Origin of the sequence: Paenibacillus sp. FSL H7-0940, assembly GCF_037979415.1 — a bacterium.
Lineage (GTDB): Bacteria > Bacillota > Bacilli > Paenibacillales > Paenibacillaceae > Paenibacillus > Paenibacillus amylolyticus.
The window spans coordinates 1,672,472-1,787,814 of sequence record NZ_CP150280.1 but is presented as its reverse complement, the minus strand read 5'-3'; the positions used below and the strand labels follow the sequence as shown (position 1 = coordinate 1,787,814).

At 46.2% G+C, this 115,343-nt stretch carries 102 protein-coding genes, 1 pseudogene and 2 riboswitches (2 of these 105 running past the window's edge); of the genes and pseudogenes, 20 read left to right on the top strand and 83 right to left on the bottom strand.

Annotated elements, in window-relative coordinates:
• The 12 genes from MHB71_RS07945 to MHB71_RS07890 form a co-directional block, all read right to left on the bottom strand.
• Positions 1 to 1,156 carry the 5' portion of an MFS transporter gene (locus MHB71_RS07945; protein ID WP_127549137.1) on the bottom strand. It extends 32 nt beyond the left edge of the window, so the window shows 1,156 of its 1,188 coding nt (coding positions 1-1,156); it begins with the start codon at positions 1,154 to 1,156; its stop codon lies beyond the left edge, outside the window.
• An 82-nt stretch (positions 1,157 to 1,238) separates the two neighbouring features.
• A complete protein-coding gene (locus MHB71_RS07940; protein ID WP_340029245.1) occupies positions 1,239 to 2,456 on the bottom strand; it encodes a Xaa-Pro peptidase family protein in 1,218 nt (405 codons plus the stop codon).
• A complete protein-coding gene (locus MHB71_RS07935) occupies positions 2,449 to 3,294 on the bottom strand; it encodes an ABC transporter permease (RefSeq protein ID WP_036673735.1) in 846 nt (281 codons plus the stop codon). Before MHB71_RS07935 ends, MHB71_RS07940 begins: the two co-directional genes overlap by 8 nt.
• Entirely contained in the window at positions 3,287 to 4,204 is a 918-nt protein-coding gene (locus MHB71_RS07930; protein WP_340029244.1) for an ABC transporter permease, read from the bottom strand. Before MHB71_RS07930 ends, MHB71_RS07935 begins: the two co-directional genes overlap by 8 nt.
• Positions 4,201 to 5,331: an ABC transporter ATP-binding protein gene (locus tag MHB71_RS07925; protein WP_076250384.1), complete on the bottom strand. Its 1,131-nt coding sequence runs from the start codon at positions 5,329 to 5,331 to the stop codon at positions 4,201 to 4,203. Before MHB71_RS07925 ends, MHB71_RS07930 begins: the two co-directional genes overlap by 4 nt.
• A 72-nt stretch (positions 5,332 to 5,403) precedes the next feature.
• Positions 5,404 to 6,540: an extracellular solute-binding protein gene (locus MHB71_RS07920; RefSeq protein ID WP_338706209.1), complete on the bottom strand. Its 1,137-nt coding sequence runs from the start codon at positions 6,538 to 6,540 to the stop codon at positions 5,404 to 5,406.
• Between the two features lie 68 nt (positions 6,541 to 6,608).
• Positions 6,609 to 8,582: a hydantoinase B/oxoprolinase family protein gene (locus tag MHB71_RS07915; protein WP_340029243.1), complete on the bottom strand. Its 1,974-nt coding sequence runs from the start codon at positions 8,580 to 8,582 to the stop codon at positions 6,609 to 6,611.
• On the bottom strand, positions 8,579 to 10,627 hold the full coding sequence (locus tag MHB71_RS07910) for a hydantoinase/oxoprolinase family protein (protein ID WP_340029242.1): 2,049 nt from the start codon (positions 10,625 to 10,627) through the stop codon (positions 8,579 to 8,581). Before MHB71_RS07910 ends, MHB71_RS07915 begins: the two co-directional genes overlap by 4 nt.
• Before the next feature lie 41 nt (positions 10,628 to 10,668).
• Complete coding sequence (locus MHB71_RS07905) at positions 10,669 to 11,397, bottom strand: FCD domain-containing protein (RefSeq protein ID WP_256719991.1); 729 nt, start codon at positions 11,395 to 11,397, stop codon at positions 10,669 to 10,671.
• 282 nt (positions 11,398 to 11,679) lie between these two features.
• Positions 11,680 to 12,348, bottom strand: coding sequence for a class II aldolase/adducin family protein (locus tag MHB71_RS07900; RefSeq protein ID WP_340029241.1), 669 nt, complete (start codon positions 12,346 to 12,348; stop codon positions 11,680 to 11,682).
• 70 nt (positions 12,349 to 12,418) lie between these two features.
• Positions 12,419 to 13,909, bottom strand: a complete 1,491-nt coding sequence (locus MHB71_RS07895; protein WP_340029240.1) for a rhamnulokinase family protein — start codon at positions 13,907 to 13,909, stop codon at positions 12,419 to 12,421.
• Between the two features lie 124 nt (positions 13,910 to 14,033).
• Positions 14,034 to 15,824 carry an L-fucose isomerase gene (locus tag MHB71_RS07890; RefSeq protein WP_340029239.1) on the bottom strand — a complete coding sequence of 597 codons (1,791 nt, stop codon included), beginning with the start codon at positions 15,822 to 15,824 and terminating at the stop codon, positions 14,034 to 14,036.
• Positions 15,825 to 16,235: 411 nt separating this feature from the next.
• On the opposite strand from MHB71_RS07890, the gene MHB71_RS07885 reads away from it, so the two are divergent.
• The gene (locus tag MHB71_RS07885; RefSeq protein ID WP_340029238.1) at positions 16,236 to 17,252 is read left to right on the top strand and encodes a LacI family DNA-binding transcriptional regulator; all 1,017 of its coding nucleotides are present in this window, start codon (positions 16,236 to 16,238) and stop codon (positions 17,250 to 17,252) included.
• Between the two features lie 239 nt (positions 17,253 to 17,491).
• Here the strand turns inward: MHB71_RS07885 and MHB71_RS07880 are convergent, their stop codons facing one another.
• The 3 genes from MHB71_RS07880 to MHB71_RS07870 are packed head-to-tail and all read right to left on the bottom strand — an operon-like array spanning position 17,492 to position 20,142.
• Positions 17,492 to 18,385 carry an NAD-dependent epimerase/dehydratase family protein gene (locus MHB71_RS07880; RefSeq protein ID WP_315372666.1) on the bottom strand — a complete coding sequence of 298 codons (894 nt, stop codon included), beginning with the start codon at positions 18,383 to 18,385 and terminating at the stop codon, positions 17,492 to 17,494.
• Positions 18,386 to 18,396: 11 nt separating this feature from the next.
• A complete protein-coding gene (locus MHB71_RS07875) occupies positions 18,397 to 19,131 on the bottom strand; it encodes an SAM-dependent methyltransferase (protein WP_340029237.1) in 735 nt (244 codons plus the stop codon).
• Between the two features lie 30 nt (positions 19,132 to 19,161).
• The gene (locus MHB71_RS07870) at positions 19,162 to 20,142 is read right to left on the bottom strand and encodes a Gfo/Idh/MocA family oxidoreductase (RefSeq protein WP_340029236.1); all 981 of its coding nucleotides are present in this window, start codon (positions 20,140 to 20,142) and stop codon (positions 19,162 to 19,164) included.
• A gap of 189 nt (positions 20,143 to 20,331) precedes the next feature.
• Between MHB71_RS07870 and MHB71_RS07865 the strand changes: the two genes are divergently transcribed.
• The gene (locus MHB71_RS07865; RefSeq protein ID WP_340029235.1) at positions 20,332 to 20,916 is read left to right on the top strand and encodes a bifunctional transcriptional activator/DNA repair enzyme AdaA; all 585 of its coding nucleotides are present in this window, start codon (positions 20,332 to 20,334) and stop codon (positions 20,914 to 20,916) included.
• The gene (locus MHB71_RS07860; protein ID WP_340029234.1) at positions 20,913 to 21,731 is read left to right on the top strand and encodes a radical SAM protein; all 819 of its coding nucleotides are present in this window, start codon (positions 20,913 to 20,915) and stop codon (positions 21,729 to 21,731) included. The genes MHB71_RS07865 and MHB71_RS07860 overlap by 4 nt, the downstream gene beginning before the upstream one ends.
• 168 nt (positions 21,732 to 21,899) lie before the next feature.
• On the opposite strand, the gene MHB71_RS07855 is transcribed toward MHB71_RS07860, so the two are convergent.
• The 6 genes from MHB71_RS07855 to MHB71_RS07830 form a co-directional block, all read right to left on the bottom strand.
• Complete coding sequence (locus tag MHB71_RS07855; protein ID WP_047843312.1) at positions 21,900 to 23,006, bottom strand: Gfo/Idh/MocA family oxidoreductase; 1,107 nt, start codon at positions 23,004 to 23,006, stop codon at positions 21,900 to 21,902.
• Between the two features lie 96 nt (positions 23,007 to 23,102).
• Positions 23,103 to 23,828, bottom strand: a complete 726-nt coding sequence (locus MHB71_RS07850; RefSeq protein WP_036613781.1) for a ThuA domain-containing protein — start codon at positions 23,826 to 23,828, stop codon at positions 23,103 to 23,105.
• Positions 23,829 to 23,897: 69 nt separating this feature from the next.
• Positions 23,898 to 25,070, bottom strand: a complete 1,173-nt coding sequence (locus MHB71_RS07845) for a Gfo/Idh/MocA family oxidoreductase (RefSeq protein ID WP_340029233.1) — start codon at positions 25,068 to 25,070, stop codon at positions 23,898 to 23,900.
• Positions 25,071 to 25,124: 54 nt separating this feature from the next.
• Complete coding sequence (locus tag MHB71_RS07840; RefSeq protein WP_340029232.1) at positions 25,125 to 26,174, bottom strand: LacI family DNA-binding transcriptional regulator; 1,050 nt, start codon at positions 26,172 to 26,174, stop codon at positions 25,125 to 25,127.
• A 279-nt stretch (positions 26,175 to 26,453) separates the two neighbouring features.
• Positions 26,454 to 27,536 carry a class II fructose-bisphosphatase gene (gene glpX, locus MHB71_RS07835; protein WP_091029562.1) on the bottom strand — a complete coding sequence of 361 codons (1,083 nt, stop codon included), beginning with the start codon at positions 27,534 to 27,536 and terminating at the stop codon, positions 26,454 to 26,456.
• A gap of 691 nt (positions 27,537 to 28,227) precedes the next feature.
• Positions 28,228 to 28,746: a GNAT family N-acetyltransferase gene (locus tag MHB71_RS07830; protein WP_340029231.1), complete on the bottom strand. Its 519-nt coding sequence runs from the start codon at positions 28,744 to 28,746 to the stop codon at positions 28,228 to 28,230.
• A gap of 123 nt (positions 28,747 to 28,869) precedes the next feature.
• Here MHB71_RS07830 and MHB71_RS07825 point away from each other — a divergent pair, with 123 nt between their 5' ends.
• Entirely contained in the window at positions 28,870 to 29,283 is a 414-nt protein-coding gene (locus MHB71_RS07825) for a hypothetical protein (RefSeq protein WP_340030138.1), read from the top strand.
• 82 nt (positions 29,284 to 29,365) lie between these two features.
• Here MHB71_RS07825 and MHB71_RS07820 read toward each other — a convergent pair whose 3' ends face one another.
• The 19 genes from MHB71_RS07820 to MHB71_RS07730 form a co-directional block, all read right to left on the bottom strand.
• Positions 29,366 to 31,945, bottom strand: coding sequence for a X2-like carbohydrate binding domain-containing protein (locus MHB71_RS07820; protein WP_340029230.1), 2,580 nt, complete (start codon positions 31,943 to 31,945; stop codon positions 29,366 to 29,368).
• A 362-nt stretch (positions 31,946 to 32,307) separates the two neighbouring features.
• Positions 32,308 to 32,826 carry a (2Fe-2S)-binding protein gene (locus MHB71_RS07815; RefSeq protein WP_340029229.1) on the bottom strand — a complete coding sequence of 173 codons (519 nt, stop codon included), beginning with the start codon at positions 32,824 to 32,826 and terminating at the stop codon, positions 32,308 to 32,310.
• Positions 32,823 to 35,150, bottom strand: coding sequence for a xanthine dehydrogenase subunit D (pucD, locus tag MHB71_RS07810; RefSeq protein WP_340029228.1), 2,328 nt, complete (start codon positions 35,148 to 35,150; stop codon positions 32,823 to 32,825). The genes MHB71_RS07815 and pucD overlap by 4 nt, the downstream gene beginning before the upstream one ends.
• 33 nt (positions 35,151 to 35,183) lie before the next feature.
• A complete protein-coding gene (locus tag MHB71_RS07805) occupies positions 35,184 to 36,098 on the bottom strand; it encodes an FAD binding domain-containing protein (RefSeq protein ID WP_340029227.1) in 915 nt (304 codons plus the stop codon).
• 290 nt (positions 36,099 to 36,388) lie between these two features.
• Positions 36,389 to 37,036 carry a nucleotidyltransferase family protein gene (locus MHB71_RS07800; RefSeq protein WP_051449951.1) on the bottom strand — a complete coding sequence of 216 codons (648 nt, stop codon included), beginning with the start codon at positions 37,034 to 37,036 and terminating at the stop codon, positions 36,389 to 36,391.
• The gene (locus MHB71_RS07795; protein ID WP_340029226.1) at positions 37,002 to 38,282 is read right to left on the bottom strand and encodes an XdhC family protein; all 1,281 of its coding nucleotides are present in this window, start codon (positions 38,280 to 38,282) and stop codon (positions 37,002 to 37,004) included. Before MHB71_RS07795 ends, MHB71_RS07800 begins: the two co-directional genes overlap by 35 nt.
• Before the next feature lie 42 nt (positions 38,283 to 38,324).
• Positions 38,325 to 39,647, bottom strand: coding sequence for a 5'-deoxyadenosine deaminase (locus MHB71_RS07790; protein ID WP_036613764.1), 1,323 nt, complete (start codon positions 39,645 to 39,647; stop codon positions 38,325 to 38,327).
• 138 nt (positions 39,648 to 39,785) lie between these two features.
• Positions 39,786 to 41,381, bottom strand: a complete 1,596-nt coding sequence (ggt, locus tag MHB71_RS07785) for a gamma-glutamyltransferase (RefSeq protein WP_340029225.1) — start codon at positions 41,379 to 41,381, stop codon at positions 39,786 to 39,788.
• Positions 41,375 to 42,616, bottom strand: a complete 1,242-nt coding sequence (locus MHB71_RS07780) for an alanine--glyoxylate aminotransferase family protein (protein WP_340029224.1) — start codon at positions 42,614 to 42,616, stop codon at positions 41,375 to 41,377. Before MHB71_RS07780 ends, ggt begins: the two co-directional genes overlap by 7 nt.
• Positions 42,617 to 42,622: 6 nt before the next feature.
• Positions 42,623 to 43,930, bottom strand: coding sequence for a Zn-dependent hydrolase (locus MHB71_RS07775; protein WP_340029223.1), 1,308 nt, complete (start codon positions 43,928 to 43,930; stop codon positions 42,623 to 42,625).
• The gene (gene allB, locus MHB71_RS07770) at positions 43,927 to 45,330 is read right to left on the bottom strand and encodes an allantoinase AllB (protein WP_100527442.1); all 1,404 of its coding nucleotides are present in this window, start codon (positions 45,328 to 45,330) and stop codon (positions 43,927 to 43,929) included. The genes MHB71_RS07775 and allB overlap by 4 nt, the downstream gene beginning before the upstream one ends.
• A 43-nt stretch (positions 45,331 to 45,373) precedes the next feature.
• A complete protein-coding gene (uraH, locus tag MHB71_RS07765) occupies positions 45,374 to 45,751 on the bottom strand; it encodes a hydroxyisourate hydrolase (protein WP_100527441.1) in 378 nt (125 codons plus the stop codon).
• Complete coding sequence (gene pucL, locus MHB71_RS07760; RefSeq protein WP_100527440.1) at positions 45,751 to 47,256, bottom strand: factor-independent urate hydroxylase; 1,506 nt, start codon at positions 47,254 to 47,256, stop codon at positions 45,751 to 45,753. Before pucL ends, uraH begins: the two co-directional genes overlap by 1 nt.
• 239 nt (positions 47,257 to 47,495) lie before the next feature.
• A complete protein-coding gene (locus tag MHB71_RS07755) occupies positions 47,496 to 49,118 on the bottom strand; it encodes a PucR family transcriptional regulator (protein ID WP_036673765.1) in 1,623 nt (540 codons plus the stop codon).
• A 221-nt stretch (positions 49,119 to 49,339) separates the two neighbouring features.
• On the bottom strand, positions 49,340 to 52,084 hold the full coding sequence (locus tag MHB71_RS07750; protein ID WP_340029222.1) for a CHASE3 domain-containing protein: 2,745 nt from the start codon (positions 52,082 to 52,084) through the stop codon (positions 49,340 to 49,342).
• Between the two features lie 176 nt (positions 52,085 to 52,260).
• Positions 52,261 to 53,649 carry a class II fumarate hydratase gene (gene fumC / locus MHB71_RS07745; RefSeq protein ID WP_076250332.1) on the bottom strand — a complete coding sequence of 463 codons (1,389 nt, stop codon included), beginning with the start codon at positions 53,647 to 53,649 and terminating at the stop codon, positions 52,261 to 52,263.
• Between the two features lie 132 nt (positions 53,650 to 53,781).
• Positions 53,782 to 54,792, bottom strand: coding sequence for an aldose 1-epimerase (locus MHB71_RS07740; RefSeq protein ID WP_047843331.1), 1,011 nt, complete (start codon positions 54,790 to 54,792; stop codon positions 53,782 to 53,784).
• Positions 54,793 to 54,971: 179 nt separating this feature from the next.
• Positions 54,972 to 55,781, bottom strand: coding sequence for an MBL fold metallo-hydrolase (locus MHB71_RS07735; protein WP_339297056.1), 810 nt, complete (start codon positions 55,779 to 55,781; stop codon positions 54,972 to 54,974).
• 180 nt (positions 55,782 to 55,961) lie between these two features.
• Positions 55,962 to 56,234, bottom strand: a complete 273-nt coding sequence (locus MHB71_RS07730; protein ID WP_036613754.1) for a hypothetical protein — start codon at positions 56,232 to 56,234, stop codon at positions 55,962 to 55,964.
• 210 nt (positions 56,235 to 56,444) lie between these two features.
• Here MHB71_RS07730 and MHB71_RS07725 point away from each other — a divergent pair, with 210 nt between their 5' ends.
• From MHB71_RS07725 to MHB71_RS07710, 4 genes are all read left to right on the top strand, one after another.
• Complete coding sequence (locus MHB71_RS07725; protein WP_340029221.1) at positions 56,445 to 57,677, top strand: aminopeptidase; 1,233 nt, start codon at positions 56,445 to 56,447, stop codon at positions 57,675 to 57,677.
• Between the two features lie 90 nt (positions 57,678 to 57,767).
• Positions 57,768 to 59,000: an aminopeptidase gene (locus MHB71_RS07720; RefSeq protein WP_036613751.1), complete on the top strand. Its 1,233-nt coding sequence runs from the start codon at positions 57,768 to 57,770 to the stop codon at positions 58,998 to 59,000.
• 247 nt (positions 59,001 to 59,247) lie between these two features.
• Positions 59,248 to 59,838 carry a sigma-70 family RNA polymerase sigma factor gene (locus MHB71_RS07715; protein ID WP_017688141.1) on the top strand — a complete coding sequence of 197 codons (591 nt, stop codon included), beginning with the start codon at positions 59,248 to 59,250 and terminating at the stop codon, positions 59,836 to 59,838.
• Entirely contained in the window at positions 59,816 to 60,769 is a 954-nt protein-coding gene (locus MHB71_RS07710; protein ID WP_340029220.1) for a hypothetical protein, read from the top strand. The genes MHB71_RS07715 and MHB71_RS07710 overlap by 23 nt, the downstream gene beginning before the upstream one ends.
• A 2-nt stretch (positions 60,770 to 60,771) precedes the next feature.
• Here MHB71_RS07710 and MHB71_RS07705 read toward each other — a convergent pair whose 3' ends face one another.
• On the bottom strand, positions 60,772 to 61,284 hold the full coding sequence (locus MHB71_RS07705) for a hypothetical protein (RefSeq protein WP_340029219.1): 513 nt from the start codon (positions 61,282 to 61,284) through the stop codon (positions 60,772 to 60,774).
• 233 nt (positions 61,285 to 61,517) lie between these two features.
• Between MHB71_RS07705 and MHB71_RS07700 the strand changes: the two genes are divergently transcribed.
• Positions 61,518 to 62,168: a hypothetical protein gene (locus MHB71_RS07700; RefSeq protein WP_340029218.1), complete on the top strand. Its 651-nt coding sequence runs from the start codon at positions 61,518 to 61,520 to the stop codon at positions 62,166 to 62,168.
• 70 nt (positions 62,169 to 62,238) lie between these two features.
• Here MHB71_RS07700 and MHB71_RS07695 read toward each other — a convergent pair whose 3' ends face one another.
• The 23 genes and pseudogenes from MHB71_RS07695 to MHB71_RS07585 form a co-directional block, all read right to left on the bottom strand.
• Positions 62,239 to 63,555 carry a hemolysin family protein gene (locus MHB71_RS07695; protein ID WP_340029217.1) on the bottom strand — a complete coding sequence of 439 codons (1,317 nt, stop codon included), beginning with the start codon at positions 63,553 to 63,555 and terminating at the stop codon, positions 62,239 to 62,241.
• 605 nt (positions 63,556 to 64,160) lie between these two features.
• The gene (locus MHB71_RS07690; RefSeq protein WP_340029216.1) at positions 64,161 to 64,685 is read right to left on the bottom strand and encodes a hypothetical protein; all 525 of its coding nucleotides are present in this window, start codon (positions 64,683 to 64,685) and stop codon (positions 64,161 to 64,163) included.
• On the bottom strand, positions 64,675 to 65,097 hold the full coding sequence (locus tag MHB71_RS07685) for a MerR family transcriptional regulator (protein WP_315371702.1): 423 nt from the start codon (positions 65,095 to 65,097) through the stop codon (positions 64,675 to 64,677). The genes MHB71_RS07690 and MHB71_RS07685 overlap by 11 nt, the downstream gene beginning before the upstream one ends.
• 228 nt (positions 65,098 to 65,325) lie before the next feature.
• Positions 65,326 to 66,909, bottom strand: a complete 1,584-nt coding sequence (locus tag MHB71_RS07680) for a sigma-70 family RNA polymerase sigma factor (RefSeq protein ID WP_340029215.1) — start codon at positions 66,907 to 66,909, stop codon at positions 65,326 to 65,328.
• Between the two features lie 233 nt (positions 66,910 to 67,142).
• On the bottom strand, positions 67,143 to 67,541 hold the full coding sequence (gene gerQ, locus MHB71_RS07675) for a spore coat protein GerQ (RefSeq protein ID WP_235193948.1): 399 nt from the start codon (positions 67,539 to 67,541) through the stop codon (positions 67,143 to 67,145).
• A 111-nt stretch (positions 67,542 to 67,652) separates the two neighbouring features.
• Positions 67,653 to 68,075 (bottom strand): cell wall hydrolase, encoded by a 423-nt coding sequence (locus MHB71_RS07670; RefSeq protein WP_076217086.1) that lies wholly within the window; start codon positions 68,073 to 68,075, stop codon positions 67,653 to 67,655.
• 160 nt (positions 68,076 to 68,235) lie between these two features.
• Positions 68,236 to 69,921, bottom strand: coding sequence for a hypothetical protein (locus MHB71_RS07665; RefSeq protein ID WP_340029214.1), 1,686 nt, complete (start codon positions 69,919 to 69,921; stop codon positions 68,236 to 68,238).
• A gap of 203 nt (positions 69,922 to 70,124) precedes the next feature.
• Positions 70,125 to 70,874 carry a glucose 1-dehydrogenase gene (locus MHB71_RS07660; protein WP_340029213.1) on the bottom strand — a complete coding sequence of 250 codons (750 nt, stop codon included), beginning with the start codon at positions 70,872 to 70,874 and terminating at the stop codon, positions 70,125 to 70,127.
• A 147-nt stretch (positions 70,875 to 71,021) separates the two neighbouring features.
• Complete coding sequence (locus tag MHB71_RS07655; RefSeq protein ID WP_076250308.1) at positions 71,022 to 71,414, bottom strand: DUF2500 domain-containing protein; 393 nt, start codon at positions 71,412 to 71,414, stop codon at positions 71,022 to 71,024.
• 205 nt (positions 71,415 to 71,619) lie between these two features.
• The gene (locus MHB71_RS07650; RefSeq protein ID WP_340029212.1) at positions 71,620 to 72,189 is read right to left on the bottom strand and encodes a hypothetical protein; all 570 of its coding nucleotides are present in this window, start codon (positions 72,187 to 72,189) and stop codon (positions 71,620 to 71,622) included.
• 252 nt (positions 72,190 to 72,441) lie between these two features.
• Complete coding sequence (locus MHB71_RS07645; protein WP_340029211.1) at positions 72,442 to 73,500, bottom strand: collagen-like protein; 1,059 nt, start codon at positions 73,498 to 73,500, stop codon at positions 72,442 to 72,444.
• Between the two features lie 316 nt (positions 73,501 to 73,816).
• Complete coding sequence (locus tag MHB71_RS07640) at positions 73,817 to 74,410, bottom strand: C39 family peptidase (protein ID WP_340029210.1); 594 nt, start codon at positions 74,408 to 74,410, stop codon at positions 73,817 to 73,819.
• Positions 74,411 to 74,451: 41 nt separating this feature from the next.
• Positions 74,452 to 74,946: an AAA family ATPase gene (locus MHB71_RS07635; protein ID WP_340029209.1), complete on the bottom strand. Its 495-nt coding sequence runs from the start codon at positions 74,944 to 74,946 to the stop codon at positions 74,452 to 74,454.
• Positions 74,947 to 74,981: 35 nt separating this feature from the next.
• Positions 74,982 to 75,524, bottom strand: coding sequence for a GNAT family protein (locus MHB71_RS07630; RefSeq protein ID WP_340029208.1), 543 nt, complete (start codon positions 75,522 to 75,524; stop codon positions 74,982 to 74,984).
• Between the two features lie 28 nt (positions 75,525 to 75,552).
• Positions 75,553 to 76,300: pseudogene (locus MHB71_RS07625) on the bottom strand (class I SAM-dependent methyltransferase).
• A 34-nt stretch (positions 76,301 to 76,334) separates the two neighbouring features.
• Positions 76,335 to 76,757 carry an NUDIX hydrolase gene (locus tag MHB71_RS07620; protein WP_076250297.1) on the bottom strand — a complete coding sequence of 141 codons (423 nt, stop codon included), beginning with the start codon at positions 76,755 to 76,757 and terminating at the stop codon, positions 76,335 to 76,337.
• A gap of 95 nt (positions 76,758 to 76,852) precedes the next feature.
• A complete protein-coding gene (locus MHB71_RS07615) occupies positions 76,853 to 77,923 on the bottom strand; it encodes a CHAP domain-containing protein (RefSeq protein WP_340029207.1) in 1,071 nt (356 codons plus the stop codon).
• A gap of 119 nt (positions 77,924 to 78,042) precedes the next feature.
• Positions 78,043 to 78,468: an NUDIX hydrolase gene (locus tag MHB71_RS07610; protein ID WP_076250295.1), complete on the bottom strand. Its 426-nt coding sequence runs from the start codon at positions 78,466 to 78,468 to the stop codon at positions 78,043 to 78,045.
• A 57-nt stretch (positions 78,469 to 78,525) separates the two neighbouring features.
• Positions 78,526 to 79,305 carry a phosphotransferase gene (locus tag MHB71_RS07605; RefSeq protein WP_076250294.1) on the bottom strand — a complete coding sequence of 260 codons (780 nt, stop codon included), beginning with the start codon at positions 79,303 to 79,305 and terminating at the stop codon, positions 78,526 to 78,528.
• A gap of 61 nt (positions 79,306 to 79,366) precedes the next feature.
• The gene (locus MHB71_RS07600) at positions 79,367 to 81,160 is read right to left on the bottom strand and encodes a serine hydrolase domain-containing protein (RefSeq protein ID WP_340029206.1); all 1,794 of its coding nucleotides are present in this window, start codon (positions 81,158 to 81,160) and stop codon (positions 79,367 to 79,369) included.
• A gap of 68 nt (positions 81,161 to 81,228) precedes the next feature.
• Entirely contained in the window at positions 81,229 to 82,263 is a 1,035-nt protein-coding gene (locus MHB71_RS07595) for a hypothetical protein (RefSeq protein WP_340029205.1), read from the bottom strand.
• A gap of 458 nt (positions 82,264 to 82,721) precedes the next feature.
• Positions 82,722 to 82,931, bottom strand: coding sequence for a hypothetical protein (locus MHB71_RS07590; protein WP_340029204.1), 210 nt, complete (start codon positions 82,929 to 82,931; stop codon positions 82,722 to 82,724).
• A gap of 146 nt (positions 82,932 to 83,077) precedes the next feature.
• Complete coding sequence (locus MHB71_RS07585) at positions 83,078 to 84,355, bottom strand: YCF48-related protein (protein ID WP_340017660.1); 1,278 nt, start codon at positions 84,353 to 84,355, stop codon at positions 83,078 to 83,080.
• 337 nt (positions 84,356 to 84,692) lie between these two features.
• Between MHB71_RS07585 and MHB71_RS07580 the strand changes: the two genes are divergently transcribed.
• A complete protein-coding gene (locus MHB71_RS07580; RefSeq protein ID WP_036613729.1) occupies positions 84,693 to 85,622 on the top strand; it encodes an L-lactate dehydrogenase in 930 nt (309 codons plus the stop codon).
• Positions 85,623 to 85,894: 272 nt separating this feature from the next.
• Here the strand turns inward: MHB71_RS07580 and MHB71_RS07575 are convergent, their stop codons facing one another.
• The 5 genes from MHB71_RS07575 to MHB71_RS07555 form a co-directional block, all read right to left on the bottom strand.
• The gene (locus MHB71_RS07575; protein ID WP_047843346.1) at positions 85,895 to 86,815 is read right to left on the bottom strand and encodes a tyrosine-type recombinase/integrase; all 921 of its coding nucleotides are present in this window, start codon (positions 86,813 to 86,815) and stop codon (positions 85,895 to 85,897) included.
• Positions 86,816 to 86,914: 99 nt separating this feature from the next.
• Positions 86,915 to 87,994, bottom strand: coding sequence for a hypothetical protein (locus tag MHB71_RS07570; protein ID WP_340029203.1), 1,080 nt, complete (start codon positions 87,992 to 87,994; stop codon positions 86,915 to 86,917).
• 259 nt (positions 87,995 to 88,253) lie between these two features.
• Positions 88,254 to 89,690 carry an amino acid permease gene (locus MHB71_RS07565; protein ID WP_253509053.1) on the bottom strand — a complete coding sequence of 479 codons (1,437 nt, stop codon included), beginning with the start codon at positions 89,688 to 89,690 and terminating at the stop codon, positions 88,254 to 88,256.
• Positions 89,691 to 90,211: 521 nt separating this feature from the next.
• A complete protein-coding gene (locus MHB71_RS07560) occupies positions 90,212 to 91,591 on the bottom strand; it encodes an amidohydrolase family protein (RefSeq protein WP_340029202.1) in 1,380 nt (459 codons plus the stop codon).
• 111 nt (positions 91,592 to 91,702) lie between these two features.
• Positions 91,703 to 92,254 carry a CGNR zinc finger domain-containing protein gene (locus tag MHB71_RS07555; RefSeq protein ID WP_340029201.1) on the bottom strand — a complete coding sequence of 184 codons (552 nt, stop codon included), beginning with the start codon at positions 92,252 to 92,254 and terminating at the stop codon, positions 91,703 to 91,705.
• Between the two features lie 143 nt (positions 92,255 to 92,397).
• On the opposite strand from MHB71_RS07555, the gene MHB71_RS07550 reads away from it, so the two are divergent.
• The 6 genes from MHB71_RS07550 to MHB71_RS07525 all read left to right on the top strand — a co-directional run bounded on the left by MHB71_RS07550 (position 92,398) and on the right by MHB71_RS07525 (position 98,433).
• The gene (locus tag MHB71_RS07550; RefSeq protein ID WP_340029200.1) at positions 92,398 to 92,898 is read left to right on the top strand and encodes a DinB family protein; all 501 of its coding nucleotides are present in this window, start codon (positions 92,398 to 92,400) and stop codon (positions 92,896 to 92,898) included.
• An 84-nt stretch (positions 92,899 to 92,982) separates the two neighbouring features.
• Positions 92,983 to 93,136, top strand: a riboswitch (FMN riboswitch).
• A 144-nt stretch (positions 93,137 to 93,280) separates the two neighbouring features.
• A complete protein-coding gene (locus tag MHB71_RS07545; RefSeq protein WP_074095439.1) occupies positions 93,281 to 94,261 on the top strand; it encodes a DMT family transporter in 981 nt (326 codons plus the stop codon).
• A 322-nt stretch (positions 94,262 to 94,583) separates the two neighbouring features.
• On the top strand, positions 94,584 to 96,080 hold the full coding sequence (locus MHB71_RS07540; RefSeq protein WP_340029199.1) for an amidase: 1,497 nt from the start codon (positions 94,584 to 94,586) through the stop codon (positions 96,078 to 96,080).
• Positions 96,081 to 96,214: 134 nt separating this feature from the next.
• Positions 96,215 to 96,823: an urea carboxylase-associated family protein gene (locus MHB71_RS07535; protein ID WP_340029198.1), complete on the top strand. Its 609-nt coding sequence runs from the start codon at positions 96,215 to 96,217 to the stop codon at positions 96,821 to 96,823.
• Between the two features lie 139 nt (positions 96,824 to 96,962).
• Positions 96,963 to 97,589, top strand: coding sequence for a LysE family translocator (locus MHB71_RS07530; protein WP_017688112.1), 627 nt, complete (start codon positions 96,963 to 96,965; stop codon positions 97,587 to 97,589).
• Between the two features lie 82 nt (positions 97,590 to 97,671).
• Positions 97,672 to 98,433 carry a YqcI/YcgG family protein gene (locus tag MHB71_RS07525; protein WP_047843355.1) on the top strand — a complete coding sequence of 254 codons (762 nt, stop codon included), beginning with the start codon at positions 97,672 to 97,674 and terminating at the stop codon, positions 98,431 to 98,433.
• A 56-nt stretch (positions 98,434 to 98,489) separates the two neighbouring features.
• Here MHB71_RS07525 and MHB71_RS07520 read toward each other — a convergent pair whose 3' ends face one another.
• From MHB71_RS07520 to MHB71_RS07505, 4 genes are all read right to left on the bottom strand, one after another.
• Positions 98,490 to 99,836 (bottom strand): amino acid permease, encoded by a 1,347-nt coding sequence (locus tag MHB71_RS07520; protein ID WP_340029197.1) that lies wholly within the window; start codon positions 99,834 to 99,836, stop codon positions 98,490 to 98,492.
• 623 nt (positions 99,837 to 100,459) lie between these two features.
• A complete protein-coding gene (locus MHB71_RS07515) occupies positions 100,460 to 101,353 on the bottom strand; it encodes an aldo/keto reductase (protein ID WP_340029196.1) in 894 nt (297 codons plus the stop codon).
• Between the two features lie 134 nt (positions 101,354 to 101,487).
• Positions 101,488 to 102,261: a glucose 1-dehydrogenase gene (locus MHB71_RS07510; protein WP_076250275.1), complete on the bottom strand. Its 774-nt coding sequence runs from the start codon at positions 102,259 to 102,261 to the stop codon at positions 101,488 to 101,490.
• Positions 102,262 to 102,339: 78 nt separating this feature from the next.
• Positions 102,340 to 102,828 (bottom strand): GNAT family N-acetyltransferase, encoded by a 489-nt coding sequence (locus MHB71_RS07505; protein WP_036613700.1) that lies wholly within the window; start codon positions 102,826 to 102,828, stop codon positions 102,340 to 102,342.
• Positions 102,829 to 103,021: 193 nt separating this feature from the next.
• On the opposite strand from MHB71_RS07505, the gene xerS reads away from it, so the two are divergent.
• Entirely contained in the window at positions 103,022 to 104,113 is a 1,092-nt protein-coding gene (gene xerS / locus MHB71_RS07500) for a tyrosine recombinase XerS (RefSeq protein ID WP_268748590.1), read from the top strand.
• A gap of 223 nt (positions 104,114 to 104,336) precedes the next feature.
• On the opposite strand, the gene mobB is transcribed toward xerS, so the two are convergent.
• Positions 104,337 to 104,879: a molybdopterin-guanine dinucleotide biosynthesis protein B gene (gene mobB, locus MHB71_RS07495; RefSeq protein WP_340029195.1), complete on the bottom strand. Its 543-nt coding sequence runs from the start codon at positions 104,877 to 104,879 to the stop codon at positions 104,337 to 104,339.
• Between the two features lie 6 nt (positions 104,880 to 104,885).
• Positions 104,886 to 106,175: a gephyrin-like molybdotransferase Glp gene (gene glp, locus MHB71_RS07490; RefSeq protein WP_340030137.1), complete on the bottom strand. Its 1,290-nt coding sequence runs from the start codon at positions 106,173 to 106,175 to the stop codon at positions 104,886 to 104,888.
• A gap of 200 nt (positions 106,176 to 106,375) precedes the next feature.
• Here glp and MHB71_RS07485 point away from each other — a divergent pair, with 200 nt between their 5' ends.
• Positions 106,376 to 106,666: an HNH endonuclease gene (locus MHB71_RS07485; protein WP_340029194.1), complete on the top strand. Its 291-nt coding sequence runs from the start codon at positions 106,376 to 106,378 to the stop codon at positions 106,664 to 106,666.
• A 112-nt stretch (positions 106,667 to 106,778) separates the two neighbouring features.
• Here the strand turns inward: MHB71_RS07485 and MHB71_RS07480 are convergent, their stop codons facing one another.
• The 5 genes from MHB71_RS07480 to MHB71_RS07460 form a co-directional block, all read right to left on the bottom strand.
• On the bottom strand, positions 106,779 to 107,519 hold the full coding sequence (locus MHB71_RS07480) for a DUF4247 domain-containing protein (RefSeq protein ID WP_017688102.1): 741 nt from the start codon (positions 107,517 to 107,519) through the stop codon (positions 106,779 to 106,781).
• 11 nt (positions 107,520 to 107,530) lie between these two features.
• A complete protein-coding gene (locus tag MHB71_RS07475) occupies positions 107,531 to 108,037 on the bottom strand; it encodes a DUF4178 domain-containing protein (protein WP_076210134.1) in 507 nt (168 codons plus the stop codon).
• 23 nt (positions 108,038 to 108,060) lie between these two features.
• Positions 108,061 to 108,462, bottom strand: a complete 402-nt coding sequence (locus MHB71_RS07470) for a DUF350 domain-containing protein (protein ID WP_036613690.1) — start codon at positions 108,460 to 108,462, stop codon at positions 108,061 to 108,063.
• 95 nt (positions 108,463 to 108,557) lie between these two features.
• A complete protein-coding gene (locus tag MHB71_RS07465) occupies positions 108,558 to 109,229 on the bottom strand; it encodes a PspA/IM30 family protein (RefSeq protein ID WP_339193702.1) in 672 nt (223 codons plus the stop codon).
• Between the two features lie 111 nt (positions 109,230 to 109,340).
• Positions 109,341 to 109,682, bottom strand: a complete 342-nt coding sequence (locus MHB71_RS07460; protein WP_051447323.1) for a hypothetical protein — start codon at positions 109,680 to 109,682, stop codon at positions 109,341 to 109,343.
• 153 nt (positions 109,683 to 109,835) lie between these two features.
• Between MHB71_RS07460 and MHB71_RS07455 the strand changes: the two genes are divergently transcribed.
• Positions 109,836 to 110,627 carry a polysaccharide deacetylase family protein gene (locus MHB71_RS07455; RefSeq protein ID WP_340029193.1) on the top strand — a complete coding sequence of 264 codons (792 nt, stop codon included), beginning with the start codon at positions 109,836 to 109,838 and terminating at the stop codon, positions 110,625 to 110,627.
• 107 nt (positions 110,628 to 110,734) lie between these two features.
• On the opposite strand, the gene MHB71_RS07450 is transcribed toward MHB71_RS07455, so the two are convergent.
• The 3 genes from MHB71_RS07450 to MHB71_RS07440 all read right to left on the bottom strand — a co-directional run bounded on the left by MHB71_RS07450 (position 110,735) and on the right by MHB71_RS07440 (position 113,998).
• Positions 110,735 to 111,409: a 3D domain-containing protein gene (locus tag MHB71_RS07450; protein WP_076250262.1), complete on the bottom strand. Its 675-nt coding sequence runs from the start codon at positions 111,407 to 111,409 to the stop codon at positions 110,735 to 110,737.
• Between the two features lie 2 nt (positions 111,410 to 111,411).
• A riboswitch (cyclic di-AMP (ydaO/yuaA leader) is annotated at positions 111,412 to 111,607 on the bottom strand.
• Between the two features lie 218 nt (positions 111,608 to 111,825).
• Entirely contained in the window at positions 111,826 to 112,548 is a 723-nt protein-coding gene (locus MHB71_RS07445) for an amino acid ABC transporter ATP-binding protein (RefSeq protein ID WP_036613682.1), read from the bottom strand.
• The gene (locus MHB71_RS07440) at positions 112,535 to 113,998 is read right to left on the bottom strand and encodes an ABC transporter substrate-binding protein/permease (protein WP_083669604.1); all 1,464 of its coding nucleotides are present in this window, start codon (positions 113,996 to 113,998) and stop codon (positions 112,535 to 112,537) included. The genes MHB71_RS07445 and MHB71_RS07440 overlap by 14 nt, the downstream gene beginning before the upstream one ends.
• Positions 113,999 to 114,181: 183 nt before the next feature.
• Between MHB71_RS07440 and MHB71_RS07435 the strand changes: the two genes are divergently transcribed.
• Positions 114,182 to 115,343, top strand: partial view of a M20 family metallopeptidase gene (locus tag MHB71_RS07435; RefSeq protein ID WP_340029192.1) — the 5' portion only. Its footprint extends 14 nt past the window's final position; the window shows 1,162 of its 1,176 coding nt (coding positions 1-1,162); it begins with the start codon at positions 114,182 to 114,184; its stop codon lies beyond the right edge, outside the window.

The window sequence follows — 115,343 nt, the reverse complement described above, 5'->3', positions numbered from 1 at the left end:
GCAAATTACACAAGACAAAACCGATCAAAACGTACACACCGATCATCCCCACAATGCCTATCCATCCAAGATGACTGTAAAGCAGTCCACCTCCTGTTCCACTTACGCTTGAACCAAGATAGTAGAAAAATAAATACAACGCATTGGCCTGGGATTTGTGCTGATTGGCCACGAGTCCAACCCAGCTGCTTGCGATGGAATGACCGCCAAAGAAACCAAAGGCAAACAGGGCGAGTCCGATAATTTTGACCCAAAGCGCTGGATGAACGGTACAGACTGCACCAGCCAGAATAATTCCCAGCGCGATTCCAAGCACATGTGACCTGCCGTACCGATCTGCCAGCCTGCCCATCCAGGTGCTGCTTACCGTGCCCATCAGATATACCACAAAAAGACTTCCAACGATAGACTGGCTAAGATGATAGGGTTCACCCGTTAATTCAAAACCGATATAGTTGAACAGGGTCACGAATCCCCCCATCAGGAGAAAACCGAGTCCATACAGGCATAACAGCCTTGGATTGCGACATTGTGACCACAAAAGAGGTATTGGATTTTTGAATCCGGGTGCAGCTTTGACAAAATGACGGGATGGCGGGATGACAAGCCAAAAAATAACGGCTGCACACAGTCCAAGAATACCAATGAAACCCACAGCAGCGCGCCAACTGAACCAATCTGTCACCACACCGCTGATGAAACGGCCGGCCATGCCTCCTATCGAATTGCCACTTATATATAGGCCCATAGCATAACCAAGACTTCTAGGTTCAATTTCTTCTGACAAATATGTCATAGCTATCGCTGGCAACCCCGCGAGTGCCACACCCTGGAGAATACGAAGTAGAAGAAGCTCCGTATATCCCGGGCTGAATGCGCTGAGCAAAGCAATAACTGAAGATATCACCAGTGCAGCTGTCATTATAAAGCGTCGGCCCACAGAATCAGACATGGACCCGATGAACAGCATCGTCAGTGCCATGGCGATCGTTGTAACGGATAACGTAAGACTGGCGTGTGCCGGCGTAATGGAGAATGCGTTGCTAATCTCAGGCATCAGGGGCTGGAGGCTGTAGAGCAAAGCAAAAGTGACAAAACCTCCGGCGAACAGTGCAAGGCTAATGTTACGAAACGTCTTAGTTCCCTGCTGAATCATGGATGTTCCAACTTTCCCAGTAAGAAAGCTTCTTGGATCGACTGTGGTCTGATCGCCGGTCAGCGAAGCCTTCCATCTATCGTTATTTAGTGAACAATTTCCGCTCCATATGGGTTAAAAAATCATAACCATCTGGCGTTACAACAATTGTATCTTCGATTTGGAATCCACCAGCACCTAGCTCGTAATAGGGTACCTCAACACATAACACCATACCGGGCTCCAGTATCCGCTGGTCACCCGGGGAGAGGGTTATATCGTCGTACAGTTCCAACCCGATGGCATGTCCGACATGCTGACGTCGGTAATGCGGAATCCCCTCACGCTGTACGCGAGATACTGCCGCATGGAATACTTCCGACGCCTTGACGCCAGGGCGCAGCGTTTCAAGTGCCGTCTCCCATCCACTTTTGACCGCAGCAAAATGTTTTTTCATCCAAGCGGTAGGCTCCCCTGCAACAACCGTGCGGCCCGTATCTCCCCAGTATCCTTCCAGCTGCAGGCAAAGATCGAAACGGACCTGATCTCCGGTCTCAATCGTATGAAAATAATTTTCGATGAGTGGTAATGCGCTGCGTGGCCCTGCCCCTACCGCTGTCATTGCCGGAGTTCCACCTGCTCTCATCACAGCCAGACGATAATGATCCGCAAGTTGCTTCTCATGAACACCTGCTGCAATCAGGTCAATTAGTTCCTGCTCAATCCGTTCATTTAATTGGGCAGCCTGACGAAGTTGCTCGATTTCGAAAGGTGTCTTGACCAGACGGATTTCTCGGAACAACTTATATGCGGGAATTACCGGTCTGTCAGGAACCTCCTCCTTGATTCTAGCCAGAATATCGGGAGCGATCCGCATCTCATCGATTCCAATCGGCTGATCTTCGATCTCAAGCTGTTTTAATGCTGCCTTGAGTGCTTCAACAGGACCTGGATGAATGACCGTCGTTTGCAGGAGAGAATAAAAGAGATCAATGTCGTCAGTGGAAGGTTTGCCTTCAATTGAACCTTCCACGAAGAAATCACTGTAGGCAAATATATCTACCCCCGTTATACCGAACTGGGCTACAACGCCTAACCGATTCGTCGGAATGACGATACAAGGCTTTGCAGATCTGTCGGCAGGTAAAACCGCATAAATCTGCATGGTCCAGTTGCTTGCACGTAGCTGGGACCCGATGACATAGTGAATGTTCTCTGGAGTTGTTGCGATCAGGGCGCTTAGCCCTTGAGTTTTCATCATTTCTTCCGCCAGGTCCCGGTTCAGACCTGAGCTATGGGATAGATGCAGTGAATTATTCATTTTGATCCAGACCTCCTTTTGTTTTCCTGCGACCAAACAAACTTTCAAGTCCTGGTACAGAGCGCAGTACTAGTTTAATCGTCATAAACAGAGCCAGCGCAAACGCGATCAATACAACAGACACCACGGCTATCGTTGGGTCCTGCCATTTCTCCATATACAGGAATAGTTGTATTGGCAACGTGTAGCTGTCCTGACGGAGCAGCAACAGAGCAGCCTCTACCTGATCGAAAGTGAAGACAAAAGCGATTGACCCTGACAGAAGCAGGGATAGTCGGAGCTGTGGCAACGTAATTGTGAAAAAAATGCGCATCGGCCCTGCGCCAAGGTCCGCGGCAGCTTCCCGATGAGCCGGGTGCAGATTGGCTAACGCACTGCCCACAATAGTGAGCACAAATGGAAGCACAATGACCGCTTCACCCAAAATAAGTGCAAACAGTCCACCAGCAATATGCATTTTCGAGAATAAAATCAGGTATGCAATACCCAGCGTAATTTTTGGCATAACCATTGGAGATACAAAAAATGCCCTTAAGATACCAGAGCCCGGGAAAGGGTATTGCACGATTGCTAACGCAGCAAGCGTACCTGTAATCAAAGCCAGCAGAACCGCCCCTGTAGAAGCAATAAGGCTGTTCTTGAATGCATCGAGAAACTGGGTCTGCTCACTCAGATTGGCATACCACTTCAAGGTTAGACCTTCCGGGGGAAATTTGCTGGCTGAACCTGAGCCTACAGATGTCAACATAATCATCAGCAGTGGCAGCAGCAAATAAATCGCTACGGCACCCACAAAGATGTAGAGTAACAGCTTGGTGCCCCTGTTCGACTTAACCATACGCCTGACCTCCCTTACTGGAACGACGGAACATCAACGTTTCTGCTCCTTTATTCACAAGCAACGAGACAACAATGGAAGACACAAGTAAAAACAGGCTGGCAACCGCAGCCATCGGCCAGTTCGTGTCCAAGGTTCGCTGATATATAAACACCGGAAGTGTCATGACTCTTCCCCCACCGATCAATTGAGGTGTGGTGAATGCGGTGAGGCATAACGTGAACACAATCTGTACCCCGCTTGCAATACCTCTTGCCGATAAAGGCAGGGTAATGGTCAGGAACGTTCTCCAGCTGCCCGCCCCCAGATCCTGAGCAGCTGCCTTTAAGGAAGCGTCACTTTGGGACAGTACATTCAGGATCGGAAAGACCATAAATGGCAGAAAAATATGGACAAGGGCCACAACAACACCTGTCTCGTTGTATATCATGCTGAACCCTTCCTCGGTAAGCCCCAACCGGATGAACAGCCAGTTCATGAAACCCTGTTTGGACAGTAACAGCTGCCATCCGTAAGAACGCACAACCGCGCTGACCAGTAGCGGAAGAAACGTGAGCAGCAGCAACAATTGCTTCATGCCAGGCTTCTTTAGACCCGCTATGCAATACGCCAGTGGATAGGCAAGCAGAAGACTCCATAGCGTAACCTTGAAGGCAATGCGAAACGTTGTGCCAATCAGCTTCCAATAGTAAGGATCAGACAGAAACGCACGATAGGCCCCCCAATCCCAGCCCCGAATAAGCTTTCCATTCTCATACATATCAAAGCTATATCTGCCAAAGATCAGCAACCCGCCCAGATACACGATGCCCATCAGAGCAAGCGCAGGCAACAGAAGCAGCAACCGGGTTACCCATGTGCGGTTTCCAAAGGAATACAGATTCACGATCCGTTCCGCGATCCGGTTCATATTCTTGCCCCCTGTACACGGTCATCAATGGGTTCGGATAACAAGAGCGCGTCCTCTGGATCAAAGCCAATTTGTATTGGCTCACCTGGACTATAACGTGAAGCTCCCCGCTGATGCAGCACACTGGCCTGAACCAGAAAACCTTCAGCAATCTGCACACTGTATCGAATATTTGCTCCGCCATACACCGCTTCAATCACGTGTCCATCCAGCTTGTTCAGGCAATGAGTTGCATCTTCTCCAAGTCGAATATACTCATTGCGGATTGATAAGGAATGTCGTGCTCCCGCTTTCGGTACAGCATTGCCATCACTGACTTTCACCAGCAATGGCTTGCCGAAGCATTCCACCCGAATTCCATTCACATCATGTCCCAGTAATTCCGTCTCAAAGAGATTGGTATCTCCAATAAACTTGGCCACGAAACTATCGGTCGGTCTTTCATAGATTTCATCAGGGGTTGCGTATTGCAGCAGCCTTCCATCGCGCATAACGCCAATTCGGTCAGACATATTCATGGCTTCGCTCTGATCATGCGTTACAAAGATAAACGTTCCGCCGAATTCACGCTGGATGCGTTTCAGTTCACGCTGCATATCGAGACGCAGCTGCATGTCCAATGCAGAGAGAGGTTCATCAAGCAGTAGCACTTCGGGTCTGTTGATCAGTGCGCGAGCAATGGCGACGCGTTGTGCCTGACCCCCGGACAGCTCGGATACAGCACGCCTGCCATAGTCTCCGAGCTGGACCAGATCAAGCATTTCACCTACCTGCCGTTGGATATCGACTTTTGGTAACTTCTTCACCTTTAGCCCATAGGCAATGTTGTTGAATACATCCATATGAGGGAACAGCGCAAGCTGCTGAAAAATCATATTGCTATTGCGTCCATAAGCCGGGATGCCAGTAACATCCCGACCTCCCAGCATAATGGTGCCCTGATCCGGCTGCTCAAGTCCGCCAAGCATGCGCAGCAGTGTTGTTTTGCCACAGCCACTCGGACCAAGCAAGGAAACGAATTCACCCTTTTTCACTTGGAGTGTTACTTGATCAACGGCGGCTCGCTTACCATAAGTCTTCGTGACTTCCCTTGTTTCAATGGATATGGTCTCTTGTCCGCTGCTCATCTCTGATTCCCTCCCATCCATTCCGGGTTCATAACAGAACCCGGAATTATTGTGTGCCTGGCAACAATCCTTTTATTGAAGTTTTGTTTTCACGAGACGGTCCCATAGTTCTTTCCAGGAAGAGCTGTTCTGTGCAAGCACATCCCAGTCTGGATTAATACCATTACTTTGCGTTTCCACGGAGAATGAAGGATCATCCTTGTACTTGTCCGGAACTGCAGCTGTCGTACTGGTTACTGGCGTACCCGTTGCTTCTGCATATTGTGACAGCGCCTCCGCGCTCAACAACTCGTTAATAATTTCATTTGCAACACGTGCCTGCTCAGGTGTTGAGCCCTTCACTACCTGAAGTGTGTATGGGAAGGAGATGGCACCTTCACTCGGATACGCTACGGCAAGTGGAGAACCACCATCAATCCATGTCTGTGCAACCTGTGCACTGAATGGGGCAATGAGCGCATCACCTGACTCCAGGAGTGCCTTCAGCTGATCATTGGATGAAACCAATGTGCCAATCTGGTCACTACGATCTGCCCAGAACTGGAAGGCTGGCTCGGGATTTTCATAGGATGCGCCAATCTCTTGACCTTTGGCAGCAATAAGTGGGGAGATATAGGAATAGAACATATAGTCCCAGAGCGCAGTTTTCCCTTTGAACTCCTCGTTATCCCATAGATCGTTCCAGCTGGTAGGCGGCGTTTTCACCAGGTCTTTGTTATACACCAGGGCGAAGCTTGAAACGCCCCAGACCACACCTTTATTGTCTGGCTTGTGGAAGGACTCCGGAATATCCTTAATATTGGTCACAATGCTGGTATCCAGTGGCTCCCACATGTCATCATTCAATCCTTTTGCCGTCGCATCTGCATTGAAGTAACCGAAGTTAACCACCGGATTGTTGGCATCAGCCTGCTTGCCTGCGACCATCTTGGGGTACATTACCGAATTGGAGGATTCCTCAAAGGTGACTTCAACGTTGGGATGTTCGTTCACATACTCGGCAACCACTTCTTTCGGAACGACATCCTGATTGGAGCCAGCCCAGATAAACATCGTCAGCTTAACTTTGTCTCCGCTTGCTCCTGAAGAGTCGGTCTCTCCGGCAGTATTACTTGAGCTGCCTGCTCCACCGCAGGCGGAAAGCACCAATGTACCAGCCAGTGTTAGAGAGGCGAGGCTGAGAAAGCGTTTTTTGTTGGATTTGAACATGCAAATTCCCCCATCCATGTAGTTGGTTTTACCGATAAGACAGAACTAGATAGTCTCCATACACTTGATCAATGCAACCCTATTTGCTGGCGTAAACCTTCCATAATGTCGGATATCTCCCGTGGATCTACAGATAGGGAATCCTTATACTTCTCCTCTACAACGCCCATGGTCTGACGCTTCAGATAGTCTCTTAGTGCAAGCGGAGCATTCAGCAAGGCCTGATTCAGTGTTACCTGCATCTCATCGCTCCATATGTCTTCAAATTGCTCCCGCGCCTTGCCAAAGGCGAATTCCTCCTGCTGCCGTGGTCGCTTGGCTCGCATTTGTTCGGTATCGCTCTCGTTCAGCTCCAGGCCGTCAATCACAACACCGTATAAATCAAGGGCTTTCTCCGGGGATACTAGTCCACTTCTTACATCCTCCAGAACTAGGCGTGGTTCACGTTCAAGTGGATCACCATATCCGCCTCCGCCTTGCGACAGGAACGTAACCGTTTCTCCAGGTTGAAGCAGCAGCTCATCAATTCTTCCCAGATGATGCTCACTTGCACGTCCAGCATTAAGAATCGCTTCTCCATGTGAACCTACGCCACCACCGAGCCTGCCCCAGGGCTGGAACTCCATACGCTCCATGTTTCTGGCCGTCATCACCGTATCCGGTGTTAGAATTCTGACGCACAGGTCAATCCCGCTTCCGCCACGGAAGGTTCCTGCACCCGCCGAGTCAGCACGAAGACCATAATGCTCAATCAACACAGGCATCTCGGATTCCACCGTTTCCGCAGGAATATTCCGAAGATGACCGACCGCAAAATCCATGCCATCAATGCCGTCTTTCATCGGCCTAGCTCCCGAACCTCCGCAGATCGGCTGAATTACGCCCACCTTTTTCTTGCCATCGGATGCATCTGTCATCGCCATCATGACAATGCAAGCTTGTCCAGCTCCTGCCGCGGGAACCATGCTGCCCTGAGCTTTCCCTAGTGCTCCCGTGATAACGTCCATCAGCCGGATAAAGGTCGCAGCACGTGCCCCAACTGCTGCCATCGGCTCCGGGTTAAGTACGGAAGCAGGCGGCGCGTAATTTCGCACCATGCGAATCATGCCCGAATTCCACGGAATTGTCGGATCGAGCGTACGGAAATAACGAATGAGTGCGGGCACCAGCATGTAATGCCCCTGTTGGTTGTGGGTAGGAATGTTGAATGAAGCCCTGACCTGAGGATCGGTGCCGCTAAAGTCCAGATGAATGTCACTGCCTGCAATCGTCATTTTGCAGCGTAACCGGATAGGATATCCCCCTGGTCCTTTCTCCAGATAGTCCCAGAAGTCATAGGAACCGTCCGGGATATCCTGCACGATAACACGTGCCTTCAGCTCGGCATATTCCAGCAATTGTTCGATGCCCTGTTGAATTTTTTCCACGCCATAACGTTGTATGAGATCCTCGAGCCGCTGCTCTCCCCGATTCAATGCAGCCATAAGCGCTTTGAGATCACCGAGATTTTGCTCCGGAATTCGGCTGTTGTCCATAAACATTCGCAGGATCTGCTCGTTGAGAACACCAGCTTCATACAGCTTGACTGGTGCAATTCGAATGCCTTCCATATGAATATCGTAGGCGCTGGGAGATACGCTCCCCGGTACCTTGCCGCCCACATCGGATGAATGGACAAAGCACATGCCGTAAGCAATGATTCGCCCTTCGTGAAAATAAGGCTTGATGAGATGAATGTCTGGAAGGTGTGTGACCATGCCTTTGGTGGAATAAGGATCATTACATATGACGAGATCCCCTTCTTTCCAGTCTTCTATACTGTTAATGGTCGCAGCAGCAGGGATGCCCAGGGACAGATTGTAACCCGTCTCCAGCGGCGATCCGAACGTTTCCCCGGATGGAGATAAGAGGTAGGTTCCAAAATCGCCAGTTTCTTTGACAAAAGCGGTGAATCCTGTGCGCAGAACAACATTTGCCATTTCTTCCACGGCAGCTTGAATTCGGTTGTTAAAAATCTCAAGAAAGACCTTGTCACCGATCATGCTTCCACCTCCCCAATCACGTTCCCATGCACATCCCGGTATACCTTATATCCTGGCGGAATAAAGATCGTTGTATCATATTCCTCCACAATAATGGGCCCGGGGATGGGGGCATCCACCGATGGAATTTGTCCCCTTTTCAGTACCTTAGCTGTCTGCTGTACATGGTCAAAGGTGATGAGCCTTTCTTCCGCTGCACTCTCATCAAATGGCAAATTTGCCGGATCTACCGTGTTATGGGTAGGTAAAACACCAACAATGGTCGCTCTGAGACTTACAAACATAACCTCTGCCTCTGGCTGACTAATGCCAAACACGTTTTGGTAAGACGTATGGAATTTAATCCCTGCCTTCTTGGGATCTTCAATTTCTTCCAATGTCAGCGTGACCTCAAGATCAAAGGCCTGTCCCTCATATCGCATATCCGCACTGTATAGGCAATAAATATTGTCCAACTTGACACCACCACGGGCTTCCTCATCAATCCAGCTACGTCCCTGGTTTTCCAATTCAGCAAAAAGAGAGCTTAATTCACCAGACTCCAGAGTCTGGGTACTTTTGTGTAACGTATGAACGAAATCATTGCGGAGATTGGCGACCGTGCAGCCCATGGCACACAGTGTTCCCGGAGATGGCGGTATCAGCACTCTGCCGATACCTACCTCGCGTGCCATCAGAAAAGCATGCATCGGGCCTGCTCCACCATATGCGAGCAACGTAAAATCGCGGGGATCAACGCCCTTGCGAGCCATGAGGGGAGAAAACTGGGCATACATATTGGCGGTTGCCACATCAAGAATGGCTTGCGCAGTCTGTTCGGCATTCAGTCCAAGCTTCTCTCCCAGATTGCCCAGAGTACACTCTGCAAGTTCGGGATACAGACGCATTTGTCCGCCAAGGAAACGGTCAGCATGCAGGATACCGAGCTGTAGATAGGCATCTGTGGTTGTCGGCTCTTCTCCCCCGCGCTGATAACATGCCGGACCGGGATTGGCTCCCGCGCTGAGTGGCCCGACCTTGAGTACGCCTACGGAATCAAGCCAGGCAATTGAACCACCACCAGCTCCTATAGCCGTTACATCAACAGCGGGAATGATGACAGGAAAATCTCCAACCTTGTTCTCAGAAGAATAACTCGGTTCTTTGTCAATAAGGGCGACATCAACGCTTGTCCCACCCATATCAAATGTGATGACCTGATGAATGCCCGCTCGTTCAGCAATATGGGTCGCGGCGATTACACCGGAAGCAGGCCCGGACAGCAGCGTACGTACCGGCTCATTAGCCGCTCTGGCAGCCGTCATAATTCCACCGTTGGACATGGTCGACAGCAAGTTGGCTTTGAGGCCGTATGCCTGAATCCCTTCTTGCAGACGCAGGAAGTAAGACCCCATCCGTTCACCTACATAAGCGTTCATGGCCGTTGCGAGTGTTCGTTCGAACTCACGCTGTTGTGGCCAGATGGCGCTGCTTCGGCAGATGAACAGTTGCGGATAACGTTCCCTGATCAGATCTTCTGCAAGCTGCTCATGAGCAGGATTCACATAAGCATGTAAAAAGCTAATCGCCAAAGCGGTAACGCCATCCTCCACCAGCTCATCCACCGATTGCAACAGTTGTTCCTCATTCAGTGGCTGGAGTATGCCTCCACTCGCAATGACCCGTTCATCGACTTCCTTAACGCGATGTCTCGGTACTAGCGCATCGGTCTTGTCACCATACAGATTGGTTGTATCCTCAAGTCGCAACCGGCGGATTTCAAGAATGTCACGGAATCCTTTAGTGACCAGCAGACCTGTAACTGCGCCATTTCGCTCAATCAACGTGTTGACGCCAAGCGTTGTTCCATGCACAAACAGATCAATCTCATGAATATTCACGCCACTCGCCTTCAACTGATCAAGTGCGTTAAAAATCGCCTGTTCAGGAGCTACTGCAATCGATGGCGTCTTCAGCGCCGCAATCACCCTGCCCTGATGGTCCATCACCAGCGCATCCGTGAAAGTACCTCCGATATCTATGCCTAGACGGTAGTTTGTGTCCACAAGCTCAACTCCTTTATCACCGGGTCTGTTTCTAAGGAATGTTATTGGTTTTGCATGGCGAAATAACGTTTGACATCATCGATCATTTGGTTGATATGATTCACCATTGCCGCTTCAGCCTGCTCCGGCGAGCCCGCTACAATAGCATCCAGAATCTGCTGATGATCCACAACTAATTCACTTCCTACTCTCCTACGAATATACGCTGTTTCCAGAAAATCGCGGCTTGTTTCCCATACCAGTTCAACCGCGTGCAGAAGAATTTGGTTTTGCGCAGCATAAGCCAGCAATCTGTGAAACTCCCGGTCCTCCTCGTATGGTATAATATTCTTGGAGAGCAATTCATGCTGGTTGGCAATAGATGCTTGCAACAGTACTATGTATTCTTTCGAGGCACGTTGTGCTGCCAAGGAAGCGATCTCCCGCTCAAGTGCCCTTCTGGCAACGAGAACATCTAGCAGAGCCTTTTCCCCGGAATGGTTCAGCATCTGAATTAACTGTGAATTCACGCTTTGTTGCTGCAAATCTTTTTCCAACGTCTTCATTCGATCCAGACCATGTTCGGTCAAAGTTCTTCCCTTGCGACCTTCCAGAACTGTAAAACCTTCAACATCCATCTCCATAAGTCTTCTTCCGATGGTTGCCTGACTCAGACCATACGTTTTGCCCAAAGTATGAACCAACGTACTGGCCCCGATGGGAGCATTAGCGTCTCGAAGCTGCTTTAGCAGTTCGTATTCCAACTCCATTTCGTTTAGCTCAGGACCCACTGATCTCACCCCTCTTAGATACTTAATTGTTTTTTAATCTTCTTCGTAGTTGTTACTCACTGATGATTAACGTTAGTATACCTTGCAGACATCATAATTTCAACAATTCTCATCGAAATAGTGCGAATTATTCCCTCAGCTATACTGTGCACCTTTTCAATTCAAAATCAAAATTAAAAAAGAGCATTTCACATCCTTTATTCCAGCATTTATCTGGAGGATGCAATCTGCCCTTAACGTAGCAATCTTTTAAGATCACAAATGTAATCATTAATACTCAAATCAGGTATCAGACTTGAGTTGTTGCAATAACTGCACACGGTAGGCTTCACTTTCAAGCGATTGAATTTCCTTATATTCTTCGGCAGTAAGCACTTTGGGTTCCCCGGCTGCTTTGGCGATCATATATACCTTCGCGCTTTCTTCCACCACTTGGGTGCGGTAATAGGCTTCGCGGAGGTTTTTACCGGTCGTAACCAATCCGTGATTGACGAGAATGAGTGCCGTATGTTCTTCTACCTTTGCTGAGACTGCATCGGCAAGTAGTTTCGTCGTTGGTAGAACATATGGAACAAATCCGATATCACCTACCAAGGCCGACTGATCAGGGAACAAGTGTGGCAATTCATCGAAAACAAGACTAAGTGCGATCGTATATGCCGGATGCGTATGCACAATGGCTTGGATATCAGGATTCACACGATAACTGTACAGATGCATCAATACTTCGGAAGATGGACGTGTTGATCCCGCACGAGTCTCTCCTGTCTCGATATCAATGGCGATCCATTCGTCAGGCTCCAGATCCTCAAGTGCATAACCACTTGGAGACAACAACATCGTTCCCCCAGAGCGAGCGCTCAGATTCCCACCGGGTCCTACCACCAAGCCTTGGGCAACTGCTCTACGTGCATACTTCGTCAACTCTTCCCTTACTTGCTGTTCAGACATGTTGCTCACCACTCCTCATACTTTTCTTTTTAGCATTTTGCGTCAATGCTCATTGCATTGAATCTATTTATTACCTGTTGATTTGATTTAGACTTTGGTAGTTTTCATAAGCTTCCTGCCACAGCTCTGTATCCTCAGGCTCATAGGTCTCGGGGGAAAAGGAAGCAGCCATGACCTCCCGTACCTCGGCCAAACTACTCACTTCTCCATGCGCAAGGAATTGCAACATGCAATTCCCGGCTGAAGTCGCCTCTGCCGGGCCTGCCACTACCGGGACACCGGCTGCATTGGCTGTAAACTGGCATAATAGTCGATTGTGCACACCGCCACCAACCATATGAATGACACGAGGTCTTGTACCTGTAATCAACTGCAATTCATCCAGCGTTTGTCTGAATTCCAATGCAAGACTTTCCAGAATGCAGCGCACAATCGCTCCAGTCGTTTCAGGCACAGTCTGTCCGGTGAGACTGCATTGTTGCCGTATTCGTTCAGACATATTTCCTGGCGCCAAATACACGCCATCTCCCGGCGATACATAACTTTGATGCGGCGTTGCCAAGGTAGCCAATTGAATCAGTTCTTCATGTGTAAAAGGTTGATTCTCCCGCTCCCATTGCCGTTTGCATTCCTGTAGCAGCCACAAGCCTGAACGATTTTTCAGGGTGCGTACTTTTCCACTTACCGTCCCTTCATTGGTGAATCCCAATGCACGACTTCGGTTATCCAATACAGGTGTATCACGCTCCACCCCCATAAGAGACCAGGTACCACAGCTGATAAAAGCGAAATCCGAATCATTCGCAGGGATTGCTGCCAAGGCAGATGCCGTATCATGTGAGCCCACAGAGACTACCTGCATCGGTCCAGTCCGTAACTCCGCGCACAACTCATTTGTTAAATCACCCAGCACGGTACCCGGTTGAACGAGTTTTGGAAATAATGTTTCCGGTATACCGAGACGCCCGATCAGATGTTCATTCCAACGCGCCTCTCCTGCATGCAACAGCCCGCTAGTACTTGCAATCGTATACTCACAAGCCTGCTGACTGGATAGATAATAGTGAAATAAATCTGGCATAAATAACATGCGCACATCCGGACGCAAACCTTCGGCCTGCTCTCGTACACTGCCTAGCAGTTGAAATACTGTATTGATCTGCTGCGGCAAAACGCCTGACATGGCATACAGTTCTTCTTCTTTCACCATGTGCAGAACTTCTTCCATCCACTGTGCGTTGCGTGCTTCCCGATAGTGACGTGGGTTCGAGCACAACCTTCCTGCACCATCCACCAGTCCATAGTCCACTCCCCACGTGTCCACTGCTATAGAACGGACCGATGGAGTGATGCCTTGCGTCCCTTTCACAATGCCTTGTTTTAATTCATGAAAAAGTCGCAAGAAATCCCAATACAATCCGTCCCCCAGCTGCACGGGTTCATTGTTGAATCGATGCACTTCTTGTAACGAGAGTCTGTTTCCATCAAAAGAACCACGGACTACGCGTCCACTCCCGGCGCCGTAATCGGCAGCAAGCACATGTGTTGCTTGATTGCCCATTCTTTCAAGCCTCCTTAACTCTTCGCGATAAGCCGTATTCGAGTTCTGAGCACAGCTTTCAAGAGAAAGCCATGTTACCTCATCTCACAAGGAACATGGCGTTTGACAGGAATGGAACTTTATTTTAACGATACAACGGGCCAAACACACTGCAAGCACGGTAGTCTGCACTCTCCGGCTCACTTGTGCCGAACAATCCCCATGCACGCGGACGGAAAATTTCCGTTTCAGGTACATTATGCATATTTACCGGAATGCGAAGCATGGAAGCAAGCGTAATCAGATCAGCACCGATGTGTCCATACGAGATGGAGCCATGGTTGGCGCCCCATTGATTCATGACTTCGTATACGGAAGTAAACGCTCCCGCTCCGGTTAGAACAGGTGCAAACCAGGTGGATGGCCAGGTTGGATCTGTCCGCTGATCCAGCGTATCATGCACATCTTCAGGCAGATCGACCGTGTAACCCTGAGCGATTTGCAGCACTGGTCCCAGTCCTTTGACCAGATTCAGACGTGTCATCGTTACAGGCATGCCGCCTTTGGTCAGAAAATCCGCTGAATAGCCGCCCCCGCGGAAATACTCTACGGATGCCGGTCTCCACGATGTTGCTTTCAGGCAGTCCTGAACTTCCTCATCTGTAATTTCCCAGAATGGCTTGAGTACAGGCTTACCATCTCTGGACTGTTGTCCAGTGCCATCCAAGGCTGCCGAACCAGAGTTGATTAGATGCAGAATGCCATCCTTTGCATTTCCTTGCAACTGGTGTCCCGTCACGCGCTGTACTGAATCCGGACTCCAATACGTACGCACATCAGCAAAGATCTGCGCCGTATGCGTCAGCAGCGAACCGAATAACATCGATACCCCGTTCAGGCTGTCATTCTCCGTTGCAACCAGATAAGGCGCACGTTTGCCATTCCAGTCAAAGGAAGAGTTTAATATCGACTCCAGAAAATCTCCGTTAGGTGAATGATCTGTCCACTGCCGTTGTCCCTGGAAGCCGGATACAATCGCGTGGTGGCCCATCGATTCCTCTGTAAAACCAAGCTCTGCCAATCTTGGGTTGCCCGCCATCAAGTCACGCACAATTTGGGTCATTTTCACAACGGTTTCCCATTCGTACTCTTTGCGTTTGCGATCCGTTTGCAGATGGGCAGCGTTGTTGTCCGGACCTTCGCTACAATTCTCCTTCACCCAGGCCAGTGCGAGCTTATACTCCTCGGGGTCGTAGATTTCTTCTTCGATACGACGAGTGAGTTCACTCATATCCACGTATTCATTACGCATGCCCAGATACTCTTGGAAAAATGAATCGTTCACAATCGAACCTGCAATCCCCATGGATACTGATCCAATAGACAGATAGGCTTGCCCTTTCAAGGTCGCGGCTGCAAGACCTGCACGGCTGAACCGGAGCAATTTCTCACGCACGTCATCGGGAATTGTTGTATCTCCGCCGTCCTGCACATCTTCTCCATAGATCCCAAAGGCCGGAATCCCCTTCTGTGCATGGGCAGAGAGTACCGCTGCCAGATATACTGCACCCGGACGTTCAGTCCCGTTAAAACCCCAGATGGCTGTTGGAGTGGATGGTGACATATCCATCGTTTCCGTACCATAACACCAGCATGGTGTCACGGTGATTGTTACGCCAACGTTGGAACGGCTGAATAGTTCTGATGCTGCGGCCGCTTCAGCCACTCCGCCAATACAGGTCTCGGCCACAACACACTCCACCGCGGAGCCGTCAGGATAACGCAGTTCAGCTGCAAGCAGTTCCGCAACAGATGTCGCCATCCTCATCGTTTGTTCTTCCAGTGACTCCCGAACACCTTTGCGTCTTCCATCAATCGTGGGACGAATACCAATCTTGGGAAAAGCCTGTTTATAACGATAATCCTGGTGTGTCATACTGGAATGTCCTCCTTCAATTCGTTTCATAGAATTTGGGTTGAATTGAGTAGCCTTCTGTCTGATCCATGTGCAGTGATTGGAATAAGATAATGACGGAAATACAACCGATACCCGGGTGGCACGCAAGAGCTGCATACACAGATTACCAAGAGCCTTATTTTATTTTGAATGCGTTTACATATTTAAAAAATAACAATAAACCATTTCATTAATTAGCTATGTATGTAGTTCCTCTATTCAAGAAAATGGAACGTGCATGAGCGAATTCAACGAAATGGTTTATGTAGTAAAGACGTTCAGAACCCTTTAGGGTTATCGGTAACCCTAACATAGCACGAGCCTATCTTGCTGTCAATTGACATTATCCTATAGAATGGTAAGACTATGTTGCGGAAAGGTTAGATTCTAATGATTACCATTTACGATATTGCCAAAAAAGCCAACGTCTCCGCCATGACGGTCTCCAAGGTCATTAATCATACAGGCCGTATAAGTTCCGCGACACGTGAACGTGTGCAACAGGTGATCGACGAACTGGGTTACATCCCGAACTCCAATGCACGCAGCCTTGTGCTTCAACGAACCCAGATGCTCTCTCTGCTTATTACGGATATTACCAACCCTTTTTATACAACTCTGGCGCGTGGTGCTGAAGATGCAGCCCATCTTCGTGGGTACCGTCTTTTATTCGGCAATAGTGACGAGGATTACAAAAAGGAAAAGGATTATGTAGATGCGATTCTGTCTACTCGTGTGGATGGTGTACTCTATGCGCCTGCGGGAGATCGTTCTCTCACTCATCTGAAACAGCTGCAGGAACGTAACATTCCGTTTGTCTTTCTGGACCGCACCGTACCTGGCATTACGTCAGATATCATCGCTGGAGATAGCCTAGAAGGCGCGATTGAGCTCATCCGATATCTGGTGCAATTGGGGCACCGACGCATTGCACTGGTCAATGGTTCTTCGGAGGTTTCTACCGCCAGACTGCGGGAGGAAGGTTATATAGCGGGTTTACGAGAGGCCGGAGCTGATATCAATCCCGAGCTTGTGCTTCGAACCGGGTACCGGGATTTCAGCGATGAAGAAGGACTGGATCGACTACTCTCTCAACCGGATCAACCAACAGCCATTTTTGCCGCCAACAACATGCTGGCGATTGGGGTCATTCGGCTTTTGCGCAAACGAGGACTGCGTGTACCAGAAGACATTTCTGTTGTGTGCTTCGACGATCTGGATTTGGCTTCTGCCTTTGATCCTTTCTTGACCGTAGCCGCACAGCCAGCATATGAATTTGGGTTTCAGGGTGTACAGATGCTGATTGACCGAATTGAGGGTAAGTCCCCTTCCGAAGCCCAAACCCTCATTCTACCGTCAGAACTGCGCATACGGGCTTCAGCTACTGCTCCACGTGAGCAAAAATAGAGTTAAGCGCGTGAGTTGACTAAATAATATCGTGTAAATGATTAGTCCCACTTATCTAAATTAGGTCCCGTTCAAATTCGTAAAAATGTACAACATAAACAGGGTGCACCGGAGATTACACTCTGGTTGCACCCTGTTGGATGTTCATTCGCTGAAATAATCCGTCGTTCGAGCCGTTTGGTTCGTCTGTTTCACTAAGGCTCGTCGAATTCATTTTGGTTCCATCCGAACCGATATTTCTACCGCTCCGACTGTAATGCAAGAGCGACCTCACGAACGAGTCCCGGGAACCAGTCCATCAGAGGTTCGAACGTATACCCCGCTTGTTCAGCTTTGGTCGTCTCCATCGTCCATGATTGCTCAATTCCGAAGGGTGACATGTCCTCTTTCACCGTTTCCGTGAGGATCTGGGACTGCATGCCCGTGACCGTTTCGATCAGATGTATCATGGCTGACAGCGTAATCGCACCCTTGGAAGCTGCATTCACCGGACCTGTAATGGACGAATGTCCAAGCCAAGCGAGAAATCTTGCCGCTTCGGTGGAATTGATAAATCCAATCTCCGCATCCGGATTTGGCATGCCGATCGGTTTTCCTTTTTGCACATGTTCAATATGAAAATGAAGTCTTCTCGTATAATCATCAATCCCGAGTACAATGGGAATGCGCATCGCCACAACCGGGAAATCCGCTTCCTGAAAAAACACAGCCTCCGCAAGCCGTTTGCCTTCTCCATACGAAAAATCCTCTGCACTTCCATACTGCAATGGATATGTATACGGGTCAAAATCCGTTTCCTTAAATCCAGGTCTGGGATCACCGTACACCGAGAGTGTGGATGTCAGAACGTATCTTTTGGTGCGTCCTGCAAAAGCTTCACATGCCGCTTTCGCCGCATCTGGAGAATAACAAATATTATCGTACACAACATCCCACATGTCTGTCTGTGCAACCTCTGCCAGAGATTCCGGGTCTTCACGATCCATCTTGATTCGGTTTACTTCGGGTCCGAAGTCGACATCCGTTTTACCACGAGTTGCGACTGTGATCTGAGACTTCCCTTCCCACAGCAAGTGATCCACCAGACGTTTACCAAAAAAACGTGTACCCCCAAGTATAAGTACTTTATTCATCCAAAAACCTCCTATCTTGTTCGATTATGTTTAACAATTTGAAGCATGGTATGAGCATTCCGTTGAAACTCATATGAAGTTGGTTCTTCGGATACCGTACACCCACGCTCTTCGAGTATTAATTTCAACTCATCCATGTGTTTGTAACGTTCGCCAGACAGATCCACTGTTGGAAAAATGCGAACCTCTTGTTTGGTCACACGCAGCAACTCCATTATGGTTGCAACATGAAAATCAACATCCAATCGATCCGCATACGTAAACAGGAAATGGGCGGATAACGTCAGATCGAATTGTTCATCCGCAAAGGGTAGATCCGGGAGCACAGACGCCACATAATGGTCAGGAAACATTCTCATATCTGCGACGCAATCTGTGATGGCACGAGTTCGCTCTTCCTTTAACCCCTGGATTGATCCAAATTGATCCCACACATATATGCTTTGCACCGATTCCATCTGTTTCATCGTATGCTCAATATCGTGGAATCCCTTTACTTCAAGCTCGTCGATCTCATATTCGTAGGCAATATCCACGGCCACGGGATCAGCACCCAACTTGCGCGCCTGGCTACTAAACGAACAGGCACCGCCTGGACAATCCAGAATAGACTTGCCATTAATCTCGTCCACCGTCAGGTTGAACATCTTCATATATTCTTCGAAGGTTCTTCCTATGAAAACGATCTGTTTCAGTTCCAAACCTCCAGAATCATTGGACCGGTTGCTCAGCTCATCTCTGCTCATCTCGTCTCAGCTTCCTTTCCTGCGCTTGAATCAATCGTTAGGGAACACAAGCCCAATCTGCTTCCGAATCTGATCCATAACCTGCATCGTCACATAAGAGCGTTCATACGTGTTCATGTCAGACTCCTTTTGGCCCTGCTCAACCAGATTCACGAACTCCTCCACTTCATAATACATCGCCGGATGGTTTTGTTCGACTGTGAGCTGCTCCACCGTACCGTCATTGTATCGTATCTCTGCATGTTCCGGTGAACCAATCTTGTCAATGATGATGCTGCCCAGTTCCCCCATGATTTCGCTTGGTAGATGAGAGTTGGAGATTTTGGAGTATGTAACGACCGCATCCATCCCATCATAGTCCAGCAGCACACTACCTTGTCCATCCACGCCAGATTTCAGCATCATCGCTTGGGATTGAACCCGGTTAGGTTCACCGAACAACGTAATCAATGGATAGAGACAATACACACCGAGATCCATTAACGCCCCATTAGCGAGTTCAGGCTTGAACGCGTTCAGGACAATCCCCTCTTTGTACTTGTCGTAACGCGAAGAATACTGAGAGTATCCTGCTACGTATTTGCGGACAGGACCGATTTTATGCAGGCTCTTCTGCACCATTTTGAACTGGGGAACAAGAGTCGATTTCATCGCTTCCATGAGCAGAACCTCGTGTTCTCGTGCAGTATCGATCATACTCCGAACTTCGGCGCTATTTGCAGCCAGAGGTTTCTCGCACAATACATGTTTACCGTTTCTCAGAAAAAGCTCAGCCTGCTCCGCATGAACCGTATTCGGTGTTGCGATGTAGACTGCATCAATCACATCACTTGCCGCCAACTCTTCCAGATCGGTGAATCGGTGTTCAACATCATATTTATCTGCAAATGCACTAGCCTTATCTTCAGTTCTGGAATACACAGCGGTTAATTTGAATCCTTCAACCTGTGCTGCCGCTTCCAGAAGCCTTTCTGTAATCCAGTTGGTACCCACTACGCCAAAACGAACCATGCCTACCTACCTCTTTCATCTATAAATTTCATTTGAGATATAAACCACTCCATCTTGTATATTGTAGCTCATATTTCGTTCAGATTGAAGGAAGGTACTTTATCTCCAAATATTGATATCTTGCTTTTTAAGTTAGAACTTCGTCAATCCCTTCGAATCAAGGGTATAATTAGAGATGAGGTGATCACCGTGGAAAGTCGAGATCAAGATCGCATACTGCCCGAATCTATAGAGGAAAAATACTGGCATGCCATCATCCACAACGATAATTCTTATGATGGAACGTTCTTTTACGGTGTGCAGACAACGGGGATCTTTTGCCGACCTTCCTGTAAGTCCAGAGCACCCAAAGCTGAAAATGTGCTGATATTTCAACATGTTGAAGAAGCATTGGCACGAAAGTTCAGACCCTGCAAACGTTGCAAACCTACAGGCGAGCGGGTACCTGATCAGGAGTGGATATACGGGATCACGGATTACATCGAACATCATTACGCCGAACCTCTAACCTTGGATGTCCTTGCCACTGTAAGTCATGGCAGTCCTTATCATCTGCATCGTGTGTTCAAGCGGATTACAGGCCGCACACCGGTTCAATATATTCAGGATAAACGAATTACCGAAGCCCGGAAGTTACTTGAACATACCGGACTTACCGTCACCGATATTGGTCGCCATGTCGGTATACCTAACTCAGCTTATTTCATTACTGTATTTCGCAAACACACAGGTCTCACACCTGCACACTACCGCGAAAGGCATGAGAACTTATGAAGACAAATCTTACTTACAAAGTACCCAAAACGTTACTCAACAAGGGGACAGGGTTCCTCAATGGCTATACACATACGCTGAATCCTTACACAGGCTGCGCCTTTGGTTGTTCCTATTGTTATGTCAGACAGATGCCTGTTTCCTTATTTCGCAAAGAGGATTGGGGGAGCTGGGTGGATGTGAAACAGGAGGCCTCCCGGGTGTTCGCCAAAGAGTTGCAACGTGCCCTGACCAAAGGGAAAGTCACTCTGTTCATGTCATCCAGTACCGATCCGTATCAACCCGCCGAATACAAGGAGTGTATCACGCGTTCATTACTTGAAACGATGGTACAGCATCCTCCAGATTTCGTATTAGTCCAGACCCGCAGTCCACTCGTTACCCGGGATATAGATCTGCTACAGCAGTTAGGTGACCAGGTTCGGGTCAGCATGACGGTAGAGACGGATCTGGACGATATGCGCAAGCATTTCAGTCCTTCCGCTCCCCCAATTGCAGGCCGATTACGTGCACTGGAACAGTTGCGGGATGCCGGAATACCCACGCAGGTTGCGATTGCTCCCGTATTACCCAGCAGTGAACAGTTTGCAGCCATCTTGAGACCTCTGGTTCAGCGTGTATGTATTGACGATTATTTCATGGGCGATGGCAGTGAGGGCAAGCGCACCCGCCGACTCGGTATGGAGTCGCTCTATCAGCAAGTGGGGATGGAGCATTGGTATCATCCAGATGCGTATCAGACTGTAGTTCAGCGGATGAAAGACTGTTTTGTCGAGGATGAGATCTGGATCAGTCAGGCGGGATTTGAGCCATAAATGGCTATATAAGTTGGACTAAAGATTATTTACACTGGACACTCCAATGACAGAACAACCTTTCGAGCGCTGTTATTCCCAGATTTTTTTGATTTAATAAAAAACAGCCCCTTTCCTTGTTCGAAGGAAAAGGGGCTGTTTATCATGATATAAGTCATAATGGCTATCTTATTTATCCAATGTATACAATGGCAGATCCACCGGCAATGCAGCCGGGCGCTGACACGAGCTTTTCATCTGGTAGAACGTCTGTTCATCCGATGAATCGTGGAATGCCCACATGGCCTCAAGTACGTGGTATGCCAGTTCCCCACTCGCACGGTGTGCACGTCCACTATGTGCTGCATAGGCCATATCTGCCACACCGATGCCGCGTGTATTTTCCTGATATCCTGGGAGAAGCGGAACTTCCGTCCATTCATGTTCACCCAGCAAGCGATAACGAACCGGACCACCAAAGGTGTTGGGGTCAGGTACCTGCAATGTACCGTGCGTGCCATATATCTCAATCGGTGGCAATGCACTTCCGCCAAATACGTCAAAACTTGTAATCAGTGTGCCAATGGCTCCCTGTTCAAACTGTAACAGACCGGTAACGTGAGTTGGAATTTCGACGGGAACCGTCTGACCTCTCTTTTTCTCACTCGTAATCGTCCGTTCTTCCATGGCTTTACCCGTCATGCCTGCAATTGACTTGATCGGTCCCATTAGTTGAACCAATGCGGTGAGATAGTACGGACCCATATCAAACATTGGCCCACCGCCTGACGCGTAATAAAACTCCGGATCTGGGTGCCAATGCTCATGACCACGGCTCATCATAAATGCGGTCGCCGCCACCGGCTTGCCGATTACCCCTTCTTCCACCAATTGAAGTGAAGTCTGGATACCTGAACCAAAGAACGTTTCTGGTGCACAACCCACAAGCAATCCTTTACGCTTCGCTGTTTCGAGCACGGCCTGCCCTTCTTCACGGGTAACCGCGAGCGGTTTTTCTACATACACATGTTTGCCAGATTCAAGCGCCCGCAAGCATACATCCGCATGAACGGAAGGAATCGTCAGGTTGATGATCAGCTCAATCTCGGGATCAGCCAAGATTTCGTCGACGCTGTATACGTTAGGCACGTTATAGGCTGCTGCCTGCTCCTCGGCACGTTTCCGGTCGAGATCCGCAACAGCAACAAGTTCCAGCACCTCGAACCGGTGACAGTTTTCCATATAAATACCGCTGATTTTACCGCAGCCAATAATGCCTACTTTCATTGTTTTCATACCTGTGGCTCCCTTCGCCGTGGATCAGAAATGGTTTATCCATTGAAGATGAATGGTTAACACTGAAGTTACGTTTGCAATCTAACTACAATCTCATTAGTTCTGGTTGTCCGCCATACCTGTGTACACTTCGGTTGCTGAACTTACTCGACTCTTGGCAAGCTCTTTGCCTGCTGCTGTCCATTTAAAACCACTGCGCATCATTTCAGTCACGGGTTTCATGTCTACAATGTCCGCATGGTGTCCCAGTGAGTTGTAGAATACCCGTCCTGCGCCCCAGCGTTTCGTCCAGACAACAGGCATATCTACAGGCCCATTCGCTGCATGCGGACCAGTTACCACTGGGAAACGAGTTGTTGCCAACACTTCCACTGCCGGGTCTACGTGCAGGTAGTACTGTTCACTTTTCACCTGAAAATCTTCAATATGATCCAATAACGGGCTAGAGCCACGCTTCATGTTCACCATATACTCCACACCATCATTGCCTGGATGAGCAACCCATTGTCCACCCGTCATAAACTGCCAGTCTACGTTATTTCGGAAGGCATCACACATCCCGCCATGAAGACCAGCCAAGCCCACACCACTCTGAACAGCCGCTGATACGTTATTGACGAGTTCCTGCTCAATCTGTCCCATTGTCCACAACGGCACGATCAGATCCAGACCCAGCAGCTTCTCTGCATCCGCATAAGACTCCAACGTATTCGAGACTTCAACCTCAAACTGCTCTTCCTTCAAAATACGCTCAAAAATCGCTGCTACCTGCTCCGGTTCATGTCCATCCCAGCCGCCCCATACAATCAGTGCTTTACTCATCGTTTATTCACTCGCTTTCGCCTAGTTTTATGTGTTCAACCTTATTTCTGACGTCACTGTCTTGCTCTCTCACATCTCTTCAAGCGTCACCCAGCGCCGTTCTGTTACCGAACGTTCTACCGCTTCCAGTACAGCCTGACAAGCGACCCCATCGTGGAAACTCGGTGATGGTTGGCGTCCTTCAGAGATTGCTGTCACCAGCTCCAACATTTCATGGGTGAACGTGTGCTCGAATCCAATCGTATGTCCGGCGGGCCACCATGCTTCGGAATATTTGTGTGCCGGATCGGTTGCCAGTACACGGCGGAATCCCTGTACGTCCTCTTCATCCTTTGTGAAATACACTTCCAGTTCATTCATCCGTTCAAAATCAAATCGTACACTGCCGAGACTGCCGTTAATCTCAAACGAGTTCGTACTCCGATGCCCCGCTGCAAAACGTGTAGCCTCGAAGCTTCCCAGTGCCCCTCCTGCGAATCGTGCCAGGAACAGCGTAGCGTCGTCGACGGTCACTTCTCCTTTCGGTGCATCCGCATTCGAACTGCCCTTTGCACTCAGACCGGTCATCTCAGCTGCAAGCGGTCGTTCTTTGATGAAGGTTTCGCTCATGCCGATGACTTCCTGGAATTCACCAACGAGGAAACGAGCCAGGTCGATTAAGTGTGCACCCAGATCCCCGTGGGAACCGGAGCCAGCCACTTCTTTTTGCAAACGCCATACCAGCGGGAACGAAGGATCCATGATCCAGTCCTGCAAGAAAAAAGCACGGAAATGATAGATTTTACCCAGTCGTCCGCTCTCCACCAGATCCTTCGCTAATTGCACCGCTGGTGAGAAACGGTAGTTGAACCCGACCATATGTGCGACTCCAGCATCCTCAGCTGCCTGAAGCATCTCACGCGAATCCGCAAGCGACAGGGCCAGAGGCTTCTCACAAAACAGATGTTTGCCCTGACGAGCTGCTTCCAACGCAATTTCCTTATGGGCATCACTTGGCGCGTTAATATCAATCAGATCAATATCATCTCGTTTCACAAGCTCGCGCCAATCCGTTACACTTTCGGACCAACCGAACTGATTCGCCGCCTCCTGCACTCCCTGCTCGTTACGTCCACAGATCACAGACATCTCAGGCTGCAACGGAGCAGACGGGAAAAACATCGGCAGACTGCGATAGGCATTACTGTGGGCCTTCCCCATAAACTTGTATCCAACCATTCCGACACGAAGACGATTTGACATGATCATTTCCTCCTTTGGAATAATAAAAATTCTCTCAATATGTGTACCAATAAACTATTGACGGATAGAAGAAGCACGGATGATCAGTTCGGTTGGCAACAACGCTCTCGCAGATTCGGTTACCGCTACAACAGAGTTATTCGCTTTATGTGTATCACCCACAGACCCATGCATAAGCTTCGATACTGCAAGTTCACCCATCTCAAAAAATGGAACCCTGACGCTGCTCAGCGGCGGAACCGCCATCTCGGCGGCATCGGAGTCGTCATAACCCACAAATGCCGGAAAATCCCCAGGCCCTATTCCCCGCTCACGCAAACCATGCATGACACCAATGGCCATCCGGTCATTGGCCGCAAATACAGCATCAATCTCATGTAGGCGATCTGCTACAGTCGCTGCCGCCTCAATGCCACTTCTTCTACTATAATTCCCTTTAAGCAATAGACTCGGGTCCAGCTCCATACCTGCTTCTTGCAGGCCAAGACGAACGCCTTCCATTCGCTCCTGGCTGTTGGAATAGCTGTCTGGACCATTGAGAAAAGCGATTTTGCGATACCCCTGATCCGTAAGATGACGTATGGCAAGTCTGCTTCCTTCCACATGATCCGCATCCACTTCCGTGAACGATTGGCCCTCAAAATGCTGATTCATGACACAGAATGGGTGTCCTTCCTGATGAAGTTGCTGCATGGCCGCCAGTTCTTCATGATCATCTCTGGCACCAAGGATAATGCAGGCGTCCACTTTCTGACGCCGGAACAGATCCGTATAATTCATCACTTCACCGGGTGTTCGGAACATAACCAACAGGTCCATGCTATTGTCTCTGGCTTTGTTTCCAATCCCACTCAGCATTTCCGAGAAGAAATACGCCGAGAACAGATGCGCCTTCGGAACATAAGGTAATACCACGCCAAGGTTTCCGCTTTTACTTCTGGCAAAACTGCGAGCAAGCGCGCTGGGCACATAGCCTAACTGTTCGGAAGCTTCAAGAACCTTGCGGCGTGTCTCTTCTTTAATAGGGCCTACCCCATTAAGCACCCGGGAGACCGTCGCCTCGGAAACACCCGCAAGATCAGCCACTTCTTTACGAGATGCCATGAATTTCACCCCCTTCTAGCTCACCTATTAATGATGTAATAATTAAAAATCGATATTTATGTACGCGCGTACATTTTCTCATGCCATGTAACCGTTGTCAATGCTTTTAACACAAAAAAATAATGAGGGTTTGGGTTAATCCAAGCCCTCATTATTATCTTGCCAGAGATGGTACTTTCATTGAATCCGTGCCCTGTAACCTTAGGGGTTCAAGTTACTTATCAAACTCACTACAGCGATTTCAGTTGATCCTATTTGTTCAATTATGGGAAGTGCAGCTCACAACGTCGTTGTAACGCCAAGGTCAACGGAGGATTGACTAAATTCAGCCTGTTCCATTGTTTTCACATGACTCGGAATGCGATCCGAGGGTTCTGGCGTAGATTGGAGCTGTCTTACTTTGTGCAGCACTTCTTTGTTAGGCAGGAAGTGTTGGGAACGAATAAACCGAATTGTTTTGGTTTTGGCACGCATAACAATCGAATCCGTCTCGGCACGATCATCCGCAAGATACCGTACCCCTCCCAAGATCTCACCTGGTGTCACACCTGTTGCGGCAAAAATGACGTCCTCCGTACCGATCATATCCTGCATCGTTAACACTTTGTAAGGATTATCAATCCCCATCTGCAGGCAGCGCTGGAATTCGTCCGCGTTGGCAGGCATCAGGCGACCTTGAATCTCACCCCCAAGGCAAGATAGCGCTGCGGCAGCCAGCACACCTTCTGGCGCTCCTCCAGAACCGACATAGAGATCAATGCCCGCCTCCGGGAAGGCTGGTGCCATTGCACCAGCAACATCACCGTCACTGAGAAACTTGATCCGTACGCCAACCTTGCGTAGCGTCTTGATTGTGCTCTCATGTCGTACACGATCCAGAATCATCACAGTGAGATCCGAGATGTTTTTGTTCAATGCGGCAGCGGCTTTCTCCAGTGTGACTTCAACGGGGTCTTCAATGCTGACCTTGCCTACAAGCGCAGGCCCTACCGCCAGTTTCTCCATATACATGTCCGGTGCGTGGAGCAGGTTACCTTTTCCCGCCACTGCAATAACCGATAGAGCGTTGTTTAGTCCTTTGGCCACGATTTCTGTACCTTCGAGCGGGTCTACAGCTACGTCAACCTCAGGCCCTTCAGCGTTGCCCACTTCCTCGCCGATGTACAACATGGGTGCTTCATCCATTTCTCCTTCACCGATTACCACCGTGCCGCGAATGGACACGGAATCGAACATGGCGCGCATGGCCAAAGTAGCCGCTTCATCTGCACTGTTCTTGTCGCCTCGTCCCATCCAGGGTGCTGAAGCTAACGCAGCCAATTCTGTTACTCTGACAATTTCCAACGCCAGTTCGCGTTCCATTTTTCCCACTTCCTTTCCAATTTCCAAAAGCATAACGTGAAAGCGGTACTAAATCCATCGCAAATCCATATGAAATTGATCTATAATCGGCGTAGTAGCGCCTTTTTAACGATTTATACCTTATTTATCCAATTAATATATGGATCGATTTCGCTCCTTTTTTCGGCTGGTTTTAAGAGTCCAATCCACCTGATTTCTCACTTGAAATATTAATTTTAATTTCCATTTTCCGCTCTAAAACTAAATAATTCAACATGGTGGATTAACACGTCCGTTTCATGCGCAAAAAGTTCTTTTAACATGAGGTATATACAACTTATATACTGATTATTAAGAACGTAACGCTATCTAACAAAATACAAACGAAAACGATTTTCGGATGACTGTCCAAACGTAAAAATAAACTAATAAATTGTATTGATGACCCTTGAGATCAGCCTATTACCTTCACGATTATTGAGCAAAATATTACTGCCAATTATGTATTAATCAGGACTTTAACTTTTGCTAAAGCCATAGATGCAGCTTATGAAGGTCATCGAAAATAATAAGTTTACATAATATTTATTATGTATTAAACTTCGTCAATTTCTTCATTTTATGATTCAACGGTTCTGGCAAAACATAAAAAAGCCCGAAAGAATTCTGCTCAATAGCATTTTTCTCCCAAGCTTTCCCCTCGATGATCCCGTTACAGTATCGTTTTGGTCATTATAAAATCAATCTGTTTCTCATCTCCCATGTAAAAAGCATGAGCTCCTGTCTGTACAAACCCCATCTTTTCATAAAATGCAATGGCATTTTCATTTTTCTCCCACACGCCTAACCAAATATTCGTTTTGTGATGTTCTTTTGCCATCTCTATGGCTTTATGGAGCAGCACTTTACCCAGGCCATGTTTTTGGAACTCTTTTTTGATGTATACCCGCTCGATCTCAAGAGATTCTACACCCATATTCTCAGACTGAGCATCATTGATATTTACCTTCATGTACCCTGCCACTTTATGGTTGACATAAATAAGAAGAAATTGTGAATCCGCTATGGACAGTTCAGTTTCTAATCGCTCCCGATTAAACGCCTTTTCCAGATAAGCTTTCATGTTTTCGGGTGAATTTTGCGCTTTAAACGTTTCATTAAACGTCTCATAACTAATCTCCTGCAGTTCACATACATGTTCAATGGTACATATCTCTATACGAATCGTCATCTATATTCACGTTCCTTTATCAAGTTAATCGTATGTTGCAAATGCAATAAAAAAGGGTTACATTGAATTTAGCTTAATTTTGTTGTATTTGCAACATAATACTGAAAAAGAGGTTGAATGAATTTGAAATATGTACTTTTTGTCGCAGGTATTCTCATCTTAACACTTGGCATCTCCCTTACCATCCAATCTGAACTGGGCACCTCACCGTTTGATGCACTTCTGGTAGGGCTATCACATCATCTAGGGCTTTTACAGACCAATTTTGCACCCATTCCGATTGACCGCTTAACATTAATCTTGCATGAAATCACTCAAACACCCTTATTTATATCGAGAACATTGATTTACCTTGTATTTTTAATTCTGGCGTTTCTGCTCAGTGGACCGATCGGGCTTGGTACATTATTAACTGTATGTTGTGCAGGTGTACTTCTTCAGTTCATTATGGGCCATACGAAAAGGATAATAGATCGCATATTAACAGACATGGATACATCGTCACATACTAGAAGTGATAAAGAACATTCCGTCTAATCGGTGTACACCTTCTACACCATAAAAAGGCTGAATCAGAGGTTCAAACCCTGATCCAGCCCATTAAACGTGCTATCTACCTTTACGGCTCAATTCCCCATACCAGCTGACCGTTCACATACCCGGTAACCTTATCATGGTTTGCGAACTGACTACCGTTTGCCTTGAACGAGTAATCGTTAGTCTGAGTGTAATTCGACCAATTGTTCTTGGAAAAGCGTGTTTGAATCTCTGCGCTCTGGCCCGCATTCAGTGATCCCGCCGCACTTGTAAAGCCCACTTCCAGATAATGATCCGCTCCGGCAACTGGAGTCGCCAGTTTAACGAAATTGCTCGTTACATTCGCACTGCCCATACTGGCCCAGTCGGACCAGAAACTCTGAGCTTCCTCCCCGTCAATTGTATAGTAATACCGAAGTTTTACATCACTCAACGGAATAGTCGAATTGCCTGAGTTGACCAATTTGAACTTGGGTGAGACGCCGTTAGTGGATGCACTTGTATTGCCGTTAAAAGCTTGAATCGTCAGATCCCCTGCTGGCACAGTAACCGTGCTGTCTACCACATTCACCGTTAACACAGCGTTATTTCCTCCATTGAAGTGAAAGGTCAATACGTTCTGGCCAAGGGGCAGCGTAGCGAGATAGGATTTGTTTAGAACAACAGCAGAGCTGGATGCTGTATAATTCTGACCTGATACAAGCGTAACATCCCCCTTTGTGATGCTTGTAAGCTGACGGCCATTTAAGGTGAGAGAGACGTTAATATCCTGTGCGGGATTCGTCGCTTTATCAAATGTTGCATTCACAGGAGAAATCACAGCATTTGTACCCGGTGTTGAATTTACAATTTTGACTTTTAACACAGGGTCCTGGCCTTGATTAAAATCCAGAACAATCGAATGCTCACCAACTGGCAGGGTTGCCAGATAAGCTTTTTTCAACAGCAATGTGCTTCCGTTCAAGGTATAATCTGTCGTTGCGGTCAACGCATTGTTGCCTGCCCGGAGAGCAGTTAGCGTATTGCCGTTTGCATTCACGGTTACGGTTTTATCGCTTTGATTGGGTGTGTATTTGTCAAATTCAACGTTTCCAGGTGTGATGGATGCACTGGGGTTGGGATTGTTAACCTTTAGATTTGGCAGCTCATCCAACGTAATAACATAATCACTTTGATAAAGCGTTTTCAATGTTGCTGGGTAATTAAAAGCAGAGCTCATCAGATGCTCGCCATACCAAGGGCAGAAGTACAGCCATCCTGATTTCTCCTCTGTCAGATTTTTCACGCTTGGGATTGTGTCGTTCTCCGTCATGGCAACCATTTTCGTACCGCCTGTCAATTCAACAAGCTTATAGAAAATCGAGGTAATTGCATCCTCATTCGGTACGCCAGACAAACCGTCATAACGGTTGTAGATCGTATTGTATTTATCATATCCGACAAGATCTACCTGATCATCGCCCGGATACCAGGCAGGAGAAGTGCTGTATACGTAGCTGTTGTAGGTCCAGATCAGATTATGCAAGCCATACGTCTCGGTAAGTTCAGTATACAGCAGATCCCATAGCTCTTTGTATACTTCTGCGCCTGCCGAAGCCCACCAGAACCAAGCTCCTTCCCCGTTCAGTCCGCCGTTGCCTTCTGCTTCATGATACGGACGGAAAAGCACCGGCACATCGTTATCTTGCAAAATCAGTAATTGTTCTGCCAGATCCTCGATGGTCATCATCACGTATTGATACTCTTTGGTACCGGGAATTACCGCATTGGCTGTATTAAAATTCGTTTCTGTTGGCTTGTAGGTCGCCTCTTTCCAATCCACAAAGTCTCCAAGCTCATACGTATTGAAATTACGAGGTACATTGATATGCCAGGAAGCTGTTGCAATACCTTCACGGTTATTCACCCAATCAATCATGCGATCGGTTGTACCGTCCTCCCAACCATACAACGGATTATAATTCATCAGATCAAAGCCACGGATAGCCGGATACTTTCCGGTAAGATCATGAATCCACTCGAATTCAAGCTCTGTATCTCCGTCATTCCCTCCTCCGTAGATCTCTTGCTGACCAGAAATAATGTTGTTTCCGTATACCTCCGTTAAATAATTCATCAAAATTTGAGTTTCCGGTGTAGCTTCAGGATCAGTGAGAACTGGCTGCACATTCAGGGGATCCAGATCAGCATGATCCACTGTAAAAGTATCAAAATACGCGAAGCCCCAGCCAGCCTTCAGCTCAATCGTGTTGGCACCCTGATTCAGCTTGTGAAAGCCAAAATCGAAGTCTGACCATGTTGTCGTGTAAGGTAGCATGAACGCCCCTTTCGTAACACCATTCACGATTAAATTTTGTGACCTGCCATCTGCACTGAGCTCCTGCATATATCGTGTGGAGATCGCGTACATGCCGGTTTCCGGGACAGTTACTGTGAAGGTTAATGTGCCAGAGTTCTGCATCCAGACAAATCCGGCCCCTGAGAATCCGGGCTTGGGTTGCCCATAGATTGAAGTAACCACTTGAAGATCCGGGGTGAGCTGAGCATCTTCGCTTTCGATGGTGAACAATGGTGTGTCTGCATGAACGGGCGCTGTCATTAATCCAAGCAGTAGGACCAATGCCAGCATCATTGCGGTTGCCTTTTTGAGCAAATTTTTCATCAATTCCATCTTCCTTCCCAAGTGAAATATGATAATGAAATGTCAATGAACCCATTCATGATGGCGCTTTCATTTTAAACATAGCATGCACACCAATATTTGTAAATATATGGTGAATGAGAATGTTTGAAATTCTTTTGTACCAGTACTTTGAACATTATATTTCCTTTCTCTCATCCAAGTTGATAATTGACGAAAACGGTTCATAATCTAATCAATTTAGCGTATGAAACTTCATCTCACATTAGATGTATACTTGAAAGAAAAACTGATAAACAACAAAAAAAGCATTCCTATTCGGATGCTTTTTCACGTATGTTTCTTCAATTGCCCTTGCTTATGTCTGCGTCCTGCGTCCCGCCTCAGCTTACGGTTTCCTCGGCAGACGTTTCTTTTACCACACAGCGTTCCCCTGCCTTGCGTACCGCCCGAATAATGCCACCGTAGCCGGTACAACGACACAGATTCCCGCACAATCCCGTTTCAATCTGTTCTTGAGAAGGCTCAGGATGTGCATCCAGTAATGCCTTGGTTGAGATCACCATGCCCGGAGTGCAATAGCCGCACTGAAAGCCACCTTCCTCCACAAAAGCCTGTTGAATCGGATGTAGAGTGCCTTTCCCCTCGCCGTGCAGACCTTCAATCGTCATAATGTCACTGCCTTCACATTGATAAGCCATGACAAGACAGGAATTCACGGGTTCTCCATCCATCAGAACCATACATGCGCCGCAGCGACCAACTTCACAGGATACTTTGGTACCCGTTAGTTGCAAATGAGTCCTAAGCACATCGACAAGTCGGGTCGTTAGCGCGATCTCCAGATGTTTCTGTTCGCCATTCACAACGGCTGTCCAATGATTCTCAAGTGGTTTACTCATGATGGACTCACTCCTTCCTGCAAAGGTACATTTAAAGGTCTGACCAGTTGTTCCCTCGGTACAGGAAGACGGTTAACCCATACGCCTGTCGCCTGGTGAATTGCAGCTGTTATGGCCGGCGCAAGCGCAACGGAGCCTATCTCACCGATCCCCCTAGGACCAAACGCATCACCTTCGGGTAAGTCTTCAATAGCCTCAACCTCCAGATTGGTATGAATATCCTGAATGGTTGGGATCAGATACGTGTCGAGGTTCGTGGTTACATAACGGCTGTCCTGCATGACCGCATCCTCCGTTAACGTGAATCCAAGCGCCATGACACTGCCGCCTTCAATCTGTCCGATATAACCCATAGGGTTGATAACTGGACCTGCCGCAACAACATGGCGCGTATCAAGAAGCTTGGTTTCTCCGGTCAAAGTATTTACTTCCACCTCTGCCGCAACCGCCGCATACGTATACAAATAATGCCCGCCTACCACGTTGTCTGGCGTAGTTGGGTAATCAAACTTTGTATCGAAAATCCATTCATCGGCTTCGCCCTGCGTCGCGAGTTCAGCATACGAGATCAATAAGCCTGATTCTGTTTCTACTTCTGAAGTTTCGGCAGGAAGCTGGCCTTTGCGCCATATACCCCCAGGCCCTGTCACCAGTTCATCTGCCGGAACGCCGGACATTTCAGACGCGACAGCGAGAACACGGGAACGAAATGGAGTCTGCAAGCGTTGAAGAGCCATCCATGCCATCGTTGTTGAACGTGAAGCTGTGCTTGATCCGCTGTGTGGCACACGATCCGTATCGCCGATGATAATACTGAGATCCGATGTACTGCATTGGAACAGATCACATAACATAATTTCCAGCGTTGCAATGAGCCCCTGACCAAATTCCTCGTAGCTGAACGCCACCTCAATCTTGCCTTCGTTGTTCAGGGACAGGCGGCCTCCTGCAGGATCTGGAATGCCATAACCCAGCCCTGCACCATGCATGGCGATGGCTGCTCCGACTCCGCGTTTGATCCACGGCGGCAGAGCAGGATCTGCCGGGGGACTCTGATGTTTTTGCCACAGTTCGGAGCGATCCAATGCCTCCCACACTTGGGACAGTCCATCCGTAACCAGAATGCGTTGATTCAGTGGTCCAGGATCATTCTTTTCCCTCATATTACGTCTGCGGAACTCCCAAGGGTCCATGTTCATGATTGCTGCAAGTCGATCCATCTGGCCTTCCATGGCAAAAATCGCCTGATTCCCGCCAAATCCGCGAAACTCACCTGACAGCCCGTTATTCGTATATACAGATACGCCTTCCACATCCACATTTGGAATAGCGTACGGTCCAAGGCAATGCTCGGTACAGAAGTTCAGCACGGGTGCACCAAGTGTGGCGTACGCTCCGGTATCTGCTGTTATACGGACACGATGCGCTTGGATGATGCCTTCTCGACTCATGCCGGTCTGCATTTCAATCTTCATTGGGTGACGTTTCAGTCCTGCACGCACGGATTCTTTACGAGAATTATGCATTTTCACAGGACGTCCGCATCTCAAGGCCAGTAGTGCACCATAGGGCTGTACGTTTAGTTCATCTTTTCCGCCAAACGAACCACCAATCGGTGAAGACACCACCCGGATATCTTCTTCAGGACAGCCAATAATGCGTGCAAGCTGCATCCGGTCTTTATAACCATGTTGCGTTGCCGCGTATACATTCAGCCTTCCCTCTTCATCCGGGACAAACAGGCCACCTTCTGTCTCCATGTACGCATGCATCTGGCGAGGCGTATAATACGTCTCTGTCACGATATGATCACAAGTGGCAAAAGCTTGCTCGGCGTCTCCACGTTTGATCTCCGTCCGATGCAGCACATTACCTGGTCCATGCTCATGCAGCTCTGGTGCACCTGGAGCCAAGGCAGCGTCTGTACTATTCAGAGGTGTGAGTTCCTCATACACTACACGGATCGCATCCAGTGCAAGCGCCGCACGTTCCGGGGAATCCGCAGCTACCGCTGTAATGGCATCCCCAACATAACGTACAATATCCTCGCAGAACACAGGCTGATCCGGGGTCGCTATGCCAAAACGATTCAGACCAGGCACATCTTTGGAGGTCAGCACCGCATAGACACCTTCCAATGCCTCAGCTTCCGAAGTATCTATAGACAGTATACGAGCATAAGGATATTCGCTTCGCAATACTCTGCCATGGATCATGTCAGGTAACGTCATATCCGTCAGATATTGAAGTTGGCCTGTAACTTTGGGTGCCCCATCTGGCCGCAGGTGCCAGCGTTTCCCGCTCTGTTTCCGATTCAGCAGCATGATGCCTCTCCTCCTTTGCTTGATCGAAGTCTTCTATTCGTGAAGTGCTTCCCATAACCCGGCACCAAGCATATTGCCTGCGGTCTGTTTGCGATAATGTTCCGTTGCAAATGCATCGCCATAAGTCGTAAATTCGCTAGCCACGGCAGCTGCAAGAGTTGCTGCTTGCATGACAGTAGCTTCGCTACCAAGAAGCTGTTGTTCCGACTTCAGAAGTCGCATCGCCATGCCTGAGCCTCCACCAGCCGCAATCGCAATCTTGGTCCAGCGGTTATCCAAATCAATCTCACCGTATAACGCAACCGTCACCAGCGAAGCACTGAACGTCTCCCGTCGACCCAGCTTGCGGTAAAAGGAAACTTCTCGTGCAACAGGTCTGTGCTCACTGTTCACATCAAACAGAGGCGACGGTCTCATTGGAATATGAATCGAGATTAATACATCCCCTGGATTACGGCTGCCATCCCGTCCACCCTGCAGCCAGGAAGACACTCTACGGATCTCAATGCCGCTGTCTGTCAACCAGTGCAGCTCCGCATCATATACAAGCAAAGCAGGTAGCGTATCCCCTACTCCGGACACAATATTCCCGCCAATGGTTGCCACATTACGAATGGAAGGGGCCGCAATTGCATTCACAGCTTCTTGCAGAATCGGCAGTTGATGCAGCAACACTTGTGCAGCACATTCCTTTAATCGGGTCATTGCTCCAATGACTATCTCATCTCCACGAATAGATATACCGCTCATTTCAGGAATACGAGCCAGACTAATCATGTGTTCAGGCGCTGGAACCAAGCCACCCTCCCAATGGGTTCGTAGCAATGTTCCACCTGCCGTGAAACAACATATTCCTTTGAGTCTTCTTCTTAACGTTTGCAGTTCTTGCAGGTTCTCAGGTTGCCATACCGATGGCATGGCTCCAGAACCGTATGCCGGTGTTACCATGGCTGCATCCCCTTTCTCTCTCTTCCTTGGGCAGGAAATTCAACCGTCTGATCCAAATAATTCTTCAAATCATATGAGAGTTCAGCAGCAACGTCAATTACCTTTACATCGTTTTGGATAAATGTATAAAACCTATGTTTTATTTGTGCTTGATGCATCACGATCTATCGAAAGCTAACATTGGCTCTCTTTCACCATACGTGAAAAGAAGACAAATAGGCCAACCAGACTGCCTGGCTGACCTGATCATGTTATTAAATTATACATAGTTAATAATCTTCTCCTGTTATTTAGTCTGTCTGCTGTGATTCATATACATGACTCAGAATGCGTTCCAATTCCGGTTCTGTATCCGCATCCCAGAAACTAGTCTCAGACAGTGGTACATGTACACCTGAATAGTTAGCGCTGCGCATAATCTTGCGTGCCCCCTCATCTCCATGCAAGGACAACAGAGGGCCGAACATATGGGAGCGAAAAGCAACGGGCGGCTTGCCTCCCTCACCGTCGGTAGCTGCGACATAGTCACATAACTTGTGGGTAGCCAGTTCTGTAGTCACCCGATTAATATCCTGCGTTTTTAATAAAGGCTGATCACCCAGTAACATGAGAATGCCCTCCGGTTTGTACTGCATGGCCGACAATACGCCAGAATGAAGAGAATTGGCCATGCCGCAGGCATAGTCAGCACAGACCACAATTCGAAGTCTCGCTGTGGGATGGTAGGCATAGGTAGCAGAATCAAACCATTTTACAGGTAGCCATGCCAGCGAATCTTCCGGTTTGACCACACAGACCACTTGATCTAGCTCCGAATTCAACGCAGCTTCCAATGACCATGCAGCCAGTGACCTTCCGTCAGGCATGACAACCGAGAGTTTATCCCGACCAAGGCGACGACTCTTACCAGCTGCCAGAACTATGCCCGTCATTCGCATGTGCAACGCTCCCCCTCTGCACCTCAGAACTCAAGGAAGAAACCTTATGTTTACATGCGATCAATTCCGCTGCAATGCTGATGGCGATCTGTTCGGGACCGTCTGCTCCGATGCTCAAACCAACGGGAGAATGCACATATTTCAACGGTGGTAAGCCATCCAGCAGACGGGCTGTTCGTGTTTTGGAACCCATGATGCCAAGATACGCGTACTCACAGTCCACTACCATCTCCAACAGTTCACGTTCGCGGGGAAAATTGTGACTCATTAAAATCAAATAATCTCCGTTGTTTACGTTTAACTGAGGCATGATCTCACATGGGAAACCAAGTATAAGTTCAGTTTCTGGGAACCTTTCCGAGGTGCATAAGGACTCTCGCCAATCGGCTACGACTACTCGGAATCCTGCGGATTGGGCGAGTCTGGCAACAGGAATAACATCATTCCCGGCTCCGATGATAATCAGGCGAGGTTTAGGCGTGTACAGCGAAGTAAGTTGCTGCGGGAGGTCCCAGGGATTCGTTGAAACCGTGTTGTTTGTCGCTATTTCAGCATCAGACTCAGAGATATGTTGTGAATCACCGGATAGATGGGAAGAGTGAGATCCGTTTGACAAAACAGGTACCACTTCAGGCACAAGCGTAAGGCGAGGTATGTCGGGAGAATATTGTTTTGATGCCGTATGTTCATGCTTGATATTACCACTGCTGTGTTGTACATCAACCTGCAATGAAGCTGGATTATTGTTCGTCACGCGATCATGAGGTGGGACGAGCGAAGGACGCAAGATTGGCTGGCGCCGAGTACCCGTTGGTTCAATCCGTTTCCAGCCATATTGAACCTTCGTATAATCATCTTGGAACGTTCGGGTTAACGCTGTTGCAACGCCGGATTGAAAACAATCATACATCTTCTGCAACGTATCTCGGAGTTCACCACACACAGGTTCAAGCAACACAACAACGAGTCCGCCGCAGCCAATCGTCTCCCCCCAGGACAGATCATCCTCGGGACGCATGTCGTACTCCGCGAATTCCATCTGCTTCGTATCCAGCACATGGCTCACCCGGGCCTGAAGATCACTCTCCAGACATCCCGGACTGATACTGCCAACCATTTTGCCATCCTCAGTCAACAGCATAGAGACTCCCTGCTTACGGTAAGCATGACCCTCTACCTTAATCGCTGTTGCGAGCACGCAGCGCGTTTCACGGGCTGCAATTGCACACAGATCATGCATTTCCATAGCGGTCTCCATCCTTTCTGGAATTGCATAAACTTCCTTCGATCAGATACGTTTCATCAATCTTGCAATACTCTTATCCGACTCACGCAGCACAATGCCACGATCAATCGTCTGAATCTTACGATTCTTGAGCACGATACTTCCGTCAATAATAACGGTATCCACACAGCTACGTGTTGCGGAATACACTACGCGGGAATAGACATCCGTCTCATAGGAAGGGTACGTGTGGAAATCATCCAGATCCAGCAGCAGCATATCTGCTTTTTTGCCCACTTCGAGACTGCCAATTTCCTTCGACAAGCCAAGCACTTCTGCTCCTCCCATGGTAGCCATACGCAATACGGTCCGGGCATCCATCACTGTTGGACCATGAGGAATCTTCTGCATCAGGGCCGTGAGGCGCATCTCCTGAAACATATCCAGATTGTTGTTGCACGCAGCACCATCAGCCCCGATCCCAACCGCGATCTGCCGATTCAGTAGATCCGGAATATCTGCTACCCCGGAGGAAAGTTTCATATTTGATCCAGGACAGTGAGTGACTTTGACACCACGTTTGCGGATGATCTCCTTCTCTTCCTCACTCAGCCATACACAGTGTGCCAGTACCAATCTGGGGGTCGCCAGACCGATATGATCGAGGTATACGATGTTACGCATTCCGCGTTCGTGTTCTACCAGTTCAATCTCTCCGCGATTCTCGGAGGCATGGGTGTGGACTTTGACATGATATTTATTCGACAGGTCGCGCACCTCTACCAGCAATTCTTCGGTACACGATACAACGAAGCGTGGACAGAAAGCATACTGAATGCGACCTCCGCCAAACCCGTTCCATTTCTCCAGCAGATCCACACTCTGTTGCAGCGAAGTTGCTGTATCCTCACGCAGAGGTTCCGGAACCTCGTCTCCATGATCCATCATCACTTTGCCAGAGATGACCCGGATGCCGCTCTGTGCCATCGCCTGAAACGCCGAGTCCGTGTGATGTACCGTCTCCATATCCAGAATGGTCGTGGTTCCGCTAGAGATCAATTCGCCCAAACCGAGCATTGCTGAATAATACACGGACTCCTCATCATGCGCTGCTTCCAGCGGCCAGATACGTTGACGGAGCCAATCCATCAGTTCCAGATCATCCGCACGTCCACGGAACAAGGTCTGACACAGATGAATATGCGTCTGGATGAAACCTGGCAACAGCACTTTGCCACGAGCATCAATGACCTGGTCAGCCTGAACGTCAATGTGAGCTGCAATCTCCTTGATTTTATTATCCTCGATCAACAGATCTCCAATGAACACTTCCTCTTCTGCATTCATCGTCACAAGCTGTGCACCTTTCAGCAGGATCGTTCCCATGCCAATCTCCCCTATCTGTGTCTGTCTATATATTACAACTCATACATATTTACACTTGTACTCCGATGACAGACCAATCTTCCGATCGCTGTTATCGTGTAAATATCTAGTTGAACTTATAAATGTCCAATGTAGCTGTTACCACCCAATAGCCATACCATCACCTCTAGGGTCTGCTGCGCCACTAATCATGCCGTCCTCACGAATGACAATGCCTTGCGACTGTCCCATAATGCCGTCCCACGGCGCTCTCGCTTCAACGTTATGTCCCCACTGGGCAAGGGTCGCACATACGTCATCGTGATATCGGTTCTCCACACGCATCGTATCGCCTTCTTCGCCCCAGGTACGTCCATACACCCAACGCGGCAGGCTGATTGCTTCCTGAATGTTCAGCCCATAATCAAGCACTCCGGTAAGCACAGATAATTGTGTCTGCGGCTGCCCTTCTCCCCCCTGTGTACCCACGAGCATATAAGGTTTGCCATCTCGTGTAACAAGGCCCGGCATGAGGGTGTGGAATGAGCGTTTGTTGGGTTCCAGAACGTTGGCATCCCTCGGATCTAAGGAGAAAAACGACCCCCGGTTCTGCATGATAACCCCCGTATCCCCCGGAACATACGCTGCACCGAAGTCAAAATACAGGCTTTGGATGAATGAAACGGCATTGCCTTCGCTATCAACAACCGCTGCATACGCCGTGTCCTGACCTATCGTTTTGGACAAAAACGGCTGTGCCACAGGTGGAGCAGACTGAATCTCATTCCACAGTTGGTCTCCATAACCCTTGGATAACAGATGATCCAGTGGAATATCCCTGAAATCCGGGTCAGTCAGATAACGATCACGATCACGAAACGCCTTTTTCACCACTTCCGCCATCAGATGATAGAATTCCGGTGAGGTACGTGCTACAGAGGACAGATCCGTATGCTCCAGCATATTTAACATCATCAGCATCGAGAATCCCTGCGAGTTGGGCGGCATCTGATGAACTTCATAACCACGATACTCCGTGCTAACGGGTTTCACCCACTCGCCCCGATGGCCTGCAAAGTCTGCTGGGGCAAGCATGCCCCCATCCTCACGAATAGCCGAAGTCAGACGATCCGCAAGCTCTCCTGTATAAAAAGAGTCTCTTCCACCCGTCTGAATCAGACGAATGGAGGTAGCAAGATCAGGCTGGATCAGTAGCTCACCTTCCTGCAAAAGTGTACCCAAAGGCGCAAATACCGCTCGCAGCGGTGTATGCCCCATAATGAAATCTTCATCCCTTTCCATCCACAGGCGGAGATTTCGGGATACAGGGCATCCTTTTTCCGCATACTGCGCGGCAGGTTCAAGCAATTGCTCCCACGGTAACTTTCCGTACCGAGACCAGACTTCCCACCAGGCATCCACCATTCCCGGAACCGTAATTGCACTAAGTACACCGCGCTGAGGGATGGCATTCATGCCCATCGCTTTGAACGTATCCGCATGAATTCCTGCGGCTGAGCGGCCACTTCCGTTATAGGCGGTAATCTCACCGCTGGCTCCGTCATGAATCAGGAAGAAGGCATCCCCGCCAAGTCCGGTCATATGCGGATATACCACACCCAGAGCTGCACTGACCGCAACAGCAGCATCATAAGCATTCCCGCCCTGCTGGAGGATGGAGCTTCCCACTGCACTCGCCAGATAATGAGGAGAGGTGACCATAACCTCTCTGGAGATTGGCATCTGGTTTAACATAAGGCACCCTCCTTCCCTGCATACACATCCAATGCGGCCTGCACTGCTTCACCGGCAGGTAATAAGTGACGATGACGGAGAAGAACAGCTTCCAGCGCTCCCAGCACATGAAGTACGTTCTTGCGTTGGCAGCTGAATCCCATTGTACCGATCCGCCAGATCTGCCCTTTCAACGGTCCAAATGAACTGGCAATCTCAATGCTGAAATCGTTCAGCAACATGCTGCGCACCGACTCACCATCAATCCCCTCCGGAATGGTGATACAGGTGACTACCGGAAGTTTGCTTGACATATCCCCATACAACTGTAGTCCCATTCCTTGAATTCCAGCAACCAACGCACGTTCATTCATCAGATGTCTCTGGAACCTTGCCTCCAATCCTTCTTGCAGCAGAATACGTAATCCTTCGTGAAGACCGTAGAGCATGGAGGTAGCTTCTGTATGGTGGTTCAACCGTTCTGAACTCCAGTAATCCTGCAATTGGCTCAGGTCAAAATAATTGCTGGCAATCGTGCGGCCTTCTGCCCTCGCACTGGTTGCATCTCGCAGTCCGCGTTCAACCGTTTTGCGGCTCATCAGTTTCTGCTCCACTCGACTGTTGTATGTGAGAGGTGCCATCCCTGAAGGAACAGACAGGCATTTCTGCGTACCACCCATTACCGCATCCAGATGCCACGCATCCGTCTCCACCGGAGTCCCACCAATGGTAGCCACAGCATCCACAACGAGTAAAATATCAAGATCACGACAGGCTTTGCCAATCTCGGCAAGGGGCTGCATCTGTCCGGTAGAAGTCTCACCGTGAACCATCGCAACCAGACTTGGTTTATGGGTATGGATCGCCTTGATCACCTCTTCCGGATCAAATACCGTTCCCCATTCCGTTTCGAAAAAGACAACCTCGGCACCACAGCGTTCCGAGATTTCAACAAGCAGATGTCCGAACCGTCCGTAGATCGGGACGAGAACTTTGTCACCAGGCTGAATTAGACTGACCAACACAGCTTCAATGCCTGAACGGGATGTGCCATCTACTGGATAACACCACTCGTTATCTGTCATATATAGCTCACGCAGCATCGCCATCGTCTCATTCATCAAAGATGTGAACTCTGGGTCAAACTGCCCCAGGATCGGAAAGGATAATGCTCTTAGCACACGCGGATCAACCTCAACGGGGCCCGGGGTCATAATGGTCCGCAAGGACGGAGATAACTCTTTATAGTTGGACATCTGCATTCAACTCCCGTAACCGTATTTATAGAGTAGCCGGACCAGAACCTGAAAACCGTGCATCAGGTCTGCTTCAGCTGTATATTCAAGTGGATTATGACTAATACCGTCCTGACTCGGCACAAAGATCATGGCCGTCGGACAAGCCGGCTGAAAAATCTGCGAATCATGTCCCGCGCCGCTTGGCATTAGCCAATAGGACAACTGCTCCTGCTCACAGGTATCCTGAATGTCTGAGATCATCTCTGCATTCATAGGAATGGGCGTTACCGACAGATGTTCTTCCCAGTCCAGTCCGAGCTGCTGCTCGGCTGCGATTCGACTAAAAGCCTGGAGCATATCCTGCCAGCAACGATCAATACTCTCCTGCCGTATATGGCGGATATCCAATGAAAATACCGCCCGTGCTGCAACCACATTCCCAACACCCGGATCGGCTGTGATTCGCCCAACCGTGGCTACCAGTGGTTCTCCTGCTTCCAATGCGATATTCCTTACCGCAGCAATCATCTCGGCTGCTCCGGCAAGTGCATCCTTGCGCCAGGACATCGGCGTCGTCCCCGCGTGATTCGCTTCACCGCTTACGGTGATACTGAATCGCTTCTGACCTACAATGTCGGATACAACTCCAATCGAATGTCCAAGACGTTCCAGAACCTGACCTTGCTCAATGTGAAGCTCAATAAAGGCACCGTAATTTTTCGCGGCAGGTCTATATGCACTATCGGGTCCAAAGCCCGCATCGCGGATCGCTTGTGCAAAGGTAATGCCGTCTTGATCTTTTAGATGCTCTATATCTTCCAGTGTCGTTATTCCTGTTATACTGCGTGAACCCCAATACGCGAAAGGGAAACGACTTCCTTCTTCTTCGCATAACGACACCACTTGAAGTGTGCGCATCGGTGCTCCGAAATGCTTCTGCAAATACTCCAATGCCAGGACTCCCGCCACCACACCGTAAGCACCATCATATTTGCCACCATACACCACAGTATCAATATGTGATCCGGTCACAATCGGTAATTCTTCAGCACCAGTCGCTGATTCCTTACCCTCGCTCTTGAGTGTGCCATACAGATTACCGGACTGGTCAAATTCGGGAGACAGCCCTTTCTCCTGCATTTTGGCTGCAAGGGCATCTTGTGCTTCACACCAAGCCGAGTCATACAACAGTCGTGTGACGCCGCCATGTGCATCCGCACCATATGTCGACAGCCAGTCAAGCATGCCTTGCAGCTCCACCTGTTCCACATCCGGCAAAGGAAGAGGTGCATTATTGGTACCGGATGACCGGTATACTCCAGACTCCGTCATGGCGTCTCCTCCGTTCCCGCTTCGATGGGACTAGAAAAGTAAGCCGCAATGTGTTGCCCGAGAGGCACAGGAGATAATCCGGATTCCGAGTTATAAACACGCTGCCCACGACAAAGTACGTCTGCAATCTGACAGTTAAATGTACGTCCCACATAAGGGCTCTGTTTATGCGTATAGAGCAGATCCTCTGTGTTCAGGCTTGTGCTTTTCTCCCAGTCAATCAGGACCAGATCTGCATCCTTGCCAATCGCAATCTCTCCTTTGTGCTCCAGACCAAGCCTTCTGGCAGGCTGAAGGGAGAGCACTCTTCCGAGCAACGGGAGGTCGATATCCCGCTGAAGATGTCCGTCCTCCAGCATGATTAACAATGTGCTTTGCGCACCGGATATACCGCCCCAAATTTCGAAGAAGTTATCAGATTGTTTCATGGATGGAGGACATGGAGAATGGTCTGAGGCAATAATATCAATCAATCCCGAAGTCAGTGCATCCCATAACTGCTCCTGTTCGGAAGAGCTGCGAAGCGGTGGAGCACATTTTGCCACAGCACCCAAACGGACCACATCCTGATCGACCAGCGTCAGATAATGAGGGCATGTCTCCGAAGTGACGTCTTGCCCACGCCGTTTAGCCGCTGCAATCAAGTCCAGCGCTTCCCGGGTGCTAATATGCACAAAATGCAGCGCACAACCGGTCAGTTCACCATACTTCAACGCCCGGGCAACCGCGACGACTTCAGCTTCCACAGGACGGGATCGGATATAATCCATCGGTTCAGTCTTTCCCTCCGCAATGCTTCTCACAGCGAGTTCGGCAACGATGCCTTCGTCCTCTGCATGAAGTGCCAGCACACGGTTTAATTTGGCAAGCTCATGCATTCCGTCCAGCAATGTATGGTCATCGGCTCTGGCAAAAATATCTTCCCCATCTCCACCCGGCTCAGACATAAATGCCTTGAATCCGGCAGCACCCAACCCTGCCAGTGGAGCAAGTTCATCACGATTGCCGGGAACCAAACCGCCCCAGAACGCATAATCAACATAGGATTGGTCTGCAGCTGCTTTCTTTTTCATCTCCCATGCTTCCGGCCTTGTGGTTGGTGGTACGCCGTTAAGTGGCATATCGACATAGGTCGTGATTCCCCCTGCGGCAAGGGCTGCCGAGCCCGATCGAAATCCCTCCCAACTGGCGAGTCCAGGTTCATTGAAGTGTACATGAATGTCCACGACACCCGGCATCACTGTAAGCCCCTCAGCTTCTATGATGCAAGTCGCTTCACCAGCGGTCAGCCGCGTGGATAGTTCCGTTATTTTCTCACCAGTAATGCCGATATCCAGTTGTTCTACCCGATCTCTCAGCACCACCCGGGCCCCCCGGATGATGGTATCAAATGTTGTCATGTGGATGACCCTCCCCCTGAATCAGAACCGGATGTGTGCATATTCAGCTTCCCCGGTATGTACTGTAACCTCCTGGAGCAATCAATAACGGAATATGATAATGGCTTGAGGCATCAGATACGGCAAAACGAATCGGAACAATCGTCCATAATGCCTGGCCTAGCTCCTCCAACGAACGCTGTGCGTAATAACTCTCGACATGGAATTGAAGCTCATATATCGCTGACTCCAACTTGCCTCCATCCAGCAGAGGTGCATCCAAACGTCCATCCGCATTGGTCACGGACTCAGCCACTTTTATCTTGCTTTCCTGTTCTCCATCCCTCTTCAGGGTATACAGCTCGATCCGAACACCCGCAGCAGGCACACCTTTGGATGTATCCAGCACATGTGTTGTAATTCGTCCACCAGATATCGACATCAGACGTCACCTTCTTTCCCGGAGTTACGGCCGTCTGCTCCCAGATCATCCCTTGTCATCGAGAAACCCTGGAATCCATATGGTGGTCTCGGCTCGGTAAATACTTTGCCTTCTCCCTCTTTCACTTCCTCCAGCACCGTCTCCCAAGTCCGATTGTTGGACTCAAATGAAACCTCACTCAGTTGCTCAAATCGACTTAACAACCTTCGTCCAATCTGGTAGATCAGATGTTGAATAGAAGCGGATCGACACTCATGAAATACCGCAGCAGCCAAATCTCTGACCTGTTCCGCCGCTACATACCGTCCACGCTGATCGTCCATGCCATCTCTCGGATCTTCATAACGCCAATTGATGTTCAGGAAAATAAATAACGGTCGATCCCATGTCTCTGGAAGAGTGGTATATTCATCCTGCATAAATCCGGCAAATTCACTGCCTTTGACCTTGATCAGTCTCAGATCGGCTACACCACTGAAATGGTTGCTGAGTTCAATCGAGTCTCCTGTTCGTTCTGCTTCCACGGCAGCTGTCGCACGATCATTCTGCGAATAACGAAATACGAGCGCACTCGGTCGATAACTTCCTTCTAATCCAATGGGTATATCTTCAAAAGGAATCTGATCTGCTGTCATCTGAACCTTGCTCATCTGCGGATACGTCTCCAGGAAACGCCGACTTACCAGCGCAAGAAATCCTTCCACCGTCGCACCTGTGTAGTCCGCTGCATGTTTGAGAATGAAATTTTTCATCGAATCGGTTGCGACCACCAGCGAATTATCCCCTTCTGCAAAAGAAGGCAAGAATTCATCCCCCTGCACAGCCACCTTGATGTTCAATCCAAACAGAATATTACTGCGTCCCATAAAAGGAGATTCCGGAATGGACTGGATACCCGTCAACGGTTTGGCGTAGGAACGGTACATCCACACATCCCCTTTGCCGTAATACATCGTCCGCTGCTGCACTGCGGCTGGCTTGCTCACGAACTCATGTTCATGACCGATCTGTGCAAGCCACTGCTCCAAACGAATGCCCGCTATCTTGAATACTTCTTTCATTGCAGTCTCGAATTCTTCTTCCCTGCCTCGGCGATGACGTTGTCTCATGGATTCGAGGATGGAGCTTGCGGTATGGCCTTTTACGGCCAATATGAAAGGAAAGCCAAATTGGCTTGTATATGCTTTGTTTAATTGTTGAAGTTCGTTGTATTGCTCTTGTGAGAGTGAATCAAGTCCTGCACCAGCCTGCTCCTGAATGGAGTTGCTGCTCATGCTGATACGTGCTCCAAGATCCGGGTGATTTCGAAGCAACTGCAACTTCACCTGGTCATCCGATGCCTGAACCACGTTTTTCATTACTTTCATCATCTGTTCAAATGAATCAAAAGGTCGTGAAAGCCCGGCACGCTCAGCCACCCATGGTGATTCCTCAAATAAGCCGCCAAACGTATGCACAAACTGTGTGATAGACCAGTTGTTAACAAGTTTAATTAAGTCGCTCATGTTAGAACCTCCGGTCTGTTGTGGATTATTGTTCTTCATTCTAAGTGCCGTTCAATGTCACGACAACAATATTTACGCAATTTTGTAATATAACATAACATCATAGTTGTGATTTGTTTGCTGTGCACGGGAAGATCAGCTTTTGTTGTCCTCAAACATGAAAAAACCGCATTCCATCAAGGGAATGCGGTTCTCGGGGGTATGACCCGTTAGCATTGTCATGTTGCACAATGTGCGGTCTAGAGTTGGACATTGTGCGGTCTTGCAGCTGCTTTGTCCCGCACGAACTTGCGGAAGGTAAATACCAGCTTTAATTTAAGCAGATCATTCGTTTTCTTAAAGTCCATTTGCAGCAAGCTGCCAACTTTCTCCATCCGATAAGTGACCGTGTTGCGATGCACAAACAGTTGCTTGGCAGCTTCATTGATCAGTCCGTCATTCTCGATAAAGGACTCCAACGTATTCATCAGCACCTGATTGGGATCACCATCCCTGGCAAGTAGTGGTTCGAGTACTTTATTGCAGTAGTTCTCCATGATGTTATCCGGTACGTGTTGGAACACATAGGCAAATTCGAGCATTTCAAATTGCAACGCACGGTCTTTCATGCCGAATCGACGAGCCAGTTGTCGAGTATCCAGACACTCCTGGTATGCTTCACGGAGCGATTTGGGCTCATGTTTCATTTTGCTGATCCAGAAACGCGGAGCCGGTGCTCCTTTTGCTTCTTGCGCTGCCAGAACATCACCAAAACGGCTCAAGAGAAAACTTGACAGCTCCTCTCCATAATCTCGCCCTGTTGGACAGGTGTAGATGGAAAGAATGCCATCCTCAATCTGAAAATGCTGTGAGGCCGTGAATTGCATCAGCGGATTGTATTGCAACTCGCGATGAATCTGTTTAAGCAACTTTCCCTCGGCAAACAGAGTCGGCTCAAGTGTAATCAATACGCACTGATAAGTTCCCTGGAATAGATGTACACCTTTGTTCTCACTCAAGGTGGTCAATTCCTGAACAGTCATTTTGTTATCCAGATACTGTGAAAGCAGTGTACGCATCTCATCTTGCACGGTCGGATTAATATGCTCACGATAAGTCATATCCATATAAAATGCCAGCACATCGGCAGCCTGTTGAAACAGCTCTTCCTCTGCTCGAAGCGATAGGGCTGAATCCGTAAACACAAGCAACGCCCCGTACTCTTCATCATTCTGCTTGATCGGTACGCGATGACAACTTCCCTGATTCCATTTCACTCGGTGCATGACGGATTTCCAAGGCCAGCCTTGGGTTACAGCATCCCCTGCAATGCCTTCACTACCATACAGTACATGCCCACGTGAACCAATGACGGCAAGCGGATAGTTCAGCACCGTGGCAAGTTCGGCGAACACATTCCGATGTGGCTGCTGTTGCAGTGCAAACTGCATTAATTTTTTCTGCTTTTGCACAACCTCATGCAGCAATCGGTTGCTACGTTCATGTTCAGCCTTGAACAAGGCATTCATCTGGTCCGAGAAGGTGAATTGAAAGGGGAGCTCAAGCAGTGGCAACCGAAGTCGATCGGCTTCTTCGACAATACCTTGGGGAATGGACTGCCAGAAACGCCCCAGCTTGATGCCGAGTCCTGCGCAGCCGCGTTCATTCAAACGTCGCATCAAACGCAGTGCATCCGTCTCACTGTCTTTCATAATAAAAGCGGTGGTGAACAACATTTCTCCGGATTTGATCCAATCCGCGATATCAGGAGCGTCCATGACATTAACGGATTTCATCATCCGTGAAGTCCCTTCTCCACCCGCAACCAGTTTGGCCTCTGACAACGGGTACACCTGTAAAGCCTCTTTAACCGTAAGTTGCATGGACACTACCTCCCATATATATAACACAATGTTATGTCATTCTGGTTAACGAAACTAAATTCCGCATTGTTTTTCTAATTAAATCCATATTTATGCGTTCAACTTTTATTTTTTGTTAAGTATTATAACATCAATTTTCTAAATAAAGCTTACACGGCAAAAAAATAAAACCTATGACCTAATTACAGCGCACTTTCCTGTAATCGGCATAGGTTTTTAGATCAGATTTCCATGGTTTCGTGATTCATCCATAATTTCATACGGGATAATACATCTTTGATATTCAGTGGTTTGCTGAGATAGTCCGAAGCACCTGCTGCAATACATTTCTCCCGATCCTCTTTCATGGCCTTGGCTGTCAGCGCAATAATCGGAAGCTGGGTCATACCAAGCCGTTCACGGATCTGGCGAGTCGTCTCATAACCATCCAGTTCCGGCATCATAATATCCATCATGATGATATCAGGTTTGACTCCCCCACGCTCCAGCAATTCCAGACATTCGTACCCATTCTGAGCTGAGATGACATTCATGCCGTATTGCTCAAGAGCGTTAGCCAGGGCATATACATTACGTATATCATCATCAACGACAAGTACTTGGCGTCCGCTGAGCAACGCTTCTTCCAAAGGTGTCAATAAAACATCCGATTGTCCGGAAGTCATTGAAGGAAGCTTATTGAACTCAGGTGTAGTGGTAGCCACCTCATTCAGGAACAACCGCGATGCATTCATAGTCTCAGGTTCATCTCTTCGCAGTGGCAGGAATAGCGTGAACACGCTGCCCTGCCCCTCACGACTTGTTGCCGAGATTGAACCCCCCAGCAAATTCGCAAGCGATTGAGAGATAGACAGACCAAGTCCGGTCCCCCCGTATTTACGTGCTGTAGCTCCATCCGCCTGTTTGAAAGCATCGAAGATCTGCACCAGTTTGTTATCCGCAATTCCGATCCCTGTATCACTGACGGAAAAAGCAATCACGTCGGTCTCTTGATCTTTCAATTCATGATGAGCCAGACTCATTTTGGAGATGGTTAAGGCAACTTCACCCTCACTGGTGAACTTGAATGCGTTCGAGAGCAGGTTTCGGAGGATCTGATGCAATCTCATCTCATCCGTCACGATCGTTTCCGGTAAAGGACTTTGGAGCTGAATTCGGAAATCTATTTTTTTCTGTTCCGCTGTTTTCAGGAAATACTGGTTCATAACTTCAGGAACACTGCCCAGATAGACATCATCGAAATCCACTTCCATCTGTCCGGCTTCCACCTTGGATAGATCCAGAATATCATTGATCAGATTCAGCAGGTCTTTTCCTGATTTGTGAATGACTGAAGCATAGTTCTGCTCTTCACTATTCAAGTGTTGATTTTTATTTTCAGACAATATCTCAGATAAAATCAACATGCTGTTGAGCGGTGTCCGCAGTTCATGGGACATGTTCGCCAAGAATTCGGATTTGTACCCCGAGCTCGTTCGTAACTGATCTGCCACAACCGAAAGTTCATTGGCTGATGTCTCTGCAGCACTCTTCTGTACTTCCAGACGATCGTTAAGCATATGAAGTTCTTCGGTCTGCATTTGCAGTTCCTCCGTCTGAGACAACATCTCTTCGGTCTGAGCCTGAAGTTTCTCCGATTGTGCCTGTAATTCTTCATTTAGAACTTGTGACTCATCATATAATTGCTGTAATTCCATGCGAGTGACGGTAGAGTGTAGGGAAACACTAAAAATATCCGTCAGTTCTTGCATCAGCTTCATATCATTCTCTTGCAACGGCTTCATTGAAGCAAGCTCGATTACCGCAATCGTTCTGCCCTCGAAGAGGACCGGTACTACAGTAAGTGATGTGGCAGATGTATACCCAAGACCCGAAGAGATTCGGATATAGTTCTGGGGCAGATCATTCATGCGTAAAACTCGCTTCTCCACAGCACTTTGACCTACAAGCCCCTCACCCGGAGCAAGCGACACTTTACCGAGCGAACGTTCTTTCTCTCCATCCCCAGCATATGCAGCCAAACGCAGCAGTCGATTGTCTTTCCAGTAATATAAGACGCTATAGGGAACTTCAAACAACATGGCTAGCTCGTTCAGGAACAAGCGGGACAATCCTTCCAGATTGGTCGGGTTCTGTAAGAGTGTGGCAATGCCTGTAATCTGGTCCTTGACCCGATTCTGTTCCTGTACTTCATCCAGTAATTTATTGGTTTCGTGGCCCAGGTCTCCCACTTCATCATGTGTGCGCACCTGAATCCGCTGCTTCAGGTTTCCACCTTTGGAGATATCACTGATGGTCTGCATAACATCTCGCAACGTTTTGACGATATTTCCGGATATCACAATCGCAGCTGCAATGGATAATGCTGCAATAATACCCCACAGCGTGTACATAATCGTCAGCAGTGTGGAGCTACGTCTGGCAAGTTCAGTAACCCTCGCCTCGGTCAGAGTGATCTCCGTGTTACGGAAGGTTGTAAGTTGCGAGCGCAGTAGATCAATTTCAGTTTTACCCGGATCAGATTCGAAGAATGCAACAACTTTCGCTTGATCCCCTTGCTTTTTCAAGTCCACCGACGGCTCCCCAGCAATCTCAATCCAGCGTGTAATATGAGCTTTGATGCTTTGTAGACTCTGCTGCTGTGAAGGATTATCACTAATGAGAGCATTCAACTGATCATAGTTGGAACTCCACTGAGATAGGCCTTGGGAATAAGGCTCCAAGTAACTTTCATTACCTGTAATCATGAATCCACGCTGTCCTGTCTCCATGTTCAAGACATTTTTTTCAATCGCGTTGGTCAGATTATGTACTTCCAGATCATGATGGGAGATAAAATCATTTTCCTTCTGTAACACATTAATTTGGGCCGTAAGCACTAACAGAACAGCTCCAAACAAAAGCACAACCACAAGATAGCCCAATAAAATTTTGGAGCGTATCGTAAATCTTCTCGTTTTTGACAACGCGGAAACCTCCAAATATATACGAATCCCATAATTAAATTAAAACTGGTGCATATGTAGTTTATATGTATACGTATAGTCTGACAAGCATTAAGTGCATCGGTAATCATAAGAAAAACGACCTGCTTGTGCAGGTCGTCCTCTTCAGTGATCTATATTGCTCATTTCGGCTGATTTTAGGCCTTTGGAGCGATCATTTTGGCTGGATCGACATATTGATCAAATTGCTCTTCGGTAAGCAGGCCCGTTTGTAACGTCGCCTGTTTCAAGGACAAACCTTCTTTATGTGCAAGTTTCGCGATTTTGGCTGCATTCTCATAACCAATATGCGGGTTAAGCGCTGTAACCAGCATAAGCGAATTGTTCAGATTATGTTCAATCTGATCCAGATTAGGCTCGATGCCCACGGCACACTTGTCATTAAACGCAATAATGGAGTCCGCCAGGAGTTGCACGGATTGCAAGAAGTTATAGATGATAACCGGTTTGAATACATTCAGTTCAAAATTACCCTGACTTGCCGCGAAACCAATCGCTGCATCATTACCCATGACCTGCGTAACCACCATAGTAATGGCCTCGCTCTGAGTTGGGTTGACTTTACCCGGCATAATGGAGCTGCCTGGCTCATTCTCAGGAATACGGATTTCGCCCAACCCACTACGAGGGCCACTGGCCAACCAGCGGACATCATTGGCAATTTTCATCAAATCAGCTGCAAGCGCTTTAACGGCACCGTGCGCATACACAACTTCATCATGACTTGTAAGTGCGTGGAATTTGTTAGGTGCAGATACAAAATCTTTCCCCGTATGTTTGCCAATCTCCTTGGCAGTGAAGTCCCCAAAGTCCGGATGCGCATTAATGCCCGTTCCGACAGCTGTACCGCCAATTGCAAGCTCCTTCAGATACTGTACACTTTCACGGATCATACGCTCACTCTTGCCCAGCATGGCTTCCCAACCACTGATCTCCTGACCAAGTGTAATTGGTGTTGCATCCTGGAGGTGGGTACGTCCAATCTTGATAATATCCTTGAATGCATCCGACTTGTCTGCAAAAGTGGCTTTCAATACCGCGATTGCTGGCAAAAGTTGATCCTCAACAGCCAGAACACCTGCGACATGCAGAGCCGTTGGGAATGTATCGTTGGAGCTCTGGGACATATTCACGTCATCATTTGGATGCAGACGCTCTTCCTTGCCCTTTTGCTCTAGCAGTTGGTTCCCCAGATTGGCAATCACTTCGTTCACGTTCATATTGGATTGTGTTCCGCTTCCCGTCTGCCATACTACCAATGGGAAATGATCATCAATTCGGCCTGCAATAATCTCGTCTGCTGCATAAGCAATAGCATCGGACTTAGCCGCAGATAATTTACCTAATTTATGGTTACTGGCCGCAGCACTTTTTTTCAAAATGGCAAGAGCTCGGATAACTTCCATCGGCATATGTTCACTGCCAATCGGGAAGTTCTCCTTGCTGCGCTGCGTCTGAGCTCCCCACAGCCTGTCGGCTGGTACTTTCATTTCGCCTAACGTATCTCTCTCAATGCGGTATTCCACTTGCTTGTCCTCCTCCAAAAAGATGGTTTGGGTCTCTACAAAGCTTGTGTATCTCGTCATATTATACATGATTTGCGAGCAGGTTTTCACCTTTTCGACAAAATTGTAAGCGTAGCGCAAAATGAGCGTGAATTATTTTTGTGACGCAATTGGATACAATCGGCTGCTCTGTTCGAATAGTTCACCTGGTTCCAAACCGATCAATCCGATTTCTTCTGCAGGTATGCCTTCAACATTAGGAGCGTTAACCAGGTTCATCTGTGGTTCAGGACAGAAGAATTCGCCACCCATGTTATTGTTCCAGATCATCCAGTGCTTGTAGGAGGTACCCACATCGTATACCAGTTTGTCTCCAGTACGGTGATCCGTAAGTTCCATATAGTTACGTCCATTCTGCGGCTCCGCAGTGTAATGATTATCCATGGCAGCAAAGAACGGACTAACTCCGTCTTTTTTCAATTGTTCTTCCTCAGGTGTAAGCGGTTGAAATTGTCCTGTTGGCAGGGAACGCTCATTCAATTCACGACGTTGTCCAATCGTAACTTTGGCCGTGTAATCCGAGGCTTGACTGTCCGGTGCAAAAGGTACAGCAATTGCCGTGTGGAATGCAAACAAATTCGGCATATATTCAGTCCCGTTGTTGCGAACGATCAATTGCTGCTGAAGTCCTTGGCTGCTCAAAGAGTAACGAAGCGTCACCGTGAACGTAAACGGCAGGTACTGATGGAATGTATGCCCTTCTTTCACGTCCTGGCTAAGCAACACATAACTCTCCAGCTGATCAGAACCGTATCCCTCAACCTTCCACTCGGCATCATGCAAAAATCCATGCAAATGGTTACCTGTAGCCGGTTCGTTCACAGGCAACTGATAAACTTTACCATTCCAGGGGAAACGTCCATCCTCATAACGGTTCGGTGGAGAAAGAATCGGAATTCCATAGACCGCAGGTGCAGCCATAAACTCATCCATCTGATCCTGATTCGGTTCTCTCAAGTAACGAAAACCCTTTTCTGTATCACGAAAAGCAACGAGGTTGGCACCCACGCTAGGAATAACTGCCGCTTCAAACTGATTAAAACGAAGCCAAACGGCCGGAATCCCTCCAAATTGTTCTTCAAATGCTGCATTTTGCTGTGTCATCGTTATATGTACCTCCTGCATACTAAGGTTATATTATACGGCTCGACTATATCATGCCCGAGCGCAAAATACCAATCTATGATAGAGAACAAATTCATAATAGAAAAACAAAAAAGACAGGAAAAAGACAGCTGCAATACGTTACGGCTGTCTCTGCTGTCTTTCATATGATGGTTCAATTAATCCACATATTTGCCGTGATCCGGCACAGTGCTCTCTTCAAAGTCCAGATCAAGCCGCTTCAAGGATTCACTCAGCATATCTCCGCTCAAGGCATGCCCGTGCCCGGTAATCGCAAGTTTCGGCTCCAGGTGCCTGATATGCTGGACAGATTGATGAGCAGCCTGCCAATCGGTTGTGAAATAAGATGGCGGGCCATGCAACTGTTTGTCCTGAAGCAACACACTCCACAGCGACTCCTGCTTCACTGTGATGATTGCGTCTCCCGCAATTAACAAACGGTCTGCTTCTCGAAACAGCGACACATGCCCAGGCGTATGACCTGGCGTGTGAACCCACTCCCATCCTGATACGCCTGGAACGGAATGATCTTTGGGTAGACTGAATATCCGATCATCCAGATTGATTGCCTCATTGGGATAAGCAAATGACAACCTGGACATTAGACCTCCACCTACAGAAGGGTCCGCTGGCGGGTAATCTTTTAACCCCGTTAAATACGGAATTTCAAGCGGATGAGCATACACTGGCACACCCCAGAATTGTTCCAGTTCAATAACGGTTCCTACATGGTCGAAGTGACCATGCGTCAATATGATCGCAGACGGCGGACCTTGAAATCGTTCTGTTGCAACCTGAACAATATGATCTGTGAACCTCGCCATTCCGGTGTCCACGAGGACCCAGTTCCTGCTTCCTGGCTCTCCGATGAACACGACATTAACGAATAGTGTACGTAGACTGAGAATATCGGGCGCGACTTCTTCAAGTCCCGTCAACCCTTCTGTAATCAGATTGTCAGATGCCATTCACGGTTACCTCCCATTAGGCGGATTGTCTCTCTGGTTCCATTCATCTCGTAGACTTCCCTTTTCTGGATCATCTATTCAACATTTCCAATAAAATAGACGGTATACACCCTGTTTTGGGCATACACCGTCTAGTATAGTCATCGACACAACACAATAGAACAAGAACATCTCAGCCAGTTAAGCTGGAAATGCCTCCAAAGCAGCATCGAGCAATTGATTGTACAGATCGTCATCATTCTCAAGCAACTCGTCCATACGCAGTAACTCTTCTTCATCACCGGATTGCTCCGTGAAATGCAAGCTATAGTCCCAATCTTTTCCGTTCTTGCTCATGAAGGTAATCTCATATACTGACTTTTCGCCTTCTGTGCGGTAAACGGTATTTCCCACGTATCCTTTTTCACCTTCACGGCGCATTTCAGTACTTATAATTTCAATATTCACAATCATTCTCTCCTTTAATCTTTCATCTACAGTCGGTCTCCAACATTTCTGGTAAACCTAGTTTGGTAATTATTATTGGTTAATTGTACAATATATAACGTAGCAACGTATACCTTATTCAATGAAGGAACCATTCTGAGTCCTTACAAAGTTGTAATGAGGACTATAATAGCCAACAAGCTACGATATTATTATCACATTGGAGGAAAAAATAGCATGAATACTTTTGAAACGAATCTGCAGCAATATGCTGAACTGGCTGTACAAGTCGGTGTCAATGTCCATCCTGGACAGACACTCGTGGTTAACGCTCCAATCTCGGCAGCACATTTTGTACGACTGATTGTCAAAGCAGCCTACGGTAAAGGTGCGAAATTGGTCAAAGTAAACTGGAGTGATGAAACCGTTACACGTCTTCATTACGATCTTGCACCTGATGAAGCCTTCTCCATTGAACCGAAATGGTTTGCAGCTGAAATGACTGAACTGGTTGAAGAAGGTGCCGCTATTCTGCACGTCATCGCTGAAAATCCGGATTTGCTGAACGGTGTAGCGCAGGAACGCATTATTACTAGCCAAAAAGTGCGCGGCAAAACGCTCGAAAAATATCGTTCTTATCAGATGGCTGACAAATTCAGCTGGTCTATCGTGGCCGTTCCTTCTCCTGAATGGGCAGCTAAAGTGTTCCCGGATCTGCCGGAAGCGCAACAAGTGGACCGCCTGTGGGATGTCATTTTCAAAACGGTACGGATCGGTGAACAGGATGCTGTTGCCGAATGGAAAACCCATTTGCAAAACCTGGATTCCCGTGCTGATCTGCTGAACAACAAAAAATACAAGAAGCTACACTATACAGCTCCAGGCACAGACTTGACCATTGAACTTCCAGAAGGCCATATCTGGGTATCCGGTGGAAGTGTGAATGAGCAAGGACATGTCTTTATTGCCAATATGCCTACGGAAGAAGTATTCACGGCTCCGCTGAAAACGGGTGTTAACGGTACAGTGCGCAGCACGAAACCACTGAGCTACGGCGGCAACCTGATTGACGGATTCTCACTAACATTCGAGAACGGCCGAATTGTTGACTATACCGCCGATCAAGGTCTCGATGCACTCAAAAACCTGATTGAGATAGATGATGGCGCACACTATCTGGGTGAAGTAGCCCTCGTTCCACATCAGTCCCCAATTTCCGATACCAATATTTTGTTCTACAATACTTTGTTTGATGAAAATGCCTCCAACCATTTGGCGATTGGTAATGCCTATGCCTTCTGTCTGGAAGGTGGTAAAACGATGTCCAAAGAAGAGCTGATTGAACGTGGCATGAACTCCAGCCTCACTCATGTAGACTTCATGATTGGATCCGGAGAAATGAACATCCACGGTGTGACCTCCGAAGGCGCGGAAGAGCCGATCTTCCTGCAAGGAAACTGGGCATTCTAATCCCGTTTGATGTGATTTAGGAGAGAGGAGATTACTCCTCTCTTTTCCTGCGTCAACAGGTCAAAAATTCAACAATTGGAGGGAACTCATATGTTAAGTTTTGAACAAAAACTGGATCGTTACGCTGAACTTGCTGTAAGAGTAGGTGCTAACGTGCAACCAGGGCAAGTATTTGTCATCTCTGCGATGATTGATACCGCTGAATTCGTACGTTTGCTGGTACGCAAGGGATATGAAGCTGGCGCCAAGCAGGTGATTGTAAAATACGGAGATGAAACCGTCAATCGATTGCGGTTTGAGATGGCCCCTGAGGAATCCTTCCAAGAGCCGCCGAAATGGCATGCAGCGGAGCTTGAAGAACTGGCAGCCAATAATGCAGCCTTTCTGACCGTATTGTCATCCAGCCCAGATCTGATGAAAGGTATTGACCCGGAGCGGATTTCCACTCATCAGCGTACATATGGCCAGGCGATGGCCAAGTACCGTCAGTATCAACAGGCGGATAAAATGAGCTGGACGGGTGTGGCATGTCCTTCGCCCGATTGGGCAGCCAAAGTATTCCCGGATCTCCCGGCAGCTGAGCAGGTTAGCCAGTTGTGGGAAGCCATTTTTGCTGCGGTGAGAGCCGATCTGGAGGACCCTGTAGCGGCTTGGGAACAGCATATTGAACGACTGGAGACCAAAGCCGTTGCCCTGAACAACAAGAAGTATCAAGCATTACATTTCCTCTCCCCAGGGACGGATCTTACTGTCGAGCTTCCAGAAGGTCATATCTGGGCGCAGGCAGGTAGCGTGAATGAGCAAGGCACCCCTTTTGTCGCGAATATCCCGACAGAGGAAGTATTCACCGCTCCAGCCAAGCACGGTGTTAATGGCAAAGTGTCCAGCACCAAACCACTCAGCTATGGCGGCAGTATTATTGATCGTTTTTCACTCACATTTGAGAACGGACGTATCATTGATTTTCATGCTGAAGAAGGTCAGGATACGCTGGAAAGACTCATTTCCATGGATGAAGGATCTCATTACCTCGGCGAAGTCGCTTTGGTCCCCTTCCATTCACCGATCTCTGAGAGTGGTATCCTGTATTACACTACATTGTATGATGAGAATGCGTCTTGCCATCTTGCGATTGGCAGTTCCTATGCATTTAATATCGAAGGTGGCAAAACGATGTCTCCTGAAGAGCTTGCAGCCCGTGGCATGAACACCAGCATCACCCATGTGGACTTCATGATGGGCTCTCCCGAGACGGACATTTACGGTATCACGGCAAACGGCGAACGCGAAGCCATCTTCCTTAAGGGAGACTGGGCATTCTAACTGATCACGGAGAGTTATCTCCTGTAAGGTATTTTCAATGAACGGTCGAATAGGCTGTCTTGCAACCATGTATTCATGGTTGGTGAGACGGCCTTTTATTAATTTTCAGCAAACTTTCCCGCATGTTATACACACTTCTCTCATCTGGTTTTTCCCGGACCAACCTCCCATTGTACCGTTTCCATATTATGTTGTAAAATGTAATGATACCAATGTTTGTGGACTGTTCACCAGAAAGGAGAACATCATGGCCAATCGGCTCCAGTTATTACTAGCCTCAGATTTCCATAATTTAGGCTCTGCACTTCAAGAAGAAGTGTATTATGAATATTATAATATGGTACATGGTCTTATCGTTTATATCATCAAGGAGCGTGCTGCAGCAGAAGATATTATTCAGGAAGCTTTTATCAAAATCATTAAAAACAAACCCATCTTTGAAGACGAGGTCAAACTGAAAGCCTGGCTCAAGGTTGTCACACGGAACACAGCTATTAATTATCTGAGAAAAAATAAAAATAACCGTAACCAATTGGATACGGATAGTGTTTTTATAGATATGGAGACAATGAATCAGACGGCAGCTTCCGTGGAAAGCATGGTAGAAACGCAGATGATGGAAGAGTCCATTGAATATTATCTCAGACAGCTCAAACCGGAATATCGTGTATTGGTGGAGTTACGGTGGAAAAAAGGTCTCTCCTACCGAGAGATGGCCGAACTGCTGGATACCTCCGAAGACATTGTGAAGCAACGTTTGTTCAGAGCTCGTGGCAGTATCAAGAAGAAATTACATAAGGAATGGGGTGGAAGCATTGAGCAAAGGCAAGTCCGATAAAAACGTGGAGCAATTCGATTCAGAGCTGGAAGACGAATATTTCGACGCTGCGTTTGACCTGGCTTTTGATGAAGCTTTCCATCAGGCCGTCTCTGCCCCTTCCGCCTCCCATACCGAAGCCATGCAGCAATCCTGGCAGAAGGTAAACAGGGAAATTAACAGAATCGGTTTACGTAAAAAAAGAATACGTACCTTGCGACTTTCAGTCGTCGTAGCTGCGTCCGTGACCATCGGAGCCGTTATTTTCAGCCTGCCGTCCGGTACGCAAGCGGTATCCCCTTTTGTGCAATCCATCAAGGATTGGGGCAATGGCATGAAATCCATTATCATTGAGGATCGTACGACCCAACTGGGGGCTGATCCGTCAACAGCCAAAACGCCCCCACCACCAGAAACCAGCTTAGACGACATTCTTAAAGTACAAGAAGAAGAAGCTCTTAATACACCTTCGTATGAGTTATCGAGCCATCAGTTTCGTCCAGTACTTGTTACGGAAGAGATTGCACGCGAAGGGTTCATGGGTGACTTTCTGTTATCCAAGGCCATTCCCGAGCGATTCAACAAGGTCAAATTCGAACTCGTGCTTGATACTGAAAACCCTGTGAATCCAGACGATTATTATGAGTCCAACCAAATGAGAGTTCAATATACCAGTGAAGGCAAAAGCATAGAAGATGAGATTATCCAGTTTGATTATATCTATGTCATGCCTGGGGAGAAAATTGAAGGAGCCATGCTTCGTGATATGAGCACCGTAAAGCTGGCGGATGGCTCGGAAGCACTGATGTATATCGGCCCACCCTATAACTCCTTTCAGTGGATGATGGGTTCAAACAATATGAGTCTGTTTGGCACCCTTTCGGAAGAAGAAATGACTGCTATTGCCAACGATTTTCAAGAGCAGAAGTTTCCAGGTAGCACCCGTCGATAAGATCAAAATAACACGGTGCCAGAGACATGTTTGCTTGTTTCCGTGGCACTTCCATCATACGCTGTATGAATACTGGTAACGCGATAATAATATCCTGGCATTACGGTCCAATCCGATGCGGCATTCAATAAGTTTGTATTCGTTGCATTGTTGGAACTCGTTTTGAAAGTTACCCATGCTGTTCCTGTCCAGCGCTCAAGTCGATAATCTACGGAAAGTGTCTTCATTGCTGTATATGTCATGGTCTTGGTATTGACGATAGCCGATAGTCCACCCCCAGGAGTGACTGCACCGACCGCTTGATAGATATGTCCAAGTTCTCGAGTGTTAGCAAACGAATGGATGGATGGTTCTGGCGGTGGCGGAGCTGTAAGGGCACCAGAAGACACGTTAATCATCGGGCTCGCAACGGCTGGTTCGGACGTAGGTATAGCCAGGATTGTTGGCACCATTAACAAGGCAACAAGGGTTATTTTTAGTATAGATGCTGCACTCTTTGTTTTCGTTTTCCGCATATTGATCCATCCTCCGCTTCCATACTTGATTTTGTGTAAGGGTATAAACGAACGGATCGGGTGACAGGTTTCAAAAAAAAATTAGACGCTCCGATGTTTCTGTCGGCAGCGTCTTTTATCTTTGTATGCATCTCCAGCATGGTTGAAACCTAAATTATTCCAGCCCGTATGTATTGGGTAATGGATACACGAAACCATATGAACCAACCAGATTTGCAAATGAGGTGTAAAACTTGAGTAAATTTCAATCCAAATCCAGAAGGCATCGTCACAGCTCCAATCCGAATGAACTACATATCGAAGTTTCCGGCTCGTTCAAACGTTGGCTTGTTATCTTGGTGAGTGCACTTACCGCAGGGACCTTAATATATTTCTTGGCTACAGCTCGAGAAAGCTGGATAAGCATGGGGATTGACCGCTATGTATTGCCCTTTATGATCTGGGGACTTGTACTGTCCCCCGTCCTTGCATTTCTTTTACTCAAGCAGAGCGGACGAACCCTTTCCCATGTCAAATTTTTACGTGTTTTCGGGATTGCTTTCTCCCTTCTGCCTCTGGTACTTCTGTTTTATGTGTTACCCGTAACACTTGGCATGGTGAATGATCACCTGACCCAGTATAAGCAAAATCCGGTATTATCCACCACTAAGGTGGGGGACTACAATTCTTACGAGGTTACTTTTGTCGATACGCCTATGTACGCCATCATCACCATTAAGACACCAACAACAACCCAATCCACTCGAAAAAAGCTAAATATCCAGTATGATCTGGCTCCGGGAGAGAATGTTTACGTCACTTATAAGCGAATTTCTATCGAGAACAGCTTGGTCACGGAGAATCGTTACGCCGATATTGTCATTCATGCACCCAAAGAATCATGAGCATGCAAAAAAAGCTGTACGATGACCATTACGTCACCATACAGCTTCATTTGTTACAATTTCGATCTGGCTACGCGCCTTCTTCTTCAACCAATAGTTCCAGCTTAATCACATTTACTCGGGAAATCCGCTTATGCTCTGTCTCTCGAATGACAAATACATAACCCCCATACTCAACCGATTGACCGACCTCAGGTGGAATGGCATCTACTCTGGAGTATAACCAGCCCCCGATGGTATCGTAATCGGCACGATCCATCTCCAGTCCGAATCGTTCGCTGACTTCTTCAATCAGCATCAATCCATCAATAGAGTATTCCATCTCATCCACTTGTTCAATGACAGGACGCTCATGGTCGAATTCATCCTGAATCTCGCCTACGATCTCTTCCATGATATCTTCAAGTGTAACAAGCCCGGAGGTTCCCCCGTATTCATCAATCAGAATCGCAATCTGTGTCTTGCTACGCTGCATACGCTTGAGCAGATCACTGATCAGCGTGGTATCTGGCACAGCCAGGATAGGCCGGATTACGGAGATGGTATCCGTAAGTTGGGATCGCATCAGATCCTTAATGTGAATAAAGCCGATAATATGATCCTTGTCTCCGTTATATACCGGATACCTTGTTCGCATACTCTCACTGGCAATCTCCAGATTCTCCAGCATGGACTCATTGGCATTCAGACAGATCATTTCCGTCCGCGGAATCATAATTTCACGGGCGGTTGTATCCGTAAAATCAAATATATTATCAACAAGTGCTAATTCAGTGTTATCAATTAAACCGCTCTTATTGCTTTCTTTCATCAGAATACGTATTTCATCTTCGCTATGTGCCGAGTCAATCTCCGAAGCTGGTGCTATTCGGAACAGTCTCAACAAGCCGTTAGCCATACCGTTCAGTGCCCATATGAATGGATACATTAACTTGTAGAAAAACGTTAGCAAAGCCGCAGACCACAACGTGATCGTCTCAGACTTTCGAATCGCCATCGTTTTGGGAGCAAGTTCTCCCAGTACAATGTGCAAGATCGTAATAATCACAAATGCAATGGCAATAGAGATTCCATGAACGTAGACTGGTCCCAGTCCAAATGCGGTAAACATGGGCTCTAACAGATGTGCAATTGCCGGTTCTCCCAGCCACCCGAGTCCCAGTGAAGCCAAAGTTATACCTAGTTGGCAAGCTGATAGATATGCATCCAGATTACGTACGATATTGGAAGCATAGATGGCATTTTTGTTGCCTGTTTCCACCAAAGCCTCAATCCGGCTTCCACGAACCTTCACCATCGCGAATTCCGCCGACACAAAGAAACCATTCATTAATACAAGTAAACCAATGATTACTAAATTTAAAATACTCGGTAAGGGGTCACTCAAATTTTCATCCTATTCGCCGTCATTCTTCGGCAAATAGGTCCACCTCCTTCGAAAATGTAGGATATTTGCCATTCTGCCGCTCATATGCAATTTCAACTTCCCAATGCTTCCACCTCCACCTTGTTCTGTCGAATAAAAAAGATATGCTTCTTTTATTATATAATTCTAAACTACACAGTCAATCCGTGTCCTATGACAACGAAATGGCACAAACGCCTTTTTTCTTGAACAAAAGTCTCGATTACGCTGTTTCCCGGAAAAATTTTTACTCAATACGCCGTTATGCTTCCTATTTTCTCAGTTGTATTGATAAGTGATTAACTTTCAGATCATTAGATAGTTAATCACTTATCATTTTCTGTAATACGTGTGACTGCTCGAATTACAACATCAGGATAATTATTTCGTATGATAATTTTGGCTTCAGCTATACTTTCAGCTCTCAATTCTCGAGTGTATATGATCCCATAAGAATCTTGGAATTCTATGGAATATTCGATTGCCTCTTGGTCCATTTTTATCACCTGCCCATTGTTATTGTGCTTTACATATCACATTATCAATAAGTTTACGCATTCATAAAATACGTTGAGCGCTCCCTTCCACTAGTAGTTTATTCGATAGTCCTTTTCAAGATAAGCATATTCACTGTCCCTTGATTGATACGTCCTTGGTCTCATAACTAATAATTCACTATCTGAGCCAGCCTTGCTAGACGAATTAATTTCGAGTTTCATCACTCGTTCAATGACTTGATGATCGATATGCTCATCATCTACATCTTCCTCATCTACAAAGCGAACTGTTATGTCCTGTTTTATTCCTTTCCAATTTAGATGACTACTTTGATAACATAATTCCACATTAATCAATGCCTCATCACAATCTATTCTCGACTGTGTATAAAACTCAATAAATACGTCTTTGTCTCGTGACAATAATTTTATTTCACCTGTTTCTGTTTCAAAATTCCCATTCAAATTTAATCCTCGATAAAGACCATTTGGGAGGTGAATACGTAATATTGCATTTTCATTTAAATTATTGGTATGGGTGAGCTCAATCCATAAATGATTCATTCCTTCTTCTTTTTCCATCTTTTTTTTAGCCAACCGTAAATTAAGCATCATTAAACTCCCCCCTTAAAACCTGTGAGACAGAATCAATTACCTTCTGTTTTAATTCGGCAGAAACTCGAGGACTTAATGTAATTGAAACATCATCTGTTATTGTCAGAGTTTCGTTTTCCAAGACACGATCTGGGCTATATAAACTCATCAATTGGCCGATTTTTTCCACTTCCTCTACAGAAAGAAGCTTCAATTTTTCTTGAATGGATGCTAAGTTCTCACCAGTTCTTGATAAAGTTATAATTGCTCGAAAATAATGAATGTGTTTATCGGTGTATACTCTTTTATTTCCTACCAACTCTAACGGAGGAACCATGCCTATTTGTGTATAGTACCGAACCGTCCTCAGATTCATCTTAGTATCATCTTCTTGAAGAATTTCTGAGATACGCTTTGCAGTGTACTGATTCATAACCTCACTCCTTTACACTTTAGTTTATACCTATACAGTAAACTGTAATATGCACAGTTTACTGTATAGGTATGCATCTAGTCAAACAACTATTAAAAAAGGAGAATATCATTTTGAGAAACACAACTAATTCTTAACCAAACCAAAGAGAGCACCCTAGCTCATGCTTCCGCATGGCTGGATACTCTCTTTTGCAATACTGTTACTTTCTTAAATTCTATCCGCTGATTACGATGTGGACTCAATCTCCACTACGGTTTCTGAAGCGGTATTCCAACGCCATCTGGCTAGTTTCCCGCTTGGGTTATGCAATCCACCAATCCAGAATTCATCCTGCTTCAGCAGTGCCCAATCGACTTCTCCATTCAACACCTGAATTCCGAGTTCCGTTAGCGACAGAACTCCGTCACGGAATTTTTCATCATGCTGCTTGAAATTAGGGAAAGTTGTTGCACCGCTCATCTGAAGCAGGGCATGAGGTCCTTCTGTCATCCGCTTCAGATGTGCCCAGTATTCAAGATCACCCATACCGAGAATATGCAGCTTGTCTCCTACCTCGCGAAATAATGGATACGGATGCTCCACATCTGCTCTAATGGTCTCCAGTGTTGTCTGCTCAATGAGCCCCAGACCGTTCAATACAGATGGCAGACGGGACAAATGTGCCTTAAAGGCAGCTTTCGCAAAGGGTAGCGCAGAAGTGTCTGCCTGCAAGTAATCCAGATGATGCCGGAAATCAGTCGACGTATAGGCTTCCCAGAACTGTGCACCGGCTTGTAACTCGTTTTTCTCAATCACATGCCAACTGCCGGACAGACGTTCAATCTGTGTGGAGGTAAGCTGTCCCAGTCCTCTAAAGTGCTCAATCTCTGGATACGAGTCAATGCAGAGCAGATTCAGTTTCGTATTCTGGAGTGCTTGTCCTCTGAAATAATGCAATAGATAAGATAACATCGTCTGATCATAGAGATCGTATTCGAACCATAAAACAATTTCCTTGTATTGTTGAAACGAATTCAACTTGCGTTCCAGTTCCTCAATCTTCAAGTATTCCGCCTGTGGAATGCCCAACTGCTGCTCTAACACGGATGACCGATTCTGCCGCTCCTTCGTATCTCCCATCTCTTTGGCTACCGGGCCGAACGTGTACAACTCTCTCCATACCAGGATGTCTCCCTGAATTCCACTTTCTCTTAAACGATTGGCAGCGTGATCCCCATTCATAATGTGTAACAATCCTTTTCCCCCTTCATACAAGTCACTGAATACAGAGACCAGATCCCTTACTGGCATAGAGCGCTTGAGTTTGGATCGGGCATCGAACAGTCTTTTCTTTAATGCAGGTACCTTCACCCCGAGGAAATCCGATATTTCCTTGAGCGAGTATCCTTCCAAATAAAACAGTTCAACAGCAATCCGCATCGATGATGGCAGTATTGCAATGGAATCACGCAGCGTACGATGCATTTCATTTTGCACCGCTTGTTTTTCCGGATTATGCGACTGATCCTCTTCATGGAATACATGCTCCAGCTCCTGAACTGGGATCATGGTATGCTGCTTGCGTCTTAGCCAGCGATAACACTGCCTCTCCACGATTACCTTGAACCACCCGGGAAAAGCCTCAGGAGCTTCCAGCTTGGACAGATTGCCAAAGGCTTCAGTAAATGCTTCCTGTACGACATCTTCAGCCCAAAATGTATCTCCTAAACGATTGTAGGCAACAGCAAGAGCCATCCCGCGATATTGAGACATCAGTTGTGCGTAAGCTTCGGTTTCGCCCTTCATCGCTCCTTCAATCCATGAATTCAATGCTATGGACTCCCTTCATATAAGCATGCTGCTTGTTCTATTCATGTATAAGTGCCATGTTATCACCAAAAGGTTACGTATGACTCTAAACCTATATTAACCTTCGTATATATGTTTATGTAAAAAGCTGTCCTGTCTGCGGATTACCTCCACATTCAGGACAGCAAAGTAAATCAGTATGTGTTAGACATGTGACATGTCAGTTATCAATCAACATGATGAGGTGAAAATGATTATCTGCTTGGAGCTTGCGGGTAATTGCCTACTACGCCCGGATATTGATACAACAACGGCTCATCAAATGTAGCATAGTCGAAGTTGACCATCAACAGCATGATCCGTCTTCCTGTCTTCGGGTCACTGATGATAATATGGTCACGGCCCGCTGCTTCAATAATACCTTGGAATATGCGAGCGTTCCATTCTTTGTTGCCTTCATATGTCATGTAGAATGTACCGAATTTACCAAGATTCAAACGTAAAATATTCTCAATGTATGACTGCTCAAACTGTGGAGCCGTTGTTGTAATCACTGCACCTGTTGGTGTCATTGGGCTACCACTGGATACGAGTGGGGGTACACTTGTGGAGCTTGGTGATACCATCCCTGGCGTTGGTGACATGGCAGGCATTCCGTTACCGATTTTGTAAGACGTACCTTGAACCTGAGAATTAGCTTGTTGACCCAGTGTTTGAGTTGTTGGTTGATAAGGCTGATTAATCATGATGATTCCTCCCAAAATTTAATATACTTCCGGACAGTCTTCGCCTGAAGGACTGAAGAAACAATGCGCTTTGAAACGTCCTGTATTTTGCTGGTCATACCACGTTGCCGGACACTCGGCCACAGGTCGGAAGAACCACAATGAATTGCTGGCAGGCCAGAAGCGCTCTCCATTAATCACCCGTTGTGCGAGACGAATCTCGGACTGTCTTGCCCGTTGGTAGAAGTACCCCTTCTGTGTTGACTCGTAGCCTCCTGGATTCTGGAATACCATACGATTGATATCGCGAATATCCTTAAAGTCCAGACAATCCACCAGCACCCGGTTCACACTTACATTGCCCACAAGCAACATACCCTGTTCGCCGTCACCTTCAGCCTCTGCCCTCATGAGCCTAGCCAGCAGCTTGACGTCCTCTGAGTTGGCTTTAATAACAGCCATAGTCTGTTTCCTCCCTTGTTTCAGCTGTTCATCACCGTACATCGTATTGTGCAGGAGCCCATTCGGTGACACGATTCCATCTTTTTTCCATAAAAAAAAGCCCGGAACCTCACCCAATGTGAAGTCCCGAAGCAACTCGTTTCTTATAATACTCGCCTGTTTAAGGCTTGGCTTCAATCCAATAATCATAGGCATGAACAATGTTGCCTTGGTAAGCCTGATATTCGGCCAACAGATCAGGAAGCTTGGCAAGCTGAAGTTCCATCTCCGCTGCCCCTTTCTCATAAAAAGAAATGTGAGGACCTTCGTGGTTCTGCTTCATTTCGACCGAAATCATCAACCTTTTTCCCAAACGATCCGCGATCTCCATCTCCTGACTCACAACAGCAGCAATCCCATTGGAACCTTCGGCGTTGTTACGGAAAGCCATCAGCGACACATGATCGAGTGTACGGATCATAAATTCGGCCACAGATGTATCCTTTCCTGGCAACGCGAAGCTATCCAGCCATACAGCAAGGTCTGCGCTTGTTTCGAGATCACTGTCCTTCTTCGTTTCTTCCTGGAAAAATGTAATGTTGGCAGCCCATTCGGTTAATAAGGTGCCCCGACTATTCTCCCACTCTGGCAAAGTGTAAGGCTCAATATCCAGATGGATGCCTTCAAATTGTTCATCCGGCTCGGATTCTGCATTATAGTTTTTCACATAATCAATCAATCGCTGAATGCGTGGACGATTCTCCTTTTTGCCCCAGATGGGGTGTCCACCCATCGCATGGATCTCAATGCCCTGCGCTTTTGCCCGTTTCACAAAACTGCGATAGCTGGAATAGGGTTGATCCAGGTCCAAACGGACATACAACCAGTTAATATTCTGCTCTCTAGCAAATTCTAGTATGTGCTCTCCCCCGTCATTCGTCACCTGAGAGGCCTCCCAGATATACGTTCCCCGTATCTCTGGCTGATTGGATGGAATCTCCGGTGATGGCAGTTCTGACGGCTCCAGTTGTCCCCAGTATACGATGTCATGTACAGCAGAACCTGCGTAGGAACTATGCTCGCCGAATGCGGAGGCAACTTCTTCAATAACGCTTTCCAGTTGTGCTGCACCTTTACCGGCAAATGTCGTGAACTCCTCCCCAGGCATGGGCTTGGTGTTCAACCCAACCGTGACGCTCACATCGCTGGCATCTGCCCAGTTCATTTCCTGTTCAATCAAACGTATAATACCATTGTTCCCTTGCGCGTTATCACGGTAAGCGAGTAAAGTGACATGCTCCACTTGTTCAATGAACCAACGTGACAATGGTTCGTTATCTGCATCCTCAGAAACTCTATTTCCTGTAACGGTATAGGAATCCAGCCAAAATGGCAGGTCAATATTCACTGCAACTGCGCCATCCTGTCTCACTTGCTCAAATAACAGATTCATATTGGCTACCCAGGATTGTACCATTGGCTTAGCATCTTCTTTCCAGGCTGGTAACACATAGGGCTTGATATCCAGATGTATGGCATCAAATTGCTCGTTGGGCTCAGCAGTCTGATTGTAATCACTTACCCAAGACGCTAATCTGAGCATGGGGCCTTCACGGCCACTGAGTGCCCAGGATGGATCGCCTCCCAGCGCTTCAACCGCAATACCTGCACGGCTTGCTTTGGCTATAAACGTCTGGTATACCTCCTTGGACAGCGTCATGTCTACATTCACGTACAGCCTGTTTATCTTATGTTTAGCTGCATTGGCCAACAGCTCATCTCCGTTGCTAACAGACTGTGCCTGCCATACCCAGGCCGCCCGTATATCTGCGCCATCAGCTTCAGCAGGTGACTCATTCCCTATCATTATCATCCCTCCGATCAGCAGTAACAGCCAAAATACCTTCCGGGATTGTTTCCCGAACATATACTCCCTCCATTCTCTACTGTTGTAAAATCACATTTATTATAGCAACCGAGTTATTAAAAACAAATAAGCCCAAGTGCTTAACTTGGGCTTATCACTCTGAAGTTGGGACAGCTTAGGGCTCGCCCGGTTCAATCCCGGTTCTAGTCCTCATATATCATTTTTCGGGTCATGCCTCCATCAATAACGAGGTTGGTCCCTGTGACAAAGGTATTGCTTGGATCAGACAAATATAAACAAGCACGGGAGATATCCGAAGGAACACCCACACGACCGGAGGGATGCTGTTTATGATCCTCCTTTTTCAATTTCTCCACGTCACCTATCTCAATCCATCCCGGACTGATACAATTGACCCGAATTTGGTCTTTGCCCAATGAGACCGCCAGCGCATGCGTCAGAGCTACAATCGCTCCTTTGGATGCTGCATAAGCTTCGGTATCCGGCTCAGACATCAGCGCACGAGTTGAAGCCATGTTGATAATGGCACCCCCATGTTCATTGCTTTTCATATGTTTGGCTGCTTCCCGACTCGCCAAAAAGCAACTTCTCACATTGGTATTGAGTACATCGTCCCATTCTTCCAGCGTCAGCTCATAGGGTGACTTCCACTTGGCGAGTCCTGCATTATTCACCAAAACATCAATTTGTTTGAATTCTTCCACGGTTGTCCGAAAAAGATTCGTAATATCCTGCTCGCTCCGAACATCACATTGGACAAAGATGGCTTCTCCGCCTTCATTACGAATGGAAGCTGCAGCTGCAGCCCCTTCTGCTTCCTTGTAGTCAGCAAGTACAACTTTGGCTCCGGCGACCGCATAAGCCTCAGCCACACTTCGTCCTATCCCTTGAGCGGCACCAGTTACAACAACGACCTGATCTGTAAATGACATATTGATTGCCTCCTCTATGGTAATGATCTTTTGATCATAATCTTATTAAGCCTCTTCTTATATAAAAACACGTTAGGCCCATTAAGAAACGCTTGTCCAGTAAATAATCAAAAAAAGCTCACGCCATTCTGGCGCAAGCTGCTCAGTTTAACCCCGTAGGCGTTCAGAATATACGCGATTATATCGCTCGAAGCCTACATAACGTGTTCCTTTGAACGAGAGCCGTCCTTCATCCCCCTCAGCGCACAAACCATACTCTTCGCCATTGACTTTGAATTCGAGCCGATCTCCACTTTCAACTTCAAAGGTGACGTAGTATAACGTTCGTGCTGTACTCCCCGGTTCAGATTGCGACTGACTCATCTTCATCCGTCTGCTGGTGATTCGTGAAGGCACGGTCAATAGCGGCTCCGAGTTGTTGCGTCCCCACTTCCATACCTCCTTTCCCATCGACAGAAGGACTATACCTATAATCAGAACAAATACAACCGGAAAGACGGTTCCAAACAAATCAAACATCCAGGATGATTCAATGCCCATGTCTCTCCCTCCGTTCATACAACTTAGGACAGCCGGAGTCTTGACCCGTCTCCTGTAATGTATATGCACGTAAACAAGGAACTTGTTATCCGGATTGAAATCGAACGGTGTGAAGGGAAAAACCCTCCGGCAGAATACCGAAGGGTTGCTTCATAAATAAGTACTATTTCATTATCTAATACCTTGCTTAACTAGCAGCCATGTTTTACTTAAAGGTTGTTGCAAATCGATGATCCAACAATATAACCTGATTGACCTGTCCCTCTTTTGTCAGCATGAACGATGCACGATAGATAGCCAGATCATCTTTTTCCGCTTGTAGCGACTTCTCATCCAGGAATGTTTCCTTCTGAATATGATAGGCATAATCGATATTACGTTCAGATTCGACCAAAACATGTTCCTTGCCATACAGATCGAGAATCTCTTGATGTGTCATCCCCGCCTCTGCCCCGCGAGCCGTCTTAAAGTACCCTTTCGAGTCCTTATTCAAGATGATACTAACGACTTGGGCATCCCTATAACCAATCGTGATTCCGTTATTGTATTGATAGGATTGACCCACACCGGTTGATGTTCCCTCACCGAGGATTTTCTCCGTCTCTTCCTGACTCATTCCATACGTAATCTTATCCTCACTGTCGGTCTTCGTCACAGCCAGATCCTGTTCTGAAAATTCGTTTGGATTGAATTTGCTATTGCTGCAAGCCGTGATCATGATTAATAATAATGCCGATACAACCCATGTAATTTTTCTCCAGTGTCCATTCTTCATGTACTCACCTCTGATGTTTTTCCAATATTTTATCATATTATCAACTGAAAAAATAATTAGTAGTGACGTTTTCACCATTCCTCGCAAACAAAAAGGGTATCCGATATGTAGTTACTCCTGTACCATTATCCGCTCCAACTGAGATAACAGCCTCAGATAAAGCACTGCTATCTCAGTTCAAGCAAACCCGTATTACCATTATGGATGCATATTTAATAAAGTTGAGGAGAGTTTGCTAGCCTCTTAACGGATTCACGCTATTTGTGTGATCACAAGATGTGCCGATACAGGTCTTGTTCCGCCTGCAAGAGGCGTCATGGTTAATGCAGTGGAATTACCTGCTGGATTTCGTACGGTTAGAATTGAATTTATTACTGTTGTTTGCACGAGAGCCATTCCTGGCATCTGACTTGTACCTGTTGCCCGTCCCACTACTGAATTGGAAAGATCACCACCATTGAGTGTTAACATAAGTTGCCCAGCTTCATTCATACTCCCTTGGAACATAACTAAATACGTACCAATGGCTGCCAGATTGAATGAACTAGGGCCCGTGCGAGAGATCGTCGTTCCACTTGTTGGACCATCTTGAGGGAAGTTAACATCTGCACCTGGAGCAACCGTTGCAGCATTATCAGGTGGCATCAGCGCGAAAAAGTCAGCAAACCCCAATACGCCTCCAGCTGCTCCTGTCGCACCTGTAACTCCTGTGGCTCCAGCGGGACCAGCTACTCCAGTCGCACCTGTCAGGCCTACTGCTCCCGTTGCACCTGCTGGTCCTGTCGAGCCCACTGCTCCGGCAGGGCCTACCGCTCCTGTTGTACCTGCTGTTCCTGTCGCACCCGTCGGCCCAACAGCTCCAGGAAAACCTTGAGGTCCAATTGCTCCGGCAGGACCTGGATTACCTTGAGGACCTTGTGGCCCTACGGCCCCTGCTTCTCCCGGAATCCCCTGTGCTCCCATAGGTCCAGCAGGTCCGACCGGACCTTGAGAGCCTATCGCTCCAGCAGGACCTGGCTGTCCCTGAGGCCCTTGTGGTCCAGGTGGCCCCCCCGCTGGTCCTTGAGCTCCAGGTGGCCCTTCAACCCCTTGTTTACCTGGAATACCTTGTACGCCCTGTACGCCTTGTATACCTTGTGGTCCTGTTGGGCCAACAACAGTAGGTGTAGATATGTTCACTTCTGGAGGCGGACATTTTACTCGAACGAACTTTTTGACCACTTTCAATCGGCGTTCTTTTCTTTTAACTTTACACGGATGGAATGTTGCCTTTTTTCTCTTCATACGTTTCTTCACTTCTGAATGACTCACAGTGCGGACACCTCCCTACAGACATAGTTTAATGTACGTATGTAGATGAAAAGGTGCGTGGACGAACAACCATTTTAGTTAAAAACTCAGCTAATTCCCAGAAAAAACAATAAAATGGATATCACACCGCCCATACGGTTGATCTAAATTGTTCATAACCATTAATTGAGGCGAGCTGGTTTACGTAGCGATATTTGTTCAAAAAAACTCATGCCATTTGGGCATGAGTTTCATGATTTAACCACGCAGACGTTCCGAATAATGCCGATTAGTTCGTTTAAAGCTAATAAATCATGCCCATTGAAAGAGAGCCGTCTTAAATCTGCGTCGGATGGACGACGATATAGGAGTTTTGAGAAAAAGGTAACCACGACCTCCATAACATGTTGAGTTCACTTATGCTGATTTTTCGATTGTAATATTCTTCATCACAATTAATCTTGTGGTCTAACGATTCTGCCAAGTAAAAATGCGTTTCATCATAACCAACGACGGGAACAAAATGCAAATAACGTTGTTTGGGATTTACTCTAATAAATAAAATAACAGGCACCCCTTGGCTGATCTGTTTCTTCAACGTGTTCACATTTCCTCGTAAGTACATTGCCTGATATCCTAGTTTTCTGAAAAAAACAACGACCGCTTTGGGATATACCGTCCCATCCAGTAATTTGCGAGGATAGGTTTCATAAAGCTTTGTTCCGTTGGACTCCAAACCGAAATGTCTCAAGACAAACGCACTGGAAAATGCAGCGCATTCGTAGTTTTTCTGAATATCCAACCGATTTGAAGATTGAATGTAATATGTGCTTGGCACATTGTCTGTGTACATGCGATCTTTCTTAGGGAAACTGAAATAAAGAGAGATCACCCAGAGAATAATCAACCAAAGTAATACATTGAGAAACAATTCGTGACCTCCTTCGTCTCATCAAGATGTCTTTTAGATGTTCATTCCTCGCACCAGTTCTTTAAAACCCATTCTTTAATTTGTTCAGCTACTCCCACTGCTGTAAGCTCTGTTGTATCAATTGTTTGCATTGGCGGGTCAAACGCAGTTTCCGAATTCTGGAGTAACCAGTTGGCAAAGTTTTTGTGATCTTCAACCAGGTTCTCGTCCCACCCACGGGCTCTTAAACGCGTCTCGCGAGTAACATCGTCACAATGCAAATTCATATATAGAATCCGATCAAATCGATCTATGTAATCAGACGATGCAATGTTTTCTGGCACCATCGTTCCGCATAAAACAGTCCCTCGTCCACTTAGCGATATGTTATACGCAATCCTCAACCAATTCTCTTTGGCAACCTGCCAATCCACGTTATCGATGATATCCATATCAAAGACGTCAAATTCGGGAAGTTGCTTGCGAACAAGCGAAGAGATCGTTGTTTTTCCTGTTCCACTTGCGCCCGTCACTACAAAAAGGGGTAATCTTCTCATAACTAGCTCCTTTAGTTAAAATAAAATTTGATTTATTACGTTCTCCATTGATCTGCTTTCAAGCCATAAATAATCCTGTTTAAATATGCACCGTTAATATATTCGTAATCTCTTAATTCACCTTCACGTTGAAAGCCTAATTTTTCAGGAATTGCGCGGCTTTTGAGATTGTCTGTTGCTACGCCAATTTCAACTTTATTTAATTCAAGTTCATCAAATGCGAAATCAATTAGAATTTTAATCGATTTTGTAATAAGTCCCCTACCCTCATATTCCTGACCAAGCCAATATCCTATTTCAGTCTTCTTGTTTTCTTGATCAATGTATAAGTATCCAATAGAACCAGCAAGCTCGTCTCCACACCAGATTCCTAACCAATAACCATCATCTTGAGCATAGCGTATACGTGTTCTCTTGATGAAATTTCTTGAATCCTCTTCTGTTAATGTCATATTGGGCAACTTTAACCACGCTCCTATATGATCCCTGTTTCGATCGATCAGATTATATAATTGGGGTGCATCTTTCATTGCCAATAGCGATATATAGGTAGCAGTATCCATTTGATATTTAAACATAGTCCACTCTCCGATTCATTTCATTTAATCACCGTTTTCTTGCTTTAATCACAAAGGATACGGGTAACATCTTCGCTCTTTTAAGGAGACTATCGTTATTATTATGTAATTGCATGATGTCCTCATCGGATTCTTCTATCATTTGTTCAATGATAAATCCCGCTTTCGCTAACGCATTGACATAGGTTGATAGTTGACGATCAGCCAAGGTTAATTCACCCTGACAAAAGTCAGGAGATACCGCATACCACGATTCATCAGAATATGGCTTATTAAAGACAAATCTATCATTTTCTTCAACGACACATCTATGAATTGGATGAGACCAGCTGAAAATAAAAATGCCATCTTTCTTTAAATAAGAAGCGATTCGGTTGAAAGTACCTTGAAGATCGGTTGTCCAACCTATGGCATAAATCGAATACACAACGTCAAAATAATTAGTAGGAATACCACATTCCTCTTCCATGGGTGAACATATCAATGTTGCAGGAATTCCGTATGTCCTCAAGTGTTGTTGTGTCTTTTCTATCTGTTTCTGGGATATATCCATACCCCACAGTTCACCTGCTTTGCGATCCCCATGATACTGCAAGGATTGACCATTTCCACAGCCCACCTCTAACATCTTTAATCCTGAGACATCCCCAAAAAGTTGGTGTTTTTCTTCTGAGATAAATGCTCCATAATGCGGAAGCACGATTGCTTCTCAAAAAGTCATTCCCTTTTGTATCCCAATAAAAACTGTTTGTTTCATAAACACTGTACTTGTTCATCTGATAGTCTCCTTTATACACCACATTCAGAGCATCACTTGTTACCTTCGTTGAAATATGTAATCTCATTGCCATTAAGTAAGCTTTTAAAGCCGTTCTTGTAGTAAGGCATAAGCTCATCTGCCCGTGTTATATCCAACCATGCAATCTCAGAGATTTCGTCTGGTCTTGATATCTCTTCTCTCCCTCCGACGATTTCCGCTCTGAATGTGATAAAAATGGCATGTTCATTGATTTCTTCAAATTTACACTCGTTTATTGCTACAATACCGTGGACGCCAACATCAAGCCCTGTTTCTTCTTTGGCTTCCCTGATTGCTGCTTGTTCCCATGTTTCATCGGCTTCAACAGCTCCACCAGGCAGCGACCAGCTTGAACGCCCTACATTTATTACGGCAAGCACTTTAGACTTGGATGGATTGGTTAGTAGTGAGTAAACTACATCGACTCGTTTCATAGATTGAACTTCCTTCCTGGAATTGATCTTCCTATGTTTTTGATATAAAATTCATAGCCTCAAGATACATAAACTAGCACACCCATGTACATCAACTAAGTTGGTCTATACTCTCCTTGAAAATTAAATTGATAGCTTTCATCTACACGGATATATCCGAGAATACAATGTCCTCTTTCTCTGTATAAAACGCTAGAGTAGTTTTTATTGTCTGTGTTCCCCTCTGCAACCAATAATTGATCACCGTCACAGGCCAAAACAATTCCAATGTGATCGTGAGAATTATCCGTTAAGAGCTTCTCATAAATGACTATATCACCACGCTCTGGTTCAAATCCTTCTTGCATATCCCGATAAAAGAATCCTGTTTCAGCTAGCTGAGCCCAGTCTAACCAAGCACCCACCCCAGCTAATCGATACATTCGATTAGGATATCTAATAGGGAGTTTTATTCCAACTTTCATACAACAATGATATACGAATGCGGCACACCAATTGGCTTCAAGTACTTTACAGATATCAGAATCCGGCCAATACCTGCAAATTTCCTGATATCGTTGATCCCCTGAAGTACCAATAATATTTTGCTTTGCCAGCGTTTCTGCGAAATCAGCTAACTTAGAACGCCGCTCTTCAGTATTTATGTGAACTGTTTGCACATTAACATTAACGTCTGCTTTTATATTCTCCTTCGAAATCCCCAATTCAGTAAATACATTCTGTATTCTACTTATCTCTGCCTTTGATAAGTTTCTATTTGGATTCTGGAAGTATATCTGAAACAGTATGGCATCTTTAATAACTTCTTCATATGGGCCATGAACTAGATGTGTATCTTCCTGATAGAAGATTGACTTAAGAATGATAGACAATTCATCTGTCGTAAAAATTTCAGCACTGCGTAATATCGGTCTAACAGCATCCGCACTATTAGGACCAGGAAAGTCTTCGATTCCTGTTTTGTAGAAATAAAAACCGTGGAGTAACCCTGCAATCGCAGTAATTTCCGAATCCTGTACTCTTTTCATAGCAAGCATGGAAGCGAAATTAGAAACCCCATAAAGATGAGCCAACATACCTTCCTTGTTAATACTTTCCTCAAGAAGCATTTCATGAACGAGACTACGAACAGTGTCCAGCCGTTTAGATTTCTTTCCTGAACTCAAACTTTGGCCTCCCTACCTTTCTTGACTGGGTCATATTCGGCTTTATTCCTAGACCCATATCTATGATGAATCTGCAATTAAAGGTAATTTTAGAGAATACACTGTAATATGTAACACGCTTAAATATTATTCTTATCACTGAACTCAATGCAAAAAGGTTGCATCTCAGATTTTAAACAATACTCTATTCTTTCTCTGAAGTTTTTCCATTCGACTTTTAAAATGGCTTCTTCGATCGGAAAGAAACCAGACTCTAAGCTCTCCGATGATGTGATTAATTCTCCTCCTATTGGTTTGGCTAGGAATAATGTATTACATATTGAATTTTCAATATTTTGAAATATTCCACAGAATCTGATGATTTCAATGTCGATTCCGGACTCCTCTTTCGTTTCTCTGACCGCAGCTTGACTTAGGGATTCTCCTTCTTCTACTTGACCACCTGGCATTTCCCATCCTCTTCGTGGTCCTCTAATAAGTAATAATTCATTTTTGTCGTTTATCACGATAGCAGCGGCAGATAAAATATGTTTTGGAGGGCTCATTTATTCAACTCCTCCTAGAGAGATTAATATACGTTTGAAGAACAATTTATTGGCATACTAAAAGAAGTTATATATCCCATCTTCAAAGTAATTATATTCTTCATCCGTTATTCTTAACTTTCCATACCCGTTATAAAATATTTCTCTATCTCTTTCATTATCAAAAGCATTATGTTTCGGTCTAATGGCTAATGCTACATCATATCTTGGATCGCCATAAGCTGCTCCTGCCCAGTCAATAACTCCAACAATATTGCAATCATTAACTAGCACATTATCTATAGTAAAATCTCCATGGATGAAAGTGTTCTCTATTGGTTTTGGTCTTGCTTCTTTCAACTGTTGAAGTAGCTCTGCTGATCCGTCTACAGCAAAGTGAGTTAGATTATATTCTGCTTTATTAAGCATTGTATCTAACCAAGGACTGTCATTGTTCAATAATTCAACAGGACAAGAGCATTCATGTATTTTCTTTAAACAAAGCCCAAAGTTAAAAATCGCTTTTTCTTTACTTTGGAGGTCAGGCATCTTAGAGAGAAATTCTCTTAAACTTATTCCATCAATATAATCCATCAGAAGCCATCTCGATGTGTTCTCAGTATGAAATGAATATACCTTTGGAACAGGGAGTCCCGTATGGTAAAGGTATTGGAGCACCTTATATTCATCGGATAACCATTCATTATAAAGATCGTTTTCTGTCTTCTTGATGATGTACTTTTGATCAAACGTATCCAGTATAGCCACAGTAGAAGTATGACCTTGCTTAGGAAAAGTGATTTTCTGGACTTCCCCTATATGTTCTTTTATTTCAATTGGGAGATCCTGAATATTCATAGTTTCATCCTTTCTACTATCTCATGCTCTTTCTGATCATGTTCTCGTCGATAATTAAGCTCTAAAAGTACAAATCCCATCCCATAATAAAAGCAGCAAATAGGAAAGCCGACATGCCAGACATGATGTATACCGCCTTTTGCTTTTTACTATAGCTTCTTTTCAGCAGTTTGTAGAACAACAAGACAAGATACACCACAGCTAGAATCACATAAACCAGGTTCAAGATGAGATGTATGCGCAATGAAGAATAGGGGGAGAAGCCTAAGGCGCGCATGAACAATAGGATCGTATTCAAAATGAATGCCAGACTGGCGATATTAATGACAATATGATATTTATCGAACCCTGTACCGGGTCTTTCCCAGTTGTTTAATTTGTATTTGGATAACCGAATAAAATAGCCAATTATCGCTCTCAAACTGAGCAGGATCGCAATTGCAAGAGCAATAAAAGATGCTTTGATCAAGTTTATCGTTAAGTTGGATACGGGCAAAAAGTCATTATAAGGAATGGAGGCCTTCTCAATAGCACCGTTACTCTCAACAACATTTGCAAAGTTACTAAGCTCAAATGTTGTATACTTCTGCAGACTTAACATCGAATATGCCTTTGTAAAACCGGAAACGACCCGTCGCGCAGGCAGATAATATCCTCCACTCTCAGATTCAACTGAATTCGTGCTGAAACTACTTCCATACACCTTCTGGACAAGACCAACGTTATAAGCCATTTCATTTGACTGGTTTGTCATGACTACTAACCCAAAATTAGATTCCGGGTCAAAAACAAATTTACTTGAAAATCCCGCCGTACTTCCAGCGTGTTCCAGTGCAGGCACCCAGTATTCCACTTCAAAGAAGCCATGTGCAATTCGTGGAGTTGAAGTCCCATCGTAATATAGACTTGTTGACAGCATCTCGTCTAAGGTGTCATTGTTCGCAAATAATAAATTACTACGATCCACCGGCATTAAGGCTGCAAGAAATCTAGCTGCATCCTCTGCTGTGCCCATGGCGCCCCCCGCAGGGTACAAGCTTATGTATGCTCTATTCTTAGAGATGAGTTTCAGATTCGTAGTGTACCCCTGAATCTCGTTTCTTCGTTTCAAGACGTTTAAATTATCATACTGTGACGGGTGAATCGAAGTGTCTTTCATATTCAGCGGTTTAAATATATGTTCGTTGACATATTTGTAAAAGGGTTGTCCGCTTTGTAATTCAACGATGTAAGCAGCCATAGCCGTACCATAGTTTGAATAAGCAACGACACTCCCAGGTTTATCGATCTGCCTCGGTTCAAATTTTTGTAAAGCTTCACCTAATTCCACAATATCACTCTCGGATGAATACCATAAATCGATCAATCTATCCTCCCATCCTGCGTTATGATGCATAAGGTTCATTAGGGTAATGGGAGCATCGTATTCAAGATTCTTTAGAAATCCTTCCGGCAAATAGTCCTGAATATCGGTATCCAAATCAAGCTTTCCCTGTTCTACAAGCTGCATAACACTCGTCCAAACCAATAGTTTAGAAGTTGAACCCCATTCAAACACAGTAGAGGTGTCTGCTTTTCTCTGTTGCTCAATATCTGCGTATCCATAGGCCTTATTCACAATAGTCTCACCGTTCTTGATAGCTACAACCGAAACGGCAGCGGTATTCTTCTGATTAGTAGCCACATATGAATCTATTGTTTCCTCTAGCGAAGACAACGCAATCCTGGAGGGCGTTGTCTCCACATTCTCTACCTCAGCGTTTACAGGTACCGCACATGTCGTAATGATGAATGCAAGTATCAGAACACAAGCGATTACTTTATTAACATAGTAATATCTTCGATTAATCTTCATTAGCCACTCTCCTTCAAATTTTTTATTCATTGTAGAGTGTTAGTTCTATGGATTAAATAGCGCTTAATTCATTTGTTGAAATGAGGAAGTCTCAACCAGTTAATTACCAAGTAAGAAGTGATGAAGTACCAAAGCTTGAATAACTTAGTAAACTGCTGATCGGTCGGAAATATGCCGTTTTTTCTCCAATCTGTAACAATATCTTTACAACTAACATTTTCTTGTGTGTTTATTCCGTTAATACTTTTGATTTGGTGACTGCTGTGACGTGAATAAGGGCCAAATAAATCAGAAGCATTAAACATACCAAAGAAGCACCCCTTATAATGAGAATTACTATGAATTTGTTTATCTAGCGAATATACCAAATGGTTTACTTCAGGTCTGATAGACTTTTTATCATATAAGCTTTTGTTTCGAGTTATATCCATATTTATGGTCTCTAGAATATTGCTTAGCCTTTTAATAAAATCAGATTGTGTGTAACTATATAAGTTAGCCCATTCATACAGTACTACGCTAATTTCTTTTTTTACTATTGCACCCTTAAACAGATAAGAACTATTGAATATGTCTTTATTATTGTTCGTAACTTTTTCAAATGCGGACAAATTATATGTTCGAAGAAGCTCGGTCATCTGAATTGCCCATAAATACTCTTGAAATGAATTTGCTTCTACGTAATGTTCTTTTCCTTTGTTCATGATATGATTTGCATACTTCAAAGCTCTTGAATCAGCGATTTGAACATCTTTCGTTTCTAGCACATTCTCTATGTCGCTTATATTAATATGCTCCCCCTTTTGTACAACTTCTTTAGTAACCTGATGACTCCAAAGGTGTCCTAATTTAGAGTGCGCTTCATAGTAGCTTAGGAACACGCGATGTAATGAAAAAAAATTACTTTCACCTACACTTGAAATCATGTTATCCACATCTTTATGATGAACCCGAAATAAGCGCTTTTGCTTGGTAGCGTACCCATCTTCTACATTAATTGTTTCTCCATCCTCAAAATCAATATAAAAAGAATTTAACGCAGGTAATGTATCAAAATGAGCAGAAACAATAAGTCCGGAATTTTCTGAGGATAATCTATGCAAGTTAATTTCTCCTTTTAATTCGTAAATTCAATTCCAAGTAGATTCAATTCATTTATACTAACTTCATGCCCCTATAGTTTTCGTGCCTTTATCACAAAGATTACAGGGAGCATCTTTGCTTTATTAGCAAAATCATCATTTTACAGTTGCATCAATTATCAAAGTAACATTTTTTAATAACAAGTCTATCCTCTTCTGCAGCAACACATTTGTGGATGACAAAAGTTGTCCTTTGGTATCCCAAAACAAGCCATTGGTTTAATGAATACTACGTTTATCCATGTCACTTTCCTCCAAACTAAGAGTCAATAAACAATTCCACATTTTGAGTAATTTACCTTAATTATTTCTATAATAACCCATGCTGCAATATTTGCGAAGTGAATTTAAAAGCGCATACATTTCTCTCCAAATCAAAAAGAACCCTCCCGCAGGAGCGTTCTCTGTGAATGATTAGCCTAAGCGTACATCAGATCCATATACCCGCGAGTTACATCTTCACCTTCGGCTTGTTCGGGTTGGTCTACTTGTGCGTGTTCTGCCATGCAAGCCTTCACTGCTTCCTCTGTCGTACAACGATTCGCATCGTCACATGTGTAGCATAATTGAAGCATATATCTGGTTAATTCATCCGCCTGCGTGAATTGAGTTTGACCGTTGGTTCTCATCTTCATCACTCCTTCTCTTGTTGAGTTAAATATATCACCTTCTAGTGGATTTATTTGTGATTTATTTCACAAACTAAGCAAAAAAAGAAAGGAACCCTTAGGCTCCTCTCCATTCTCCTATCTATTCACATCGATAACACTCTACTTTAGAGTACTTTCCAATGTACACCGCCATCTACCGTTTGCAATAACAACGATCTTTTGGCATCTGTATTTTCAACCAATATCCAGCCAAGCTTGGGGGTAACCATCTGCATCTTCACAATCTCCGGATAATCTTCGAGAATTTTCTCCAGTACACTGCTTGCAGGAAGAGCACTCCACGTTTTGCCCGCATCCTTGGTGTGGTAGGTTATGCCCTTTTGCATCGCCCAACCTTCCAACGCGTTCAAAAATACCGGTGAAAGGTTACGATTCGGACCCGTTTGTTTGTTTAAAGTGAAATTGGACAGCTTCCAGCTCTTACCGCCATCGGTGGTAAAGAATCCATTGAATGTTGTGCTCTCTCCTTGAGAACAGGACATTGACATCCAGGCTGACTGCGCTTCACGTCCAAAAAATTGTGGTGAACTAACACTGAAATTACCACACCCGTTGAATTTGTTTCGATCAAAGAAGGATGGTCCAGTATTCCAGTTTTCTCCGCCGTCTGATGTTACATACAACTTCGGTGTGCCGAACTCCAGCGCTGTTAAGAAACCATGTTTTGGATCCGAGAAAGTCATGCCCGTGGTGTATCCACGTTTGGAAATCTCTTCTGCTTCCTGTTTGCCCTCTTCATCACTGGATGACATCCGATTCCAGGTGATTCCACCGTCCTCGGTGAAGTAAAGTTTCTTGTCCTGTTTACCAATAGCGGTATCGACCGTAGTGAGAATCCAGCCTTTTTCAGGAGATACAAATGAGATCGCAGTCACTTTATCCGTCTTGGAAAGAGAAGACAGACTCCAAGTTACGCCCCCATTATTGGTGCGAAGCACCATAGTATCTGTTCCACCCATACCTTCACGAACAATCCAACCGTGCGCACGATCTACAAAATAAATGCTTTGTCCATATTTAGGGTTAGCCGGAAACTGTACATTTTCCGAAGGTGAAATATTGGTCCAGGTCTTTCCCTGATCCTGAGTGTAGTACAGGCGCAGCGCATTCCGCGTCACACCCCACGCCAATCCTCCGTTGTCATTGAGCAACTGAAAATCGGTCAAACGGGTCTGTATTTGGTACTTGGCCATATCTGCAGATTCTGTACTGTTCACAGGGGGAACGACAGTTAATGTCTGCCCTGTATTCCCGGCGTCCTCCTGCTGCTGCGGAGGTTCTGCTACCGGAGGTTGATCTGAGTCGGTGCATGCAGCCAATACAGCTGCTATACCTATAGACAGCAATGCTGTCTGCGCGATTTTAATCCATTGCAAACGCAAGTGGGTTCCACCTCTCTCATCCAATATACAGGCGCGCATGCCTGTCCTATGGCGTTTTATTTACGATTCATCAGAATCCACTGCTCCTATTCTACCACAAACCTTATGTAAAAGGCTCATTGCCCACTCATGGTTGGACCGCTCCCTTTTTCCAGTTCATACTCTGGGCTATAGGTCGCACATTTATTACCATTAATTTCATCCTAAACTGTTTTTCGACGGAATACTTGGTAAAAAGACATGAAATGTGAACTATTTTATAGACAACACTCGCTTTATATTCTCTAATCCCTTAATATGGATGGGAGTATAACCCAAAAAGGAGAGGATATTGAACATGACAAATAGTGCAGCTCTGAAACCAAGTCGTGTCGTAATTGTAGGCATGGGTGCGGTGGGAACAACAACGGGATACACGCTAATGTTGAGACAGCGTTCGTCCGAGTTGGTATTTGTGGATGTGAATCATGATAAAGCAACCGGCGAAATGCTGGATATGAACCACGGTCTTCCATTTACGGGAGGCGTGAAAGTATGGGCTGGCGATTATTCCGACTGCAAAGATGCAGATATCATTATTATTACAGCCGGTGCTTCCCAGAAACCAGGCGAAACCCGGATTGATCTGCTGAAGAAAAATGCAAGCATTTTCAAAGATATTATTGAGCGCATTACTGAAGTGAATTCTCATGGTATTTTACTGATTGCAACCAATCCTGTAGATATTTTGTCCTATACTTCGTGGAAACAAAGTGGATGGCCTGCTTCCCGTGTCATCGGTTCAGGTACATTGCTCGATAGCGCACGTTTCCGTTACCTGATTGGTAAAAATAAAGGGATCGACCCGCGTAGTATTCACGCACACATTATTGGTGAGCATGGAGATTCCGAAGTACCGGTATGGAGCCTGGCTAACGTTGCAGGAACAGATCTGGAATTGGATGAAGAAACACAACAGGATATCTTCGACCGTACCAAAAATGCAGCGTATGAGATTATTAATGCCAAAGGAGCGACTTCCTATGCAATCGCACTTGCTCTGGACCGCATTGTAGCTGCAATTCTCGGCAACGAAGGCTCCGTTCTGAACGTATCCACGTACCTTGAAGATTACAATGGTGTATCGGATGTTTATCTGGGTGTTCCATGTGTTGTCGATCGCAACGGTGTGCGCGAAATTCTGCCTCTTCCGTTGAATGAAACCGAAAAAGTGGCTTTCCAGGCTTCTGCTAACAAATTAAAAGAACAGATCGCTGGACTCGAGTAATTCAATCGCGCAATCATTCATATCGTGAACGATTCAGCACGTTAAAAGTTGTAAATTAAGATATCTGTCTTAGCCAAAAGGGCCATTTGTTTCTTCTAAAGAGAAGAGGCGAATGGTTCTTTTGTTTGATTTCTATTATAGGCCTATTTAGATTTCAGATATTAGTTTACATAATATTAATTATGTTTAAATATCCACCATCCAAATCAATAACAAAAAAAGCCTGTCACTTGGACAGACTCCTTTTCGGATTAAATATTGGCTTTTTTCTTCTAATATGTCGGAAGTTTTACGTCCAGCAGAGCCATAGCCTCTTCTTTCTCCCTACTGGTGACGTGTGTGTACACGGTTGTTGTTTGAATCGATGCATGACCAAGCAGTTCCTGTACCGTACGCAAGTCGGCTCCACGCCGTAACATCATGGTCGCGAACGAGTGACGCAGCTTATGACTGGAGTAGTTTTGACGTTGATTGGCTGGTGATTCCTGCTGGAAGCGTTCAAAGGTTTCCGTAGATATGAGCTGGATGCTGCGAATCGACAGTCTCTTCCCTTTTTGCGAGACAAATAGTGCTTCCTCTTTTGGCCGCCAAGGATCGAGACGCTCAGCCATCGCTTGAGATAATACTTTTGCCACAGTCTCCGGTACAGGGAGTGAACGCCATTTACGGCCTTTACCAAATACATCTAATGTACGCCGCTCCGCATTATAGTCTTTGCAATCCAACGCATGCACTTCTCCAACCCGTAATCCCATATATCCCATCAGTAGAAAAACAGCCAGATTACGTGTGCGATACTTGCCTTCTACCGACTCCAGGAAACGTGTCAGCCCACTTTCATCAAGGAAAACAGGCGCACGGTTTTTCTCGGTTTTGGATTTTTTGATCCCAAACGCCGGATTATTCGTTAACAATTCGAGTTCAATGAGGGACTTGTAAAAACAGTTCACCGCCGCATGTTTGCGATTTCTCGTGGCGTCACTAACCCCACGCTCCCGGGCACGGGACAGAAAAGACAACACATGCAGCTTTTTGACCTGCTCCAGTGACTTTCCTTGAATGGAGACCAGGAATTCCACCACGTCACCCGTGTATGATTTTACCGTATGGCCTGTATATCCGGCATCCTTCATCCATATGTGAAAAGCTTCTAGCTCGTCCGCATATTGCTCCTGAATCTCCTCGGTCATCATCTGTCTACGTCACCTCAATTCGGTTCTTTATAAGTTGACTAAGATTATTTACACGGGCACTGCCATGACAGAACAACCTTCTTAAGCTGAACAGAGCCCCTAGGCTTCATCCACAATGACAACATCAATCAGTGGAATGATCGTTTCGGGTTTGCCTTGACTGCGAGTAAGTACAAACGATGGCAATGGATTCTCGTGCAACCCATTCACGGATTCACAGATCTGAGTATACAGATCCATATGCAACGTCTCGCCTTCACCCGCCACATCAATAACAGGCCAATCATTCTGCACACAGGCAGGCCAATAAGCCAGCTCATTCGCAGGTACGATACTTAATTGCTGAATGGACGGATCGAGATGGTAGATCCCTTGCCGTTCAGGTTCATCGCCCAGCTTGTCCACGGCGAGTATTCGAGCAGACTGCTCATCTGGTGCAGAATAGAGTGAATAACACCACGGAGTCACGCCCCAGGCGATCGCCATCATCCCCTCTTCCAGCAACGTATCTGACAGATTGCCTTCGGCAAATTGCTCGATCAGATTATGGTTACCCGGTCCCATCAGTTCCTCTACACGTTCAGCGAGTCGAGGCAGATCAGCGAGAATAAATCCCCCTCTCCCGTAGGAGTCAAACACATGATGGTTTCTGCTCCACACAGCTTGAGATGGTGAACTCAACGACGCTGCTTCTGCCGGAAAAAGCAATATATATACGGTGATAACTTGCGCATACTTAACCATTGCAAGTTGTTCAGGTTCGAGTGTACCTTCAGCAATACGAGGTGTTTTCATATGCAGGGAGATTCGAAGTTCGTATTCCCCCTCTGTAAATACTGACCAACCAAGATTAACAGACTGTTCAACGCCTTCAATAGATGCAATGGAGATTGAGCTATCCGGTTTCAGGTTAACAGCATACTGCACGTATGCCAGCTCCTGACCATAGATGATATTGGCATCCTGACGATTGACCGGTGAGTCCAACTGTTGTGCAATGACAGATACTTTACGTCCATCCTTCAGAAGGCGCTGCGGATCAATATCTAACTGTAGGTCACCTGCACCTCCTGATTGTGAAACAACTAATTGTGCCTCTGCAAGTACGGATGAGTCAGCTAATGCAAATCCAAAAGCTGCATTTTGATGATCTGAATTCGTATGTAATGGTGTGTTCATGATACATCCCCTCTCTTATGTCTGATGGCATGTCACATCCCCAAATATATTTCATATTTGGCTTAGCCGCAACCCCGCCCCCGTGATTAACTTGGTTACGTCCCTTATTACTTACCCATATATGAAGAAAATTCCAACCTTCCCCTGCTGTTATCATCCTTTATCTTTCTAGATAAAAAAATCCCCATCCCGCTTCGCCTAAGCGATACGAAATGAGGAAAAATGAAGATGTTCTCGGTTAAAGACGTTCTCAACTAATCTATTTATCCTTTGCTCTGAAAGCACTCGAGATCCGGCGTGCCGGATTCAGATGACTGTAATGACGTCCATACGCAAAGTAGATGATCAATCCGATGATCAACCAAGCAAAAAACGTAATCCATGTCAGCGCCGCAAGGCGTGTCATCAAGTATACACAACCCAATGCACTCAGAATCGGAATCAGTGGCACAAGTGGAACGCGGAATCCGCGTTTGAGATCCGGGTTATTTTTACGCAACACGATAATGCCCAGACTTACAACTGCAAAAGCAAACAACGTTCCGATGTTCGTAAGCTCCGCCAAATGTCCCAGCGAGATGAACCCGGAGAACAGAGCCACGATAATGCCCGCAACCCATGTCCCTACCGCTGGTGTCTGACTTTTGCCACTGACCTTGGAGAAGACCGGTGACAGCAGTCCGTCCCGAGACATGGAATAGAGCAGACGTGTCTGACCATACATCATAACCAGCAATACGGTCGTAATGCCGGCAATCGCTCCAAGAGATACAATCCAGGACAATCCCTTCAGTTGGACATATTCAAATGCAAACGCAACCGGATCACTTACATTCAACATGTTATAAGGCACAATCCCTGTGAGGATCAACGATACAACAATGTAGAGAACCGTACAGATTGCCAGTGACGCAATAATTCCAATCGGCAAATCCCGTTGTGGCTGCTTAACTTCTTCTGCCGCTGTAGAGACCGCATCAAATCCGATGTAGGCAAAAAATACCGTCGCTGCCCCTGCAGTTACACCCGAGATACCAAAAGGCAAAAATGGCTGCCAGTTGGTTGGCTCTACATAGAAAACACCTACACCAATGAAGATCAACACCACGATAATTTTAATCGCTACCATGATGCCGTTCGCACGAGCAGCTTCCTTCACCCCTCGGGTAAGCAGGAAAGTGATAATTAACGTAATGACCGCCGCCGTGATGTCAAAATAGGTTCCCTTTTCCGGGCTGAACGCACTCGTAAGAGCATGTGGTAACTCCAGCCCGAATCCGGACAATAACGTTTGGAAATATCCAGACCATCCACTGGCTACCGCCGCACTCGCAAAACCATACTCTAATATCAGATCCCATCCCAGAATCCAGGCAATCACTTCGCCAAAAGCCGTATAGCTGTACGTGTACGCACTACCCGATGCCGGTATGCTTGAGGCAAATTCCGAGTAACACAATGCCGCGAATGCACATATGATACCTGCCAGCAAAAATGACAGTACAAGTCCCGGGCCGGCATACGTTGCGGCAGCTACACCAGTCAACACAAAAATCCCTGTGCCGATAATGGCACCCACCCCAAGTGTGGTTAAGTCCAACGGACCGAGCGCCCTTTTCAATGCACTGCTGTTATCACCCTCCGAGGCAATTGGTTTTTTACGAAATAATGAAGATCGTTGTTTGTTCTCACGCATAGTCATGTTCCTCTCGTCATGAATCTTGAATGTGCTATGGATGTAGCAGCGATTGGATGGCTTCCCATCTGTTCTATGAAAAAGTCATTTGTTCTATCTTATCGATCACCTATAAAAACCTATCGAATTCTACACGTTATCGCGTTGCTTGGTTAAATTTATTTTTGAAGATCACTTATTTTGTTCTTTTTCCGCGAAATTTATCATGATCTGTTGCACGTGGATGAATATGAAAATGGATTTAAAACAAAACTACGTATAATTTATATTATGCGCAGTTTTTATGAGCATAATTTTCTGCGAAAAACATCTTTGGTACCTTGTTATCTGAAGTTAAGAAAAAGAGAGCTCTTTTCGTCTTTTTTCGCTGTCCCTTCCTCCCTTATCCTGTCTAATTCGACGATATGAAGGGCATGTCAAAGAGCCACATATCATTATGCGGCCCTTTATTTTTTACTATAGGTAGAGGTGTATATAAAAATACGAACTGACTTCATTTCAGGTTTTTATGAAAAAGTAAATTATGAGAAAGCAATTCTCTCTGCATCTGACATCCTGTATTGGGTTAACAAATAATCTTTGCTCTGCATCGCCGCATGACGAATCGCATCCAGATCAACATTCAACAGCTTACCCTCTCGCTTCACGAGTCTACCTGCCACAAAGACCGTATCCACGTTGGATGGATTGGCAAATTGCACAACAGCGCCGATTGGATCATGAACGGGGAACATATTCAAGTCGGTGGTACGAATCATGATCAGATCCGCTTCCTTCCCTGGGGTCAACGTACCCACCTTCTGCTCCAATCCCAATGCCTGGGCACCAGCTGAAGTTGCAAATCTCAGTACTTGGCTGGACTGCAAGTTCAACTCACCAGGCATCTCACCCTGCTGCAAAAGTTGTTCATTGGCTCTGGATCGTTCAGCTTGAAGTGCAAACTTCATCTGCGAGAACATATCTCCGCCTGTAGACGTCACTACATCTACACCAAGTGTAGGTGTTCCCCCATGTTCAAGAAAATAGCCGGTGGCCGGATATCCATGACCCATCATCATTTCAACCTCAGGTGTGACCGACAAGGAAGCACCGCTATCTGCCAGCATTTTGTATTCATCCATGCCCATGGTGTTACCATGAACGATATTCACCCGTGGACTTAACAGTCCCGCTTCGTACAAGTGACTGATCGAGCGATCCACAGATCCCCAACTGCCAAATCCGGCATGCATGGAACAGATCGCATCCAGTTCTTGTGCTAGCTCGATCTCTTTCACGGTTGTATCCCAATGACTGAACTCCGGACCACGAATGGCAAGCCCATAAGTAAGCAATTGATCCCGTGATGAAAAATAACGTTCTTTGACTCTTCTCACATCATTATTCGAATACGTGAGTTGACTATCCCGATTCCAGTAGTCCGTCTCACCAGGTACTCCGTGAGCAAATACCGCCCGAATGCCAGCATCCTGAAGTCCACGAATCAGTTCATCCGTATGGTCAGGGGAATATGGCATGCTCCAATCCATTACTGTCGTCACTCCTGCGTTAAGCGCTTCCAAGGAACCAATCAGATTGGCAATATAACTATCTTGTGGGCGGAGCTTGCTTCCCATCGCACCATAATAGAGATTTTGCAAATAAACTGGTAACGACCAGTTGGTTCCCGCTGTTTTGACAAGTGATTCCCACATATGCCGATGCGTGTCCACCAGCCCAGGCATAATAATCATCGATGAAGCATCAATGATCTCCGCATCCGGAATATCCAGGTCGGGCTGAATAGCCATGATCAGTGAATCCTGAATCAGAATGTCCGCCCTCTTATACTGTCCAATTTTAGCATCCATCGACAACACACAGCCATTTTTCAACAGATAACTTGTCCGCACAAGAAACATCTCCCATCTATTTTGGTTTGAAAGACGATCACATCCTGCTTACGAATCTGTACTGCTTCTGACTATTTTTTCGCTAGTATATATACATTATATAGTTATTGTTAGTATTTATCAATTTTGGGATTTACGTTTTGCTCGAAATCTTCTGACCTTCATCAGATTCCCACACATCTTATCATCACAGTACTTCTGTGTTCTGCTTCGGGTATCATCATAGAACATCCAGCGACAATCCGAATTATCACAGATCCGAATCCTGCGCCCTTCTCCCTCCACCAAAGTCAATGCAAAATCAGCAGCTACCTCAGCCATAACCTGATGCCAATGAGCTTCCACAGCTACCAGTTGGAGTTTCAGTTCCTGATCAATTGTATTCAATGTTCTTCTCACATGTCCTGCTTCCATAAAGCCATTCAACCATTGTTTTTCTATATCCGTTAATGATGCTCCAGAAGACAAGCGGGTTCCAAGAGCTATCAATTCATTCCTGAAATTTCTCATCGACAACTCATCTTCTGGAGATGCAGGGACAGAAGCGTTAAGTTGCCATCGTTCCAGAAAATCTTGCTGCCAGCTCGCCTTCCCGAGCCTGTCCTCCGATCGATCTCCCCCACGCCAGTCATGATAATCGCTGTTTACAAAATCGGTCCATAACCTGTCCATATATACCTCCGTTCATCGTAACTATCTAATTAAATAAAGAAGGTTACAACTCATCTTTGATGTGTTATATTAAGTGTAACCTTATTAATCAGTTTTAGCTAGTTACATCACAAATCACAATTATACGCAAGGAGGAAAAGGCAATGACAAAAACAACAGCACTAGATGTGTTACTTATTCAAAAGGATGATACTTGGGATCAATGTAATTGGATTGTACCTTTGTCAAAATCCTTGGAGGGTCTTACAGCAGAACAAGCAGCCTGGATTCCACCTTCAGGGGGATTAAGCATCTGGCAGTTGGTTAACCATATGTATTATTACAACCATCGCTTATTATGTCGCATGCAGGGTAAGGAGCCTACCCTTCCTGCTGTAGACTCCAATGAATACACGTTTGGGAATCCGGGAGATGCAACGGATGCAGCTGGTTGGAATACACTGATGCAGGGTACAACTCGATTAGCCCAGCAGTTGCTAGATCAATTGGCTGCACTACAAGAGTCAGATCTTGAAGCCGCATATATGGATTCCGAAGAGAAATGGGCACACGAACTAGCTCGCTGGGTACTCCATGATGCGTATCACGCAGGTCAGATCGTGCTTCTTCGCAGACAGCAAGGAAGTTGGAAAATCGTTTTCTAAAAATAATGCTTGAACTGCTAGCGCTTACAGGAATAAGATGAACTTATTAATGTTACAGCTTGTTCAACACACTATATAATTGAATAGGATCTTCGGGGTAGGGTGCAATTCCCAACCGGCGGTGATGTTCTTCGGAACCAGCCCGCGACTCGCTAATTGTTCTTAACGAAGGACATTCAGCGACTGACTTGGTGTGAATCCAAGGCCGACGGTACAGTCCGGATGAGAGAAGATCAACACATTGACATGCCGTTCACGGGAAGGCCTCTTTCCTGACGCATGTCCTTGGATGAGCCCCCGTTTATTTGGTATATACCAAAACGGGGGCTTTTGTCGATTTTGCCAACTGAAGATTCCGTGTTCTGACGAAGGAGTCCTGAATATGGAAAAGACATCAGCAGCATCACCTGTTTACCGCAAGGAACGAAGTAATACCGGATTCTGGCTTGTAGTTCTCGGCGCCGCCTTATGGGGGGTCGACCCACTCTTCCGAATTATTTTGCTAAACACGATGACATCCACGCAGATTGTACTGGTGGAACATATCATCGTCAGTCTTATTGCCATTCCCGTGCTGTGGAAATTCCGGTCTGACCTGAAAAACCTGCGCGCTCGCCACTGGATTGCCGTGATTTTTATCTCATGGGGAGGATCAGCACTCGCAACGGTATTGTTCACCATGGCACTAACACATAACGATCCGAACACGGTGCTTTTATTGCAAAAAATGCAACCACTCTTCGCTATCGTGCTGGCTAAACTGTTATTAAAAGAAACGTTGCCACGTCGCTTCGGTGGATTGTTCTTCATTGCATTAGCAGGAACGTACCTGCTTACATTTGGCTTCACATTGCCATTAGGTAACTGGGACAACTGGATTCATGCTGGAAGCTTGTTATCCCTTGGGGCCGCTGCCTTATGGGGAGGTTCAACTGTTATGGGACGATTGATGCTGGGTCAGGCGCGTTATGAAACGGTCACCTCCCTGCGCTTTGTCGTTGCTCTTCCCCTCCTGATCTTTATGACGTGGAATGAAGGTGCAGCATGGACGTTCCCGTCCGGAACGGGTGAACAGACTGCTGTCATCCTCAACATTCTCGGTCAGGCATTGTTACCAGGTTTGCTCAGTCTTCTGTTGTATTACAAAGGTCTGTCGTCAACCAAAGCATCTGTTGCAACTCTCGCGGAACTCAGCTTCCCGATGGCGGGTGTGTTGGTGAACTGGATTGCTTTCCGTACACTGATTACATGGGAGCAGCTGCTTGGTTTTATTCTGATCTGGGTGGCCCTCTTCGCCATTTCCAGACAGCAGGAAAGATCATCAACTGCGGCCGATGCTGCACCAAAGCTGCGTACAGAATAAGTAGATATATCTGAGGTTCACATATAAACAAATAGTCAAATATAAAATAAAACCATTGCACATCAAATTAGATGAGCAGTGGTTTTTTATTTCCATGACTCGATATTACTCGTTCATTTTCTCAATTAGCAATATGAACTATTAACCCTGTGCTTTATTTCTATATCGCAAATGCAAATACTCCCCTCTTTCCCTCCAACCTCATAACGAATATCCATATCATCGCACTACGATTCTTCTATGTTTTGTCTTTTGTCTAATCCGGTGGTACGATGACATATGGAATAAACAGATGAATTATATTCAGAGAGGAACGATCATAATGTCTTCATTCTCATATACCTCCTACGACGCCGTAGGTTTGGCTGAACTGATCCGATCCCGGGAAGTATCCCCGGTTGAAATGCTTGAAGCGGCGTTTGCACGCCTTGAAGAAGTGAATCCGCAACTTAATGCGGTTATTCGTACATATGAATCTCGTGCACGGGAGGAAGCCGGTTTGGTTCGACCTGGAGAACAACCTTTTGCCGGTGTTCCCCTGCTCCTGAAAGATATTTCGCAATCCTTGGAAGGTGAATTTCTGACTTCAGGCTCCCGTTTGTTCAGCGAGCATCGTGCATTACGCAATTCCAATTTTGTCACTCGACTCCGTAATGCAGGCTTTATCTTCATAGGACATACCAATACGCCTGAATTTGGTTTAAAAAATATTACCGAGCCCCGTCTTCATGGTCCCACTCGCAATCCATGGAATATCAATCACTCCCCGGGTGGTTCAAGTGGTGGTGCCGCTGCTGCTGTAGCTTCGGGTATTGTTCCTCTTGCCGGAGCCAGTGACGGAGGAGGTTCGATTCGTATCCCGGCTTCCTTTAGCGGATTGTTTGGATTGAAGCCAACCCGCGGGCGCACACCTGTAGGACCGGGAGTTGGTCGTCAATGGCAAGGCGCATCGATTGATTTCGCCCTCTCTCGCTCGGTTCGGGACAGTGCTGCATTGCTTGATACGTTACAAGTCATTCAGCCCGAAGCTGCGTTCCATGCTCCACTCTTTCCAGGCAGTTACTTGGCTGATATGAGCTATCCACATCAACGCAAACTGAAAATTGCATACACAACGGATTCGCCCGTGGGAACACCTGTCAGCGCAGAAGCCAAAGAGTCTGTATACAAGCTCGTTCGCTGGTTGGAAGATCAAGGTCATCATGTTGAAGAAAAACTGAGTCCAGTCAATGGAGTTCGGTTGATGGAGAACTATTACATGATGAACAGTAGTGAGATGGCTGCGATGATCTCTTCCATGGAACGATCCATGGGCCGGGCTCTGACCTCCGATGATATGGAGATTGAATCTTGGGTTCTGGCTGAAGCAGGCAAAAAGGTGTCCGCTGCGGAATTTGTACATAGCTTAGCTGAATGGGATGTAGCTGCAGCCCAGATGTCCACTTTGTTCGAGCGTTATGACTTCTACGTCACACCTGTTAATGCTTTTCCTGCGCCTAAGATTGGTGAATTAACGCCTCATGACGAACAGATCCGTAATCTGATGCGAATTAGTGAATTGGACAAGACCCAGCAGCAGCAACTCATCTATGAAATGTTTGAGCCAAGTCTTACGTATACACCGTTCACCCAGCTTGCAAATCTGACAGGTCAGCCTGCGATAAGTGTACCTCTGCATATGACACCTGAAGGGTTGCCAATGGGCGTTCAAGTGATGGCAACCAAGGGACGCGAAGATTGGTTATTACATCTGGCTGGACAGCTTGAACAATCAGACCTCTGGATCGGGATGAGAGGTAATCCACTATTTCCAGCATAAAGACGTATTATGTGGTGTGTTAAATTTACCATTGGATGTTCCTGCCTGAGTACAGAGTGCATCGCCATAAAAGTGCATGAAAGCTTCATCTGCTCCGCATACTGAAAGCAAAAAGTAGCGGAGGAATGTGACGGATGAATACGAATCAGCGCCATAAACAGTCTTATCGTATCCCAGCCAAAACGGGATATGCCCTGAAAGTAAGCAAGGGTTCTTTACTACGCATAACTGATCTGGAGGGACAGCAAATCATTGATTTTGTGGCATACGATGCTATGGATGCTAACCATCGCTTGGACCCCGGCGTGACAATGGACGTATTGCGTACTTATCGCATTAAACCAGGACAATTTGTGTATTCCAATCAATATCAACCCTTACTCAAGATTGTCCGTGACACCGTTGGGGTACATGATTTCTTCAACTCCGCTTGTCGTCCCGAGATGTATGAGGTGTTATACGACAAAAAGGATCACGCGAGTTGTTATCACAATCTGAACACGGCACTGGAACCCTTCGGGATTCTACCACCAGATCAACACTATCCATTTAACCTGTTTATGAAGTCCGTTGTAGACAGTGAAGGCAAGATTGATGTTGTAGCTCCCGACTCTCGTGCAGGTGATTATATCGAGATGGAGGCATTAATGGATCTCACGATTGGGCTCTCCGCCTGTCCTTGTGAAGAAAGCTCATGCAACGGGTACAACTGCACCCCAATTCAATTGGATGTGGAACTTTAACAGAATAACAAGGCCTTGACGCAGTATGAGATAAAAGTAGTTTGTTCTAATTCACTCCTTGCGGGAATACGATGACTTGTACCCATTTTCTGTGACGACTGGTACAATTCATCGAACCCGTTAAGGAGTGAACGTGTTTATGTCTGTACTGTTCAGTTATATCATTCTGGGAATATCATTGTCCGCTCCAATCGGTCCGATTAACGCCGCCCAACTCGACCGTGGAGCCCGCCACGGATTCATGCATGCCTGGATTCTAGGACTCGGAGCTATGTTTGCAGACTTGGTGTATATGCTGCTGATTTATTTTGGAGTTGCCCATTTTCTGGACACGCCGTTCATGCGCTCTTTTCTCTGGTCATTTGGCAGTTTTATTCTGATTTACACGGGAGTGGAAACGCTCTCGAAGCTGAAACAAGGCATTCAAGGTACTTCTACTGCGGAGGCGACTGTTCGAAAATCTTTTATTTCCGGCTTTTTGATGGCTCTGTCCAATCCACTGAATATTTTGTTTTGGCTTGGGATCTATGGCTCCATTCTTGCGACAACTGTGAAACATACGGATACCGCTCATTTACTGCTTTACAGTTCAGGCATATTCATTGGTATCCTGGTGTGGGATGTCATTATGGCTGGAATGGCCAGTCGATTCCACAAACATAGCAGTGAAAATGTATTGCGATGGATTTCCATCATTTCGGGAATCTGCCTGATCGGATTTGGTTTGTATTTCGGGTACGAAGCTGTACGTTCCATTTTTTTCTGACAACAAAATCAGGCTGGACAGTCACCCAACTTCCCCCACATTAATACTGTAACGGTATCATGTGGAATGGAGTTGGGAATCAATGGCGGAGCTGTATAGTGCCGACGAAATAAACACCTTGTTTGAGCGTCTTCCATCTTGGCAGCAGGACGCTTATTCGCAATTTGCAGATATGATCGCCGATGAAAATAATACGTATCCGTGTGTACCTGGACGAATGGGATTTCTGTCAGGGCATTTGAGGTACGGCTTTACGTGTGACCCCCGATCTGAACATGCTGCCGAAGATATGGCCGATCTGCTTAGACAATATGGTCCTGTCTCCAGAGACACTGGTCATTACGCTTCGATGGTCGTGATCTGTGAGACGCCAAGTGATCTGAAAGATCATACAACGGTAGAGCAATATCAGACGTTATTCTGGCAAATGCTCAATCGGGTAAGTTCACACGATACCGAGCCGTGGCCAGAACATATTTCAACCGATCCTCATGATTCATCATGGGAGTTTTGCTTTGGCGGAGAGCCTTACTTTTGTTTCTGTGCAACTCCTGCACATGAACTCCGAGCCAGCCGGCATTTTCCTTATCTCATGTTTGCTTTTCAACCACGGTGGGTATTCGAATCCATTAATGACAACACCCCTCTTGGCCGCAAAATGAAAACCTTAATTCGCAAACGTCTCGCTGCATATGATGCTGTACCTGCTCACCCTTCGCTGATGTGGTATGGTCAGCAGGATAATCTGGAATGGAAACAGTATTTCCTGCCTGATGATGAGCAGACACCTTCCAAATGTCCATTCATGCGGATGAAGCAAGCCTTAGGCAAGTTGACGAAATAATCTTAAAGCACTCATTAATCCGTTGTACGACCTCCACGAAAGTTGCTGAGAGTTGCTTATGGTTTGGATGGTGCTGACTGCGATGCTTTCGAGCCACGTACCTTATGAACAACATACGTGATGATCCCAAGGAACACCAAAAGTCCCACACTTGCCAGCAGACCCGTTCTGCTGGCTTTTTCCATTGCTGTCCCAGCCACAGCAGCCACAATTAATACTATGGCAATCCACACTTTGATGCGATTCCACTTCACGGGCTTCATTTTTTTAATGTACGTGATGCAGATGAGCAGCCATGTATACATTAATACCAGACTACCTGCTGTCGTCACATATTCAAACAAACTCTTGGGCATCCATAATGCCATCAACGTAGACAGGACTAATCCAGCCGCTGTACAACACAATGCCTGAAGTGGCATGTCCTTTTTTCCCCAGGTCTTCGTGAACAGCTTTGGTGCATCTCCATCTTCTGCGAGTTTCACCAACATGGACGTAATTGCATATATCGAAGCCACCATCGTTGAGAATCCGGCAATAATCAGAACTCCGTTGAGAATATGGACCACAACGGTGAATCCAATGGTTGACATGGCTTTGACAAGCGGACTTTCATCTGGAGTTAACTGAGCGGAAGGCACAAGCAACAGGATCAACGCAATTGCAATCACATAGAGTGTACTCACCGATAATAACATTACTCGACCTGATTTCACTGCATCTTTTGGTTCTTTCAGGTTAGCAGCCATCAAACCCATGACCTCGATCCCGGCAAAAGCAAAGAATGCATAGATGAAACCGGTCCATACCCCTTTACCTCCATGCGGGAACCATTCATTCTTCAATTGCTCTGGTGTTACTTTTACAGGTAACCAACCCAGACAAGCCGCTCCTGCTATAGCTATAAATGCAACCGTTGCAGCAAGTTTGATTACAGCAAGAATATTCTCCGTTTTGGTTAATCCCTTCGCTCCCAGTGCAGCAATAAACAGACCTATAGCGGCATAGATCGCAACAAATGCCCAAAGCGGAAACTTGGGAAACCAGAATTGAGAAAACAGCCCAAGTGCCGTTAATGAGCTGCCCATGATGAGCATTTCAGAAAACCAGTACATCCATCCACTACCAAAACCAGCCCAAGGTCCGAATGCTTCGCCCGCGTACGTTCGAAAAGCGCCTTCCTTTGGATCATCTGCCGTCATCTGTGCCAGCGCACCAAATACAAAGTAAGTACCTGCCGCCGCCAGCACCAACAATATAAGTACAGATATTCCGGCCCAATGAATCGCCAGACTGGTTCCTAGAAAAAATCCCGTTCCCAGTGTGCAACCCGCGCCAAACAAGGATAGGCTGACCCAACTTAATTTTTCGTCGTCGTTTTTACGGTGTTGCTGACTTTTCATGAAGCTCCTCCTTCTGCCTTATCCCCTTACGATTTACAGGTCATGGAGGTTTTATGTCTGTATTTCCAAAAGAATTGTTATCGGTTTACATAATAATTAATATGTTAAAATCATTCTCATGATGAATTTAAGCTGCAAACTTCTAGGCATCATTCATAAAGATATATTTTCAATTTGATTTAAATCCGCAAAAAAAGTGGTTGACTTCAATCGCTTAAAATGGTTTTCCTTTTAAACTTGGTGGTGCGTCAATGTAGCTATATGAGAGATGGTAACTAAGGTGAGAAAATGATCTTTCTATTGTGAATTTTTCATATGTTGAAATATTATAACTTAGTCGTTATTTCTTTTAAATTGAACGTAGATTGCCTATTTTTCGTATTTTCTCAATATCTTCGTCGTTTTTTATAAATTTAGTCGCTTATAATAAGGGATATTTCCTGGGATCTTTCCTCTTTCATCCTTTGTCACCCGTTTGAACTAAGCTGACGTATAGACATTATTCCCTAAAATTTTTCGCAGCCCCTGATCCGAAAGTTGTTGTGAATTTTTCATATGTTGAAAATATTTTATGTTTGTCGTAAAAAAAGCCGCCATATGGCGGCTTCGCTAATATTTCCAATTTAAGTCCGACCAGTCCAATCTGCTCCGGCGATTTCTTTCCATCGTGCTCTAATTTCATCATACAATTCCTGTGGAAGTGGCCCCTTAGCCACAAGATCAGCATTTTGCTGCCAGCGATTAGGCTTGGCTGTTCCTACAATAGCTGTGTCTATACCTTCGGTACTTAGCGTAAAACGCAGTGCTGTTTCTACCGCTGCCTGGGCATCTTCACCCAGAAAACCATAGTTCAGTTCGCTTAAGCGCTTCCAGTATATAAATGGATAAGCCTCTTCGGAAAGTGTATCATACGTCCAAGCCGCATTGGCAATTGGTCTTTTCGCGATGACACCCATGTTTCTCTTCCTTGCCTCAGGCAACGTAAGATCAATTGCTTCCTGATCTGCGATATTTAATGAAGTCTCCAAGCTGTCAAATACTCCGGTCTGAATCGCATATAGCGCATCTGTTGTATCCCCACTGTATCCGATAAACCTGGTCCTACCTGATTCCTTGGCACGCTGTAGCACTTCGATCACTGCTCCTTGTCGGAGTACTTCTTCGGAGCAGCTATGCAAATGGATAACATCCACATAGTCCGTTTTCAGCCTTTTCAGACTGCGGTCAATCGTTTGCTCCAGTACTTTGGCATCCCAATCCGGGCCTTCGATCCCGGCAGCATGTCCACATTTGGTGAACAAATAGTAGTCATCACGCCGATGTGACAACACCTTGCCGATTAATTCCTCGCTGTCACCGTAACATTCAGCCGTGTCTATCACGTTTAATCCAGCATCCAGGGCACTATTCAGCAATGTCGCTACATCCGTTTTGGATACATTTTTTCCTATTTCCGCTCCGCCAAATCCAAGTGTACTTACGTTCATGCCAGTATTACCGTACTTGCGCGTTTCCATGGTTATCTTCCTCCAAGTTCAGTGAATTGGGTACAGATAAATAGAAATACAGATCAACTTCAACTTCCCTTATGTTATTACCCATGATTTGGTTATGCCACCCACTTTTCCAAACTGCAACCAACTTCATTTATTTAAAAGCCATAAATGGACATTCCACCGTCAACCAATAACGTCTGACCCGTTATGTATCCCGCTGCATCTGATGCCAGGAATACAACCGGCCCTACCACTTCTTCGAGTTCTCCCACTCGCTGTAGCGGTGTACGGCTGACAATTTCCTGCAAATACTGGGGATCATCCAGCAGTTTTTCAGTCAGAGGTGTTCGGAAATACCATGGCCCTACTGAATTGACACGGATTCCATACTTGCCCCATTCCAGTGCGAGCACTTTGGTCATATGAATTAACGCAGCTTTGGTCGCGCCATATACAACCCCTGTCCGTAAAGCCGTGTGACCGCCTACCGAAGAGATGTTAATGATCTTCCCAGTCCCACGTTCTTTCATATGCAGACCCGCCAACTGCGAAGCGAAGAAAGCCGATTTTAAGTTTGTCTGCATGATGGTCTCCCACTGCTCGTCCGTTACTTCAAGTGCTGGTGTCCGTATGTTCATACCTGCGTTATTCACCAGAATGTCCAGACTACCCATCTCCGAGATTGCCTCTTGAAACGACTCTTCCATTTGTTCTTTTGATGTCACATCCGCAGTCAGAGCGAGCGCTTTACGCCCTGTCTGTTCATAGATGTAGGCGGCTGTCTCCTCAATTTCTTTCATCGTTCGGGATACAAGTACAACGTCACTGCCTGACTGGGCAAGTCCAATCGCAATTGCTTTTCCGATCCCTCTCCCTGCACCTGTCACCAGTGCTGTCTGTCCATCGAGATGGAATGTGGGTACGTTCATGTCACTCACTCCTTCATCAGATTCTTAATTTCAGCATTCAAGCAGAACGCTTTATATGTAGGTAAACCCCGATAGGAATCAGGTTACAAAATACTGGCTTGGATTGCCCAGTTCCGGATGGAACTTCTCTCGAAAGCGGCCTCCGGTATAATCCCCTATAATTTTTCGCCAGAACGCCTGCGCAATAACATTGTTACGAACCTGGGTCACTTTCCATCTTCCTGGAAAACGTTTGAACAGCTCGTAGGCTGCCCGAGTGCCCACCCCACTACGCCGATATTTTTGCATCACAAAAAACTCAGTCAAATAGTAGTCATTATCCTTACTACCAGGCTCCAATTTCTCCACCAGAGCAAACCCTGCAGGTGCCCCATCACTTGTAATCAAAAAAGGAAACTTGCGGTCCTTTTCTGCCCAGAATGCCTCCAGACCGGGATATTCCGGAAAAATGCCGTTACTGTCCACATCAATATTCAGGTATTTGGTAAAATCATATAAATAAAATTGCATTAAATGCCGAATCACCTGACTGCGTTCCCGGGGAACCAGTTCTATTTTCATATTCATCCGGTTCACCTCCTCTGCTCTACGTATACTAATTACTTTAAAGGTTTACGCGCCGAAGGGCAAGGAAGCATACCCTACTTACTGCCTGCTTTGGTGAACAAGCTGTGAGCATGTAAATTATGGTACACTAGAGCATAGAATACTATTAAATTGAATATTAATCTTATATGTTTTTCACATGGAGGTGTCGAACTTGACCAACGTGCAAAAAGAGATTGATCGACGCAAGCTGGATGACAAACTACCTTCCATGCCTTGGTTCGTTCAGCAATTCATGGACTACAAACTGCCTGACCTGTCCCCCTCTACCCTGCTCGAATATCTGAGAGATTACGAAGCTTTCTTCGGATGGTTGCGAGCAGAGGGGCTATCCGAGGCAAGCTCTAATAAAGAAGTTACCTTGACTGAACTGGAAGTCCTTCGCATGGATTCGGTTACCGCCTATCGGTTATTTCTTACAACCAAACGGGAAGGAACCAATTCCAGAATTACCGTATCTCGCAAACTCTCTTCCCTTCGCTCCCTTTTTCATTACCTGAGCCAAATTGCGGAAGATGAAGACTTTTATCCTTTGCTGAAGCGGAACATTATGGCCAAAATCGAGATCAAGCGTACCCATAAACCCAAGGACACCGCTGCCAAACTCAAAGGTAAAATCCTGGAGGAAGAGGAACTGCTGGAATTTATCGGCTATATCCTTGAAGGTTACGCTGTTGATATGGAAAAGAACAAGCAGGCCCTGTACTCCCATGAAATCAACAAAGAACGGGACGCCTGCATTGCCAGCCTGATCCTCAATTCAGGTTTACGGGTGTCGGAAGTTGTGAACCTGAACGTCGATGATCTCGATCTGAACAACAAACTCTTGTATGTTTATCGCAAAGGTAATAATGATGAGACGTACAAAACACCCGTTTATTTCAGGGAACAGGCCAAGGACGAACTCGCGACTTATATGAACCTGCGGCAATCACGTTACCGTACGCCCAAGCGGGAGAAAGGTCTGTTCATTGCTTTGCGTAACGGAGATTCAGAAGGCAGTCGAATGACCAAAAGAGCGATCCAGGCCATGATTATGAAATACGCCAAGCGCTTTGGCAAACCATACTTGACCGTGCACAAATTACGCCATTCATTCGCAACCGACTATTATTTGCAAAATGATATTTACAAAACGAAGGAGCAGCTTGGACACGCTTCTACGGAAACGACCGAGATCTATGCTCACCTTACCGACAAAACGATGTCCGAAGCCATCGAACGTCGTACCGACGAAGGAATGTAACATCCCGAACATAATAAAAGCAGCAAACCGCATCAAGGATTTCGATCCGAGAAAGGTCTGCTGCTTTTTGTCTTTTTGCATTATTCAAAGAGAATAGCATAAGCAGAAATAACTTGGTTTACATAATAATAATTACGTTGTATCCGTAAACGATCAGTCACACTCACAGTACATTCAATCATGTTCACATACCATAATATCCTACTTATTGACGTTTCTACCATTAGACTTCACCTTTCTGCCTACACTCGCTCTCAACCATCGCTAACAACGCTTTGGCTATATCCTTCGTTTCATGAACCGAATACCATGTATCTCTGCTTCGCTCTATAAACTGCTCTGAAGGTAACCATGAGATTATACCTACTACCCCTTCAAGCTGATCAACCAAGGTCAGATCTTTCTCTTCTCGAACCATCACGAATTTAGGATAAGAAGCATCCTTGAATCCTTCAACAACAATCCAATCATAACCGGACAGATGAATTAACATATCCTCCAGCTTGGTTGACTGTCGCTCCATAATCGCAGTACGTTTCTCTGAAATAACAACCACCGCCGAGGCCCCAGCCTCTCCAAATCGATACGAATCCGTTCCTTCTTGATCCATCTCAAAATGGTCATGTCCATCATGCTTAATTGCCGCTACTTTAAGTCCCATAGAAGAAAAGTGCCCGATCAGCGCGGCTGTCAGGGTTGTCTTACCCGTGTTTTTGTATCCAACAATCTGTATGATATGTGGTTTTGTATCACTCATTGTAGTCATCTACCACTACCTCACATGACCTGAGGGCAGTTTGAGAATGCGTACCTGCTCACCCGCAGGAATACCTTTTTTCTCAGGTGGAACAACAATCAGGCAATCACTGTCCTTAATGGTTATCATCACGCTGGATTCATCTACACGGGCAGCAGCCGGTATCGCGTACACCATCCCGTTGCGGATCTCTGTGCGTCCACGTACGAACCGTGTAAAATTATTAACTTTGGTGTACTCTTCTTCCAAGATCGCAGTCCATTCTTCCATATAAGGATGAGCATCCGCCTGCATGGAACGAATGGTTGGACGAACAAACAGACCAAAACCTACAAAACAAGCCCCCGGGTTACCGGAAAGTGCAAAAAGCAATTTATCTTTATATATAGCAGCTGTGGTCACACTGCCTGGTCGCATCGTCACTTTGTTAAACAACATCTCCACATGTTCTTCCAGCACAAGTTCACCCATAATATCATAATCCCCGACGGATACACCGCCTGTGGTCACTACGATATCATTATCTTGAATGGCTTCTTCCAGTTTGGCCCTTGCCGTATTCACATCGTCTGCAATAGAACCGTACATCACAGGCTCTCCACCTGCCTCAACAACCAGAGAGCGCAGCATGTAACTGTTGCTGTTCCGAATCCGACCTGGTTGTAATGGCTCATCTACATCAAGCAATTCCGTGCCGGTTGCGAATATCGCCACCTTTGGACGTTGAAATACGGAAACTTCTGCTATGCCAAAAGTAGCTAACACGGACTGTTCTCCTGCCCTGATGATCGTTCCTGCTTCGAGCAATTGCTGTCCCTCTTGGACTTCCAGTCCGATTGGGGTGATGTTAGCACCCGACAATATGTGCCGTTTCAATGCAATCCACTGTTCTCCGTCCTCTACCTTGCTCTCAGTCATCTCCATCATGACCACCGCATCCGCACCTTCCGGAACCTGTGCACCGGTCATGATGCGAGCCGTTGTACCTGAAACAATGGTGTGATCCGAAGTGTAGCCGCAAGGAACTTCATCAATGACTCGAAACCAAACTTGATGATCACTCGATGCATCTATAGTATCTGTACTGATAATCGCGAATCCATCCATACCCGATCTCCGGAAGAATGGATACGGATGGGGTGCCTGAATCGTCTCTGCAAGTGTGCGGCCATGAGCAGATTCAAGATGAACTTTCTCTATGGAGCCTACAGTAACTCTTGCAGCTATTTTAGCTTGGGCATCCGGTACCTGTACAGCTGTACGATTGAATTTGGCAGTTGTCATATCATGTGAATGTGAGTTCATTTTCAAAAGTATTCTTACCTCCTAAAGACTATCATCCTTTAAGAAAGTGTAGCCCGAATACTGTAAGATAACAAGTACATCACTTATTGAATCCTCTGACAAAATCTTATTTCTTACAGGTGTAACATTCCTTGACCTTTGTTCAACATGAAAGGCATCTTGTCTGCCCATAATATAATTGACAAAGGGAGGCGATGATCATGAGTAAACGATGTGAATTATGCGGAAGAGAACCTGTGAATACGACCGTTCATCATCTGACACCCAAAGAAATGGGCGGAACATTTCTGCCAACGGCCAACCTGTGTATCCCCTGTCACAAACAGATTCATTCGCTATACACCAATCGCGACATTGTAACCCTTGGTCTCACGGATCTGCAATCCTTGAGACAAGCTGAACGAATGATTCCATTTATCCGCTGGATTCGCAAGCAGCCTGCTACAACGATTCCCCGCGTACGCAAGTCCAATCATGTTCGCAAATCGTAAACCAAAAAGAACAGTTCCAAGGTCATATGCCGGCGAGGTGAATCCGCCTTCCCTTGTCACTGTTCTTAAATGAACTATGCGATTGACAGCCATCCTTATGATTAGATGTTTATTATCTTCGCCTCTTAATTCGGCCGCCGCCCACTCTGGTTTTTGGTTTTTTATAGGATTTCTTAGGTGAATCAAACAACCCACCACTGCTCTTGTTGCGATCAATGGTTCCCTTGCTCTGATCCTTGTTGCGGTTGAATAATCCTCCGCCAGATCCCACGCTTGAATCTTTATCGCTTCCGCGCCTTGTAATCGTACCTTTCCGATCAACAGTAATAGGTGGAGCAAGCTTCTTGTCATTACTTGTTGGTGCACGATAAGATCCTGCACTCGGTTTATACGTATCTTTATTGGTATATCCTCGATAGTTGCCATAACCTCGCCCGCCAAAAGAATCGAACAGATTACCAATTAATGTAGCGGTGAGGTAACCTTGTAAAAAAGATGAATCGTAGTTCTGCCGAACATATTCCTTGGAGTCCACCTCAACCAAGGTATCCTCGGGCTTGTTCGGATCTTGTTGCAGGTGATAATACTCGTCCTGATACACGAGGAACATACGCTCTGTGTTCTCTGCCGAGATCTGATCCGGTTGCCGCTGGTCAGACAATTCCTGAGCCACTTCCGGAACGGTACGGTCCGAAGCCCGGTACACATAGGACGTTGAGTTACCACTGCCGTTAACCGATTCAAGCGGATAGGTGTCCTGAACAGAAGGTGCTGCTCCGCACGCGGACAACAGAGACATCACAAGGCTGAGTACCAGCATTAATTTTAATCCATGTGCCAAGCGTTTTTTCATTGGAACCTCTCCTAGCTCGAACGAATCACTTTGATATCCGCAGGAAGAATGGACTCACCCTCATACAGTGTAAATCTTCTGTCTTGCCACTCCACCCGAAGAAGCATATTATCATCCGACTGATACTGCCATACCAATTGTTCTCCAGCCTGGCCATATGGAGTTCTACCTGCAGTTGATACCATGCCTCCATACTCTTCCTCCAGATGAAATGCGCGTCCATCCAGGTCCAGCAATGTAGGCACCTCATCAGGCGCATCAAGCCTGCCATCAATTGGTGTATATAGGGCGTAACGTGTGAGTTCCCGTTCTTCGATATGCAAATATCGAAATGCGGTACCATCTTGTAGCGTGAGCACAACTGCATTTCGAGCACGATTTTGTACCCGACCAACGACTTCATAAGTGACCAGAGAAACCTCACAGATATCACCAGGTGCAAGCTGAAGCATCGTTTTCTCTGCCTGCGGTGGTTCAGGTTTCGTTAGTATTCCTTTAATTCGTTTCCATACACTCATGAGAATTACTCCTGTTCCTTATCTTATAAACAAGCTGCAATAATCAGTGCGCCCACGATATGTAAAGCGCCAGAGAACAACCCGTATCCTGTCTTCCCTTGCTGAATTCCCGTATCCAGATCCAGATTGGCCCATTTGCGAATCATAAAGTGTACAACACTCTCCAGAATCAACAAAATGATAAAGGATACAACGGAGACCAGCAGTGCTTCTCCCAGGTGACCGGCCGTAGAAATGGACGTAGCGAGTACATATCCTTGTGCAAATAATTTCATAACCATACGTGTCGTAACGGCCATATTGCCGGCCTTAACTTCAGCAAAATCCTTATATTTCGTGAACAGTGAATCAACATACATCAGGACAAACAGCAAAACCGAACCAGATCCGGTCCAGACCAGCATCGCCAAAATGTTCAAATCCATTTACACAGCCCCCACATATCAACATGAACCGCATTTAAAAGCGAAGGAGAAATACTCTTCTCCTCCGCTGGTTAACCTTGCTGACAACCAAGGTATTAGTTCTTATTATCGTACTGTTTCATCAATGCTGCGAGTTCGTCTTCAACAGCCTGATCTTTACCCAACTTCTCGAACTCATCATCCAAAGACTTGCCTTTGGAAGACATTTCGTTACTTGCTTCGGCCTGTGCTTCCATCTGCATCATTTTCTCTTCCATACGCTTCATACCAGCACTTGCAGTATCAGAGCCAAACCCATTCAACGCTTTGTTGATTTCCGTTTGGGCTTTTGCTGCATTATAACGGGCTACCAGTGTTTCACGTTTGTTCTTCATTTGAGTCAACTGCTTACGCATCTCGTCGAGCTTGCCACGCAGGTTATCTGCAGAAGCCTTGTTTTGGTCATAGCTGGTTTTGTACTCAGCCATCTTCTCTTCAGCAGCCTTTTTCTCTTCCAGGGCACGTCGAGCCAAATCCAGATTCTGAGCACGTGCCGCCGTATGCGCCTGCTCTTCACGTTTCTTCACAAGAGCTTCCTGCTCTTCGAATAACTGCTTGAATTTCTTCTCAATGGCGATCTGTTGAGCTACTGCTTTCTCCGCATCTTCCAGATCCTCTTGCATGTCACGGATATATTGGTCCGTCATCTTGATTGGATCTTCCGCCTTGTCAATAATGGCGTTGATGTTAGACATAGTTAGATCACGCAAACGTTTGAAAATGGACATTATGTTATTCCTCCTAGTCGATATTACATCGTATATAAACATACATACGTAACAATCTACAACTCGTTTCAATTTTAGCAAATAAAATCAAAACATTCGATGGCTCTTATGTTAGGAAGATCGTTTATCTTTGTTCAGATGATCCTCCATCAACCTCTCTGCAGTCTGCACGATTTCGTCGATCTGCATCCGCGTGATGGAATCAAAATGGATACCCATGATCACCGTAACGGTTACTTTCAGCTGCAAGGCAGCCTTTCGGGCAAGCCGCTCACACAGCTCTTGTTCTTTATGCCCAGGAATATGTACTGTCGTCCCGCTTACGCGCTCATGATCCACATAGAACGTGGCTACGGCGCCAATGTGCGCCTTTCCTCCGGTAACGAGAAAAACCTTATCTTCTCCTGCTTCAATAACCTGTAAACGTATGGATTTCAAATCATATGTACTCATACCCATCCACCTATCCTTTTCTATATGTTATATATGGAGGAATTATGGCTGTCATGAGCTAAATCGGCAATGAAACTTCTCACACTGCGCATATTTTATGGAGCCCCCGGGCATACCAAGGAGAACGTCATTTTGAAAAAGGAGGCCGATATTATGCGCGTACGCCTCATTATGCTGATGGTTATCGTTATTTTTCTCGGAGGATATCATGCTCCAGTTTCAGCGCGGGATGTTTCAAGCCCGCCAAGTGAATCCGTATCAGGTTCGGATTCTGCGGAAGAAGAACAACTGACATTGGGACAGTTACGTCAAAAATATGCCGATACGTTCAAAACCAATGGTCCTTCAACCAAGAAGGTTGCACTGACTTTCGATGATGTACCTGATCCACGGTTTACTCCACAAGTACTGGATGTATTGAAGAAGTACAATGTCAGAGCTACATTCTTCATCGTGGGTAGTCGTGCAGAGAAACATCCGGATCTGGTGAAACGCATCGTTAAGGAAGGGCATATGGTTGGTAATCACAGCTACAATCATCCTGAATTCAGTAAGCTGTCGATGAATGCCTTTCGCAAACAAATTTTACATACCGGGGATATTATTCGACGTTTGGCGGGTTATACGCCCAAGATGATTCGGCCACCTTATGGAGACATTAATGAAGAACAGCTGAGATGGGCTGCCAAACAACACTATAGCATTGTGAACTGGAACGTAGACTCCCTGGACTGGAAAGGCCTTTCAAAGGAACAGGTGAAAGATAACATCCTGTCTGCCGTGAAACCTGGCTCCATCGTTCTGCAACATGCTGGAGGAGGTGTAGGATCAAATCTTAACGGCACAATTGAGGCTTTGCCTGAAATCATTGAGGAACTACGTAATCGGGGATATGAACTGGTCACCTTGGACGAAATGCTGGGATTGCCAAAGGCCAAAGATTAAGATGACCGTGATAGAAATAAATGAGAATATTAAAAGGGTGCTGTTCAATCGCGAATTAGCGACTGGCAGACACCCTATTTGAATTCATTTTAAATGTTATTTTCTCTCTACTTCAGAATGTACAGCTCGATATCCTGAAAACCAAATGAGCTTACAGACTGTTTGCTACCCGGGATAAAGATATCAATCCGGTGACCTTTGATTGCACCGCCCACATCACGTGCTGTGGCTACAAAAGCTTGTTTTGGCAATCCTGGATGGCTGTGACCAGTTACCAGTACTTTAGTTCCAAGTGGAATCACACTTGGATCAACTGCAATCGTACCCAGTTCAAGGTCATTCCCGAAATAATCGACTGCACCCCAGCCTCCATTTTCAGACGGATCTGCAGAGTATGCCGTTGCTTTTACGTTCACAGCTTTGCTGTAATCGAATGTCTTACCCCAGGCTTGAACCACTTTGTTATCTGCGTTAACGTCCAAACTTGCTGTGGTAACCGTTTTGGCTGGGGTCTTGCTCTCCGTTGCCGCAGCGGCTGCAACATTGTTTGCCTTACCGGGAATCGTAATTTTCAAACCACCATAAATGTTGTAAGCCGAAATGTCGTTGTTTGCTTTAACCAACGTGTTGAGTGCTACTCCATATTGTTTTGATAAGGTGTAGAAGGTATCCCCTTCTTTGGCCACATGAACTGAATCGGCGTGAGCCGGAACGGCTTGAATGAGCATTGCTGTTGTCATTAATGCTACTGCTGTTTTGGCTATACGTTTCTTGTTAATCATGGTCTTCCTCCCTCATTATGCCTGCGAAGTTAGTTGTCGGATTCGGATGAGGAGCCACCCTATAGGTTCTTCGTTACATTTGAAACGTTATGTACCCCTAATTCACCCCAAGCAGTGTGCTGTAGATCTTCCCCCTGCACAATCTGCATCGTTACATCCCCCGCACTCCCTGTCCGGAAGTTTCGGCAGAGTTCAATATATCACAATTTTGTAACCTGAACTTGTAGTAATTCTTACCAAATGGTTTTTAGCATGTAAGCATTTGTAAGAATACTGGTTAATTCAGAAAATTTGGTTGACCCGATTCCTTTATATTTGGTAACAGAATAGTTACTTTTCCGAATGCTTACGCGATTATTATCCATAAAAAATAGCGTTACCGACTCGAAGTCAGTAACGCTATTTAATCACATCGTTTAGAGTACTTTGGCAAGAAAATCACGTGTACGTGAATTTTTTGGAGCTCCAAACACCTCATCAGGTGTTCCCTCTTCCACAATAACCCCGCCATCCATGAACAGGATTCGGTCTCCCACTTCACGTGCAAAACCCATCTCATGGGTTACGATGACCATTGTCATCCCGCCTTCTGCAAGACGTTTCATGACATCCAACACTTCACCGACCATTTCGGGGTCCAGTGCCGACGTAGGCTCGTCAAACAGCATCACATGCGGCTGCATGGCCAATGCTCTAGCAATGGCGATCCGCTGCTTCTGTCCACCAGACAGCTGATTCGGGAATGTATCTTTTTTATCGTACAAGCCCACGGTGTTAAGCAGATCAGCGGCGATTTTCTCCGCTTCCTGAGTGGATTGTTTCTTCACTTTAATTGGAGCAATCGTAATGTTTTGCTCTACCGTTTTGTGTGGGAACAGGTTGAAGTGCTGGAACACCATGCCCATTTTCTCACGAGTTGCGTTAATGTTATGCTTGGGGTCCGTGATTGACACGCCTTCAAAATCAATCTCTCCTGAGGTAGGCTGTTCCAGCAGATTCAGACAACGCAAGAAAGTACTTTTACCTGAACCGGAAGGACCGATGACCACGACAACCTCACCTTTGCCAATCGTCACGTTAATGCCCTTAAGCACATCGTTATTTCCATAAGATTTGTGTAATTGTCTAACGTCTATCACTTGCACTCAACTTCCTTTCCAGTCGTCCCAGCAGCTTGGACAAAATGAACGTCATTACAAAGTAGATGGCTGCTGCAATCAAAAATGGACTCAAGCCTTGGTACGTAATGTTCTTGACTACACTTGCCTGATACATAATATCCACCATACCGATAACTGAGATAATGGAGGATTCTTTGATGATAGTTATGAATTCATTACCGATCGCTGGTAATACAGCTTTGAAGGCTTGTGGCAATATGATATAACGCATCGCGGCGCCTCTTCCCATACCTAATGAACGCGCTGCCTCCAACTGACCACGATCCACACCTTGGATACCTGCACGGAAAATCTCCGCCAGATAGGCACCACTATTGATTGAAAGTGTAATGATACCTGCCTGAAGTGCAGTGAAGTTAATGCCAAAGCTCAGGGAAAAACCATAGTAAATAATCATCAACTGTACCAACATCGGTGTGCCACGGATCACTTCAACGTAAGCCGTACCGATCCAGCGCAAGATTGCAGCGTCATGCAAACGGAACAAACAGATGATCAATCCAATAATTACCCCGAAGATAACCCCAAGTGCAGACAACAGAAGTGTGTATCCTACACCTGTAGCATAGAAACTTTTGTACTCCCAGAATACTTGGAAAATATTTTGTGATTTGTTCGCTTTATCCGCCATCAAGAGGCTGGCGTCCGTCACCATCTGATTGATTTTATCTTCACTTTTCAGTCGCTCCAGTGTTCCATTTACTGCAGCTAGCAGCTCGGTATTACCTTTACGAATCCCGATTGCCGCTTCTGCTTGCTCTTCGTCTGGAACAGCAGCAGCAAGCCCAATGATATCGTCCAGATAACCTGCAGCAACGGTATCTTCAACGATTGCCGCGTCAATGCGTTTTGTTTGCAGTTGAAGCACGATATCCGAGATTTTATCCAGCGCAGTAAGCTTCGCTCCTGGAATACTCTGTCCGATCGTTTCCTGAATGGAGCCTTTCTGCACGCCAATCTTCGCATTTTCAAGTTCTGCCATGTTTGGATATTTGTCTTTATCCACATTGCGAACCATAATCACTTGTTTTGATTTATAATAAGTGTCGGAAAAATCGATACTTTTCTTCCGTTCATCCGTCGGCGTCATACCTGAAACCACCAGATCAACACGCCCGCTCTGCAATGAAGGCAGAAGACCGTCGAAGCCCATATCCTCAATCACAAGCTCAGCGCCAAGATCTTTGGCAATCTCTTTGGCGATCTCAATATCGAAGCCAACGATTTCATCTTTGCCATTAATCACTTTATGGAATTCATATGGTGCAAAATCGGCACTTGTACCGAGCACCAGCTTTTTACTGCTTGAATTATCTGTAGTTCCACTTGCAAGTGCCACAGGAACGGCAGTCGTCAGCAGAATAACAAAGGTCAACAGCATCATGGTGTAACGACTTATTAATTTCAACCTTTTTCTCTCCCCTTACAATACTTTGTATGCTTCTCATGTTGATGACTGAGTCATTATAAAGTACAATGCATGATTATGCAATGCATTTTGACATTACAAATCTTGACTTGTTTCTGAAAAAATGAAGCAAACATGATATAATCAATGAATTATTTTCATTTTTGCATAAGGAGTTTACTAATGACAGCTTACAAATCACAAATTCTGACGGTTATTGATCAATATGCTTCCCGTTTTAAAGCCATTTCATCATATATCGGTGCCAACCCCGAACTGGGAAATGAAGAGTATCTCGCTTCTGCCCGTTTGAAAGAAGAACTGCTCTTCCAAGGTTTCACTGTAGAGGCTCCAATCCTCGGTCTGGAGACAGCCTTTATCGGAACCTATTCGGCCGCCAAACCCGGCCCTACCATTGCTTTATTGTGCGAATATGACGCCTTGCCGGAGATCGGTCACGCTTGTGGTCACCATCTGATCTGTATGATGAGTCTTGGGGCCGCTGTTGGGCTGAAATCTATTCTGGATAAAGTAGGTGGAACGATTAAAGTATTTGGTACACCCGCAGAAGAGACACGTGGTGCCAAAGTTCCGATGGCGGAAGCAGGTTTGTTCGATGACTGTGATGTTGCCCTTATGGCGCATCCGTATTATGCCTACGAAAAGTCAGGCAGCTCGCTGGCGATTGACGCTGTGCAATTTGAATTCCATGGCCGATCTTCACATGCTGCTGCAAGTCCGCACGAAGGTATTAATGCTCTTGATGCCGTCATTCAAACGTTCAACGGGATTAATGCATTCCGTCAACAAGTGAAAAGCACCGTTCGGATTCATGGTGTGATCAACAACGGAGGTCAGGCAGCAAATATCATTCCTGACTATGCTTCTGCGCAATTTTATGTACGGGCAGCAACTCGTAAAGAACTGAATATCCTCACAGAACGTGTGATTCAGATCGCTGAAGGTTCTGCTCTCCAGACAGGATGCAAGCTGGTGACATCCAACTATGAAACGTCCTATGACGAGATGGTTACCAATGAAGCATTCTCAGCTGCGTTTAGTCAAAATCTGATGGAACTTGGGATCCCGCAAGAAGAGATTGTGAGTGGTAATGATCACGGCTCTATGGACATCGGTAATGTTTCCCTGAAATGTCCTGCAATTCATCCCTACATTCGTGTTGTAGACGAGGTGCATACACTGCACTCCATAGCCTTCCGTGACCTTGCACTTCAGGAGCGTGCGCTGGATGGCATGATTCTGGGAGCCAAGGCACTTGCAACAACAGCCTATGACGTACTGAGCCAGCCAGAGCTGCTTCAAACCATCCGCACGGAGTTCGAGC

Bases quoted from the DNA above. Each gene is read 5' to 3' on its own strand.
- MHB71_RS07940 (WP_340029245.1), bottom strand. From the start codon at position 2,456: ATGAATAATTCACTGCATCTATCCCATAGCTCAGGTCTGAACCGGGAC.
- MHB71_RS07935 (WP_036673735.1), bottom strand. From the start codon at position 3,294: ATGGTTAAGTCGAACAGGGGCACCAAGCTGTTACTCTACATCTTTGTG.
- MHB71_RS07930 (WP_340029244.1), bottom strand. From the start codon at position 4,204: ATGAACCGGATCGCGGAACGGATCGTGAATCTGTATTCCTTTGGAAAC.
- MHB71_RS07925 (WP_076250384.1), bottom strand. From the start codon at position 5,331: ATGAGCAGCGGACAAGAGACCATATCCATTGAAACAAGGGAAGTCACG.
- MHB71_RS07920 (WP_338706209.1), bottom strand. From the start codon at position 6,540: ATGTTCAAATCCAACAAAAAACGCTTTCTCAGCCTCGCCTCTCTAACA.
- MHB71_RS07915 (WP_340029243.1), bottom strand. From the start codon at position 8,582: ATGATCGGTGACAAGGTCTTTCTTGAGATTTTTAACAACCGAATTCAA.
- MHB71_RS07900 (WP_340029241.1), bottom strand. From the start codon at position 12,348: ATGTCTGAACAGCAAGTAAGGGAAGAGTTGACGAAGTATGCACGTAGA.
- MHB71_RS07895 (WP_340029240.1), bottom strand. From the start codon at position 13,909: ATGGGCAATCAAGCAACACATGTGCTTGCTGCCGATTACGGCGCCGGG.
- MHB71_RS07890 (WP_340029239.1), bottom strand. From the start codon at position 15,824: ATGACACACCAGGATTATCGTTATAAACAGGCTTTTCCCAAGATTGGT.
- MHB71_RS07885 (WP_340029238.1), top strand. From the start codon at position 16,236: ATGATTACCATTTACGATATTGCCAAAAAAGCCAACGTCTCCGCCATG.
- MHB71_RS07880 (WP_315372666.1), bottom strand. From the start codon at position 18,385: ATGAATAAAGTACTTATACTTGGGGGTACACGTTTTTTTGGTAAACGT.
- MHB71_RS07875 (WP_340029237.1), bottom strand. From the start codon at position 19,131: ATGAGCAGAGATGAGCTGAGCAACCGGTCCAATGATTCTGGAGGTTTG.
- MHB71_RS07870 (WP_340029236.1), bottom strand. From the start codon at position 20,142: ATGGTTCGTTTTGGCGTAGTGGGTACCAACTGGATTACAGAAAGGCTT.
- MHB71_RS07860 (WP_340029234.1), top strand. From the start codon at position 20,913: ATGAAGACAAATCTTACTTACAAAGTACCCAAAACGTTACTCAACAAG.
- MHB71_RS07855 (WP_047843312.1), bottom strand. From the start codon at position 23,006: ATGAAAACAATGAAAGTAGGCATTATTGGCTGCGGTAAAATCAGCGGT.
- MHB71_RS07850 (WP_036613781.1), bottom strand. From the start codon at position 23,828: ATGAGTAAAGCACTGATTGTATGGGGCGGCTGGGATGGACATGAACCG.
- MHB71_RS07845 (WP_340029233.1), bottom strand. From the start codon at position 25,070: ATGTCAAATCGTCTTCGTGTCGGAATGGTTGGATACAAGTTTATGGGG.
- MHB71_RS07840 (WP_340029232.1), bottom strand. From the start codon at position 26,174: ATGGCATCTCGTAAAGAAGTGGCTGATCTTGCGGGTGTTTCCGAGGCG.
- glpX (WP_091029562.1), bottom strand. From the start codon at position 27,536: ATGGAACGCGAACTGGCGTTGGAAATTGTCAGAGTAACAGAATTGGCT.
- MHB71_RS07830 (WP_340029231.1), bottom strand. From the start codon at position 28,746: ATGACGATTCGTATAGAGATATGTACCATTGAACATGTATGTGAACTG.
- MHB71_RS07820 (WP_340029230.1), bottom strand. From the start codon at position 31,945: ATGAAAAATTTGCTCAAAAAGGCAACCGCAATGATGCTGGCATTGGTC.
- MHB71_RS07815 (WP_340029229.1), bottom strand. From the start codon at position 32,826: ATGAGTAAACCACTTGAGAATCATTGGACAGCCGTTGTGAATGGCGAA.
- pucD (WP_340029228.1), bottom strand. From the start codon at position 35,150: ATGCTGCTGAATCGGAAACAGAGCGGGAAACGCTGGCACCTGCGGCCA.
- MHB71_RS07805 (WP_340029227.1), bottom strand. From the start codon at position 36,098: ATGGTAACACCGGCATACGGTTCTGGAGCCATGCCATCGGTATGGCAA.
- MHB71_RS07800 (WP_051449951.1), bottom strand. From the start codon at position 37,036: ATGCGAATGACGGGCATAGTTCTGGCAGCTGGTAAGAGTCGTCGCCTT.
- MHB71_RS07795 (WP_340029226.1), bottom strand. From the start codon at position 38,282: ATGGAAATGCATGATCTGTGTGCAATTGCAGCCCGTGAAACGCGCTGC.
- MHB71_RS07790 (WP_036613764.1), bottom strand. From the start codon at position 39,647: ATGGGAACGATCCTGCTGAAAGGTGCACAGCTTGTGACGATGAATGCA.
- ggt (WP_340029225.1), bottom strand. From the start codon at position 41,381: ATGTTAAACCAGATGCCAATCTCCAGAGAGGTTATGGTCACCTCTCCT.
- MHB71_RS07780 (WP_340029224.1), bottom strand. From the start codon at position 42,616: ATGTCCAACTATAAAGAGTTATCTCCGTCCTTGCGGACCATTATGACC.
- MHB71_RS07775 (WP_340029223.1), bottom strand. From the start codon at position 43,930: ATGACGGAGTCTGGAGTATACCGGTCATCCGGTACCAATAATGCACCT.
- allB (WP_100527442.1), bottom strand. From the start codon at position 45,330: ATGACAACATTTGATACCATCATCCGGGGGGCCCGGGTGGTGCTGAGA.
- uraH (WP_100527441.1), bottom strand. From the start codon at position 45,751: ATGTCGATATCTGGTGGACGAATTACAACACATGTGCTGGATACATCC.
- pucL (WP_100527440.1), bottom strand. From the start codon at position 47,256: ATGAGCGACTTAATTAAACTTGTTAACAACTGGTCTATCACACAGTTT.
- MHB71_RS07755 (WP_036673765.1), bottom strand. From the start codon at position 49,118: ATGCAACTTACGGTTAAAGAGGCTTTACAGGTGTACCCGTTGTCAGAG.
- MHB71_RS07740 (WP_047843331.1), bottom strand. From the start codon at position 54,792: ATGACACAGCAAAATGCAGCATTTGAAGAACAATTTGGAGGGATTCCG.
- MHB71_RS07735 (WP_339297056.1), bottom strand. From the start codon at position 55,781: ATGGCATCTGACAATCTGATTACAGAAGGGTTGACGGGACTTGAAGAA.
- MHB71_RS07730 (WP_036613754.1), bottom strand. From the start codon at position 56,234: ATGATTGTGAATATTGAAATTATAAGTACTGAAATGCGCCGTGAAGGT.
- MHB71_RS07725 (WP_340029221.1), top strand. From the start codon at position 56,445: ATGAATACTTTTGAAACGAATCTGCAGCAATATGCTGAACTGGCTGTA.
- MHB71_RS07720 (WP_036613751.1), top strand. From the start codon at position 57,768: ATGTTAAGTTTTGAACAAAAACTGGATCGTTACGCTGAACTTGCTGTA.
- MHB71_RS07715 (WP_017688141.1), top strand. From the start codon at position 59,248: ATGGCCAATCGGCTCCAGTTATTACTAGCCTCAGATTTCCATAATTTA.
- MHB71_RS07705 (WP_340029219.1), bottom strand. From the start codon at position 61,284: ATGCGGAAAACGAAAACAAAGAGTGCAGCATCTATACTAAAAATAACC.
- MHB71_RS07690 (WP_340029216.1), bottom strand. From the start codon at position 64,685: ATGATGCTTAATTTACGGTTGGCTAAAAAAAAGATGGAAAAAGAAGAA.
- MHB71_RS07685 (WP_315371702.1), bottom strand. From the start codon at position 65,097: ATGAATCAGTACACTGCAAAGCGTATCTCAGAAATTCTTCAAGAAGAT.
- gerQ (WP_235193948.1), bottom strand. From the start codon at position 67,541: ATGCCTGCCATGTCACCAACGCCAGGGATGGTATCACCAAGCTCCACA.
- MHB71_RS07670 (WP_076217086.1), bottom strand. From the start codon at position 68,075: ATGGCTGTTATTAAAGCCAACTCAGAGGACGTCAAGCTGCTGGCTAGG.
- MHB71_RS07665 (WP_340029214.1), bottom strand. From the start codon at position 69,921: ATGATAGGGAATGAGTCACCTGCTGAAGCTGATGGCGCAGATATACGG.
- MHB71_RS07660 (WP_340029213.1), bottom strand. From the start codon at position 70,874: ATGTCATTTACAGATCAGGTCGTTGTTGTAACTGGTGCCGCTCAAGGG.
- MHB71_RS07655 (WP_076250308.1), bottom strand. From the start codon at position 71,414: ATGGGCATTGAATCATCCTGGATGTTTGATTTGTTTGGAACCGTCTTT.
- MHB71_RS07650 (WP_340029212.1), bottom strand. From the start codon at position 72,189: ATGAAGAATGGACACTGGAGAAAAATTACATGGGTTGTATCGGCATTA.
- MHB71_RS07635 (WP_340029209.1), bottom strand. From the start codon at position 74,946: ATGAGAAGATTACCCCTTTTTGTAGTGACGGGCGCAAGTGGAACAGGA.
- MHB71_RS07630 (WP_340029208.1), bottom strand. From the start codon at position 75,524: ATGTTTAAATATCAAATGGATACTGCTACCTATATATCGCTATTGGCA.
- MHB71_RS07620 (WP_076250297.1), bottom strand. From the start codon at position 76,757: ATGAAACGAGTCGATGTAGTTTACTCACTACTAACCAATCCATCCAAG.
- MHB71_RS07610 (WP_076250295.1), bottom strand. From the start codon at position 78,468: ATGAGCCCTCCAAAACATATTTTATCTGCCGCTGCTATCGTGATAAAC.
- MHB71_RS07605 (WP_076250294.1), bottom strand. From the start codon at position 79,305: ATGAATATTCAGGATCTCCCAATTGAAATAAAAGAACATATAGGGGAA.
- MHB71_RS07600 (WP_340029206.1), bottom strand. From the start codon at position 81,160: ATGAAGATTAATCGAAGATATTACTATGTTAATAAAGTAATCGCTTGT.
- MHB71_RS07590 (WP_340029204.1), bottom strand. From the start codon at position 82,931: ATGAGAACCAACGGTCAAACTCAATTCACGCAGGCGGATGAATTAACC.
- MHB71_RS07580 (WP_036613729.1), top strand. From the start codon at position 84,693: ATGACAAATAGTGCAGCTCTGAAACCAAGTCGTGTCGTAATTGTAGGC.
- MHB71_RS07575 (WP_047843346.1), bottom strand. From the start codon at position 86,815: ATGATGACCGAGGAGATTCAGGAGCAATATGCGGACGAGCTAGAAGCT.
- MHB71_RS07570 (WP_340029203.1), bottom strand. From the start codon at position 87,994: ATGAACACACCATTACATACGAATTCAGATCATCAAAATGCAGCTTTT.
- MHB71_RS07565 (WP_253509053.1), bottom strand. From the start codon at position 89,690: ATGCGTGAGAACAAACAACGATCTTCATTATTTCGTAAAAAACCAATT.
- MHB71_RS07560 (WP_340029202.1), bottom strand. From the start codon at position 91,591: ATGTTTCTTGTGCGGACAAGTTATCTGTTGAAAAATGGCTGTGTGTTG.
- MHB71_RS07555 (WP_340029201.1), bottom strand. From the start codon at position 92,254: ATGGACAGGTTATGGACCGATTTTGTAAACAGCGATTATCATGACTGG.
- MHB71_RS07550 (WP_340029200.1), top strand. From the start codon at position 92,398: ATGACAAAAACAACAGCACTAGATGTGTTACTTATTCAAAAGGATGAT.
- MHB71_RS07545 (WP_074095439.1), top strand. From the start codon at position 93,281: ATGGAAAAGACATCAGCAGCATCACCTGTTTACCGCAAGGAACGAAGT.
- MHB71_RS07540 (WP_340029199.1), top strand. From the start codon at position 94,584: ATGTCTTCATTCTCATATACCTCCTACGACGCCGTAGGTTTGGCTGAA.
- MHB71_RS07535 (WP_340029198.1), top strand. From the start codon at position 96,215: ATGAATACGAATCAGCGCCATAAACAGTCTTATCGTATCCCAGCCAAA.
- MHB71_RS07530 (WP_017688112.1), top strand. From the start codon at position 96,963: ATGTCTGTACTGTTCAGTTATATCATTCTGGGAATATCATTGTCCGCT.
- MHB71_RS07525 (WP_047843355.1), top strand. From the start codon at position 97,672: ATGGCGGAGCTGTATAGTGCCGACGAAATAAACACCTTGTTTGAGCGT.
- MHB71_RS07520 (WP_340029197.1), bottom strand. From the start codon at position 99,836: ATGAAAAGTCAGCAACACCGTAAAAACGACGACGAAAAATTAAGTTGG.
- MHB71_RS07515 (WP_340029196.1), bottom strand. From the start codon at position 101,353: ATGGAAACGCGCAAGTACGGTAATACTGGCATGAACGTAAGTACACTT.
- MHB71_RS07510 (WP_076250275.1), bottom strand. From the start codon at position 102,261: ATGAACGTACCCACATTCCATCTCGATGGACAGACAGCACTGGTGACA.
- MHB71_RS07505 (WP_036613700.1), bottom strand. From the start codon at position 102,828: ATGAATATGAAAATAGAACTGGTTCCCCGGGAACGCAGTCAGGTGATT.
- mobB (WP_340029195.1), bottom strand. From the start codon at position 104,879: ATGACTACAATGAGTGATACAAAACCACATATCATACAGATTGTTGGA.
- glp (WP_340030137.1), bottom strand. From the start codon at position 106,175: ATGAACTCACATTCACATGATATGACAACTGCCAAATTCAATCGTACA.
- MHB71_RS07485 (WP_340029194.1), top strand. From the start codon at position 106,376: ATGAGTAAACGATGTGAATTATGCGGAAGAGAACCTGTGAATACGACC.
- MHB71_RS07480 (WP_017688102.1), bottom strand. From the start codon at position 107,519: ATGAAAAAACGCTTGGCACATGGATTAAAATTAATGCTGGTACTCAGC.
- MHB71_RS07475 (WP_076210134.1), bottom strand. From the start codon at position 108,037: ATGAGTGTATGGAAACGAATTAAAGGAATACTAACGAAACCTGAACCA.
- MHB71_RS07470 (WP_036613690.1), bottom strand. From the start codon at position 108,462: ATGGATTTGAACATTTTGGCGATGCTGGTCTGGACCGGATCTGGTTCG.
- MHB71_RS07465 (WP_339193702.1), bottom strand. From the start codon at position 109,229: ATGTCCATTTTCAAACGTTTGCGTGATCTAACTATGTCTAACATCAAC.
- MHB71_RS07460 (WP_051447323.1), bottom strand. From the start codon at position 109,682: ATGAGTACATATGATTTGAAATCCATACGTTTACAGGTTATTGAAGCA.
- MHB71_RS07455 (WP_340029193.1), top strand. From the start codon at position 109,836: ATGCGCGTACGCCTCATTATGCTGATGGTTATCGTTATTTTTCTCGGA.
- MHB71_RS07450 (WP_076250262.1), bottom strand. From the start codon at position 111,409: ATGATTAACAAGAAACGTATAGCCAAAACAGCAGTAGCATTAATGACA.